General features: G+C 64.5%; 106 protein-coding genes and 1 pseudogene (2 of these 107 running past the window's edge). 66 read left to right on the top strand and 41 right to left on the bottom strand.

Features of this window, described 5'->3' with window-relative positions:
- The 3 genes in view from AC5V87_RS10050 to AC5V87_RS10060 are tightly spaced (at most 11 nt apart) and all read left to right on the top strand, a layout consistent with a single transcriptional unit that may run on beyond the window.
- Positions 1-11, top strand: the final stretch of a protein-coding gene (locus AC5V87_RS10050; protein ID WP_456840262.1) for an aromatic ring-hydroxylating dioxygenase subunit alpha. 1039 nt of this gene lie to the left of the window's left edge; 11 of the gene's 1050 nt are visible here — the last part of the coding sequence; its start codon lies beyond the left edge, outside the window; its stop codon occupies positions 9-11.
- A gap of 3 nt (positions 12-14) precedes the next feature.
- Positions 15-767, top strand: coding sequence for a GntR family transcriptional regulator (locus AC5V87_RS10055; RefSeq protein WP_495370859.1), 753 nt, complete (start codon positions 15-17; stop codon positions 765-767).
- Between the two features lie 11 nt (positions 768-778).
- A complete protein-coding gene (locus AC5V87_RS10060; RefSeq protein WP_495370860.1) occupies positions 779-1759 on the top strand; it encodes a PDR/VanB family oxidoreductase in 981 nt (326 codons plus the stop codon).
- A gap of 149 nt (positions 1760-1908) precedes the next feature.
- Here AC5V87_RS10060 and AC5V87_RS10065 read toward each other — a convergent pair whose 3' ends face one another.
- Both AC5V87_RS10065 and AC5V87_RS10070 read right to left on the bottom strand, forming a co-directional pair.
- Entirely contained in the window at positions 1909-3870 is a 1962-nt protein-coding gene (locus AC5V87_RS10065) for a putative bifunctional diguanylate cyclase/phosphodiesterase (RefSeq protein ID WP_495370861.1), read from the bottom strand.
- Between the two features lie 332 nt (positions 3871-4202).
- Complete coding sequence (locus AC5V87_RS10070; RefSeq protein WP_456840258.1) at positions 4203-4568, bottom strand: nuclear transport factor 2 family protein; 366 nt, start codon at positions 4566-4568, stop codon at positions 4203-4205.
- 203 nt (positions 4569-4771) lie between these two features.
- Here AC5V87_RS10070 and AC5V87_RS10075 point away from each other — a divergent pair, with 203 nt between their 5' ends.
- A complete protein-coding gene (locus AC5V87_RS10075; protein ID WP_456840257.1) occupies positions 4772-5362 on the top strand; it encodes a TetR/AcrR family transcriptional regulator in 591 nt (196 codons plus the stop codon).
- Positions 5363-5475: 113 nt separating this feature from the next.
- Positions 5476-6456 carry a hydroxymethylbilane synthase gene (gene hemC, locus AC5V87_RS10080; RefSeq protein WP_495370862.1) on the top strand — a complete coding sequence of 327 codons (981 nt, stop codon included), beginning with the start codon at positions 5476-5478 and terminating at the stop codon, positions 6454-6456.
- 175 nt (positions 6457-6631) lie between these two features.
- Here the strand turns inward: hemC and hemE are convergent, their stop codons facing one another.
- Positions 6632-7666, bottom strand: a complete 1035-nt coding sequence (hemE, locus tag AC5V87_RS10085; RefSeq protein ID WP_495370863.1) for a uroporphyrinogen decarboxylase — start codon at positions 7664-7666, stop codon at positions 6632-6634.
- Positions 7667-7772: 106 nt separating this feature from the next.
- On the opposite strand from hemE, the gene AC5V87_RS10090 reads away from it, so the two are divergent.
- Complete coding sequence (locus tag AC5V87_RS10090; protein ID WP_456840254.1) at positions 7773-7988, top strand: hypothetical protein; 216 nt, start codon at positions 7773-7775, stop codon at positions 7986-7988.
- A gap of 173 nt (positions 7989-8161) precedes the next feature.
- Positions 8162-10063 (top strand): sensor domain-containing diguanylate cyclase, encoded by a 1902-nt coding sequence (locus AC5V87_RS10095; protein WP_456840253.1) that lies wholly within the window; start codon positions 8162-8164, stop codon positions 10061-10063.
- Between the two features lie 151 nt (positions 10064-10214).
- Here the strand turns inward: AC5V87_RS10095 and AC5V87_RS10100 are convergent, their stop codons facing one another.
- Positions 10215-10385, bottom strand: coding sequence for a SlyX family protein (locus tag AC5V87_RS10100; protein ID WP_495371872.1), 171 nt, complete (start codon positions 10383-10385; stop codon positions 10215-10217).
- A gap of 37 nt (positions 10386-10422) precedes the next feature.
- The gene (gene trhO, locus AC5V87_RS10105; RefSeq protein ID WP_495370864.1) at positions 10423-11175 is read right to left on the bottom strand and encodes an oxygen-dependent tRNA uridine(34) hydroxylase TrhO; all 753 of its coding nucleotides are present in this window, start codon (positions 11173-11175) and stop codon (positions 10423-10425) included.
- A 196-nt stretch (positions 11176-11371) separates the two neighbouring features.
- Here trhO and ggt point away from each other — a divergent pair, with 196 nt between their 5' ends.
- The 5 genes from ggt (at position 11372) to AC5V87_RS10130 (ending at position 17582) form a co-directional block, all read left to right on the top strand.
- Entirely contained in the window at positions 11372-12958 is a 1587-nt protein-coding gene (gene ggt, locus AC5V87_RS10110) for a gamma-glutamyltransferase (protein ID WP_495370865.1), read from the top strand.
- A 220-nt stretch (positions 12959-13178) separates the two neighbouring features.
- On the top strand, positions 13179-13742 hold the full coding sequence (locus AC5V87_RS10115) for a (2Fe-2S)-binding protein (RefSeq protein WP_495371873.1): 564 nt from the start codon (positions 13179-13181) through the stop codon (positions 13740-13742).
- A gap of 4 nt (positions 13743-13746) precedes the next feature.
- Complete coding sequence (locus tag AC5V87_RS10120) at positions 13747-14763, top strand: FAD binding domain-containing protein (protein WP_495370866.1); 1017 nt, start codon at positions 13747-13749, stop codon at positions 14761-14763.
- 2 nt (positions 14764-14765) lie between these two features.
- Positions 14766-17057 carry a xanthine dehydrogenase family protein molybdopterin-binding subunit gene (locus AC5V87_RS10125; RefSeq protein ID WP_456840248.1) on the top strand — a complete coding sequence of 764 codons (2292 nt, stop codon included), beginning with the start codon at positions 14766-14768 and terminating at the stop codon, positions 17055-17057.
- Positions 17058-17117: 60 nt separating this feature from the next.
- Complete coding sequence (locus AC5V87_RS10130) at positions 17118-17582, top strand: FKBP-type peptidyl-prolyl cis-trans isomerase (RefSeq protein ID WP_495370867.1); 465 nt, start codon at positions 17118-17120, stop codon at positions 17580-17582.
- Between the two features lie 148 nt (positions 17583-17730).
- Here AC5V87_RS10130 and AC5V87_RS10135 read toward each other — a convergent pair whose 3' ends face one another.
- Positions 17731-17949, bottom strand: coding sequence for a CsbD family protein (locus AC5V87_RS10135; RefSeq protein ID WP_456840246.1), 219 nt, complete (start codon positions 17947-17949; stop codon positions 17731-17733).
- Positions 17950-18077: 128 nt separating this feature from the next.
- Between AC5V87_RS10135 and AC5V87_RS10140 the strand changes: the two genes are divergently transcribed.
- The 3 genes from AC5V87_RS10140 (at position 18078) to AC5V87_RS10150 (ending at position 19672) form a co-directional block, all read left to right on the top strand.
- The gene (locus tag AC5V87_RS10140; RefSeq protein WP_456840245.1) at positions 18078-18590 is read left to right on the top strand and encodes a cupin domain-containing protein; all 513 of its coding nucleotides are present in this window, start codon (positions 18078-18080) and stop codon (positions 18588-18590) included.
- A 120-nt stretch (positions 18591-18710) separates the two neighbouring features.
- Positions 18711-19139: a VOC family protein gene (locus AC5V87_RS10145; protein ID WP_456840244.1), complete on the top strand. Its 429-nt coding sequence runs from the start codon at positions 18711-18713 to the stop codon at positions 19137-19139.
- 44 nt (positions 19140-19183) lie between these two features.
- A complete protein-coding gene (locus tag AC5V87_RS10150; RefSeq protein ID WP_456840243.1) occupies positions 19184-19672 on the top strand; it encodes a VOC family protein in 489 nt (162 codons plus the stop codon).
- A gap of 108 nt (positions 19673-19780) precedes the next feature.
- Here the strand turns inward: AC5V87_RS10150 and AC5V87_RS10155 are convergent.
- Positions 19781-20258 (bottom strand): annotated as a pseudogene (locus AC5V87_RS10155) (FecR family protein); the annotation flags it as partial.
- A gap of 131 nt (positions 20259-20389) precedes the next feature.
- Here AC5V87_RS10155 and AC5V87_RS10160 point away from each other — a divergent pair.
- Positions 20390-21670, top strand: coding sequence for a phospholipid carrier-dependent glycosyltransferase (locus AC5V87_RS10160; protein WP_495370868.1), 1281 nt, complete (start codon positions 20390-20392; stop codon positions 21668-21670).
- Positions 21671-21723: 53 nt separating this feature from the next.
- On the opposite strand, the gene AC5V87_RS10165 is transcribed toward AC5V87_RS10160, so the two are convergent.
- Complete coding sequence (locus tag AC5V87_RS10165) at positions 21724-22365, bottom strand: OmpA family protein (protein ID WP_495370869.1); 642 nt, start codon at positions 22363-22365, stop codon at positions 21724-21726.
- 502 nt (positions 22366-22867) lie between these two features.
- Here AC5V87_RS10165 and AC5V87_RS10170 point away from each other — a divergent pair.
- The 3 genes from AC5V87_RS10170 to AC5V87_RS10180 all read left to right on the top strand — a co-directional run bounded on the left by AC5V87_RS10170 (position 22868) and on the right by AC5V87_RS10180 (position 26155).
- A complete protein-coding gene (locus AC5V87_RS10170; protein ID WP_495370870.1) occupies positions 22868-24283 on the top strand; it encodes a caspase family protein in 1416 nt (471 codons plus the stop codon).
- A gap of 252 nt (positions 24284-24535) precedes the next feature.
- On the top strand, positions 24536-24781 hold the full coding sequence (locus AC5V87_RS10175) for a hypothetical protein (protein WP_456840239.1): 246 nt from the start codon (positions 24536-24538) through the stop codon (positions 24779-24781).
- A 210-nt stretch (positions 24782-24991) separates the two neighbouring features.
- The gene (locus AC5V87_RS10180) at positions 24992-26155 is read left to right on the top strand and encodes a winged helix-turn-helix domain-containing protein (protein WP_495370871.1); all 1164 of its coding nucleotides are present in this window, start codon (positions 24992-24994) and stop codon (positions 26153-26155) included.
- A 152-nt stretch (positions 26156-26307) separates the two neighbouring features.
- Here AC5V87_RS10180 and AC5V87_RS10185 read toward each other — a convergent pair whose 3' ends face one another.
- Positions 26308-26760: a ribosomal maturation YjgA family protein gene (locus AC5V87_RS10185; protein ID WP_456843415.1), complete on the bottom strand. Its 453-nt coding sequence runs from the start codon at positions 26758-26760 to the stop codon at positions 26308-26310.
- 80 nt (positions 26761-26840) lie between these two features.
- Between AC5V87_RS10185 and AC5V87_RS10190 the strand changes: the two genes are divergently transcribed.
- From AC5V87_RS10190 to AC5V87_RS10235, 10 genes are all read left to right on the top strand, one after another.
- Entirely contained in the window at positions 26841-28172 is a 1332-nt protein-coding gene (locus AC5V87_RS10190; protein WP_495370872.1) for an MFS transporter, read from the top strand.
- A gap of 228 nt (positions 28173-28400) precedes the next feature.
- Positions 28401-29495 carry an efflux RND transporter periplasmic adaptor subunit gene (locus AC5V87_RS10195; RefSeq protein WP_495370873.1) on the top strand — a complete coding sequence of 365 codons (1095 nt, stop codon included), beginning with the start codon at positions 28401-28403 and terminating at the stop codon, positions 29493-29495.
- Positions 29496-29779: 284 nt separating this feature from the next.
- Positions 29780-32917: an efflux RND transporter permease subunit gene (locus tag AC5V87_RS10200; protein ID WP_495370874.1), complete on the top strand. Its 3138-nt coding sequence runs from the start codon at positions 29780-29782 to the stop codon at positions 32915-32917.
- A 35-nt stretch (positions 32918-32952) separates the two neighbouring features.
- Positions 32953-33552, top strand: a complete 600-nt coding sequence (locus tag AC5V87_RS10205; protein ID WP_495370875.1) for a TetR/AcrR family transcriptional regulator — start codon at positions 32953-32955, stop codon at positions 33550-33552.
- Between the two features lie 173 nt (positions 33553-33725).
- Positions 33726-34349: a flavin reductase family protein gene (locus AC5V87_RS10210; RefSeq protein WP_495370876.1), complete on the top strand. Its 624-nt coding sequence runs from the start codon at positions 33726-33728 to the stop codon at positions 34347-34349.
- A 411-nt stretch (positions 34350-34760) separates the two neighbouring features.
- The gene (locus tag AC5V87_RS10215; protein ID WP_495370877.1) at positions 34761-37028 is read left to right on the top strand and encodes an acyl-CoA dehydrogenase; all 2268 of its coding nucleotides are present in this window, start codon (positions 34761-34763) and stop codon (positions 37026-37028) included.
- Positions 37028-38311 (top strand): acetyl-CoA C-acetyltransferase, encoded by a 1284-nt coding sequence (locus AC5V87_RS10220; protein WP_495370878.1) that lies wholly within the window; start codon positions 37028-37030, stop codon positions 38309-38311. The genes AC5V87_RS10215 and AC5V87_RS10220 overlap by 1 nt, the downstream gene beginning before the upstream one ends.
- Before the next feature lie 2 nt (positions 38312-38313).
- On the top strand, positions 38314-40410 hold the full coding sequence (locus AC5V87_RS10225; RefSeq protein ID WP_495370879.1) for a 3-hydroxyacyl-CoA dehydrogenase NAD-binding domain-containing protein: 2097 nt from the start codon (positions 38314-38316) through the stop codon (positions 40408-40410).
- A gap of 7 nt (positions 40411-40417) precedes the next feature.
- Complete coding sequence (locus AC5V87_RS10230) at positions 40418-40828, top strand: acyl-CoA thioesterase (RefSeq protein ID WP_456840229.1); 411 nt, start codon at positions 40418-40420, stop codon at positions 40826-40828.
- Positions 40829-41018: 190 nt separating this feature from the next.
- The gene (locus AC5V87_RS10235) at positions 41019-41210 is read left to right on the top strand and encodes a hypothetical protein (protein WP_456840228.1); all 192 of its coding nucleotides are present in this window, start codon (positions 41019-41021) and stop codon (positions 41208-41210) included.
- A 139-nt stretch (positions 41211-41349) separates the two neighbouring features.
- Here the strand turns inward: AC5V87_RS10235 and AC5V87_RS10240 are convergent, their stop codons facing one another.
- Positions 41350-41802, bottom strand: coding sequence for a nuclear transport factor 2 family protein (locus tag AC5V87_RS10240; protein WP_495370880.1), 453 nt, complete (start codon positions 41800-41802; stop codon positions 41350-41352).
- 154 nt (positions 41803-41956) lie between these two features.
- Here AC5V87_RS10240 and AC5V87_RS10245 point away from each other — a divergent pair, with 154 nt between their 5' ends.
- Together AC5V87_RS10245 and AC5V87_RS10250 are read left to right on the top strand one after the other, a co-directional pair.
- The gene (locus AC5V87_RS10245) at positions 41957-42643 is read left to right on the top strand and encodes an HAD family hydrolase (protein ID WP_495370881.1); all 687 of its coding nucleotides are present in this window, start codon (positions 41957-41959) and stop codon (positions 42641-42643) included.
- An 87-nt stretch (positions 42644-42730) separates the two neighbouring features.
- A complete protein-coding gene (locus AC5V87_RS10250; RefSeq protein WP_456840225.1) occupies positions 42731-43564 on the top strand; it encodes a DeoR/GlpR family DNA-binding transcription regulator in 834 nt (277 codons plus the stop codon).
- Between the two features lie 4 nt (positions 43565-43568).
- Here the strand turns inward: AC5V87_RS10250 and AC5V87_RS10255 are convergent, their stop codons facing one another.
- Together AC5V87_RS10255 and AC5V87_RS10260 are read right to left on the bottom strand one after the other, a co-directional pair.
- A complete protein-coding gene (locus AC5V87_RS10255) occupies positions 43569-43994 on the bottom strand; it encodes a type II toxin-antitoxin system VapC family toxin (protein WP_495370883.1) in 426 nt (141 codons plus the stop codon).
- Entirely contained in the window at positions 43991-44275 is a 285-nt protein-coding gene (locus AC5V87_RS10260; RefSeq protein ID WP_495371874.1) for a type II toxin-antitoxin system Phd/YefM family antitoxin, read from the bottom strand. Before AC5V87_RS10260 ends, AC5V87_RS10255 begins: the two co-directional genes overlap by 4 nt.
- Positions 44276-44505: 230 nt before the next feature.
- Here AC5V87_RS10260 and glpD point away from each other — a divergent pair, with 230 nt between their 5' ends.
- From glpD to AC5V87_RS10295, 7 genes are all read left to right on the top strand, one after another.
- Complete coding sequence (gene glpD, locus AC5V87_RS10265) at positions 44506-46056, top strand: glycerol-3-phosphate dehydrogenase (RefSeq protein ID WP_456840223.1); 1551 nt, start codon at positions 44506-44508, stop codon at positions 46054-46056.
- On the top strand, positions 46053-47192 hold the full coding sequence (locus AC5V87_RS10270) for an ABC transporter ATP-binding protein (RefSeq protein WP_495370884.1): 1140 nt from the start codon (positions 46053-46055) through the stop codon (positions 47190-47192). The genes glpD and AC5V87_RS10270 overlap by 4 nt, the downstream gene beginning before the upstream one ends.
- 12 nt (positions 47193-47204) lie before the next feature.
- Positions 47205-48290, top strand: coding sequence for an ABC transporter ATP-binding protein (locus AC5V87_RS10275; protein ID WP_495370885.1), 1086 nt, complete (start codon positions 47205-47207; stop codon positions 48288-48290).
- Entirely contained in the window at positions 48290-49264 is a 975-nt protein-coding gene (locus AC5V87_RS10280) for a carbohydrate ABC transporter permease (protein WP_456840220.1), read from the top strand. Before AC5V87_RS10275 ends, AC5V87_RS10280 begins: the two co-directional genes overlap by 1 nt.
- Positions 49264-50070 (top strand): carbohydrate ABC transporter permease, encoded by an 807-nt coding sequence (locus AC5V87_RS10285; protein ID WP_495370886.1) that lies wholly within the window; start codon positions 49264-49266, stop codon positions 50068-50070. Before AC5V87_RS10280 ends, AC5V87_RS10285 begins: the two co-directional genes overlap by 1 nt.
- A gap of 63 nt (positions 50071-50133) precedes the next feature.
- Positions 50134-50463: a DUF2160 domain-containing protein gene (locus AC5V87_RS10290; RefSeq protein WP_456840219.1), complete on the top strand. Its 330-nt coding sequence runs from the start codon at positions 50134-50136 to the stop codon at positions 50461-50463.
- 131 nt (positions 50464-50594) lie between these two features.
- Positions 50595-52337: an ABC transporter substrate-binding protein gene (locus tag AC5V87_RS10295; protein ID WP_456843413.1), complete on the top strand. Its 1743-nt coding sequence runs from the start codon at positions 50595-50597 to the stop codon at positions 52335-52337.
- Between the two features lie 108 nt (positions 52338-52445).
- On the opposite strand, the gene AC5V87_RS10300 is transcribed toward AC5V87_RS10295, so the two are convergent.
- A complete protein-coding gene (locus AC5V87_RS10300) occupies positions 52446-53153 on the bottom strand; it encodes a TetR family transcriptional regulator (RefSeq protein WP_456840218.1) in 708 nt (235 codons plus the stop codon).
- A gap of 157 nt (positions 53154-53310) precedes the next feature.
- On the opposite strand from AC5V87_RS10300, the gene AC5V87_RS10305 reads away from it, so the two are divergent.
- Both AC5V87_RS10305 and AC5V87_RS10310 read left to right on the top strand, forming a co-directional pair.
- Entirely contained in the window at positions 53311-54507 is a 1197-nt protein-coding gene (locus AC5V87_RS10305) for an ABC transporter substrate-binding protein (RefSeq protein WP_495371875.1), read from the top strand.
- Positions 54508-54516: 9 nt separating this feature from the next.
- A complete protein-coding gene (locus AC5V87_RS10310) occupies positions 54517-55560 on the top strand; it encodes an aromatic ring-hydroxylating dioxygenase subunit alpha (RefSeq protein WP_495370887.1) in 1044 nt (347 codons plus the stop codon).
- 210 nt (positions 55561-55770) lie between these two features.
- On the opposite strand, the gene AC5V87_RS10315 is transcribed toward AC5V87_RS10310, so the two are convergent.
- The 5 genes from AC5V87_RS10315 to AC5V87_RS10335 all read right to left on the bottom strand — a co-directional run bounded on the left by AC5V87_RS10315 (position 55771) and on the right by AC5V87_RS10335 (position 62717).
- Positions 55771-56871, bottom strand: coding sequence for an alkene reductase (locus AC5V87_RS10315; RefSeq protein ID WP_456840217.1), 1101 nt, complete (start codon positions 56869-56871; stop codon positions 55771-55773).
- 284 nt (positions 56872-57155) lie between these two features.
- Positions 57156-57659 (bottom strand): DUF1993 domain-containing protein, encoded by a 504-nt coding sequence (locus tag AC5V87_RS10320; RefSeq protein WP_456840216.1) that lies wholly within the window; start codon positions 57657-57659, stop codon positions 57156-57158.
- A gap of 273 nt (positions 57660-57932) precedes the next feature.
- Entirely contained in the window at positions 57933-59234 is a 1302-nt protein-coding gene (locus AC5V87_RS10325; RefSeq protein ID WP_456840215.1) for a lytic murein transglycosylase, read from the bottom strand.
- A gap of 205 nt (positions 59235-59439) precedes the next feature.
- Positions 59440-61380, bottom strand: coding sequence for a glycosyltransferase (locus tag AC5V87_RS10330; protein ID WP_495370888.1), 1941 nt, complete (start codon positions 61378-61380; stop codon positions 59440-59442).
- Complete coding sequence (locus AC5V87_RS10335; protein WP_495370889.1) at positions 61377-62717, bottom strand: HlyD family secretion protein; 1341 nt, start codon at positions 62715-62717, stop codon at positions 61377-61379. Before AC5V87_RS10335 ends, AC5V87_RS10330 begins: the two co-directional genes overlap by 4 nt.
- Before the next feature lie 283 nt (positions 62718-63000).
- Here AC5V87_RS10335 and htpX point away from each other — a divergent pair, with 283 nt between their 5' ends.
- Together htpX and AC5V87_RS10345 are read left to right on the top strand one after the other, a co-directional pair.
- Positions 63001-63957: a zinc metalloprotease HtpX gene (htpX, locus tag AC5V87_RS10340; RefSeq protein ID WP_495370890.1), complete on the top strand. Its 957-nt coding sequence runs from the start codon at positions 63001-63003 to the stop codon at positions 63955-63957.
- A gap of 135 nt (positions 63958-64092) precedes the next feature.
- A complete protein-coding gene (locus AC5V87_RS10345) occupies positions 64093-64734 on the top strand; it encodes a tetratricopeptide repeat protein (RefSeq protein WP_495370891.1) in 642 nt (213 codons plus the stop codon).
- A gap of 218 nt (positions 64735-64952) precedes the next feature.
- Here AC5V87_RS10345 and AC5V87_RS10350 read toward each other — a convergent pair whose 3' ends face one another.
- Complete coding sequence (locus AC5V87_RS10350) at positions 64953-65303, bottom strand: hypothetical protein (RefSeq protein ID WP_495370892.1); 351 nt, start codon at positions 65301-65303, stop codon at positions 64953-64955.
- A 162-nt stretch (positions 65304-65465) separates the two neighbouring features.
- Positions 65466-66269, bottom strand: a complete 804-nt coding sequence (locus tag AC5V87_RS10355) for a hypothetical protein (protein ID WP_495370893.1) — start codon at positions 66267-66269, stop codon at positions 65466-65468.
- Between the two features lie 377 nt (positions 66270-66646).
- Between AC5V87_RS10355 and AC5V87_RS10360 the strand changes: the two genes are divergently transcribed.
- On the top strand, positions 66647-66940 hold the full coding sequence (locus AC5V87_RS10360) for an antibiotic biosynthesis monooxygenase (RefSeq protein ID WP_456840208.1): 294 nt from the start codon (positions 66647-66649) through the stop codon (positions 66938-66940).
- A 191-nt stretch (positions 66941-67131) separates the two neighbouring features.
- Here AC5V87_RS10360 and AC5V87_RS10365 read toward each other — a convergent pair whose 3' ends face one another.
- Positions 67132-68577: a helix-turn-helix domain-containing protein gene (locus AC5V87_RS10365; RefSeq protein WP_495370894.1), complete on the bottom strand. Its 1446-nt coding sequence runs from the start codon at positions 68575-68577 to the stop codon at positions 67132-67134.
- Positions 68578-69047: 470 nt separating this feature from the next.
- Between AC5V87_RS10365 and AC5V87_RS10370 the strand changes: the two genes are divergently transcribed.
- The 3 genes from AC5V87_RS10370 to AC5V87_RS10380 all read left to right on the top strand — a co-directional run bounded on the left by AC5V87_RS10370 (position 69048) and on the right by AC5V87_RS10380 (position 71674).
- Positions 69048-70682, top strand: coding sequence for an isocitrate lyase (locus AC5V87_RS10370; protein WP_456840206.1), 1635 nt, complete (start codon positions 69048-69050; stop codon positions 70680-70682).
- Between the two features lie 30 nt (positions 70683-70712).
- A complete protein-coding gene (locus AC5V87_RS10375) occupies positions 70713-70922 on the top strand; it encodes a DUF4170 domain-containing protein (RefSeq protein ID WP_235539943.1) in 210 nt (69 codons plus the stop codon).
- A 194-nt stretch (positions 70923-71116) separates the two neighbouring features.
- Positions 71117-71674 (top strand): hypothetical protein, encoded by a 558-nt coding sequence (locus AC5V87_RS10380; protein ID WP_495370895.1) that lies wholly within the window; start codon positions 71117-71119, stop codon positions 71672-71674.
- A 97-nt stretch (positions 71675-71771) separates the two neighbouring features.
- Here the strand turns inward: AC5V87_RS10380 and AC5V87_RS10385 are convergent, their stop codons facing one another.
- Positions 71772-72653 carry a metallophosphoesterase family protein gene (locus tag AC5V87_RS10385; RefSeq protein WP_495371876.1) on the bottom strand — a complete coding sequence of 294 codons (882 nt, stop codon included), beginning with the start codon at positions 72651-72653 and terminating at the stop codon, positions 71772-71774.
- Positions 72654-72816: 163 nt separating this feature from the next.
- Between AC5V87_RS10385 and AC5V87_RS10390 the strand changes: the two genes are divergently transcribed.
- From AC5V87_RS10390 to AC5V87_RS10410, 5 genes are all read left to right on the top strand, one after another.
- Positions 72817-73308 (top strand): NUDIX domain-containing protein, encoded by a 492-nt coding sequence (locus AC5V87_RS10390; RefSeq protein WP_456840204.1) that lies wholly within the window; start codon positions 72817-72819, stop codon positions 73306-73308.
- 76 nt (positions 73309-73384) lie between these two features.
- Positions 73385-74449, top strand: a complete 1065-nt coding sequence (locus AC5V87_RS10395; protein WP_495370896.1) for an acyltransferase family protein — start codon at positions 73385-73387, stop codon at positions 74447-74449.
- Between the two features lie 109 nt (positions 74450-74558).
- Positions 74559-75710, top strand: a complete 1152-nt coding sequence (locus tag AC5V87_RS10400; protein WP_456840202.1) for a glycosyltransferase family 2 protein — start codon at positions 74559-74561, stop codon at positions 75708-75710.
- Between the two features lie 36 nt (positions 75711-75746).
- Entirely contained in the window at positions 75747-76871 is a 1125-nt protein-coding gene (locus AC5V87_RS10405) for a hypothetical protein (RefSeq protein WP_495370897.1), read from the top strand.
- 57 nt (positions 76872-76928) lie between these two features.
- Positions 76929-77444, top strand: a complete 516-nt coding sequence (locus AC5V87_RS10410; protein ID WP_456840200.1) for a GNAT family N-acetyltransferase — start codon at positions 76929-76931, stop codon at positions 77442-77444.
- Positions 77445-77471: 27 nt separating this feature from the next.
- On the opposite strand, the gene AC5V87_RS10415 is transcribed toward AC5V87_RS10410, so the two are convergent.
- Entirely contained in the window at positions 77472-77843 is a 372-nt protein-coding gene (locus tag AC5V87_RS10415) for a hypothetical protein (protein WP_456840199.1), read from the bottom strand.
- 725 nt (positions 77844-78568) lie between these two features.
- Between AC5V87_RS10415 and AC5V87_RS10420 the strand changes: the two genes are divergently transcribed.
- The 3 genes from AC5V87_RS10420 to AC5V87_RS10430 all read left to right on the top strand — a co-directional run bounded on the left by AC5V87_RS10420 (position 78569) and on the right by AC5V87_RS10430 (position 84087).
- Positions 78569-81253, top strand: a complete 2685-nt coding sequence (locus AC5V87_RS10420) for an arylsulfatase (RefSeq protein WP_495370898.1) — start codon at positions 78569-78571, stop codon at positions 81251-81253.
- Positions 81254-81327: 74 nt separating this feature from the next.
- The gene (locus tag AC5V87_RS10425; protein ID WP_456840197.1) at positions 81328-81606 is read left to right on the top strand and encodes a hypothetical protein; all 279 of its coding nucleotides are present in this window, start codon (positions 81328-81330) and stop codon (positions 81604-81606) included.
- 75 nt (positions 81607-81681) lie between these two features.
- Entirely contained in the window at positions 81682-84087 is a 2406-nt protein-coding gene (locus AC5V87_RS10430) for a multiheme c-type cytochrome (RefSeq protein ID WP_495370899.1), read from the top strand.
- Positions 84088-84129: 42 nt separating this feature from the next.
- On the opposite strand, the gene AC5V87_RS10435 is transcribed toward AC5V87_RS10430, so the two are convergent.
- The 6 genes from AC5V87_RS10435 to AC5V87_RS10460 all read right to left on the bottom strand — a co-directional run bounded on the left by AC5V87_RS10435 (position 84130) and on the right by AC5V87_RS10460 (position 94264).
- Positions 84130-86505 (bottom strand): TonB-dependent receptor, encoded by a 2376-nt coding sequence (locus tag AC5V87_RS10435; RefSeq protein ID WP_495370900.1) that lies wholly within the window; start codon positions 86503-86505, stop codon positions 84130-84132.
- A 143-nt stretch (positions 86506-86648) separates the two neighbouring features.
- The gene (locus AC5V87_RS10440; RefSeq protein ID WP_495370901.1) at positions 86649-87059 is read right to left on the bottom strand and encodes a DUF2946 domain-containing protein; all 411 of its coding nucleotides are present in this window, start codon (positions 87057-87059) and stop codon (positions 86649-86651) included.
- 261 nt (positions 87060-87320) lie between these two features.
- On the bottom strand, positions 87321-89384 hold the full coding sequence (locus AC5V87_RS10445) for a hypothetical protein (RefSeq protein ID WP_495370902.1): 2064 nt from the start codon (positions 89382-89384) through the stop codon (positions 87321-87323).
- 127 nt (positions 89385-89511) lie between these two features.
- Positions 89512-92325 (bottom strand): DUF4159 domain-containing protein, encoded by a 2814-nt coding sequence (locus AC5V87_RS10450; protein ID WP_495370903.1) that lies wholly within the window; start codon positions 92323-92325, stop codon positions 89512-89514.
- A complete protein-coding gene (locus AC5V87_RS10455; RefSeq protein ID WP_456840191.1) occupies positions 92322-93266 on the bottom strand; it encodes a DUF58 domain-containing protein in 945 nt (314 codons plus the stop codon). Before AC5V87_RS10455 ends, AC5V87_RS10450 begins: the two co-directional genes overlap by 4 nt.
- Positions 93266-94264, bottom strand: a complete 999-nt coding sequence (locus AC5V87_RS10460) for an AAA family ATPase (RefSeq protein ID WP_283081336.1) — start codon at positions 94262-94264, stop codon at positions 93266-93268. The genes AC5V87_RS10455 and AC5V87_RS10460 overlap by 1 nt, the downstream gene beginning before the upstream one ends.
- Before the next feature lie 275 nt (positions 94265-94539).
- On the opposite strand from AC5V87_RS10460, the gene AC5V87_RS10465 reads away from it, so the two are divergent.
- From AC5V87_RS10465 to AC5V87_RS10490, 6 genes are all read left to right on the top strand, one after another.
- Positions 94540-95151, top strand: a complete 612-nt coding sequence (locus tag AC5V87_RS10465; protein WP_456840190.1) for a DUF1285 domain-containing protein — start codon at positions 94540-94542, stop codon at positions 95149-95151.
- Positions 95148-95831 carry a CoA pyrophosphatase gene (locus AC5V87_RS10470; protein ID WP_495370904.1) on the top strand — a complete coding sequence of 228 codons (684 nt, stop codon included), beginning with the start codon at positions 95148-95150 and terminating at the stop codon, positions 95829-95831. The genes AC5V87_RS10465 and AC5V87_RS10470 overlap by 4 nt, the downstream gene beginning before the upstream one ends.
- Positions 95828-96091 carry a DUF6111 family protein gene (locus tag AC5V87_RS10475; RefSeq protein WP_456840188.1) on the top strand — a complete coding sequence of 88 codons (264 nt, stop codon included), beginning with the start codon at positions 95828-95830 and terminating at the stop codon, positions 96089-96091. Before AC5V87_RS10470 ends, AC5V87_RS10475 begins: the two co-directional genes overlap by 4 nt.
- 10 nt (positions 96092-96101) lie before the next feature.
- Complete coding sequence (locus AC5V87_RS10480) at positions 96102-97358, top strand: CCA tRNA nucleotidyltransferase (protein ID WP_495370906.1); 1257 nt, start codon at positions 96102-96104, stop codon at positions 97356-97358.
- Positions 97355-98125, top strand: a complete 771-nt coding sequence (locus tag AC5V87_RS10485) for a TSUP family transporter (RefSeq protein ID WP_495370907.1) — start codon at positions 97355-97357, stop codon at positions 98123-98125. Before AC5V87_RS10480 ends, AC5V87_RS10485 begins: the two co-directional genes overlap by 4 nt.
- 145 nt (positions 98126-98270) lie before the next feature.
- A complete protein-coding gene (locus AC5V87_RS10490) occupies positions 98271-98783 on the top strand; it encodes a lipocalin-like domain-containing protein (protein ID WP_495370908.1) in 513 nt (170 codons plus the stop codon).
- 145 nt (positions 98784-98928) lie between these two features.
- Here the strand turns inward: AC5V87_RS10490 and AC5V87_RS10495 are convergent, their stop codons facing one another.
- The 4 genes from AC5V87_RS10495 to AC5V87_RS10510 form a co-directional block, all read right to left on the bottom strand.
- Positions 98929-99252: a GcrA family cell cycle regulator gene (locus AC5V87_RS10495; protein ID WP_456840184.1), complete on the bottom strand. Its 324-nt coding sequence runs from the start codon at positions 99250-99252 to the stop codon at positions 98929-98931.
- A 140-nt stretch (positions 99253-99392) separates the two neighbouring features.
- A complete protein-coding gene (locus AC5V87_RS10500; protein WP_495370909.1) occupies positions 99393-99578 on the bottom strand; it encodes a hypothetical protein in 186 nt (61 codons plus the stop codon).
- Positions 99579-99727: 149 nt separating this feature from the next.
- Positions 99728-100039, bottom strand: a complete 312-nt coding sequence (locus tag AC5V87_RS10505; RefSeq protein WP_495371877.1) for a hypothetical protein — start codon at positions 100037-100039, stop codon at positions 99728-99730.
- Positions 100040-100205: 166 nt separating this feature from the next.
- Positions 100206-100421, bottom strand: coding sequence for a dodecin family protein (locus tag AC5V87_RS10510; RefSeq protein WP_495370910.1), 216 nt, complete (start codon positions 100419-100421; stop codon positions 100206-100208).
- Positions 100422-100737: 316 nt separating this feature from the next.
- Between AC5V87_RS10510 and AC5V87_RS10515 the strand changes: the two genes are divergently transcribed.
- Positions 100738-101379: a glutathione S-transferase family protein gene (locus AC5V87_RS10515; RefSeq protein WP_495370911.1), complete on the top strand. Its 642-nt coding sequence runs from the start codon at positions 100738-100740 to the stop codon at positions 101377-101379.
- 492 nt (positions 101380-101871) lie between these two features.
- On the opposite strand, the gene AC5V87_RS10520 is transcribed toward AC5V87_RS10515, so the two are convergent.
- From AC5V87_RS10520 to AC5V87_RS10550, 7 genes are all read right to left on the bottom strand, one after another.
- Complete coding sequence (locus AC5V87_RS10520) at positions 101872-102096, bottom strand: YodC family protein (RefSeq protein ID WP_495370912.1); 225 nt, start codon at positions 102094-102096, stop codon at positions 101872-101874.
- A gap of 105 nt (positions 102097-102201) precedes the next feature.
- The gene (locus AC5V87_RS10525) at positions 102202-103233 is read right to left on the bottom strand and encodes a hypothetical protein (protein ID WP_495370913.1); all 1032 of its coding nucleotides are present in this window, start codon (positions 103231-103233) and stop codon (positions 102202-102204) included.
- A gap of 520 nt (positions 103234-103753) precedes the next feature.
- The gene (locus tag AC5V87_RS10530; protein WP_495370914.1) at positions 103754-104503 is read right to left on the bottom strand and encodes an HAD family hydrolase; all 750 of its coding nucleotides are present in this window, start codon (positions 104501-104503) and stop codon (positions 103754-103756) included.
- Entirely contained in the window at positions 104494-105381 is an 888-nt protein-coding gene (gene hemF, locus AC5V87_RS10535) for an oxygen-dependent coproporphyrinogen oxidase (protein ID WP_495370915.1), read from the bottom strand. The genes AC5V87_RS10530 and hemF overlap by 10 nt, the downstream gene beginning before the upstream one ends.
- A 118-nt stretch (positions 105382-105499) precedes the next feature.
- Positions 105500-105865 carry a 6-pyruvoyl trahydropterin synthase family protein gene (locus AC5V87_RS10540; protein WP_456840175.1) on the bottom strand — a complete coding sequence of 122 codons (366 nt, stop codon included), beginning with the start codon at positions 105863-105865 and terminating at the stop codon, positions 105500-105502.
- Positions 105866-105881: 16 nt separating this feature from the next.
- Positions 105882-106514 carry a 7-carboxy-7-deazaguanine synthase gene (gene queE / locus AC5V87_RS10545; RefSeq protein WP_495370916.1) on the bottom strand — a complete coding sequence of 211 codons (633 nt, stop codon included), beginning with the start codon at positions 106512-106514 and terminating at the stop codon, positions 105882-105884.
- A 10-nt stretch (positions 106515-106524) separates the two neighbouring features.
- On the bottom strand, positions 106525-106992 hold the full coding sequence (locus tag AC5V87_RS10550) for a tRNA (cytidine(34)-2'-O)-methyltransferase (RefSeq protein WP_456843409.1): 468 nt from the start codon (positions 106990-106992) through the stop codon (positions 106525-106527).
- Positions 106993-107271: 279 nt separating this feature from the next.
- Between AC5V87_RS10550 and petA the strand changes: the two genes are divergently transcribed.
- From petA to AC5V87_RS10575, 5 genes are all read left to right on the top strand, one after another.
- A complete protein-coding gene (gene petA / locus AC5V87_RS10555) occupies positions 107272-107802 on the top strand; it encodes a ubiquinol-cytochrome c reductase iron-sulfur subunit (protein WP_456840173.1) in 531 nt (176 codons plus the stop codon).
- Between the two features lie 62 nt (positions 107803-107864).
- A complete protein-coding gene (gene fbcH, locus AC5V87_RS10560) occupies positions 107865-109937 on the top strand; it encodes a cytochrome b/c1 (protein ID WP_456840172.1) in 2073 nt (690 codons plus the stop codon).
- Positions 109938-110146: 209 nt separating this feature from the next.
- A complete protein-coding gene (locus AC5V87_RS10565) occupies positions 110147-110821 on the top strand; it encodes a dienelactone hydrolase family protein (protein ID WP_495370917.1) in 675 nt (224 codons plus the stop codon).
- Between the two features lie 229 nt (positions 110822-111050).
- Positions 111051-113216, top strand: coding sequence for an anthranilate synthase component I (locus AC5V87_RS10570; RefSeq protein ID WP_456840171.1), 2166 nt, complete (start codon positions 111051-111053; stop codon positions 113214-113216).
- 115 nt (positions 113217-113331) lie between these two features.
- A complete protein-coding gene (locus AC5V87_RS10575; protein ID WP_011085277.1) occupies positions 113332-113871 on the top strand; it encodes an adenine phosphoribosyltransferase in 540 nt (179 codons plus the stop codon).
- Between the two features lie 107 nt (positions 113872-113978).
- Here AC5V87_RS10575 and AC5V87_RS10580 read toward each other — a convergent pair whose 3' ends face one another.
- A protein-coding gene (locus AC5V87_RS10580; protein WP_495370918.1) for a hypothetical protein crosses the window boundary here: on the bottom strand, positions 113979-114222 show its 3' end. 425 nt of this gene lie beyond the right edge of the window; the window shows 244 of its 669 coding nt (coding positions 426-669); the start codon falls outside the window, past its right edge — the gene reads right to left on this strand; its stop codon occupies positions 113979-113981.

A 114222-nucleotide genomic window follows, 5' to 3' on the forward strand; every position in this document is an offset into this window, starting at 1 on the left:
CTGCGGAGTAGGTCATGGCCGAGCGTGAGGTCGACCGCTCTGTCTCGCAGACCGTGAAGGCGCAGCTGGCACTGCGCGACCAGATTCTGTCGGGGTCTTTGCGCCCCGGCGAACGCATCTCCGAGCTGCAGGCGGTGGAGATGACGGGCGCCTCGCGCACCCCGGTGCGCATGGCGCTGGTGCGGCTGGAGGAGGAGGGGCTGTTGGAAGCGATTCCCTCCGGCGGCTTCATGGTGAAGGCGTTTTCGGAGCGGGACATCTCCGATTCCATCGAGCTGCGCGGCACGCTGGAAGGCCTTGCCGCGCGCTTTGCCGCCGAGCGCGGCGCCTCCGCGCGCGAGCTCGAGCCGCTGAAGGAATGCCTGGCTGCGATCGACGAGCTGCTGCGTCAGGTGCCGATCTCGATCGAGGCTTTCTCGTCCTATGTCACGCTCAACGCGCGCTTCCATGCCCTCCTGACCGAATTGTCGCGCAGCCCGCCGCTGATCCGGCAGATCGACCGCGCTTCGGCGCTGCCGTTTGCGTCCCCGAGCGCGTTCGTGATGGCGCAGTCGGCATTGCCCGAAGCGCAGCAGATCTTGATCATCGGGCAGGAGCACCACCGCGTCGTGATCGACGCGATCGAGAACCGCGAGGGCGCGCGCGCCGAAGCCGTGATGCGCGAGCACGCGCGGCTCGCGGTCCGCAACCTGCGGCTCGCACTGCGCAACCGTACCCATCTCGACCTCTTGCCGGCGCTCGCGCTGATCAAAAACGCAACCGACTGAGGGCAGTCACCATGCGCTTCGTTGAGACCTGGATTCCGGCAACGCTCGTTGAGACGCGCGATCTCGCCCCCGGCATCCGCGAATTCCTGATCAAGCCGGATCAATTCGACGGCGCGGCCTATCCGGTCGGCAGCCATATCAATGTCAGTGTCACCATCAACGGCCTGCCGGAGACGCGGTCCTATTCGCTCGTGGGCGAAGCCACCTCGCGCGGCTTCAAGATCGCGGTCCGTCGCGCGGAGGATTCCCGCGGCGGCTCGCGCTACATGTGGTCCTTGCAGCCCGGCGCGCGGCTCGACATCACGCAGCCGGCCTCGCTGCTCGCGGTCGACTGGGCCCGCGAAAACTACTGCCTGATCGCCGGTGGCATCGGCATCACCCCGATCCTCGGCGCCGCGCAGGCGCTGGCCCGGCGCGGGGCAAACGTGACGCTGCACTATGCGGTGCGCTCGCGCACGGAGGCGGCCTATCTCGACGATCTCGCCGCGATGCTCGGCGATCGCCTCGTCGTTCATGCCAGCGACGAGGGCCGGCGCCTCGATCTTGACGCGCTGTTCGCCTCATTGCCGCAAGGTGCGCTGGCACTGTTCTGCGGCCCGATGCGGATGCTGGATGCCGCACGCCACGCCTGGATTGGCGCCGGCCATCCGCTCCCTGATCTCCGCTACGAGACCTTCGGCTCCAGCGGAACGCTGCCGACCGAGACTTTTCGCGTGCGATTGAAGGACTCGGACGTCGAGCTCGAAATCCCGCGCGAGCGTTCGATGCTCGACGTGCTCAACGCCAGCGGCCACGAGGTGATGTACGACTGCAAGCGCGGCGAGTGCGGCCTCTGCGCCATCGACGTCGTCGCCGTCGACGGCGAGATCGACCACCGCGATGTCTTCTTCAGCGATCACCAGAAGCAGAGCAACCAGAAGATCTGCGCCTGCGTCTCGCGGGCGAGGGGCACGATCACGGTGGACACGCTGCTGCGGGCGGATGCGGTCTGAGGTGAAGTCGTCATGCCCGGGCTTGTCCCGGGCATCCACGTTCTTGGTGCCGAGTGGTTAGGCGTGGATGGCCGGGACATAGGCGAGCGGAAGCGACGGCGTCCTTCGGACGGCTATGCCCGGCCATGACGCCGCGGAGGCTCTGATAGCTACGCCGCAAACGTCGCCCGCAGCTTCTTCGTCTCCAGCAGCGCCATCACGCCGTCGGCCGGCACCGGCCGGCTGATTAGATAGCCCTGCACCTCGTCGCAACTGATCTGCCTGAGATATTCGAGCTGGTCCGCGGTCTCGACGCCCTCCGCGACCACGCCGATGCGCAAATCGCGCGCCAGCGAGATCACCGACTTCACGATCGCGGCGCAGTCGGGCTGCACCAGCATGTCGCGGATGAAGGATTGGTCGATCTTGATCCGGCTGAACGGCAGCTTGCGCAAATAGGTGAGCGAGGAGAAGCCGGTGCCGAAATCGTCCAGCGCCACCGTGATGCCGAGCTCGAGCAGCGCGTTCAGGATCGATGCGGCCGAGCCGTATTTCGACAGCAGCATCGATTCCGTGATCTCGATCTCGAGCCGGTGCGGAGCGACCTTTGCCTCCGCCAGCGCCTGCACGATGGTCTGGAGAATGCTCGTGTTGCGAAACTGCGCCGCCGAAAAATTCACGGCGACGCGGATGTCCTCGGGCCAGTCCGCCAGCGTCGCGCAGGCGCGGCGGATCACCCATTCGCCGATCTCGTGGATCAGCCCGGTTTCCTCCGCGATCGGGATGAACTCGCTCGGCGGCACGAGGCCGCGCGAGGGATGCTGCCATCGCAGCAGCGCCTCGAAGCCGGTGATGCGGTTCGCATCTAGATCGAGGAACGGCTGAAAGGCGAGGAACAGCTCGTTGCGCCCGACGGCGCCTGCGAGGTCCGATTGCAGCGCCTTGCGCTCGCGCGATGAGCGGTCGTCGCTGGCCTCGAAGAAGCAGACCGTGCCCGGGCCGGCCTTCTTGGCGCGGTAGAGCGCGGTATCGGCGTTCTTCATGATGTCGAGCGCTGAGCTGCCGTCGCGCGGCGCCACCACGATGCCGACGCTGGTTGCGCCGACGAACTGGCGGCCCTCGATCTGGAACGGCTCCTTGAAGGCGCCAACGAAGCGCTCGGCGATCTCGAGCGCGTCTTCGGGGCGCGCCAGGTTGGCCATCAGCAGCGCGAACTCGTCGCCGCCGATCCGCGCGACGTGCTCGGCCGCGCGGGTGCAGCGTTGCAGGCGGCTTGCGACCTGGACCAGGAATTCGTCGCCGGCGGGATGGCCGAACTGGTCGTTGACCTCCTTGAATCGGTCGAGGTCGAGCAGCAGCACCGCGAACTCCTCGCCGGACAGAGCGAGGCGCTTCAGCGCGGCATCGAGCGTCTCGCCGAAGGCGACGCGGTTCGGCAGCTGGGTCAGCGGATCCTGCCGCACCGTGCGCTCGGCCTCGATCTGCCGCATCACGCGCCGCGCGAAGGCGAATGAATTCACGAACACGCCGCGCAGCAGCACGCTGCCATAGACCACGACCAGAAAGGCGATCAGCAGGAAGGCGAGGTCGCCGTTTCGCCCGAGGCAAATGGCGATCCCGACGAAGATGGGCGCGGTGAAAGAGATGGCGGCAATCGGGATCGTGGCGAAGGCGAGTGCGCCGCCGGCCAGCATGCCCGAGCAGAGACAGGTGATGACGAGCTGGCCGCCGGTCGAGGCGTTGTTGAAGAAGGCGACTGGGACGATGCCCCAGGCACTGCCGAGCACGAAGGCATTGCGCACCAGGCGGTGCATCGCCCGGCGTGAGACGAATTGCGGTTTGGTGATCCGGCGCGCGGCATGGGATTGCAGGCCGAACGCGATTGCGGCGCCGGCCACGATGACCGCCCAGATCAGGGCGAACATTCGCTCCGGCGACTGCCACAGCGCGATCGCCAGCACGACGGCGTTGCAGGCATTGGCGAGCATGATGCCGACCGAATAGCCGAGCACCAGCGACATTTGTTCCGCGCGGATATGGCCGGCCACGGCTTCGTCGGTTGCAGGACCGCCAAAGGCCGACAGATCGCCGCCAAACAGCCGCGCGAAATAGCTGGTCGTTTGAGTCCGCATCCCAGAGCCTAGCAGCACGAGCCGTTTGTCCGGCTCGATCCGGAGAATTCGCCATAAAGCTTTGACGAACTGTGAATTATCGACGCTTGCGGCGGGCTCTGTGACCACTTCTGCGTGTTCGATCGGGAGTATCGATAACAAATCGATACAAATGCAGGCCCGCGCGTTACGGCTGTAACGGAAGGAAACATGTTCGCCACCAGCTGTCATGCCCCGGCTTGACCGGGCATCCAGTACGCTGCGGCGGATGTGGCGAGAGCGAGCTCTTCAATGCCCAGCTCTGGAGTACTGGATCGACCGGTCAAGTCGGGCGATGACAGCGCGCCCGAGGCTCACCGCCCCAACTGCTTCGGATCGTAGTAGAACCGCTCCTCGATCAGCTCATCACCCCGCCAGGTCTGCCAGGCGATCTCGTCCAGCGTTCGCGTGACGCCCTCGGCATTGGTGAAGCTGAAGATCCAGCGCGTCGCGACATTGTCGCCCTCGATCAGGCTCGGCCCGATGCGGACCGCCTTGACCTCCTTGAAGGCGGCCAGCACGCCGCGCTCCTTCGCTGCCAGCTTGTCCCGTCCGATCGTCGGCGCGGCGTTGTTCTCGTAAGTGGCGGCATCGGGCGTGTAGAATTGCTCGATCGCCCCGACGAAATCCCCATCCTCCAACCGCTTCGCAAAAGCTTCGACTATGTCACGGCTCGGCATGGCGCACCTCACGAATAAAACCGACTTATAGTCGGTAAATACCGACCGAGGGTCGAAAAGTCAACTGGCAGCGTCCGCCAAATTCAATTAGAGCATCAGATCAGATCGAGCCGCGTCCGCGAAGAAGGTGGGCTCCCTCTCCCGCTTGCTGGCGGGAGAGGCTAAGCGAGGCCGCGGCCTGATCTGCGCGTGACAGGAACAACATGGCGAAACAGGCAGAGCGGCGCGCGGCGACGACGGAGGCGATCCTGACGGCGGCGCGCCGGCTGTTCGGGACGCACGGCTTTGCCGCCACCACCATGGACGAGATTGCGGAAGGCGCCGGCATCGCCAAGGGCGCGGTCTATCATCATTTCAAGACCAAGGAAGCCGTGTTCGAAGCCGTGTTCGATTCCGTCTCGCGCGAGCTCGTTGCCGAGATCGACCGCACCGCGCGCGCCGAAAAGGACGTGCTCGCCGCGATGATCGCCGGCACCCAGCATTATTTTTCCGCGACCGCCAAGGGCCCGACCGGCCGGATCATCCTGCGCGACGGCCCGGCCGTGCTCGGCTGGGAACGCTGGCGGGAGATCGACGCGCGGCACTTCGGCGGCAAGATGCCGCGGGCGCTCTCCGCCGCGATGGACGCCGGTCTGATCGCACGCCAGCCGGTCGAGCCGCTGGCCCGGCTGCTGCTCGGCGCGGTGACGGAGGCCGCGGTCGCCTGCGCCGGGCGCGCCGACATCGCAAGGGCCGGTGCGGAATATGCCCGTGCGTTCCGATCGTTGGTCGAGGCGCTGCGTCTCTCCGCATGATTGTGCTAATGTCCCTGCAGAGAGCGCAGCAGCCATCTACCATGCGACCTGAACCTGTCGTATGGGCAATGACGCGCTCGCGCACGCGACACGCGTCCTGGATGGAGAACGGCTTGGCTATTCGACTACGGATCGGCACCCGCAAGAGCGCGATGGCGCTGGCGCAGACGGAGGAGATTGCGCGCCGTCTGACCGCCGCCAGGCCCGATCTCGAGGTCGAGATCGTCAAGTTCGACACCACGGGCGATCTCGACCAGACCAGCAAGCTGCTGCCGCATGGCGGCAAGGGCGGCGCCTTCGTGGCGCAGATCCGTGCCGCCGTGCTGTCAGGGGAACTGCAGGCCGCGATGCATTCGTTGAAAGACATGCCGGGCAACGAGGACACGCCCGGTCTCGTCATCGGCGCCACGCTGTCGCGCGATCCACCCGCCGATGCGCTGGTGCTGCGTGAAGGCGTGACGCTGGACGCGCTGCGCCAGTCGCGCGGCAAGGGTCTTAAAATTGGCACCAATGCGGTGCGCCGTGCCGCCTATGCGCGGCGGTTGTTTCCGGATGTCGAGGTGATCCACTTCCGTGGCGCCGCCGATACCCGCGTGCGAAAGCTCGACAATGGCGAGAAGCAGCGCCTGCCGGATGGCGGCGCTGTGGGGCCCGCGGATGCGCTGATCATGGCGCGCTCGGGCCTCGACCGCGTCGGTCTTGCGCATCGCATCGCCTACGAATTCACCGCGGCGGAGATGTTGCCCGCGGCGGGGCAGGGCATCGTCGCCGTCGAATGCGCCGCGCAGGACTGGCAAACGAGGCAAATTCTTTCATCGATCGACGATCCCGCTGCGCACGCCTCTGCTGATGCCGAGCGCGAGGTGCTGTGGGTCCTCAACGGCCACTGCAATTCGCCGGTTGCGGGCTTCTCGACCATCACGGGCGATCAGATGTCGCTCACCGCCTCCGTGCTCGACCTTTCCGGCAACACCATCATCGAAGCTTCGCGCATAGGCCCCGCCAATCGCCCGCGCGAGCTCGGTCGTGCGGTGGGTCTCGAACTCTTGGCAAAGGGTGCGGCGGAGATCATCGAGCGAAGCCGGCCCCGCTAGCTGGCTCTCTGCGAATTACGGTCGGCGAGATGATGGCATTATGCGCCTGTGTTGCCCGACGGGTCAAGTTATATTCGGAAACGGAGAATTTTCCACGGCGGCGAAATCTTCAATGATTCGTACTGTGCATGGGGTTGTTTCGCGGCTTTTGTTTTGTCCTTAGGCGCAGCGAAATTCACCCCCGCACCCGCTTGATCATCTGCTCGACATGGGCGATCGGCGTCTCCGGCTGGATGCCGTGGCCGAGATTGAAGATCAGCCGTCCTTGCGCAAAATTCGCCAGCACGTTGTCCACCGCGCGATCGAGCGCGGCGCCCCCTGATATCAGCACCAGCGGATCGAGATTGCCCTGCACGGCGACCTTGCTCTGCACGCGCTCGCGGATGAAGGCGGGCTCCGCAGTCCAGTCAATGCTGACCGCGTCGACGCCGGTCGCCTCGACGTAACCAGGCAATTGCGCCGCAGCGCCGCGGGGAAAGCCGATGATCTTCGCGTCCGGCACCTTTGCGCGCACGCCCGCGACGATGCGCCGCGTCGGCTCAGTCGACCAGCGCGCGAACTCGGCCGGCGGCAGCACGCCGGCCCAGGTGTCGAAGATCTGCAGTGCGTTGGCGCCGGCCTCTAACTGCGCCAGCAGATATGCGATCGAGCTCTCGACCAGCACGTCGATGATCTTCGCAAACGCTTCTGGATGCTGGTAAGCCATCATCCGCGCCGGCGCCTGGTCAGGCGTGCCGTGGCCCGCGACCATGTAGGTCGCGACCGTCCACGGCGCACCGCAGAAGCCGATCAGCGCGGTCTTGGCATCGAGCGCGCCGCGCACGAGCTTGAGCGCCTCGAACACCGGCGTGAGCTTGCCGAGATCGGCCTGCGCGGCGAGCGCTGCGACTTTCGCCGGATCATCCAGCGGCTCGAGCCGCGGACCCTCGCCGACCTCGAAGCGCACCGAGCGGCCGAGTGCGTAGGGGATCACGAGGATGTCGGAGAAGATGATCGCCGCATCGAAGCCGAACCTGCGGATCGGCTGCAGCGTCACTTCGGCGGCAAGCTCCGGGTTGAAGCAGAGATCGAGGAAGCCGCCGGCCTTGGCGCGCACCTCGCGATATTCAGGCAGATAGCGGCCGGCCTGCCGCATCATCCACATGGGCGGGACGGGCTGACGTTGGCCGGAGAGGACGTCGATGAAAAGTTTCGTCGCAGGCTGGGGCACGAATGGTCCTGAAGCAGGTTATCGCCCCTGATACACCGCCGCGCGCCCCAGCGGAACAGGGGAACCAGCGCGTTACGGCCGCGTTGACCAGCCAACGGAGGAGATCATGGCTGAGACGTTCAATCCCGCGCCGCACGACAAGCACGCCGACGATCTGCGCGAGGCGCTCGCCGCCGATCGTCACGCCAAGCTCGACACCGGGCTGGAGGACACCTTCCCGGCATCCGATCCCGTCAGCGCCGCCCAGCCGACGCCTTCGAAGGCCGACGCGGAGGCGGACAATCCCTCGCTCTGGGACAAGGTTAAGGCGATCTTCAGCTAGCGAGGAGGGGCGCCGGATTCCGATAGGTTCGCTAATGTCTTGTTAGCGATGGATCGATTCCGGTGTCCGTACGACTACGGGAAACCGGGGATATGGCGGCCCATTCCGCCAATCGTTTCAGAGTTCAATAACAGAAGCGGCAGAGGTTCCGGACGATCGGAGACCTCTGCCGCATGAACGTCGTTGCCCAAAGAGCCGGATGGAGCCGCCTGCCGCTGCGTGCGGCGGCGTTCGTCGTGCTGACTTGCGCGACCATCCTCGGCGTCAGCGGCTGGCGCGAATGGGCCGCGCGCGATGCGGTGCTCAAGGGCGCCGAGACCGAAATGGCGAATGTCGCGCGCTTGCTGACCCAGCATGCCGAGGACAGCCTCGATCTCCTGGATTCCGGCGTCGTCGGCGTCGTCAGCCGGCTGGAGATGGACGGCACCGAGCCGGCGACGATCAGCAAGCTCAGAAGCCTCCTGGAGGCGCGCAAGAAGGCGATGGAGCGCGTCCACAGCCTCGCCATCATCGATGACCAGGGCAATTGGCTGACTTCGCCCGGCACGATCTCCTCGACGCTCAGCGACGATGCGTTCTTCCGCCATCATCAACTCTCGCCGAAGCGTGAGCCCTTTGTCGGCCACCCCGTGAAGAGCCAGCTCGATGGCGAATGGGTCGTCACCCTGTCGCGCCGCTTCAACAAGCCGGACGGCAGCTTTGGCGGCGTCGTGCTCGCAACCATCAGCTCGCGCTATCTCTCGCATTTCTTCGAGCAGTTCGAGATCGGCCGCAACAGCTCCGTGGCGTTGATGCACGGCGAGGGCACGATCATCGCGCGCACCCCGCACAACGCAAAGTTCGTCGGCCGCAGCGTGGCCGAGACCCCGCTATTCCGCGACGCCAGCCTGCAGCGGCCGGCCGGCGCCTATCATTTCAAGTCACCGCTGGACGGCGCCGACCGCGTCAGCTTCTTCAAGCGCAGCGGGCGCTTTCCGCTTGTCCTGCTCGCGACCGTCGACAAGGACGAGCTGCTGGCGCCCTGGCGCGCGGCGGCCATCTCCCGCATGCTCTACGTGCTTGCGCTGGTCATGCTGATTGCGATCATCGGCGCGGTGCTGGTGCGGCAGTTGCAGCGGGGCCAGAACATGGCCGCCGCCCTGGTCGAGAAGGAAGCCCATTTCCGCCTGCTCGCCGAAGGCTCCAGCGACATGGTGACCCGGATCGGCCTCGACGAGCGGCTGCGCTACGTCTCTCCCTCCTCGGTCCGCGTCGTCGGCTGGCGCGCCAACCAGCTGATCGGAACGCCGGCGCTGGCGGGCATCCATGCCGACGACCTGCCGCAGGTCCAGGCTCTCGTCGATGCCATGAAGCGCGGCGAAAAAGAGGAGGCGCGGGTCACCTATCGCAACTCGCACCGGCAGACGGGCGAGGTCTGGCTCGAATCGACCATGCGGGTGACGCGGAGGGACAACGGTCGCGTCGACGGCGTGGTCGCAATCTCGCGCGACATCACCGAGCAGAAGAAGCTGGAGACCCGGCTCGAGACGCTCGCGATCGAGGACAGCCTGACCGGGCTAGCCAACCGCCGCCGCTTCGACGAGAGGCTTAGCGATGAATGGGCGCGCGCCTATCGCGACCGCTCCAGCCTCGCGCTGCTGATGATCGACGTCGACCACTTCAAGGCCTACAACGACGAATACGGCCATCCTGCGGGCGATGTCTGCCTGCGCGTGGTGGCGCAGGTCATCGCCGCCGAGATGAAGCGCCCCGGCGATCTCGCTGCGCGCTACGGTGGTGAGGAATTCGCAGTGCTGCTGCCGAACACCGATGCCGACGGCTGCGCCCGCATCGGCGAGCGAATCCGGAAGGCCATCCGCGAGGCGGGCCTCGTCCACAGCGCCAATCGCAGCTCTGGCTGCGTGACCGCTTCGTTCGGCGGCGCCGCCTGCCGCCCGGCGCTGGAGCGCACCGCCGGCGTCGGCACCCTCGTCGAGGCGGCCGACCAGGCGCTCTATGCCGCGAAGGAATCCGGTCGCGATCGGTTGATGATGTCGGTCGAGGTCGCGAGCCTGCCCAAGGCCGTCGGCGAGTAATATCAAACGGCATAAGAGCTATCGTGTCCCGGACGCGCCGCAGCGTGAAACGCTGCGGCGCTGAGCCGGGATCCAGCACTCTTCTTCGCTGCAGCGATGGGCCCCGGTTCAGCAGCGCACCGCGAAGAGCGCGGCGCCCGGGGCACGAGGGCTAGTAGTGCGGCGGGCGCTCGTTGGCAGGGCCGGGCGCGTTGGCTTCGGCCTGCTGAAGACGCTCGCCGAGCTCTGCGACCTTCCGCGTCAGCGCATCGATCTGCTTCCACTGCGCGGTGATGGTCTGGTTCAGCGTCTCGATCGTGTCGTCCTGATAGGCGATGCGCATCTCCAGCGCGTCGATGCGCTCGCCCAGGTTCTTGATCTCATTGGTCACGTGCGGCGTCCTTGTCCCGTTCGCGCAAGCCGTGGCCGAGCGCCACGCGCTCGTCGAACACGAAACATTCGCCGCGCCAGCGGCTCTGCGCCTCCGGCACCTCTTCGAGATACTTCAAGATGCCGCCCTTGAGGTGATACACCTCGGCAAAGCCGCGCGCGAGCAGATGCGCGCTCGCCTTCTCGCAGCGGATTCCGCCGGTGCAGAACATCGCGATGCGCCGGTGCTTCGCGGGATCGAGTTTTTGCGCGGCAAAATCCTTGAATTGACCAAAGCTCTTGATATCAGGATCGACCGCGCCTTCGAACGTGCCCATCGCCACCTCGAACGCATTGCGGGTGTCGAGCACCAGCACGTCGGGCGCCGCGATCAGCGCGTTCCATTCGCTCGCATCGACATAGATGCCGACCTGTCGCGTCGGATCGGCCGCCGCATCGCCAAGGGTGACGATCTCCTTCTTCAGCCGCACCTTGAGCCGGCTGAACGGCATCGCGTCCGCAGTCGAGAATTTCAGTTCGAGGTCGTCCAGCCGGCCGCCGAACATGGCGCCGTGAGCGAGCTCATGAACGAAGGCGTCGATCGCCTCCGGTGCGCCCGCGATCGTGCCGTTGATGCCTTCCTCCGCCAGCAGCACACTGCCCTTCAGTGCTAGCCCAGCGCAGAACGCGCGCAGCGGCTCGCGCAGCTCGCGGTAATCGGGCAGGGCGGCGAATTGGTAGAAGGCGGCGACCTTGTGGATCATGGCGGCTCGTTTAGCAGGCGGCCGCCGCCCAGAAAACCCGCATGGATGCGGACGGCAAAAGGCCTATCGCCCAGCGGGCGGCTGCCATTTTCCTGGTATGCCAGGATTGCCCGGATGGGCAGGAATGTGTCATGTAGGCCCAGTTTTTCCGAGATGGCGCGCCTCCGCGCCGACGGTCTGAGAGAGCAAAGATTCAATGAGAAGCTTCCACTTCCCCGGCAGGTCCACGGTCCACGCCACCAACGCGATGGTGGCGACCTCGCATCCGCAGGCCTCGCTGGCCGCGATCGAGGTGCTGCGCGAGGGCGGGACGGCGGTGGACGCGGCGGTCGCGGGCTCAGCCATTCTCGCCGTGATCGAGCCGCAATCGACCGGCATCGGCGGCGACTGCTTCGCGCTGATCCAGCCGCGCGGCGAGGGCAAGATCATCGCCTATAACGGCTCCGGCCGCGCCCCGAAGGCGGCCAATGCCGACTGGTATCTCGAGCGCAAGATCAATTCCGTGCCACTAACCTCGGCGCATGCGGTCTCTATCCCCGGCGTGATCGACTGCTTCGCGACCGTGCTGCGCGATCATGGCAAGTTCGGCTTCGACCGGCTGCTTCAGCCCGCGATCAAGGCGGCCGAGGAAGGCTACGTCGTCGCCCCCCGCGTCGCCTTCGACTGGAAGAACCAGTTCGAGAAGCTCAAGGCCGGCACCAACACCGTGCGCTACCTGCTGCCGGGCGGCAAGCCGCCGGTGGCCGGCGACGTCATCCGTCAGGTCGAGCTCGGCAAGACGCTGCGCGCGATTGCCAAGAACGGCCGCGACGCCTTCTACAAGGGCGAGATCGCCGAGGACATGGTCGAGACCCTGCGTTCGATCGGCGGTCTCCACACGCTCGACGATTTCGCCGCGCACACCACCGAGACGACGACGCCGATCGGCACCATGTACAAGGGCTACGACGTCTGGCAGTGCCCCCCGAACGGCCCGGGCGTCACGGCGCTGTTGATGCTCAACATCCTGTCGCGCTTCGACTTGACCAAGTACGCGCCCGTCAGCGTCGAGCGCTTCCATCTGGAGGCGGAAGCCGCGCGCATCGCCTACATCAACCGCGAGATGCACGTCGCCTCGCCCGAGCACATGAAAATCAATGTCGCCGAGATGCTCGAGAAGGGCTTTGCCGACGAGTATATCAGCAAGATCCGCATGGACGGCATGCTCGACCTGCCGAACGTCGCGCCGCCGATGAATCCCTCGACGATCTACATCACCGTGGTGGACAAGGACCGCAACGTCTGCTCGTTCATCAACTCGGTCGCGCATTCCTTCGGCTCGGCGATCGTCTCCAACAGGACCGGCGTCTTGTTCCAGAACCGGGCCGGCGGTTTCCGTATCCAGCCGGGCCATCCCAACTGCATCGAAGGCGGCAAGCGTCCGCTGCACACGATCATGCCGGGGCTGCTGACCAAGGGCGGCCGGTCCGCGATGTCGTTCGCAGTAATGGGCGGCCAGTACCAGCCGACCGGCCAGACCCATCTCCTGACCAATATCCTGGACTATGGCTGCGACGTGCAGGAGGCGATCGACATGCCGCGTGGCCTGCACTACGAGGGCCAGTACCAGCTCGAGGACAGCGTCCCGGCCAATATCGTCGAGGGCCTGAAGAAGCTCGGCCACAAGACCACCAGCGTCGTCGGACCGCTTGGCGGCGCCCAGGCGATCTGGATCGATTGGGAGAAGGGCACGCTGACCGGCGGTTCCGATCCGCGCAAGGACGGCTGCGCACTCGGCTATTGATCGCGCGCGGAACGAGTTCCGCGCGCGAGTTCAGGAAAATTTGACGAAGGGGCGGCGCGGCATTTGCCGTGTCGCCCCTCTCGCGTTCGGAACTGCGCTCATCGCTCCAAGTTGAGGGGCGAGCGGTGCAGGCGTGCGCTGCTTTGTCTTGAAGCGGCGGAGGCCGTCAATGTCCGACAATTCAAGTTCCCGATCATCCGGATTCGATCGTCGCGCCTTCATGGCAGGCGCCGCCGGCAGCGCCCTCGTTCCGATCACTGCGCGCGCTGCTGCGCAGGATGCGGGTGCGTCGTCCGCGCAGAATCCGGCGCTGCCCGTCGACGTCACGCTGCATGTCAACGGCAAGGAGAAGCGTCTGCACATCGACGCCCGCACCACCGTGCTCGATGCGCTGCGCGAGCACCTCAAGCTCACCGGCAGCAAGAAAGGCTGCGATCACGGCCAGTGCGGCGCCTGCACCGTGCTGATCAACGATCGCCGCGTGGTGTCGTGCCTGACGCTCGCGCTCGCGGCGGAGGGGCAGGAGATCACCACGATCGAGGGCCTTGCCACCGACGATCGCCTGCATCCGATGCAGCAGGCCTTCGTCGACAACGACGCCTTCCAGTGCGGCTATTGCACGCCGGGCCAGGTCATGTCGGCGATCGCATGCGTAAAGGAGGGCCATGCCAACAGCGAAGCTGATATTCGCGAATATATGAGCGGCAACATCTGCCGCTGCGCCGCCTATCCCAACATCGTCGCCGCGGTGAAGCAGGCCGCGCCCGAGATCATGAAAGGCTAGGCACATGCGACCTTTCTCGTATCAGAGGGCGAGCGACCCCGATATGGCCGTGCAGGCGCTCAGCGCCGCCGCGGCTGCCAACCGTCCGCTGACCCAGGCCGCTGCGCAGCCGCTTGCTGGCGGCACCACGCTGATCGACCTGATGAAGCTGGACGTGATGCGGCCCGCTGCGATCATCGACATCAATCCGCTCGCGCGCAGCTGGTCGGCAATCGAGCCGGGCGGCGACAAGTTGCGGCTCGGCGCGCTCGCGAAGATGTCTGATGTCGCCGCGCATGACGGAATCCAGCGCGATTATCCGGTGATCGCCGACTCCCTGAAGCTTGCCGCCAGCGCCCAGTTGCGCAACATGGCGACGCTCGGCGGCAACGTGATGCAGCGGACGCGCTGCAACTATTTCCGCGATGTGTCCTATGAGAATTGCAACAAGCGCAATCCCGGCTCCGGCTGTGCCGCGATGGACGGCGTCAACCGCATGCATGCCGTGCTCGGCACCTCGGACCACTGCATCGCCACCTATCCCGGCGATTTCGCCCAGGCGCTGATCGCGCTGGATGCCACGGTCGAGATCACCGGCAAGTCCGGTACGCGCAACATGCTGTTCGCGGAGTTGCACAAGGCGCCCGGCAACACGCCTGATATCGAGACCACGCTTGAGCCCGGAGAGCTGATCTCGGCCTTCGTCATCCGTGGCCGCTGGCCGCGTTCGGTGTACCTCAAGGCGCGCGACCGGCAATCCTATGAGTTCGCGCTGTCCTCGGCGGCGGTCGCGCTCGACGTGCAGGACGGCACGATCAAGGATGCGCGCGTCGCGCTCGGCGGCGTCGCGACCGTGCCCTGGCGCGCGCGCGAGGCGGAAGCGCTGCTCAAGGGCCAGAAGTTCGACGACGGGCTGGCGCAGCGTGTCGCCGATGCCGCTTTCGCCGACGCCAGAGGACGTCAGCACAACAATTTCAAGATCGCGCTCGGCAAGCGCGTGGTGGCGCGTGCGCTCCAGCAGGCCGTAACGATGGAGATCTGACCATGACCGCTGCTGCTCCCGAGCCGAAGGCGAATATGGGCCGGCCTGTGCCGCGCTATGATGCGGCCGCAAAAGTCACGGGGCGCGCGACCTATGCCTCCGACATGCCGCTGGACAACCCGGCCCATGCCTTCCTGGTCACCAGCGCCATCGCCAAAGGCCGCATCGACAGCTTCGACCTCGCTGATGCAAGGCGCGTCCGCGGCGTGATCGACATCGTCACGCACGAGAACGCCCCGAAGCTGAAGGAGTCGAAACTCTTCAGCAATGGCGGCTATGCCGGCACCACGATCCAGCCGCTGAAATCGGCCGACATCGCGCATGACGGCCAAATCATCGCTGTCGTGATCGCGGACACCTACGAGGCCGCGCGCGAGGCCGCCAACCGCGTCAAGGTCAGCTATACGGCGGCTACGCCCAGCGCGACCTTCGATTCCCCGGGGACGACGACAGCCGCCGCCAAGGGGCAGAACTCGCAGTTCAAGGAAGACCCCAAGGTCGGCGATTTTGCCAAGGCATTCGACGAGGCCGAGGTCAAGCTCACCGCCTCCTACGACACGCCGACCCAGCACCACAATCCGATGGAGCTGTTCACGACGAGCTGCGCCTGGATGGGCGACGACCTCGTCATTTACGAGGGCAGCCAGTACGTCTACGGGCTCAAGAACGGCGTCGCCGAGCAGCTCGGCGTCGACGCCGACAGGGTGCGCGTGGTCAATCCCTATGTCGGCGGCGGCTTTGGCTCGCGCGGCTCGATGACGCCGCGCACCGCGATCATCGCTGCGATTGCCAGGCGTCTGAACCGGCCGATCAAGCTCGTTGCCACCCGCGACCAGGGCTTTACCATCGCGACCTATCGCGCCGAGACGCGGCACGAGATCAGGCTTGGCGCCAGCCGCGACGGCAGGCTTACCGCGCTCAGGCACGAGGGCGCCGAGGTGTCCTCGCGTCCCGATCCCTATTGCGTCGGCGGCACCAAGACCACGACGCGGCTCTATGCCTGTCCGAACGTCGACAGCCTGGTGTCGATCGTGCGCGCCGACCGCAACACGCCGGGCTTCATGCGCTCGCCGCCGGAGGTGCCGTATCTGTTCGCGCTGGAGAGCGCGATGGACGAACTCGCGGTCAAGCTCAACATGGACCCAGTCGAGCTTCGCCGCATCAACGACACCACCAACGAGCCGATCGACGGCAAGCCCTACACGTCGCGGTCGCTGATGGCGTGCTTCGATGAGGCTGCCAAGGCGTTCGGCTGGTCGCGGCGATCGCCGGAGCCGAAATCGATGGCGGAGGGCGACTGGCTGATCGGCTATGGCTGCGCCGCCACCTGCTATCCGACACAGATGGCGCCGTCGGCCGCGCGCGTGCGCCTCCAGCGCGACGGCCGTACCCGCGTGGAGATCGCGGGCCACGAGATCGGCACCGGCGCTTACACGATCATCGCCCAGACCGCGTCCGAGCGGCTCGGCGTGCCGCTGGAGAAGGTCGCCGTCTTCATCGGTGACAGCGATCTGCCGCCGGCGCCGGTGGCCGGTGGCTCGAACTCGACCGCCAGTACCTGCTCGGCGGTGATGATGGTGTGCGACCAGATCCGCCAGCGGCTGTTCAAGGCGGTGATGCCGAATGCGAGCCTGACCGACAAAGCCAAGGAAACCATCGGCATGGGACAGACGCCGACGACGCAAGCCGCAAAAAGCGATCGTCCGCTCGATTTGGACAAGGCGTTCGACGCGCTCGGTGTCGGCGTCGTCGAGGAATATGGCGAGTGGAAGCCGGAAGGTGCGCCGCTGGATTCGTTCAAGGCCATGCACAGCGGGCACGCGCGCCTCGTCGGCGGGCATCAGATGAAGGACAAGATTGCCTACGCCTTCGGCGCGGAGTTCGCTGAGGTCCGCGTCAACCGCTTCACGCACGAGATCCGCAGCCCCCGTCTGGTCGGCGCCTTCGCGGCCGGCCGCATCATGAATCCGCGCACGGCGCGCAGCCAACTCATGGGCGGGTTGATCTGGGGCATGTCCTCGGCGCTGCTGGAGGCGACCGAGATCGACGAACGCTATGCGCGCTATGTCAACGATAATCTCGCCGATTATCTCGTGCCCGTGAATGCTGACACACCAAGCGTCGAGGTGATCCTGCTCTCCGAGCAGGACGATCACATCAATCCGGCTGGCGCCAAGGGCCTAGGCGAGCTCGCCAATGTCGGCACCAACGCTGCGATCTGCAACGCGATCTATCACGCCACCGGCCAGCGCATCCGCAAGCTGCCGGTGCGGCTGGAAAATATCGAGGTCTAAGGGGTGGAAACCCCACGCTCCTTGCGCTAGACACCTTCCGCCTCAAACCGAAGGTGCCTTATGCAGCGTTTTCAACGCGCAGTTCTCGCCATCATCTCGGCACTCGCGATCACTGTGATTGCCGGCGTGTCGGCTTTCGTTTCCACCACGGCCTCCGCCCAGACCGCAGGAAAGACCATGACCACAGCTTCAGGCTTGCAAGTCACCGACAGCGTCGTTGGCACCGGCGCATCGCCCAAGCCCGGCCAGATTTGCGTGATGCATTACACCGGCTGGCTCTATGAGAACGGCCAGAAGGGCAAGAAATTCGACTCCTCCGTCGACCGCAACGAGCCGTTTGAATTCCCGATCGGCAAGGGCCGCGTCATTGCGGGCTGGGACGAGGGTGTCGCCACGATGAAGGTCGGCGGCAAGCGCACCCTGATCATCCCGCCGCAGCTCGGCTACGGCGCCCGCGGCGCCGGCGGCGTGATCCCTCCGAACGCGACGCTGATGTTCGACGTGGAATTGCTCGCGGTGAAGTGACGGCGCAGCCGTCATTCCGGGGCGATGCGCCAACATCGAACCCGGAATCTCGAGACTCCGGGTTTGGTCCTTCGGACCATCCGGAATGACGGCACAAGCAAAAAGACCGGCCTTCGGCCGGCCTTTTCGCTTTCAATGCTGGCACGCGCTACTCCGCCGCGCGACGTGCTGCCGCAGCTGCGCGGTCCATGGCGTCCTTCGCTGCGTCCTTGGCATCGCCCATGGCCTGCTGGCCCTTGCCCTTCACTTCCTGAACCGAACCTTCGCCTTTCATGCGGTCGGAACCGGTGGCTTCGCCGATGCCCTGCTTGGCCTTGCCGATGGTCTCGTTGGCGGTGCCCTTGATCTTGTCCGTGGTGCTACCCATGAAACTCTCCTTCCATTTTGCTTGTGAGGGCAACGTCCCGCAGTTACGAGAGTTCCGATTTTGGTATGGCTTGCGGATGCGGCTTTGGGGTAGCTTGCCGCGCACGGAACCAACAGAAAGCACGTCCCATGACCGGCCATGACCATTCGCATTCCCACCATGACCACGATCACGATGATCGCTGGAAACATGACGGCGTGCGTGTCATTCCCGGCAACCAGCTCGACACCAACGTGCCGTCGACGGCGGGCATGGACCGCGCAGCCGCGATCAATTTCGCGCGGGTTGGCGCGCAGAAATTGTGGGCGGGCACCGTCAGCATCAAGCCCGATGCCAAGACCGGCGCCCATCACCACGGCCATCTCGAAAGCGTCATCTACGTGGTGAAGGGCAAGGCGCGGATGCGCTGGGGCGAGAAGCTGCAATTCACCGCCGAGGCCGGACCCGGCGATTTCATTTTCGTGCCTCCTTACGTGCCGCACCAGGAGATCAACGCCAGCCCGGACGAAGTGCTGGAATGCGTGCTGGTGCGCAGCGACGGCGAGGCGGTCGCGATCAACCTCGACATCGAGCCGGTCGAGAAGCCCGAGACCGTACTGTGGATCGACCCGGTGCACCGGGATCCCAACGAGAAGAGGTAGGACCGGCCCACGGGGCGGGGGCAGTGCCATCGCCCCAGCCGGCAAAAAATATCCGGAAGCGATGTCGGATGGCCGTCGGGCCATCCGTCCTTGGGCAGAACCCCGCCCAAGGAGTTTGCGATGCCCAGGATGATTTTCATCAATCTGCCGGTGACCGACCTCAAGCGCGCCACCGCCTTCTACGAGGCGGTCGGCGCGACCAGGAACCCGCAATTCTGCGATGACACCGCGAGCTGCATGGTCTTCTCCGAGACCATCTTCGCGATGCTGACGACCCACGACAAATTCCGTCAGTTCACGCCAAAACCGATCGCAGACGCGAAGACCTCGAACCAGGCGCTTTTCTGCCTGTCCGCGGACAGCCGGAACGAGGTCGACGAGATCGTCGCCAGGGCCGCGGCTGCGGGCGGGGTGGCCGATCCCAGCCCGAAGGACGAATACAGCTTCATGTATGGCCGCAGCTTTGAGGATCCGGATGGCCATATGTGGGGTGTGAACTGGATGGACATGGCAGCCTTTTCCGCGCAGCCCGAGATGGCGAACGCCTGACCGAAGCCCACGAATTCAGAGAATCTCGAGAAGGAGCATTCACGATGTCCAAGCTTGTCCCCTGCATGTGGTTCAACGGCGATGCCGAGGAAGCTGCGAAGTTCTACACCTCGCTCGTGCCGAATTCGGAGATCACGCACGTTCAGCAAAACGTTTCGGACGGCCCGTCCGGCAAGACAGGTTCAGTGCTGGTCGTCGAGTTCACGGTGGCCGGGCAGCCGCTGGTCGCGCTGAACGGCGGCATGAAGATGGAATACACCCATGCGATATCGCTGATGATCCATTGCGACGACCAGGCCCAGGTCGACAGCGTTTGGAACGCGTTCCTGGCGCATGGCGGCAGGGAAGAGCAGTGCGGCTGGCTCAGGGATCGCTGGGGCGTGGCCTGGCAGGTGGTGCCGAAGGTGATGTTCGAATTCCTGTCGAGCCCCGACAAGGCGGCTGCCGCGCGCGCGATGCAGGCCATGATGAAGATGGTGAAGCTCGACGTCGAAGCGCTGCGGCGGGCGTTCGAGGGCAAGTCCGCGGCGTGACTCGCACCACGCACTCAGTGCCGTAGGGTTGGGCAAAGGCGCGAAGCGCCGTGCCACCATCTGTCCATGGTCGAGAGAGGTGGTGGGCACGCTTCCGCCTTCGCTCTTCGAGCTACGCACGCCGATGGTCGCGAGCGGCGTCGTGATCTTGTAGGCGGCCTTCTCGGAATGGCCGGTGACGAAGCCGAACGCGCCTGTGGTCATGCGGATCGCGACGTCGCGATAGCTGTGCTCGTCGTTGAAGACGGTGCGGTCGAGCTTGAGCGTCGAACTCGGGCCGAGCGAGAGATTGGTGCTGTCGGCCATGACGAAGCGCGCGGCGCTGTCGGCGCCGCTGCGCACGGTCTCGTCGCGCAGCATGCTGTCGCCGACATTGATCGGCCTCGTGGTCGCAGCGACGCGCACCACCTCGTTCTGAATCACGACCGCTTCGCCGACGCGCGTGTGCGCCTGCGCGCCGGACGCCGCGCACAGCGCGGCCATCAGCAGGGTCGTGAAAACGAGAACGCAAATTCATTTCGCAATCGATCGATGTGTCCCTGATCGTACCGGATCGCGCACGCTTCCGATGTGGCGAAATTATCACAAGCGGCGCGGGACCTGCGCTATGCTTAGTGACAGTTGCGGCGGAATGCGTTCAATGAAAACGGCCGTCCAGTTTTTCGCCCCGGTGAAGCAGATTTGTCACGCAAAATATCCCCACAACAGCCGATCGAAGTGTCAGCGGTTCCGAAGCTATCGCAGAGCGCAGTGATCGCTGTCGCGATCTTTCTGGTTGCACATCTGGCGCTGCTGATTGGCCTGACGACGCCGGAAAAATTCGTCTTCGACGAGGTGCACTACGTGCCGGCGGGGCGGCAGATGCTGGCACCTCCGATGTCGCAGCCGATGCTCAATCCGATGCACCCGCCACTGGCCAAGGAAATGATCGCGGCCTCGATCGCGGCGTTCGGCGACAACGCATTCGGCTGGCGCTATCCCGCGACGTTGTTCGGCGCGTTCGCGATCGTCGCGATCTATCTGTGCGGGCTTGCACTGTTCTCGGCACAAGGGCCTGCGATCGCCGCCGCGCTGATCGCGACGTTCAATCAGATGCTGTACGTGCAGGCCCGCATCGCGATGCTCGACATCTTCGCGTTAGGGTTCGGCCTGCTCGCGATCGCCGCCTTCATGCATGGGTTTCGAAGAGAGCGCCCGCATGCGCTGTTCGCGCTCGCGGGCGCTCTGTTCGGCTTTGCTGCAGCCTGCAAATGGAGCGGTCTGTTTCCGCTCGGGGTCTGCATCGTCATCGTCGCGGTGATCCGCCTGATGCAGGGCTGGCGCACGCTGTTCGCCGACGCCAAGCCCGGTGACTGGTACCGGCCCGACCTCTGGCCCGACTTTCGTTTGCATCACGCCGCATTCTGCTTCGCGGTCTTGCCGGCGATCACGTATCCCGCCGCATTCGTCCCGCTCTATGGTTTCTCGCTATCGGATCTAATCGAGGCACAGCGCCGGATCTTCGCCGACAACACCACGACCGCGATCGCCGGTCACACCTATATGAGCGCGTGGCCGTCCTGGCCGCTGCTGGCGCGACCGGTATGGTTCCTGTTCGACAAGACGTCGGAGAACAGCGTGTCCGCGATCGTTTTTCTCGGCAATCCCCTGGTGCTGTGGCCGGCGCTGCTCGCGCTCGCAATCGTGCTCCGCGACTTCGTCGTCGCGCGCCGCTGGGATGCGTTCCTGATCGCGGCGTTCTATTTCGGCTGCTGGCTCGCCTGGGCGTTGCTGCCGCGCACGCTCGGCTTCATCTACTACTATCTGCCGGCCGCAACGATGGCATCGCTCGCGCTGGTCTATGTGCTGCGAGGAGAGCGGCTGCCGCGCTGGCTGCTTTGGGCCTATGTCGGCGTCGCCGCCATCGGCTTTGCGGTAATGCTGCCGATCTCGGCGGCTTTCATCGGCACGACGATGCAGATATTCAACCGCCTGATGCTGTTCCAGAGCTGGATCTGACAACAGAAAGCCGCCTGCCGCCGATGCGGCAGGCGGCTCATTGATCGCCGCGATTATTTCGACGCGGTCTTGGTGTCCATGTTCACGACCTGGACGCGGCGGTTGATCGGGTCGGCGCCGTTGGCCGCATCCTTCAGCTTGGTCTTGCCGTATCCGACGGTGACGAGATCGGCGCTGTTGAGGCCGTAGTTCTGCACCAGGTACTTCTTGATGGTGTCGGCGCGACGTTCCGAGAGCCCCTGATTGAACGCTTCGCCGCCGATCGCGTCGGTGTGGCCTGCGACCACGAAGGTCGATCCCTTCAGCGCCGGGTCGGACAGGGCCTTGCCGAGCGCCTGCACCGACGACACCGAGGTCTTGGCGATGTCGGCCGAGTTGTAGTCGAACTGGATCTCCAGATCGATCTTCGGCTTGGTCGCGGCAAGCTCTGCGATCTGCTCGCGTTCGCCCATCGAGAGGGACCGGGTCGAGCGGTTGCGCACGGTGTTCAGGAAGGTCGCTTCCTTGGCCTGCGCGGTCGGATCGGCCTGCGGACCGACGGACAGGCCGCGGGTCGCCGGCTTCGGCTTCAGCGCATCCAGGATCTGGCTCGCGGAGACGTTGTTGTCACCGGCGAAAGCAAGGCCCGCCGTCATCGACAGCGCGGCGGAAAGAGCAATCGCCTTCAGTCCAAAAAACTTATCGAAACGGGTCATTGTCGTATCCTCGGTGTGACGCCTGATAGCGATTTGATGCCGAGAGCCTAGGACAGGTTCAAAGGCCCTGATGTGATGCGGGTCACATTCCAAATCGCCAGAAATGTCCTGTGCATCCTAGCGCCGGAGCCAGTTGGCATCCATGGCGAGCCGATCCCTTGGCAGCGCCCTAACAACGGGAAGAAGCGCTGTCGCATTCGGCCGTGGAAGCAGAATGCCGATCCTTCTCGCTTTCTCGGAAGAGTGTTCATTACCTGCTGGACTCGCCGCGCCCGCAGGTACAATCTCTTTCGTCATTGCTCGTCACCAGCCTGTATTGCCCGCTGCGTCAGCAGCCCGAAAAGCCGACGTCGCAGCGACTCCCAGCTCGGTTCGAGCAGGAGAAATCCCCGAGTGATCCAGATCACGGTGCGTCCTTGTGAGCTGGATCAGATTGCGTTCATCGGATCGGCGAAGGCCGACCCGAGAGCAGCGAAGAAGTTTGGATCAGGGGAGAATGATCATGCGCTTCTTGATCGCAGCAATTTCAATCGCAGCATTCATTGTCAGCGGCAACGCAGCTTTCGCGGACAAGCGCGTCGCCTTCGTCGTCGGCAACGCCGCCTACCGGAATGTCCCGCAGCTTCCCAACCCCGCGATCGATTCCAAGGCGATGGCCAGGGTGCTGCGCAATGTGGGCTTCGACGTCGTCGAGGGCGCCAACCTCACCCGCGACGCCATGACCGCAAAGCTTCTGGAGTTCGGCAAGAAGAGCGAAGGCGCCGACGTTGCGGTATTCTTCTATGCCGGCCATGGGATCGCCGTGAACGGCGTCAACTACCTGTTGCCGATCGACGCAGACCTAAAATCTGAGATCGACGTCAAGCTGGGCGCGGCGATCAATGTCGACCTCACGCTCGATCAGACGATGTCGGACGCGAAGGTGAAGCTCGTGTTCCTCGATGCCTGCCGTGACAATCCGTTCGCGGCGAAGATCCGCTCGGCCAAGGCCACCCGCTCCGTCAATGTGCAGACTGGCCTTGCCGAGATGAAGTCGGGCGAGGGCACGCTGATTGCCTTTGCCACGGGCCCTGGCCAGACCGCGCTCGACGGCGAAGCCGGCACCAACAGCCCGTTCACCCGCGCGCTCGTTGCCAATATCGTCCAGCCCGGGGTCGAGATCCAGCAGGCGATGACCAAGGTCCGCGCCCAGGTCAGCGACGAGACCAGCAAGGGACAATTGCCCTGGGGGCACACCAACCTCACGGGCAACGTGTATCTCAATCCGGTTGGGGTGCCGGCCGCGGCCACCACGGATACGTCGAACGCCCCGGCACAGGCCGCCAGCAAGCAAGGCTCGGACGTCGAGCTCGAGTTCTGGCGCTCGATCAAGGACTCCAACAAGGTCGAGGAACTCAACGCCTATCTCACCAGCTATCCCAACGGCACATTCAAATCGATCGCACTCGCCCGCATCGCGGCGTTGCAGGATGGTCCCTCCAACACCACCCGCAACCTCTCGGCCGGGATCGATCCTGCGACCTTTACGGAAGAGGCCAACCAGGTGTCCGAAGACCAGATTGGTCTCGACAAGAGCCAGCGCCGCGACGTGCAGCGCCGCCTTACCGGCCTCGGCTTTGATGTCAAGGCGACGGGCAAGTTCGACGAGGAGACCCGTTCCGTGATGAGGCGGTGGCAGGCGGCACGCGGCTATCCCGCTACCGGCTATCTCAACAAGCTCCAGCACAAGGCCCTGCTGTCGGAGATCGTCTCGACCCGCGCGGCCTCCTCCGAGCAGGCCGACGATGAGCCGGCGCGTCGCCGTTCCTCCGGCGGTGGCGGCCGGCGCCATTATTATAGCGGTGGTGGTGGCGGTCCGGCGGGCGGCCCGGGCGGGCTGCTCGGCGGTATGATGGGCGGGTTGTTCGGCCGCCGCTGAGTAGAAGGCAGCGTTAGAGGCGGCCTGTCCGGGCCGTCTCTGTGTTCCGGAAACCCTTGCTCATCGCAAAGCCGTCGCGTGATGGCCTGCGTGCGAACAAGAATTCGGCCAGTTGCGCGCCTAGCACGCTCCGACAGCCACTTATGTACGAAGGGAGCCGAGTTCCGTCCTGTGCCGCGGCCAAGTGACTATCAGCGTGACTCCCAGTTCTATCGCAGTGGCCCGCCGGATCGGACCGTCTCTCTGAATTCCATGCCCATCTATATCGGCGCGGCGATGATCGCGGTGGCGATCCTGCTGTCGACGCTGATCACGGGGCTGACCTCCCGCTATGTCGGGCTCGAGGCGCCGACCGAAGAAAATATGTGGCTGGTCGACCGTCTCACCGGCAGCGTCTACCGCTGCCAGGCGGAAGGACGCGGCAGGGCCTCGTGCGAGCCCGATGTCGCCACAGGCAGTATCGGCGGCCGGTCCGGGATGCCGAAGGAGGGCCGCTGAGCCCTGTGCCGCTGGCCAACACGGACATGAGCAATGGCAAGATGAAGAGCGCCTGCATGCACTACATGAAGTCGCAAAAGGCAATGTCGATGAAGTAAGGCGCAAGGTGCCTCTCGTTTGGCCGCGCTGTCAGCAGACGACAGCGCGGCTTTCTCCTGTCCGCTGCCTGCTTTCTCTCTCGGCGCGAATCCCGCTACATTGCTCCCTGTAATGTCACGTGCGCCCAAACCGCTCCCGCTCACCACGACACAGGCCCGGCAGATCTGGCTGCATGCCCAGCGGCTGGACCAGCGTGCGCCGTTCGGCGAAGGCGCGCAGGCGGTGGCGGATGCCGTCACCCATCTCGGCTATGTGCAGATCGACACCATCAACGTCATCGAGCGCAGCCATCATCACATCCTGTTCAGCCGCATTCCGGCCTATCGCCGCGCCGATCTGCGCCAGGCCCAGAGCGTCGACAGAAGCGTGTTCGAATACTGGACGCATGCGCTCTCCTACGTGCCGTCCGCCGACTTCCGCTTCTTCCTGCCGGCGATGCGCGAGCACAAGCGCGAGGGGCACAAATGGTATGCTTCGGTGAAGCCGGCCGACACGCGCAAGGTGATGCGGCTGCTGCGCGCCGGCCCGCTCACGATCCGTGACATCGAGGACGACGTGCTCACAGAGAAGGAGCACCTCTGGCAGAGCCGAAAGCCCTCGAAGCGGGCGCTTCAGCTCGCTTTCTACACCGGCGCCGTGACCATCAGCGCGCGCCTGGGCATGCTCAAGACCTATGACCTGATGACGCGCCATTTCGGCTGGGACAAGCCGCCGAAGCCGGCCTCCGCGAAAGAGATCACGGCCTATCTGATCGACCGCGCGCTGCGCTCGCAGGGTGTCGTTAGCCTGGATTCGATCTGCCATCTCGACGCGCCGCGCAAGAAGGCGGTCGCCGGCCTCATCGCCTCGCGCGTCCGCCGCGGCGAACTCGTGCCTGTCGCGCTCGACGGCGCCGGCAAGCAGGAGCATTGGGCGACGCCCGCGGCGTTGGAGCCCGGCGAGGGCGCATCGCCCGATCTCGTCCACATCCTCTCGCCATTCGACCCGCTGATCATCCAGCGCAAGCGCACCAATCTCATCTTCGGCTACAACCATCTGTTCGAAGCCTATGTGCCGAAGGCCAAGCGCAAGCTCGGCTATTTCGCGCTTCCCGTGCTGGTCGGCGACGAGATCGTCGCCGCGCTCGATCTCAAGGCCGACCGGCAGGCCAAGAAGCTGTTGATGCAGAAATGGACCTGGGTCGGGCAGGGCAGGAAGACGGCGGGGCGCAAGGAGCTGAAGCGGGTGATCGAGGAAGAGCTCGATCGATTCGAGCGGTTTCAGCTGGCGGAGTGAGAGCTGCTCGCCACGGCGTCGGTCCCGTAGGATAGGCAAAGCGAAGCGCGCCCACCATTGCCCAACGTGAATGAAATCGTGAGCACGGCAATAATTAGGTGGTTGTTGTTTGAGCATGATCTTTTCGGAAAACGGCTGCGCACTTTTCCGGATCATGCTTTAGCGCGCCTTTGCCCACCCTTGAGACCGCGCATCGCGGCGAGCTGATCGATCCAAACGCCGACCGCAACCCCGACCGCATAGGCCATCAAATTCCATAGCGAGAAGATGCGGCCCAGCAGCAGCGCGCCGGCGGTCGTCAGCCGAAACGCATCAAGCCACGGCGTGTGCACTAGCCGGGAGAATTCGACGACGGCGGCGATCATCGCCGCAATGGCCGCGAGCTGCGCCCGCGACAGCCGCGGCAGCAGAACCCCGACCAGCAGATACACCATCGTCGCCCATAGCAGCGAGCCGCCGTACTTCACGACGAAGGCGGGAAGGCTGAGCGGGAAGCCATACCAGCGCAGGGACAGGCCGCAGGCAATCACGATCAGCGCCAGCCCTCCGCGCATCAGCGGCGTCCGAACGGGCGCAACAGTGTTGGCCGGCTGCGCCCCGTGCATTGCTTGCTCCATTGACTCTTTCGCGGCGATGCTCAAAACCCGGATCAGCCCATAAAAGGAACAACCCCGGGGGGGAAGCCATGAGCCAGACCACGATTTACGCCGGTTCCGCCGGCACAGCCAGGAGCGCCGTCGAGACCTCGACGATCCGCGCCATCTCCTGGCGCCTGATTCCGTTCCTGGTGCTGGCCTACTTCTTCTCCTACCTCGACCGCGTCAATCTCGGCTTCGCGGCGCTGACCATGAACGCGGACCTGAAGTTCACGCCGCTGATCTTCTCCTGGGGCGCCGGCATCTTCTTCATCGGCTATTTCATCTTCGAGGTGCCGAGCAATCTGGCGCTGGAGAAGTTCGGCGCCAGCCGGTGGATTGCGCGAATCATGGTGACTTGGGGCATCATCTCGGCGCTGATGGCGATGGTCAGCGGCGTCACCAGTTTCTACGTCCTGCGCTTCCTGCTTGGCGTCGCGGAGGCCGGCTTCTTCCCCGGCATCATCCTCTATCTCACCTATTGGTATCCCGCCGAATACCGCGCGCGCTTTCTCGCGGCGTTCGCCATCGCCGTCCCGGTCTCGACCGTGATCGGCGCGCCCATCTCCGGCCTGCTGCTCGGCCTCGACGGCATGATGGGCCTGAAGGGCTGGCAGTGGCTGTTCATTCTTGAAGGCATTCCCTCCGTGCTGCTGGGCATCGTCACCTGGTTCTATCTCACCGACAGGCCGGAGAAGGCGGACTGGCTCTCGGCCGAGCAGAAGGCCTGGCTCAAGGCGAAACTCGATGCGGAGATCGCGGCGAAGCAGGCCGTGAAGCATCTGACGCTCGGCGAAGCGCTGTCCTCGCCCAAGGTGATCACGCTGAGCCTGATCTATTTCGGCTTCGTCGGCGCGCTCTACGGCATGCAGTTCTGGCTGCCGCAGATCGTCAAGGCGTTCGGCCTCACCAACGCGCAGACCGGCTTCGTGACGGCGATTCCCTATGTGTTCGGCACGATCGCGATGATCCTGTGGGCGCGGCATTCGGACGCCACGCGCGAGCGCGTGATGCATGTCGGCGCGCCCATGATCCTGATCGCCATCGCGCTCGGCATCTCCTCCTATCTCACCGATCCGGCCATGACGATGGTGGCATTGACCTTCGCCGCCATCGGTCTGTTCTGCGTCTTCGGCGTGTTCTGGACCCTGCCGACCGCCTGGCTTTCCGGTAAGGCCGCGGCCGGGGCCATCGCCCTGATCAATTCGATCGGCAATCTCGCCGGCTTCGGCGGCCCGTATCTGATCGGCTGGGTCAAGGAAGCGACAGGGCAGACCTCGACCGGTCTCCTGGTGCTTGCCGTGCTCCCGCTGATCGCCGGCATCCTGGTCTTCGTCGGCGGCCACGAGAGCAAGCACGAGTTCGCCGGGCAGGGGCGGTGAGGCAGTAGCCCCATAGGTTAGGTAAAGGCGCGAAGCGCTGTGCCCACCATCTTTCCCTGATCTCCTGAAGGGGTGGGCACGTTTCGCTTCGCCCACCCTGCGATAGCAGCTTCGCGACAATAGGTCCCGCCCCTTAACGATCACGCTTTCCTGATGATTGACGATTATTGACTTTTATCAGTGATTAGTCGACATTCTTCTCATTCGATAATAGGGGAGTGTCCTCCGATGTTCGCGTCGGGCTATTCCAGGCTTTTGGCAGGTGTGTCGCTGGCGCTGATGGCCGCTTCGCTGGCCGGGTGCAATGACACCGTCGCCGAGAAGGCCGAGCCGTCGCGGCCGGTTCTGGTCGCGACAGCCCATTACGACGCCGAGACGCCGGAGCGGAGCTTCGTCGGCACCATCCGGCCCCGGATCGAGAGCGATCTCGGCTTCCGCGTGGCCGGCAAGGTCGCCAAGCGCCTGGTCGAGGTCGGCCAGACCATCGAGGTCGGCCAGCCGCTCGCCACCCTCGATGAGGTCGATCTGAAGCTCCAGGCCGAGCAGGCTGTCGCCGAGCAGACCGCTGCGACCGGCGTGCTGGCCCAGGCCGCCGCCGCCGAGCAGCGCGCCAAGGATCTGAAGGCCAAGGGCTGGACCACGGACGCGCAGCTCGATTCGAGCCGTGCATCTGCCGACGAGGCCCGTGCGCGCCTCGACCGCGCTGTGCGCTCGGTCGAGCTGACTAAGAATTCCCTTTCCTACGCGACGCTCGTTGCCGACGCCCGTGGCGTCGTCACCGCAACCTTGATCGAGCCCGGCCAGGTGGTCGCCGCGGGCCAGGCCTCGATCCGTGTCGCCCGCTTTGCCGAAAAGGAAGCGGTCGTCGCGATCCCTGAGACGCTGGTCGGACGCGCCAAATCGGGCGTCGCCAGCGTCACTCTTTGGTCCGAGCCGGACAAGAAGTACACGGCGAAACTGCGCGAGATCGCGCCGGCGGCGGATCCCGCCACGCGCACCTATCTTGCAAAGTTCTCGCTGCCTGAAGCCGACGACAAGGTCGCGCTCGGCATGACCGCGACGCTGACGCTGTCGGATGCCGCCACCGAGCGCGTGGCGCGACTGCCGCTGTCGGCGCTGTTCAACGAAGGCGGCAAGCCGTCGTTCTATGTCGTCGACGACAACGGCTCGGTCACGCTGCAGCCGGTCGTCGTGAAGTCCTATGAGAGCAACGACGTCGTCATCACCGGCGGTGTGCCGGAAGGCGCCAAGATCGTCGCGCTCGGTGTCCAGAAGCTCGATCCGAGCCAGAAGGTGCGGGTCGTTTCGTCGCTGAGTTTCTAGTTCCTGTCATTCCGGGATGGTCCGAAGGACCAGACCACAGGTGCGCAATTGCGCACCGGGGAATCTCGAGATTCCGGGTTCGCCCCGCGGGCGCCCCGGAATGACAAGGAAAGTCGAGTGACGTCGTGCAAGGCGAGTTTCGGCCCAAGCGCAAATGCTGGGGCTGAAGCGGCGAAGCGATCCAGAACCTGCCCAGCCCCCTGGATTTGCTTCGCTGCCTCGCGACGACGGTTTGAACAGGGCGGCTGCCGTTTTTGCAACTGGATCGTCTTTCGGAGAGAGCGATGAAGCGCTTCAATCTTTCGGCCTGGGCCGTCAGCCATCCGACGCTGGTTCTCTTCCTGATGCTCGTGCTCGGCGTCGCCGGCTTCTTCTCCTATCAGAAGCTCGGTCGCGCCGAGGATCCGTTCTTCACGGTCAAGGTAGTCAACGTGTCCGTGCTCTGGCCGGGCGCGACCGCGCAGGAGATGCAGACCCAGGTCGCCGACCCCATCGAGAAGAAGATCCAGGAGCTGCCCTATTTCGAGAAGGTGCAGACCTATTCCAAGCCCGGCTTCGCCGCGCTCCAGGTGACCTTCCGCGACAATACGCCGCCGAAGGACGTGCCTTATCTCTTCTATCTCCTGCGCAAGAAGCTGGTCGACGTGCAGGGCCAGCTGCCCTCCGGCATTCTCGGGCCCGTCGTCAACGACGAGTTCTCCGACGTCGATTCCATCCTCTACATGATGACCGGCGACGGCGCCGACTATGCCCAGCTCAAGAAGGTCTCCGAAGGTTTCCGCCAGCGCCTCTTGAAAGTGCCGGGCGTCACCAAGGTCGACGTCTACGGTAACCAGGACGAGCGCATCTTCGTCGAGTTCAGCCACGCCAAGCTCGCCACCCTCGGCATCACGCCGCAGGCGCTGTTCGATTCGCTCGCCAAGCAGAACAACGTGACGCCGGCCGGCACGGTCGAGACCGCCTCGCAGCGCGTGCCGCTGCGCGTCACCGGCGCGCTCGACGGCGCCAAGGCCGTGGCCGAGACGCCGGTCGAGAGCAATGGCCGCGTGTTCCGCTTAGGGGATATCGCCACTGTCACCCACGGCTATGTCGACCCGCCGAGCTTCGTCGTCCGCCAGGAAGGCAAGGCCGCGATCGGCATCGGCGTCGTCACCGCCAAGGGCGCCAACATCCTCGATCTCGGCAAGGAGGTCGAGAAGGCCACTGCCGAGTTCATGAAGGCCGTGCCGCAGGGCATCGAGGTCAAGCTGATCGCCGACCAGCCCAAGGTGGTCGAGCACGCCGTCGGCGAGTTCGTGCACTCCTTCATGGAAGCGCTCGTGATCGTGCTGTTCGTCTCGTTCCTGGCGCTCGGCTGGCGCACCGGCATCGTGGTCGCGCTGTCGGTGCCCTTGGTGCTCGGCATCGTCTTCATCGTCATGAACACGATGTCGCTTGACCTGCACCGCATCACGCTGGGCGCGCTGATCATCGCGCTCGGCCTGCTCGTCGACGACGCCATCATCGCGGTCGAGATGATGGTGGTGAAGATGGAGCAGGGCTGGGACCGCATGCGTGCGGCATCCTTTGCCTGGGAATCCACCGCGTTTCCGATGCTCACGGGAACGCTGGTCACGGCCGCTGGCTTCCTCCCCATCGGCTTTGCCAATTCGGCGGTCGGCGAATATGCCGGCAGCATCTTCTGGATCGTGGCGATCGCGCTGGTCGCCTCCTGGTTCGTGGCGGTGATCTTCACGCCCTATATCGGCGTCAAGCTGCTGCCGGAGATGAAGGCGCACCACAACCACGATCCGCACGCGGTCTACGAGACGCGCATGTACCGCGGCTTGCGTGCCATCGTGCAATGGTGCGTCAACCACCGCATCACCGTGGTCGCCGCGACCGTCGGGGTCTTCGTTGCCTCGATCGTCGGTTTCGGCCATGTCCAGCAGCAGTTCTTCCCGCTCTCGGAGCGGCCCGAGCTGTTCCTGCAGCTGCGCCTGCCTGAGGGCACCGCCTTCAACGTCACCGAGAAGGCCGTGAAGCAGGCCGAGACGCTGCTCAAGGACGACAAGGACATCGAGACCTATACGGCCTATGTCGGCCAGGGCTCGCCGCGCTTCTGGCTCGGTCTCAACCCGCAGCTTCCGAACGAGGCCTTCGCCGAGATCGTCATCGTCGCCAAGGGCGTCGAGGCGCGCGAGCGCGTCAAGGCCAAGATCGAGAACGCGGTCGCCGACGGCATGCTGACCGAGGCGCGCGTCCGCGTCGACCGCTTCAATTTCGGCCCGCCGGTCGGCTTCCCCGTCCAGTTCCGCGTGATCGGCCCTGACGCCAACAAGGTGCGCGAGATCGCCTACCAGGTCCGCGATGTCATGCGGCAAAACAAGAGCGTCAAGGACGTCCAGCTCGACTGGAACGAGCAGTCGCCTTACCTGAAGCTCGTCGTCGACCAGGATCGTGCCCGCGCCATGGGCCTCACCCCGCAGGATGTCTCGCAGGCGCTCGCGATGCTGATCTCGGGCTCGCAGGTCACGACCGTGCGCGACGGCATCGAGAAGGTCGGCGTGGTCGCCCGCGCGATCCCATCCGAGCGGCTCGACCTCGGCGGTGTCGGCGATCTCACTATCACCTCGCGCAACGGCGTCGCCGTGCCGCTGCAGCAGATTGCCAAGATCGAGTACTCCCACGAGGAGCCGATCATGTGGCGGCGCAACCGCGACATGGCGATCACCGTGCGCTCCGACGTCGTCGACGGCGTGCAGGCGCCCGACATCACCAACCAGATCACGCCGAAGCTGAAGGCGATCAAGGATCACCTCGAGCCGGCATACCGGATCGAACCGGGCGGCGCGTTCGAGGAATCCGCCAAGGGCAATGCCTCGATCTTCATCCTCTTCCCGGTGATGGTCATGGTGATGCTGACGCTGCTGATGATCCAGCTGCAGAGTTTCTCGCGCCTGATCCTGGTGTTCCTCACTGCGCCGCTCGGCATTGTCGGCGCCTCACTCGGGCTCAATGTCGCCAACGCCCCCTTCGGCTTCGTGGCGCTGCTCGGCCTGATCGCGCTCGCCGGCATGATCATGCGCAACACCGTCATCCTGGTCGACCAGATCGAGACCGACGTGTCTCATGGCCTGACCCGCCGGGAGGCGATCGTGGAGGCCACCGTCCGCCGCGCGCGTCCGGTGGTGCTGACGGCGCTGGCGGCCATCCTCGCCATGATCCCGCTGTCGCGCTCGGCGTTCTGGGGGCCGATGGCGATCACTATCATGGGAGGCCTGTTCGTCGCGACCTTCCTGACGCTTCTGTACCTGCCGGGCCTCTACGCCCTGTGGTTCAGGAAGAGCCTGGACGAGGCCGGTTCGGTCGAACAGCCTGCCGCATCGCAGCATGGGAGCGATGACCATCCTGCTATTCCGCTTGCTGAAGCGGCTGAATAAGTGAGATGAAGTACTGACGAACGAGTCCTGACAAAATGACACTGGTTGCGGAACATATCGAAGGCGACACCCGGGATCGTATCCTCGAGGTGGCCGAGCGGCTGTTCCGCCAGATCGGCTATCAGAAGACCACGGTCGGGGACATCGCCAAGGAGCTCAGGATGAGCCCCGCCAACGTCTATCGCTTCTTCGAATCGAAGAAGGCGATTCACCAGGCGGTGGCGCGGGGCCTGATGGGCGAGGTCGAGCTGGAGGCGCAGCGGATCGTGGCCAAGCCCGGTCCGGTGCCCGAGCGCTTCCGCGAGCTGCTCACGACCATCCACCGCATGAACACCGAGCGCTATGTCGGCGATAACAAGCTGCACGAGATGGTCGCGATCGCGATGGAGGAGGACTGGGACGTCTGCGTCGCACATATGGAGTGCATTGCCGGCGTCATCGGCCAGATGATCGCCCAGGGCGCTGCCACCGGCGAGTTCGAGGCGCCGGACCTGCAACTGGCCTCGCTGTGCGCCTGCACCGCGATGATGCGCTTCTTCCACCCCCAGATGATCGCCCAGTGCGCCACCAAGCCGGGCCCGACCATCGACCAGATGATCGATTTCGTCATCGCGGGTCTGTCCCCGCGCCACTGAAGTCGTTTGCCCGATGTTTTAAGTTGACCGTCATTCCGGGGCGATGCGAAGCATCGAACTCCGGTGCGCAATTGCGCACCTGAGAATCTCGAGATTCCGGGTTCGGTCCTCCGGGCCGCGCTTGCGCGGTCCGCCGGACCGCCCCGGAATGACAGAAACGGAGAAACAGCGGCGTGACCGACAAAGACCTTTACTTCTACGAGCCGTCCAAGGGCCACGGCCTCAAGCACGATCCCTTCAACGCCATCATCGCGCCGCGGCCGATCGGCTGGATCTCCTCGCGCGACAGCAAGGGCCACGTCAACCTCGCGCCCTACAGCTTTTTCAACGCCTTCGCTTACGTGCCGCCGATCATCGGCTTCTCCTCCACCAACTGGAAGGACTCGGTCGAGAACATCCAGCAGACCGGCGAGTTCGTCTGGAATCTCGCGACGATGGATTTGGCCAAGCACATGAACGCGACCGCCGCGCATGTCGCCCCGGAGGTCAACGAATTCGAGATCGCGGGGCTGACCGCCGTGCCCGGCAAGCTCGTCAACGTGCCGCGCGTCGGCGAGAGCCCGGTCGCCTTCGAATGCAAGGTGTCCGACATCGTCCGCCTCAAGGGCGCCGACGGCAAGGAGGCCGACGCCTGGCTGACGCTGGGTGAGGTCGTCGCCGTCCACATCGACAAGGCCATGATCAAGGACGGCGTCTACCAGACCGCCGCCGCCCGCCCCATCGTCCGCGCCGGCCGCCGCGGCGACTATTTCGAGATCAAGCCGGAAAACATGTTCGAGATGGTCCGGCCGGATTAGAGAGCATGATCCGGACCCGAAGGGCCGCGTTAGCGCAAAGTGCGCAGCGGTTTTCCGAAAGGATCATGCTCAAACAATAACCTAAAGCGCGATGACGATTCATCCTGATCTCATCGCGCTTTAGGCTACTCCGCCATTCCGCGCCGCGCCGGCAGGCGCGAGCCCGGAATCCATAACCACGATCGGGAGTATGGATTCGGGGCTCACGCTTCGCGTGCCCCGGAATGACACGTGCGAAGACATCTCGTCCCATTCCCCCTCCCGGAACTGCCCGCACGCCCCGGCCGTTATGGTCCCGGGGGTGGCCGCCCGGCCGCGTCGATTCGCGTCTTTTTTGCCGCCGAGATGTTCACTTTCGCCGGCCACTTTCCGCTAAAATGCCGACACCCGCGCCGATCCATGAGGTCCGCCATGAGCTTCCGCCGCGACAAAATCACAAAGCCGATCTTTTCCTGGGCGCGCGGCGTGCTGCCGGCGATGTCCGACACCGAACGCGAGGCGCTGGAGGCCGGTGACGTCTGGTGGGACGCCGACCTCTTCACCGGCAACCCTGATTGGACCAAGCTGTTGAAGGTGCCGCAGGCGAGGCTGACCGCCGAGGAGCAGGCCTTCCTCAACGGCCCCGTCGACGAGCTCTGCGCCATGCTCGACGAATGGAAAATCTTCTGGGAATGGCGCGACCTGCCGCCGGACGTCTGGCATTTCGTCAAGCGCGAGAAGTTCTTCGGCATGATCATACCGAAGGAGTTTGGCGGTCTCGGCTTCTCGCCCTATGCGCATTCGGAAGTCGTGCGCAAGATCTCGACCCGCTCGATCGCAGCGGCGGTCACCGTGATGGTGCCGAACTCGCTCGGCCCCGGCGAGCTCTTGATGCGCTTCGGCACCAAAGAACAACAGGAGCGCTGGCTGCCACGGCTGGCCGACGGCCGCGACATTCCCTGCTTCGGCCTCACCAGCCCCGAGGCCGGCTCCGATGCCGCCTCGATGATCGACACCGGCATCATCTGCAAGGGCGATTTCGAGGGCCGCGAAGTCGTCGGCCTCAGGCTGAACTGGCACAAGCGCTATATCACGCTCGGCCCCGTGGCGACGCTGCTAGGGCTCGCCTTCAAGGCCTATGACCCTGATCATCTCGTCGGCAACCAGGAAGAGCTCGGCATCACCGTCGCACTGATCCCGACCAACCTGCCCGGTGTCGAGATCGGCCATCGCCATCTGCCGTCGATGCAGGTGTTCCAGAATGGCCCGAACTGGGGCCGCGACGTCTTCATCCCGCTCGACTACGTCATCGGCGGCAAGGAACGCCTCGGCCAGGGCTGGAAGATGCTGATGACGGCGCTTGCCGCCGGCCGCGGCATCTCGCTGCCCTCGCTCTCCGCTGCCGGCGCGGCCTATGCCGCGCGCACCACCGGCGCCTATGCCCGCATCCGCGAGCAGTTCGGCATCTCCATCTCCAAGTTCGAGGGCGTCGAGGAGCCGCTCGCGCGCATCGTCGCCACCGCCTATCAGCTCGATGCAGCACGGCGGCTGACCTGCGCGGCGCTGAATGCCGGCGTTCATCCTGCCGTCATCTCCGGCATCATGAAGCTGCACGCGACTGAGCGGATGCGCACCGCCGTCGACGATGCCATGGATATCCACGGCGGCAAGGCCGTGATCGACGGCCCGCAGAATTATCTCGGCAACCTGCACCGTGCCGTGCCTGTGGGCATCACCGTCGAAGGCGCCAATATCCTTACGCGCAATCTCATCGTGTTCGGGCAGGGCGCGATTCGCGCGCATCCTTATCTGCTCGACGAGATGAACGCGCTGGCCGATACCGATCGCGAGCGCGGGCTCACCGCATTCGACAAGGCGTTCTGGAAGCATGTCGGCCATAGCTTGCGGACATTGTTCCGTGCCTTCGGCCAGAGCTGGACCTTCGGCGCCTTCGCGATGGCTCCGGATGCGGGCGACGCCAGGCCCTTCTATCGCCAGCTCTCGCGCTACTCCGCGGCCTTCGCGCTCTGCGCCGATATGGCGTTGCTCACGCTGGGCGGCGCGCTCAAACGCAAGGAGATGCTGTCGGCGCGCTTCGGCGACATCCTCTCCGAGCTGTATCTGCTCTCGGCCGCGCTGAAGCGTTGGCAGGACGAAGGCCGGCAGAAGGAGGATTTTGCGGCGCTGGAATGGTGCATGGCAACGGGGTTCAAGACCATCGAGAACCGGCTTGCCGAGATTCTCGCCAATCTGCCCAACCGCTTCGTCGCCGGCTTCCTCAAGTTCGTGGTCCAGCCGTTCGGCGCCCGCGTGCTCGGCCCCTCCGACCGCGTCGTGCACGAATGCGCAAGCATTGTGCTGGAGCCGTCGGCCGCGCGGGAGCGGCTTACGCCGGATCTCGCCCATGTCGATGACGACAGCGGCTTTGCCCGGCTGGAGCGCGCATTCAAGCTCGTGGCAGGTGCCGACGCGATCGCCAGGCGCATGCGCGCTGCGCATATTTGGGACTGGAAGGACGCCGTCACCAAGGGCGTGATCACGCAGGCCGAGGGCGAGCAGCTCGCGGCCGCTCGTGAAGCCGCCACAAAAGTGATCGAGGTCGACGATTTTGCGCCGGAGGCCCTGTCGCCGATTTACAAGAAAATCGGCGACGTGCATCAGTTCTTCCAGGAACTCGGGGAACAGAGGGCGGCGAGCTGATGGCACGACCGGTTTTCATCGTCGACGGCAGCCGGACGCCGTTTCTGAAGGCGCGTTCCGGGCCCGGGCCGTTCACGCCGGTCGATCTCGCCGTGCAATGCGGCCGGCCACTGCTGGCGCGCCAGCCGTTTGCTCCAGATGATTTCGACCAGGTCATTCTCGGCTGCGTCAACGTCATCGCCGACGAGATGAACCCGGCGCGCGTCGCCGCACTCCGGCTTGGCATGGGCGAGGACATGGTCGCCTTCACGGTGCAGATCAATTGCGGCTCGGGCATGCAGTCGATCGACACCGCCTATCGCTACATCCGCGAGGGCCACGCCGACATGATCCTGGCCGGCGGCACCGAGGCGCTGAGCCACGCGCCGCTGGTCTGGCCCAATTCCGGCGTGCGCTGGTTCGCCGGCCTTGCCACTGCCAAGGGCGTCGCCGCAACACTCGCCGCCGCGTTCAAGCTGCGCCCGCGCTATCTCAAGCCGATCATCGGCCTCGAGCGCGGGCTGACCGATCCCATCACCGATCTCAACATGGGCCAGACAGCCGAAGTCGTCGGCCATCTCTTCGGCATCACGCGCGCCCAGTCCGATGCCTACGCCGCCGAGAGCCATCGCCGGCTCGCCCGCGCGCAGGCCGAGGGCTTTTTGAAAGGCGAGGTCGAGACTGCGTTCTCCCGCGACGGCAAGTTCTTCGATCATGACGACGGCGTGCGCCCGGACTCGACGGCCGAGTCACTTGCAAAGCTGAGGCCGGCGTTCGAGCGGCCCTGGGGCCAGGTCACCGCCGGCAATTCCTCGCAGATCACCGACGGCGCCTCCTGGGTGATCCTTGCTTCCGACGCGGCGGTGGCAAAGCACAGGCTGACGCCGAAGGCTGCGATCGTCGACAGCCACTGGGCCGCGCTCGACCCCAGCATCATGGGGCTCGGTCCCGTGATGTCGGCAACGCCGCTGCTTCAGCGCAACGACCTCACCATCAAGGACGTCGACACCTGGGAGCTGAACGAGGCCTTTGCCACACAGGTGCTCGGATGCCTCGCCGCCTGGAACGACGACAAATTCTGCCGCGAGATTCTTGGCCTCGACGGCGCTGCCGGCGAGATCGACCGTGAAAGGCTCAATGTCGATGGCGGTGCGATCTCGCTCGGCCATCCCGTCGGCACCTCCGGCAACCGCATCGTTCTGCATCTCGTCAATGCGATGAAGCGGCTCGGCACGCGGCGTGGTGTCGCCACCGAATGCATCGGCGGCGGGCTCGGCGGCGCGATGCTGATCGAGGTGGTGTGACCATGGATTCGAAGATCATGACCGCGCTCGGCGACCGCGTATTGGAGCTCGGGCCGCAGCCCGCTCCGGACGGCCGCTACAAGCACTTCAAGCTGACGCGCGATGCCGACGGCGTCGCCTGGCTGCTGTTCGACCGTGCCGATTCCAGCGCCAACACGCTCTCTTCCGACGTGATGGAGGAGTTCGACGCAGTGCTCGCGGCGATCGAGACCGAGCGTCCGGCCGGTCTCGTGATCCGCTCGGCAAAACCCTCCGGCTTCATTGCCGGCGCCGACGTCAACGAATTCCGCGGCGCCAGCGATGCCGAGACGGTGGAGACACGCATCCGCGCCGCGCATGCGGTGGTGGATCATCTGGAAGCGCTCAAGCTGCCGACGGTCGCAGTGATCCACGGCTTCTGCCTCGGCGGCGGGCTCGAGGTCGCGCTGGCCTGCCAGTCGCGCATCGCCATCGACGGCGCGCGCTTCGGCTTCCCGGAGGTGATGCTCGGCCTGCATCCCGGCCTCGGCGGCACCGCGCGTTTCACGGCGCTGGTCAATCCCACGCAGTCGATGGCGCTGATGCTCACGGGGCGCACCATCGATGCGCGCCGCGCCAAATCGCTCGGCCTGGTCGATAGCGTGACGCAGGAGCGCCATGTCCGGGGCGCCGTGAAGGACGCGCTGTTCGGCCGCCTGAAGCGGGCGCGTCCAGGCGTCCTGACACGCGCGGCCAATTTCGGCGCCGCGCGCGGGCTGCTCGCAAAACGCATGCGCTCGGAGGCGGCGAAGGCCGCGTCCCGCGAGCATTATCCGGCGCCTTACGCGCTGATCGATCTCTGGGAGAGGCATGGCGGCAGCAAGGCTGCGATGCTGAAGGCCGAGCAGGCATCATTTGCCAAGCTGATGGTGACGCCGACCGCGCAGAATTTGATCAGGGTCTTCTTCCTGCGCGAGCAGATGAAGAAGGTGGCCGGAAGCGGCAACGCGATCAAGCACGTCCATGTCATCGGCGCCGGCGCCATGGGCGGCGACATCGCGGCCTGGTGTGCGGGACAGGGGCTGCGCGTCTCGCTCGCCGACATGAAGGCGGAGCCGATCGCAGGCGCTGTGAAGCGTGCCGCCGAGCTCTACGGCAAGATCATCCGAAAAGCCACCGAGGTGCGCGACGCGCTCGATCGCCTGATTCCGGATATGGACGGGGAGGGCGTCCGCAACGCCGATCTGATCATCGAGGCCGTGCCGGAAAAGCTCGAGCTGAAGCAGAAGGTCTATGCCGGCCTCGAACCACGCATGAAGCCGGGCGCGATCCTTGCGACCAACACGTCCAGCATTCCGCTGCAGGATCTGCGGACCACGCTGGCGCGGCCGGAGCGGCTGGTCGGCCTGCATTTCTTCAATCCGGTGTCGCGCCTGCAACTGGTCGAGGTCGTCGGCCATGACGGCAACGCCCCCGATGTGCTGAAAGAAGCGCTCGCCTTTGTCGGCGCTATCGATCGCCTGCCGCTGGCCGTCAAGAGCTCGCCCGGCTTCCTCGTCAACCGCGCGCTGACGCCCTACATGTTGGAGGCGATGGTGATGCTGGACGAGAAGATCGACCAGCGCCTGATCGATGCTGCCGCCGAACAGTTCGGTATGCCGATGGGACCGATCGAGCTCGCCGATCAGGTCGGTCTCGACATCTGCCTCGACGTCGGCGACATGCTGCGCGCCAAGTTCGGCGACCTCCTGCCGCCGACGCCGGCCTGGCTGCGCGAGAAGGTCACCAAGGGCGAGCTCGGCCGCAAGACCGGCAAGGGTTTTTACACCTGGAAGGACGGCAATGCCGAGAAGGCACCGCTGCCCGACACCGGCCCGCGCGTCACCGACCAGATGATCGACCGCCTGGTGCTGCCGATGTCCAATGTCTGCGTCGCGGCGCTTCGCGAGGGCATCGTCGATGACCCCGATGCCGTCGATGGCGCCATGATCTTCGGCACAGGTTATGCGCCGTTCCGCGGCGGCCCGCTGAACTATGCGCGCACGCGCGGCGTGGAAAATATTGTATCCACGCTGCGCGCGCTGGCCGAACGATTCGGCGGACGCTTCGCGCCCGATCCGGGCTGGGATAATTTCAAGTGAGAGCGATATGAACGAAAAGTCCGACGCCGCGCCGCGCGGCGATCTCTGCATCCGCACGCTGGCGATGCCCGCTGACACCAATGCCAACGGCGACATCTTCGGCGGCTGGCTGCTCAGCCAGATGGACGTCGGTGGCGGCGTGTTTGCTTCAAAGGTCGCGAAGTCGCGCACCGTGACGGTGGCGATCGAGGCCATGAATTTTCGCAAAGCGGTGTATGTCGGCGATCTCGTCTCGGTTTATGCCAATCTCGTGCGCGTCGGGCGCACGTCAATGACCGTGCATCTCGAAGCCTGGGCGCTGCGTCGCGGCGAGGAGCATCCGTTCCTGGTCACCGACGGCAATTTTACCTACGTCTCGATCGACGAGCACGGCCGGCCACAGGAAGTGCGCGCCCCTGACGCGTCGATCGCGACGTAAGCGCGCGCGGCGGACGACCGCGCGGCGTCTCGTCCGCATCCGTCGCGGCTTCGCCAAGAACAGGTCATAAAACGGATGAGGTCCCGGCGTACTCAATTGCGTGTCGATTCGGGGTGGAAACGGCCTCAAATGCCCAGGAACCTTTGGGCCTGGATGCCGTTATCTGCGCGCACTGAGGACTTCACGGACCATGCCGGACAGCTACATCATCGAAGTTAATTCGCAGACCGCAGGTATCGTCGTTCGTTCCCAAGGAGGCTATTGCTTCTTCGCCTCATCGCACCGCTTCAACCGCCTCGAAGGCCAACTCTTCCGCAACCCCCGCGAAGCCGAGCGCGCTGCGCGCAAGCTGGTCAACGGCGATGTGAAGGAGGCGGCGTAAGCGTCGCGTCCGTCATTTCGGGGCGCGCGAAGCGTGGTCGGAATTTTTTGCAGCCGTTGATGCGGCTGCATTTTCCTTCCCTCATGTTCGCCGAAGCCTTGGCGAAGGCGGACATGAGCGGAGAGGGTGGGCGGTCACATCACAATTTCGTCGCGGCGCGCGACAAGAGCTTCCACTCGTCGCCCTGCTTCTGCCAATTCATCAGGATGTGAAGATTGGTCGACACTTTCTTCCCATCGGCCGCCATCTCCTGCTCGCCCAGCCAGTGGAAGCGCACGATCGCGGCGGGACCGACCACCTTGATGGTGGGGTCCTTGTATTCGATCGACAGGAATTTCGATTTGCCGTCGGTGGCGTTGGCGATGAAGGTCGCCTTGTCCTCGACCTTGCCGCTGGAATGGCTGTAGCTGAGATCGTCCCAGCACAGCGTGCCGAGCGCCTTCGGGTCGGCCGCGATCTGGGCGAGGCGGAAGGCCTCGACCTTCTTCGCCACGGCTTCTTCGTCCGCCGATGCGGCGAACGCAGGTGATGTGAGCGCAAGCGCCGAGACGGCGAGGGTCGAGAGAGCCAGGTCGCGTCGGTTGATCGTCATCGTTTCCTCCTTTTTGGTCTTGCACCGAGTGTTGCAGCCGCGCGCCACTTTGTCGAGTGGCGCATTGTCGTCATGTGGATGCGTCATTGCGCGATGGAGGCCATATTGATACGTGTCGCGCATCGATGCGTCGCGCATTTTAGAAAGTCCGGAAATGATCGAGGCCAAACCGGGGACGATGGGCAGGGCATTGCTGTTCGACATCGATGGCACGCTCGCCGACACCGACCCGTTGCACTTGAAGGCCTTCAACCAGGTGCTCGGCCCGCACGGCCATGTCTTCGACCACGCGCGCTTCTCCAGAGAGCTGCAAGGCTTCGCCAACGTCGCAATTGGCGAGCGCTTTCTGTCCCACGAGGCGCCGGAGCGGCGCGCCCTGATTCTCGACGAGAAGGAGGAGGTCTTCCGCACGCTGGTTGCCGGGCAGATCGCGCCGCTGCCGGGTCTGATGGCGCTGCTCGACCGGGCCGACAGCGCCGGCATTCCCATGGTCGCCGTGACCAACGCGCCGCGTCTCAACGCCGAGCTGCTGCTGTCCGGCCTCGGCATCACGCACCGTTTCAGGGCGCTCGTGATCGGCGCCGAGCTGCCGCACGGCAAGCCGCATCCGCTGCCTTATCAAGAGGGGCTGCGGTTCGTCGGCGCGAGGCCGGAGGCTTCGATCGCATTCGAGGACTCCCGCACCGGCGTGCAATCCGCCGCAGCGGCCGGCATTCCGACCATCGGCATCCGCACCAGCCTCAGCCATGCTGACCTGGTTGCGTCAGGCGCGGTCGCCTCCGCCAGCGCCTATGACGATCCGGAACTGCTTGCGCGTCTCTCCGCCGCGATGGCGTGGTGAGGCCATCCGTTAACCGTGATCGGCGTGTGCATTGACCGGACGCGCGAACCGCCGCACCATGCGGCATTCTGATTTGAGGCCATTGCCGTGACCGGACTGACCCACCGCCAAGCCGAAATCCTCAACATCGCGCGCGCGTCCGGCCGCGTCACGGTCGAGGAACTCGCGCGCAAGTTCGAGGTCTCGGCGCAGACCATCCGCAAGGACCTCAACGATCTCTGCGAACGAAGATCGCTGACCCGCATCCACGGCGGCGCCATCATCGCCTCCGGCGTGGAAAACCTAGCCTACGAGGCGCGCCGCTTCGTGGCCGCGGATGAGAAGAAAGCGATTGGTGCCGCCGCCGCCTCGCTGATCCCGAACGGCTGCTCGCTGTTCATCAACATCGGCACCACGACCGAGGAGGTGGCAAGCGCGCTGACCTCGCACGAGGATCTCCTCGTCATCACCAACAATCTCAACGTCGCCATGTTGCTCTACCGCCATCCCCGCATCGAGGTGGTGGTCGCAGGTGGTACGGTCCGCCGCGCCGACGGCGCCGTGGTCGGTTCGACCGCGACGCAGCTGATCGGCCAGTTCAAGGTCGACTATGCCATCATCGGCGCGTCCGCGATCGACGAGGAAGGCGCGCTGCTCGACTTCGACTATCGCGAGGTGCAGGTGGCGCAGGCCATCATCGCCAATGCCCGCAGCGTCATGCTGGTCGCCGATTCGACAAAGCTCCGGCGCAGCGCGCCGGTGCGCATCGCCCACATCACCCAGATCCAGACCTTCGTCACCGACCAGGAGCTTCCCGAGCGCCTCGCCACCATCTGCCACAGCAAGGGCATCGAGGTGGTGGAGGCGATGCCGAAGGGAGCGGATATCGACGACACCCAGACCGATGCGCAGGACGCGGCGCCGGTCGTGCGGTTGAGATAGCGGCTTAAGCTTCGTCCCACGGGTTGAGTAGCGGCACGCCGAAGGGGGCAAAATCCTTCGCATTGCGCGTGACGAGCGTGAGGCTGTTCGTGACCGCCGTGGCCGCAAAGAAGCCGTCCATAACAGACAATGCGACGCCGCTTCTGCGGCTCTGGGCCATCAGGTCGCCCCAGCGCTCGGCCACGGCGTGATCGATCGGCAGGACTCGTCGGGCGAACCGCGCCGGCAGATCGTTCGCAAGCCAGGCGGCCAGCGCGGTGCGCCGCCTGCCCTCCTCCAGCAATGCGATGCCGCGGCGAAGCTCAGCGATTGATGCAACGCTGATGAACGCACGGTCCTCGTCGATCGTATCGAGCCACGCCAGGAGTTTCGGCGAAGGCGCAGGTCGCTGAACCTCGGACAGCACGTTGGTGTCGAGCAGCAGGTTCACGGCATTTCGTCGCGTGGCGTGTCGTGCACGCGATCGAGCTCAAGCTCGGCGCCGCGCAGTGGCGAGGCGAGCAGGAATTCGGCAAGGGTGCCCTTGCGCGCTGTCTTGCGCGCCCATTCCTCGGCAGAAACCACCACCGCATTGGGCTTGCCGTGTCGGGTGATGACCTGCGGTCCGGTTTGAGCGCGGTCGATGACCTCCGACAACCGCGCCTTGGCATTGGCGAGCGTCCAGGTGTCATCAATCGGAAGTGAGTCACGTGCTGGGTTGTTATCGATCATGAAGCAGAAACCAATATGACTATTATGACTATAATTCTGCATCGCTGACCGTTCAAGGGTGCGTCCGCCTCGAATCGCAGCTCCGAACTGCTTCATTTCCGGTCCAATTGCTCGCCAAAAAAAGTTCCTCTTTCACTTCGCTTCCCCTCTCTTTCATCTTGCTTTCGTTTTTTGGTGTGATCTAATCAAAAACGAAAGTAGTCGCTCGAAGGAAGAGCGGTCGCCGGGGGATGCGTCTGTTGGAGCGTATTTTCGACCTCGCCATCATTGGAGGCGGTGTTAACGGCTGCGGCATCGCGCGCGACGCGGTGGGCCGCGGCAACACGGTTTTCCTGTGTGAAATGAACGATCTGGCGAGCGGGACGTCGTCCTGGTCGACCAAGCTGGTGCACGGCGGCCTGCGCTATCTCGAATATTACGAGTTTCGGCTGGTCCGCGAGGCGCTGATCGAGCGAGAAATCCTCTGGGGCATCGCGCCCCACATCATCCGGCCCCTACGTTTCGTCTTGCCGCATCACGCCGGGTTGCGCCCCGCCTGGCTGCTGCGCCTCGGTCTCTTCCTTTATGACCATATCGGGGGCCGGCACCTGCTGCCGGCCACCCGTTCGGTCGATCTTCGGCGTGACGAGGTCGGCAAGCCGCTGATCCCGAATCGCTACAGCCGAGCGTTCGAATACTCGGACTGCTTCGTCGACGACGCCCGCCTTGTCGTGCTCAACGCGCGCGATGCCGCCGACAAGGGCGCGGAGATCCGCACCCGCACCCGCGCCACCGAGATCCGCCAGTCCGACGGCATCTGGACCGTCGGCATGGTCAACACGCTGACCGGCGCGCGCTCGTCGATCCGGGCGAAGGCCTTGGTCAATGCCGGCGGCCCCTGGGTCGAGGACGTGCTCGGCCGCGGCGCCGGCGTCAACTCCAAAGCCAAGGTACGCCTGGTGCAGGGCTCGCATATCGTGGTCAAGAAGCTCTACGACCACGACCGCGCCTACATGTTCCAGAATGCTGACGGGCGCATCATCTTCGTGATTCCTTATCAGGACGATTTCACGCTGATCGGCACGACGGACCGGGATTATGACGGCGATCCTGCCAAGGTGAAGGCGACGCCGGAGGAGATCCAGTATCTCTGCACGGCGGCGAGCGAGTATCTGGCGAAACCCGTCACGTCCGATGACGTGGTCTGGACCTATTCCGGCGTGCGACCGCTTTATGACGATGGCGCCAACGAGGCCAAAGCCGCGACGCGCGATTACGTGTTCGAGCTCGATACCCCCGGTGGCGTGCCGCTGCTGTCGATCTACGGCGGCAAGATCACCACCTATCGGCGCCTCGCCGAAGAGGCGCTGGAGCGGCTCGCGCCCTATCTTCGCAGTGCAAAAGCGCGCGAGGGCTGGACCGGCAAATGGCCACTGCCCGGCGGCGACATGGGCGTGTCCGATGTCGACGGCCTGGTCGCCGAGCTTCAGCGCGGCTATCCCTTCCTCAGCCATGAGCATGCACGCCGCCTTGCGCGCGCCTACGGCACCAGGGCGATCAAGCTGCTCGGTGACGCCAAATCGGCCGCCGATCTCGGCCAGGTCTTCGGTGCGACGCTGACCGAGCGCGAGGTGCGCTATCTCATCGCCAATGAATGGGCGGTCACGGCCGAGGACATCGTCTGGCGCCGTTCCAAGCTCGGCCTGCGACTAAGTGCCGACGAGATCGCAGCGCTTGACGACTGGATCAGGACCCACGCTGTGCAGCAAAGTCCACTGCTGGAAGCAGGAGGACGCCCATGAGCGTGACACTCGATCACGTCACCCGGACCGTCGACGGCATCGCGCATATCCGCGACGTCTCGCTGACGCTCGAGAGCGGCACGCTCAACGTGCTGCTCGGACCGACGCTGTCGGGCAAAACCTCGATCATGCGGCTGCTCGCCGGCCTCGATAAGCCGACGACGGGCAGGGTGCTGGTTGGTGGCAAGGACGTCACCGGCGCCGACGTGCGCGAGCGGTCGGTCGCGATGGTCTACCAGCAATTCATCAACTACCCCTCGCTCACGGTCTATGAGAACATCGCCTCGCCCCTGCGCGTGCAGGGCAAGCCGCGCGAGGAGATCGAGAAGCGCGTGGCCGAGGCGGCAAAGCTGCTGCGGCTCGAGCCGTTCCTCAAGCGCACGCCGCTCCAGCTCTCCGGCGGCCAGCAGCAGCGCACCGCGATCGCGCGCGCGCTGGTCAAGGGCGCCGATCTCGTGCTGCTCGACGAGCCGCTCGCCAATCTTGACTACAAGCTGCGCGAAGAGCTGCGCGCCGAGCTTCCGCGCATTTTCGAGGCCTCGGGCGCGATCTTCGTCTATGCCACCACGGAGCCGACCGAGGCGCTGCTGCTCGGCGGCAACACGGTCTGTATGTGGGAAGGGCAGGCGCTGCAGATGGGCGAGACCGCCAATGTCTACCGCCGGCCGCAGACCTTGCGCGTCGCGCAGGTCTTCTCCGATCCGCCGCTCAATCTGGTCGGCATCGAGAAGAGGAACGGCTCTGTGCTATATGCCGGCGGCACGGCCTCGCCGGCCTCCGGCCTCTATTCCTCGCTCGCCGATGGCACCTATCGCGTCGGCTTCCGCGCCCATCAGCTTGGGCTTGCCGATGGCGAGGCCGACCGCCATGCCTTCCACGCCACTGTTACGGTGACCGAGATCACCGGTTCGGAGAGTTTCGTGCATCTGACCCGCGACGGATCGAACTGGGTGGCGGTGCTGCACGGCGTGCACGAGTTCGAGCCCGGCCAGACCATCGATGCCGTGCTTGATCCCAACGATGTGTTTGTGTTCGATGCGGCTGACCGCCTGGTCGCCGCTCCGGGCCCTATAGCGTTTTCAAGCGAAGTGCCTAGCGGTTCGCGTGAAGAAAACGCGTCAAAGAAAAAAGCTTGAGGGAGATGCGCCATGGCCCGCATTGACCTCGTCGATCTCGCCCATTCCTACGGCGGCAATGATGCGCCGCAGGAAAGCTTTGCGCTGAAGCCGGTGACCATGACCTGGCGGCAGGGCGGCGCCTATGCGCTGCTTGGCCCGTCCGGTTGCGGCAAGACCACGCTGCTCAATGTGATCTCCGGCATCATCACGCCCTCGCGCGGCAAGATCCTGTTCGACGGCAAGGACATCACGCCGCTGTCGACCCAGAAGCGCAACATCGCCCAGGTGTTCCAGTTTCCGGTCATCTACGACACCATGACCGTCGGGCAGAACCTGGCATTTCCGCTGAAGAACCGCGGCGTACCGAAGGCCGAGATCGACAAGCGCGTCGCCGAGATCGGCCGCCTGCTCGACCTCGAGCCCTATCTGAACCGCAAGGCCACGCGTCTCACCGCCGACGCCAAGCAGAAGATCTCGCTCGGCCGTGGCCTCGTCCGCTCCGACGTTGCCGCCGTGCTGTTCGACGAACCACTGACGGTGATCGATCCCGAGCTGAAATGGCAGCTGCGCTCCAAGCTGAAGGCGCTGCATCGCGAGCTCGACCTCACGATGATCTACGTCACCCATGACCAAACCGAGGCGCTGACCTTCGCCGACACCGTCGTCGTCATGCATGACGGCCGCGTGGTGCAGAGCGGCACGCCGGCCGAGCTGTTCGACAAGCCGGCACACACCTTCGTCGGTTACTTCATCGGCTCGCCCGGCATGAACATCCTGCCGGCGGAGGTGAGGGGACGCGAGGCCAGGGTCGACGGCCACATCATCGCGCTCAACCGCGCCTACGACAATCTTCCGGCGGGTGCCAAGATCGAGATCGGCGTGCGCCCCGAATTCGTCGAGGCCGTCGTGCCCGCGCCCGGCCTGCTCAGCGCGAAGATCGAACGCATCGACGATCTCGGCCGCATCCGCTTCGCGCGCGTGCGTGTTGGCGATGCCAAACTCGCGGCGCGCGCGCCGGCGGGCTTCACCTCATCCGACAGCACGGCCGGGCTCAAATTCGATCCGTCGCATGTCCACGTCTATGCCGACAGCCTTCTGGTGGAGGGAGCCGCCTGATGGACAAGACCGTCAACCAAAAAGCCTGGTTCCTGGTGCTGCCGGTGTTCCTGGTGGTCGCCTTCTCGGCGGTGCTGCCGCTGATGACGGTGGTGAACTATTCGATGCAGGATACCTTCGGCAACAACCAATTCTTCTGGAACGGTGTCGGCTGGTTCAAGGAGCTGCTCGACCCCTCGACCGATCTCGGCGGCCGCTTCCTCGCCTCGCTCGGGCGAAACTTGTTCTTCTCGATGGTGATCCTCGCGATCGAGGTGCCGCTCGGCATCGTCGTCGCGCTGTCGATGCCGCGCCAGGGCTGGACCGTCGCGGCCTGCCTCATCATCCTCGCGCTGCCGCTCCTGATTCCGTGGAACGTGGTCGGCACGATCTGGCAGATCTTCGGCCGGCCCGATATCGGCCTGCTCGGCTACGTGCTGAACGCCATCGGCATCGACTATAACTACGTCTCCAACGAGATCGACGCCTGGGTCACCGTCATCGTGATGGACGTCTGGCACTGGACCAGCCTCGTCGCGCTGCTCTGCTATGCCGGCCTGAAGTCGATCCCGGATGCCTACTACCAGGCGGCCCAGATCGACGGCGCCTCGCGCTGGGCGGTGTTCAAGGCGATCCAGCTGCCGAAGATGAACCGGGTGCTGCTGATCGCGGTGCTGCTGCGCTTCATGGACAGCTTCATGATCTACACCGAGCCGTTCGTCGTCACCGGCGGCGGACCCGGCAACTCCACCACTTTCGTGTCGATCGAGCTGGTCAAGATCGCGCTCGGCCAGTTCGACCTCGGCAAGGCCGCCGCGCTGTCGCTGGTCTACAATCTGATCATTCTGATCGTGTGCTGGATCTTCTACACCGTCATGACCAATGCCGGCGTCGAACGAAAGGTCCAGGCGGAGAGCGAGCCGGCGGTGGAGCCCAAGCCTTCGGCCGCGCTGAAGCCCGTACCCGCGCTCAAGCCAAAGGAAGGAGTGGCCTGATGCATTCGATTCCCGGCCGCCGCCTCATCATGGGGCTGTTCCTGGTCTTCCTGCTGCTGCCGATCTACTGGCTCGTCAATATGAGCTTCAAGACAAACAGCGAGATCGTCTCGACAATGACGCTGTGGCCGCACACGCCGACCTTGCAGCACTACAAGCGCATCTTCGCCGACGAGAGCTGGTATTCCGGCTACATCAACTCGTTGGAATACGTCGTTCTCAACACCATCATCTCGATCTCGGTGGCGCTGCCGGCGGCCTACGCCTTCTCGCGCTATCGCTTCCTCGGCGACAAGCATTTGTTCTTCTGGCTGCTGTCGAACCGCATGGCGCCGGCCGCGGTCTATGCGCTGCCGTTCTTCAACCTCTATTCGGCGATCGGCCTGTTCGATACGCCCTGGGCGGTGGCGCTCGCGCATTGCATCTTCAACGTTCCGCTCGCGGTGTGGATCCTCGAGGGCTTCGTCTCCGGTGTGCCGCGCGAGATCGACGAGACCGCCTTCCTCGACGGCTATTCCTTCCCGCGCTTCTTCATCAAGATCCTGGTGCCGCTGATTGCGAGCGGCATCGGCGTCGCCGCCTTCTTCTGCTTCATGTTCTCCTGGGTGGAGCTGCTGCTCGCACGCACGCTGACCTCGGTGCAGGCCAAGCCCATCGCCGCGATCATGACGCGCACGGTGTCGGCCGCCGGCATGGACTGGGGCTTGCTTGCGGCGGCCGGCGTGCTCACCATCATTCCGGGCGCGCTGGTGATCTGGTTCGTCCGCAACTACATCGCGCGGGGCTTCGCGCTCGGCCGGGTCTGACCCCATGATCCCGAAAAGTGAAAACCGGTTTTCGGACCAGGTCATGCGCAAGGAGTAAGAGCTATGGAATCCATCGCATGGATGGCGTGGACGCTGCCGACCGCTATCTTCTTCGCCGCGCTCGCCTGCACGCTGGCGGTGATGACGTGGCTCGCCGCGGTCTACCCCGAAACCGAGCGTGTCGGCGTGCTCAGCATTCCGACCACGCGCGGCGATCGCCTGTTCATCTCGCTGATAGCGGCCGCCGTGATCCATCTGCTCTGGATCGGCCTCGTCGGCACCGACGCGATCGCGACGCTGCCGGTCGGCGAGGAGGGTTTTGAAATCTCGAGCCTGTGGCTCGCATCAGGAATTTCGCTGGTCACGGCCGCGCTCATTTTCCGCACGGTCTGAAGCTCGCGAAGGGACGGCCAGATCCGGGATCTAACCCGGGCCTGTATAAAAGTTTGTCGCTGCAACGGAGGAACAACATGCGACAGTTTAGGAGAAGGAAAGGTCCATTGACCAAGAGCAGCTTTCTGACCATGTCCAGCGCCGCCGCGATCGTCGCGGTGTCGTTCGCCGTCTCGGCGCCGGTCCGCGCCGCCGACGAGGCTGTGATCCAGAAGTGGATCGCGGAATTCCAGCCCTCGACCCTATCGAAGGAAGACCAGAAGAAGGAGCTGGAGTGGTTCGCCAAGGCGGCCGAGCCGTTCAAGGGCATGGAGATCAACGTCGTCTCCGAGACCATCACCACCCACGAATACGAGTCGCAGACGCTGGCCAAGGCGTTCTCCGAACTCACCGGCATCAAGCTCAAGCACGACCTGATCCAGGAAGGTGACGTCGTCGAGAAGCTGCAGACCCAGATGCAGTCCGGCAAGAACGTCTATGACGGCTGGATCAACGACAGCGACCTGATCGGTACCCACTTCCGCTACGGCCAGACCGTGATCCTGTCGGATTACATGACCGGCGAAGGCAAGGACGTCACCGACCCGATGCTCGACGTCAACGACTTCATCGGCAAGTCGTTCACCACGGCGCCGGACGGCAAGCTCTATCAGCTCCCCGACCAGCAGTTCGCCAACCTCTACTGGTTCCGCTACGACTGGTTCACCAACCCCGACTACAAGGCCAAGTTCAAGGCCAAGTACGGCTACGAGCTCGGCGTGCCCGTGAACTGGTCCGCCTACGAGGACATCGCCGAGTTCTTCACCAACGACATCAAGGAGATCAACGGCGTCAAGGTCTACGGCCATATGGACTATGGCAAGAAGGACCCCTCGCTGGGATGGCGCTTTACCGACGCCTGGCTGTCGATGGCCGGCAACGGTGACAAGGGCATTCCGAACGGTCTGCCGGTCGACGAGTGGGGCATCCGCATGGAAGGCTGCCGCCCGGTCGGCTCCTCGGTCGAGCGTGGTGGCGACACCAACGGTCCGGCCGCGGTCTACTCGATCACCAAATATCTCGAGTGGCTGAAGAAGTATGCGCCGCCGCAGGCGCAGGGCATGACCTTCTCCGAAGCCGGCCCCGTTCCGGCGCAGGGCAACATCGCCCAGCAGATCTTCTGGTACACCGCCTTCACCGCCGACATGGTGAAGCCCGGTCTGCCCGTGGTGAATGAGGACGGTACGCCGAAATGGCGTATGGCCCCGTCGCCGCACGGCGCCTACTGGAAGGAAGGCATGAAGCTCGGCTACCAGGATGCCGGCTCCGCGACGCTGCTGAAGTCGACGCCGGCGGACCGCCGCAAGGCAGCCTGGCTTTATCTCCAGTTCATCGTCTCCAAGTCGGTGAGCCTGAAGAAGAGCCATGTCGGTCTCACCTTCATCCGTGAATCCGACATCTGGGACAAGTCGTTCACCGAGCGTGCGCCGAAGCTCGGCGGCCTGATCGAGTTCTACCGCTCGCCCGCGCGCGTGCAATGGACCCCGACCGGCAACAACGTGCCGGACTATCCGAAGCTCGCCCAGCTGTGGTGGCAGAACATCGGCGATGCGTCGTCCGGTGCGAAGACGCCGCAGCAGGCGATGGACGCTCTCGCGGCGGCCCAGGACTCCGTGATGGAGCGCCTGGAGAAGTCCGGCGTGCAGGGCGCCTGCGGTCCGAAGCTGCACAAGAAGGAGACGGCCGAGTACTGGTTCGCCAAGGCCCAGAAGGACGGCACCATCGCTCCGCAGCGCAAGCTCGCCAACGAGAAGCCGAAGGGCGAGACGGTGGACTACGACACGCTGATCAAGTCGTGGCCGGCGCAGCCCCCGAAGCGCGCGGAAGCGAAGTAAGCGGCGTCTAGCTCGTCAAATGCGAAAGGCCGGGAGCGATCCCGGCCTTTTTTCGCACGCGGCAATCAGTGCGGCATTGCAAGCGCAGCGAAAGTGCCGCTGGTCTCGTCAGTCCCTACGCCTCACCAGATCCTCGATCATCGCCTGCACATGCAGGAGCCACGTCTTTCGTCGTTCCTCGTCCGCAAGATCAACCTGCGTATAGCTCGACAGCGTGTACAGGTTGGCGCGGTAGAAATAGGTCAGCGACAGGATGGACAGGTAGAGGTGAAAGAGATCGCAGTTCGGCCGGAACTCGCGCCGTTCGATGCCGCTCTGCAGCACCCGCTCCAGCATGCCCAGTTGAGTATTGGAGAAACTGCGGCGGATGTTGTTCTTGACGTGACGGCCTTTGAAGAGATTCTCCGTGGCGAGAATGCTCAACAGCTCCGGATGCGCCCAATAGTAGTTCCAATTGAACGCGACCAGCGCCGCAAGCGCCTGGCGCGGGCTGGAAAAATCGAGATCGAGCGCCTCTTCCGATGCGACCAGGTCAGCATAGCAATGCTCGATCACCTGGTGAAACAGCTTCTCCTTGCTCTTGAAATAGTAATAGAGCATCCGGTCGTTGCTCCTGGCGGCCTTGCTGATGCGATCGACCCGCGCACCGCCATAGCCTTCGCGGGCAAACTCGGCGACGGCTGCATGCAGAATGGCTTCACGGGTCTTATCGGGCGCTCGCGTCCGTCGAACCGTTGATGCCCTTTTTCGCTTGCCAGGCCGCTTGAGGCGGGGGCCGGCCAAAGTGCGGGCTGGCTGCTCTGTGTCGTTGGCCATCATGTATCCCGGGAATCACGGCCAGTAGGATGGCGCCTGCCGTTTTTTTGGCAAGGCCGCCGTTACTTCGCCGTTGACAACCATCAGCGCCTGGTATTCGCTATGTAGTAAGTACTACATACACTCGCGATCCCAACGAAGGGAGGCTGATTTGCGCATTTCGGCTGTTGCGAAGCTTGTTGGAGTGGCCTTGACGGCAACCTACGCTGGGGCGTGGGCGGCGGAGCCGCCGCCGATCAAGATCGGCGAGATATCGAGCTATTCAGCTCTCCCGGTCGGCACCCGCGGCTATCGCCAGGGCTGGGAACTCGCACGCGACGAGATCAATCGAAGCGGCGGCGTTCTCGGTCGCAAGCTCGACATCATCGCTCGCGACGACGCCGGCAAGCCGGACGTTGCAATCACCGCCGCCGGGCAGCTTGTCGATGGTGAGCAGGTCGATCTCCTCACCGGCACGATTCTCTCCCATGTCGGACTCGCCGTGGCCGATTTCGCCAAGCAGAGGCGGATATTCTTTCTCGCTTCGCAGCCGCTGACCGATGCGCTCATCTGGGAAAAGGGCAATCGCTATACGTTCAGGCTGCGGCCGAGCACCTATACGCAAGCGTCAATTCTGGCAAAAGAGGCGGCCAAGTTCCCCGCGCGGCGCTGGGCGACGATTGCGCCGAACTACGAGTTTGGCCAAGCCGCGGTGGCCAGTTTCAAAAGCGAATTGAAGCGATTGAAGCCGGAGGTCGAATTCGTCTCCGAACAATGGCCGCCGCTCGGCAAGATCGATGCGGGTGCAGTTGTGCAAGCGATGATGGCGGAGCAGCCCGATGCCATTTTCAACGCGACGTTCGGCGCCGATTTGACGAAATTCGTGCGCGAAGGCACGACGCGCAATGTGTTTGCCAAGCGCGCGGTGGTCAGCATCCTCTCCGGCGAGCCGGAATATCTCGCCCCGCTGAAGGATGAAGCGCCGCCCGGCTGGCTCGTCACCGGGTATCCCTGGAGCGAGATCAAGACCTCGGCGCATGACTCCTTCTTGAAGGTCTATGTTGCGCGTTTCAAGGAGCCTCCGAATATCGGCGCGCTGATCGGCTACACCAACACGCTGGTGCTGGCAAAGGCGATCGAGACGGCCGGCTCGACCAAGACCGACGAGCTGATCAAGGCGATGGAGCATCTCAAGGTCGACACGCCCGTGGGCCCGATTTCCTTCCGGACGATTGATCACCAATCCACCATGGGAGTCTATGTCGGACAGCTCGCGGTGCGGGACGGCCAGGGGGTGATGACGGACTGGCGCTATGTCGACGGCGCCGACTATCAGCCCGCCGACGCCGAGGTGTTGGCCAAGCTGAAGAACTAGAGGTGCCGCATGAACCTGCTTGCTCCGCGTAACAATTGGTATCCGCTCACGTGGTCGCGCAATGTGACGCGCTTGCTCGCGCGACACCGCATTCTCGGCATGGACCTCGTCGTCTATCGCAGCGAAGCAGGTGAGGTGGTTGCACTGGATGATGCCTGCCCGCACCGGCTCGCGCCGTTGTCGATGGGCAAGCTCAAGGGCGATGCGATCGAATGCGGCTATCATGGCATGACGTTTGGCCCGGACGGGCGCTGCATCCGGATTCCCGGCCAGCCGATGATACCGCCGAACGCGCGGGTGCCATCATATCCGCTTCGGGAAAAGATGGGCCTCGTCTGGATCTGGCCCGGCGATCCCGCGCTCGCCGACCCATCGCTGATTTATTATCTGCCGCAGTTCGGCCAGAGCGGTTGGCATGTGGCGGAAGGAGACGCGCTCCGGATCGGGACAAACTATCTGAACCTCGCCGACAATCTTTGCGATCCCGCGCATGTCAGCTTCGTGCACCTGTCGACGCTTGGCAATTCGGCCAGCGAAGAAATTCCGGTGGAGCACAGCTTTTCCGAGCGCGGCGTGCTGGTGTGGCGGTGGATCAGGAACGCCCCGCCTATCCCGCTGTTCGCCAAGTACGGCAACTTCGGCGGCAATGTCGATCGCTGGCACTATTACGACTATATCGCTCCTTGCATCGCAGTGATCGATTTCGGGAGCGCGGACGCCGGCGTGATCGTTGATCCCGAGGAGCGAGGAAGGGGATTGCGGATATTCGCCTGCCATTTCATCACGCCGGTGGACGATCACGTTTGCATCGATCACTGGCTCCATGTCCGCAATTTCGCTGTGGGCGATGCCGATGTGGACCAGCGTCTGCACGCCGATTTTCGTATCGCGTTCAACGAAGACAAAGACATTCTGGAGCGCATAGAGGAGGTCTCGCAGGCGCGCCCCAATGCAAAATGCATCCGGCTCGGCATCGACGCCGCCCCCCAGCGCATGCGTCGTATCGTCGAGCGGATGGTGGCGTCCGAGTCCGAGGCGCGCGCATCGGCATGAACCGGCAAAGGCAAGAAGAAGGCCGGGAGCTATCCCGGCCTTCTCCTTTTCGCTCGCAATGACGAGCTTGTGGCACATGCGTCCCACGTTCGCGTTGTCATCGCCCGCGACGGCGGGCGATCCAGTACGCCGCAGCTCGTCGTTTCTAGCCGCGCCGTCTCGGAATACTAGATGCCCCGCCTTCGCTGGGCATGGCAGTGTGCCCGCCGCTTACTCCGCCGGCTCGGCCGCCAGCGTCGGGTAATCGGTGTAGCCCTTCGCGCCGCCGCCGTAGAAGGTGCTCTTGTCCCAGTCGTTCAGGCCCGCGCCCTGCTTCACCCGCTCGACCAGGTCGGGGTTGGAGATGAACGGCTTGCCGAAGGCGATGAGGTCGGCGGCGTTCGCGTCCAGCACCTTGGTGGCAAGATCGAAATCGTAGCCGTTGTTGGCGACGTAGGCGCCGGAGAAGCGCTTGCGCAAGGATGCATAGTCGAACGGGGCGATGTCGCGCGGCCCGCCGGTGGCGCCCTCGACGACGTGGAGATAGACCAGCTTGAGCGCGCTGAGGCCGTCGACGATGTGGTCGTACAGGGCTTGCGGGTTGGAATCCGAGATGTCGTTGGCCGGCGTTACCGGCGAGATTCGGATGCCGGTGCGATCGGCGCCGGCCTCCGCCACGACCGCCTTCGATACCTCCAGCATCAGCCGCGCGCGGTTCTCGATCGAGCCACCGTAAGCATCGGTGCGCTTGTTGGCGCCGTCCTTGGCGAACTGCTCGAGCAGGTAGCCGTTGGCACCGTGGATCTCGACGCCGTCGAAGCCGGCTTCCAGCGCATTCTTCGTCGCGCGCTTGAAGTCGTCGATGATCCCGGGAATCTCGGAAAGCTCGAGCGCACGCGGCTCGGAGACGTCGACAAAGCTGCCGTTCACGAAGGTCTTGCCCTTGGCACGGATCGCGCTCGGCGCCACCGGAGCTGCGCCATTCGCCTGCAGATCGACATGCGAGATGCGGCCGACATGCCAGAGCTGGATGAAGATCTTGCCGCCACGCTCATGCACCTTGTCGGTAACCTTGCGCCATCCCGCCGCCTGCTCCTTGGAATAGATGCCGGGGGTGTCCTGGTAGCCCTGGCCCTGTTGCGAGACTTGGCTCGCTTCGGTGATCAGGAGGCCTGCGGAGGCGCGCTGGCCGTAATAATCGGCCGCGAGCGCCCCGGGCACGAATGTGCCGGGAACGGCGCGGTTGCGCGTCAGCGGCGCCATGACGAAACGGTTGACCAGCGTGATCGGGCCGAGCTTGTAGGTCTCAAACAATTTGGTCGAACGGCTCATGGGAATGCTTCCAGGCGGTGAGAGGTCAGCAACACTTGTGCATCGCGACAACCCGCGCAAGAGAGGAGCCATACGGAAAGTGCAGGCGAGCTACGCGTGGGACCCCGCCTAGCATAATTCATGTGCAATTTCGGCCACGACAGCAGAATCCTGCTGCCGCGGCCGTGCGATTGCGCAAATCAGGTCAGGCCCAATCGATTCAAACTCAATCAGTTCGAGCCCAATCAGCTCAAGCCCAATCAGCTCAAGCCCAATCAGCTCAAGCCCAATCAGCTCAAGCCCAATCAGCTCAAGCCCATGAAATCGCGCTTGCCGATCTCGACGCCGTTGTGACGCAGGATGCCGTGAGCGGTCGCGCAGTGGAAATAGAAGTTCGGCAGCGAGAACGTGCTCAGGAACTGCTGGCCCTTCAGGGTCGTGGTCTTGTCGGGCCCGGTCGGGAAGGTGACGTCCTTGGTGTCGGCGCCCTCGAACTGCTCCGGCTTGAACGACTTCACGTAGTCGATGGTTTTCGCCAGCCGCTGCTTCAATTCTTCGAAGGTCTTTTCGGTGTCGGGATTGGAGGGCACTTCGCTGTGGGTCAGGCGCGCGCAGCCCTTGGTGGCGAAATCGCTGACGAGCTGGATCTGCTTCGACAGCGGCAGCATGTCCGGGAAGAGGCGGGAGCCGAGCAGCACGCTCGGATCGATCTTTTTGGCTGCGCAATGCGCCTCGGCCTTGGTGAGCAGGCCGGTCATGCTGTTCAGCATTTGCAAATAAGGGGGGACGACGGCGTCGTAGAAGGACATGTGATGCTCGCTTCAATGGTGGAAATCTCAGGAGAAAACCTGAGCCACTCACATGGGAGCCTCATGGAAAAATACAATCGCGCAACGCCGCCTGTGCAGTGCGAAAATTCTACCGCCTCACCGCTCCCCCACCCACGGTGTCATCGCCCGCCTTGTGCGCACTAGCGCACTGGGGCGGGTGATCCAGTACTCCGAAACCGTCGTGGTCAAATCGACAGGTTGCGGCGTACTGGATTCCCCGCCCTTCGCGGGGGATGAGGACGGATAGACTATTTAGCGCATCACACCCGCCGGCTGCGCCTGCGCCGTGCCGCCGCGCATACGGGCGAGCAGCTCCGCCGTCGGCCAGGAATCCGCCGGCAGGCCGTACTTGATCTGCATTGCCTTTACGGCGGCGCGGCTCTGCTGGCCCAGCACGCCGTCGACCTTGCCGACATTGAAGCCGGCCTGGACCAGCAGCTGCTGCAATTGCTTGAGCTCGTTGAACGGCAGCTGCGCCACCGGCTGGGCAGGTTTTCGCATCGGCGCTGCGCCGGCGATGCGCGAGGCGAGATAGCCCGCGGTGGTCGAATAGATCAGCGAATTATTCCACTCGGTATAGGCCGCGAAATTCGCATAGGCCATGAAGGCCGGCCCATTGCGGCCCATCGGCAGCAGCACGGAGGCTGCGAGATTGTCGTTCGGCAGCGGCCGTCCGTCGGGATAAGTGACGCCAAGCTGCGCCCATTTCGAACGCGGCTCTCGCACCGTGAGATCGGTCTGCTCCCACGGCAGGCTCGAGGGCACCTTGATCTCCTCCAGCCACGGCTCGCCGCGCCGCCACTTCAGGCCGTTGGCGATGTAGTTCGCGGTCGAGCCGATCACGTCGGGGCCCGAGCGCAACAGATCGCGCCGTCCGTCGCCGTCATAGTCGACGGCGTAGTTGACGTAATGCACCGGCAGGAACTGGGTCTGTCCGAGCTCGCCGGCCCAGGAGCCGATCATTTCGTCGGGCGTGAGATCGCCGCGGTCGATGATCTTCAGAGCCGCGATGGTCTCGTTCACGAACATCTCCGACCGGCGGCAATCATAGGCCAGCGACACCAGCGATTTCAGCGTCGGCAGGTTGCCCATGTTGGCGCCGAAGTCGCTCTCAAGGCCCCAGAACGCGGCGATCACCGCCGGCGGCACGCCGTACTCCTTCTCGGCACGCGCGAACGCCGCGGCGTATTGCTTGATGTGCTGCTGCCCGTTCTGCATGCGATAGGGCGCGGCCATGCGGCCGGCAAATTCGGTGAAGAGCTGGCCGAACACGCGCTGGCCGCGGTCGCGATTGACGATGCTCTGGTCGTAGACGAGGTACGGCGACGCCTCTGTGATCGTCCGCTGCGACACGCCCGCGGCGACCGCCTGTTGTTTCACCTCAGCGAGGAAGCGATCGAAGCTCGCCCCGTTGTGGCACGAGGCCGCGCGCGGCGATGGCGTGGTGGCCTTCGGCGCGGCAGGCCTTGCGGGCGGCGGTGCGAACTGGGCGGAGGCGGTGGCGGAGCATGCGAGGAGCGCGACGGCCGCGATCAGAAATCGGGTCTGGACCATAAGGGTTCCGGCAGGGAAGGACGGACGAGGATTCGCGTGAAGTCTAAAGCATGATCCGGAAAAGTGCGAAGCGGTTTTCCGGAAAGATCATGCGCAAACAACAACCTAAAGCGCGATGACGATTTATCCAAGTCTCATCGCGCTTTAGGTGAACTCACACCCTCAGGCCATCCTTTCCATGCCAGGCCGGGCCGCGGAACGCGAGCTAGCCAAACAGTCGCATCAGCAGCGCCTTCCCAACCGGGAACGCTCTGACGCCCCGGTAGGCGCGCACATATTCGCCGGCATAGAACGCCCGGATCGCGTGCACACGCGTATCCATGCCCTCCGCGAAGCGGACCGCAAAACCGTCCGTCGTCCGCCGCACCACGACGGCCGCGATCGAGCGGCCATAGATCTGGCACTCGATCGTGCTGCCGGGAAGCGGCGGATCGGGATCGATCAGCCGGGCGCCCGTGATGGAGATGTCGGCAAGCCGCGCCAGGTGCGACTTGCCGTCCTGGCGCAGCAGCACGGGTTCATTGCGGTGGAAGCGTTCCGCCTTTCGCTTGCGCGGCTGCTCGATGCAGACGAAGCAGACCACGGTGAGGATGAATGCGTTATAGAGGCTCCACGCCAGCGCCAGCCCGCCGTAGGCGATGTTCTCGCCGCGCAAATGCAGGATGAAAGCGTAGGCGATCGACACGAGCGTGATGACCAGCGCACTGCCATAGATTCGCAGCAACGGCCATTCGACGAATCTGTTGTCGCGGTCGCCGCCTTTCGCGGTGACCTTGAATTTGTGCCCCTGTGGCTTCAGCAGGCCGGCCGCCACCGCCTTCAGCACCGCGGGCGCGGCGATCAGTTGCGAGACGTCGGTCATCATCGCGAGCGACCGGCCGTGCGACAGCCAGGCCATGCTGAGTCCGTGCCAAACATAGAACGGCAGGAAGAAGCGGAGCAGCTCGGTGAGATCGGCCTGCACCGCCTTGATGCCGAACAACAGGAACAGCCAGGGCACGACGAGACCCGCGATCTTTGCGGAGTAAACCGCGGCCCAGCTCATGAAGGCGTCGACCAGCGAGAGCCGGTCAATGAAAGAGAGTTTTGATGCCCGCGAAAACGGTCCGCTGCGGCCGCGGACGATCTGCATGAAGCCGAGACACCAGCGGGCGCGCTGGGTGATGTATTCCTTCAGCCCCTCCGGTGCGAGGCCGATCGTCAGCCGCTCGTTGAGATAGACCGTGGTGAGGCCGCATTCCTTCAGGCGAAGCGTGACGAGATAATCTTCCGTGACGGAATCGGTCGGAAAGCCGCCGATCTGCACAAGCCCCTCATAGCGAATGAGAGATGACGTGCCGCAGCAGAACGCGACGCCCCAGGCGTCCTTGGCCGGCATCAATATGTCGAAGAAGAAGCGCTGCTCGTCGGGCCAGACGTCGGTCGCGGCGAGATTGGTCTGGATCGGGTCGGGATTGATGAAATGCTGCGGCGTCTGCACCACGCCGACCGATGCGTCGTCCATCAGCGAGATGGTTCGGGCCAGGAAGTCCGGCCGCGGCACGAAATCCGCATCGAGGATGGCCACGAATTGCGGCGGCTCGGCCAGCGTGCCGACATGCCTCAGCGCATGATTGATGTTGCCGGCCTTGGCATCGCGGTTGTCGGGCCGCGTCAGATAACGGCAGCCGAGATCGCCGGCGAGCCGCCGCAGCCAAGGGCGGCGGCCGTCGTCGAGCAGCCAGACGCGGTAATTGCCGTACTCCATGCCGGTGGCGCCGATGATCGTGCGCTCGAGGATTGATCGCTCCTCGTTGTAGGTGCAGATGAAGACGTCGATCAGCGGCGCGCCCGGATCGCTGGCGCGGCTGGCGATCCTGGGCGCCTTGGTGCGGTCGCGCGTGCGGCTGAGGAACAGCAGCGACAGCGCGACCGCAACCAGCGAGGCGGCCTCCAGCAGCATGAAGGGATAGCCGGTCACGGCATCCGCCGTCAGGCGTAGCGGAGGCAGCGTCGAAGTCACGCGCCAATGAAGATAACGAAGCAGCAGCGCCAGCGACACCACGGCCAGGAACGAGCGGGCCATCGTGCTGTCGCGCCTCAGCAGCGGCGCGATCGCCGTGAAGGCGCCGAGCGCAATCAGGCCGGGCGCCAGCGCCATCGTCACGATGCGCCTTCGCGGCCGGCAAACACGACACGGCCGGTGCGTCCCACCGTGCAGCCGTGGGCGGCGGCATCAGCGAGCGCAACGGTCACGCGGTAAGGCTCCTTGCTCAGCGCGTCCGGATTGATGGCGAGATTGGCGGGCGCACCCGCGCCCCCGGTCAGATTGACGACCGTGCCCGAGATCGCCGCGCCGCCGTCGTTCGGCTCGAACGTGGCGTGATCTCCGAGCTGCAGGCGGTTGTAGACGTTCTCGGTGACATTGGCGGTGATGACGGCGCTGCTGCAATCGAGCACCTTGAGCAGCGGCTGACCCGCCTGCACGTCCTCGCCGGGCGAGGTCATCATCTCCCAGACGCGGCCCGCAACGGGCGTCGTGATGTTGGCCTCGGAGAGGTCGGCGAAGCGGACCTCCTCGACGATGATCTCGTTGGCGAGCCAGGCGATCTCGGTGTCGATGCGGGCGAGATCGGCCTCGAGGTCGCTGGCGCGCTGGCGCATCTCCTCCTCGCGCTGCACCGAGCTCGGGCGGTCGTTGTAGCTGTCGCCGAGGAACGAGCCGTTCTGTGCCGCGGCAAGCTCGACCTTGGCGGCATCCAGCCGCTTGCGCGCGCCGAGCTCGGTCTGCTGCGCCACCGAGAGCTCGCGCGTCAGCCGCGCCAGCTCGACGGTCGAGACATTGCCCGATTTCGCCAGCGACGAGGCGCGCTCGACCGCGGCGCTGGCCTCGTCGCGTCGCGCCGCGGCCGCTTCGATCGAGGTCTGAATCTCGGCGATGCGGGCTTCGAGCTGGAGGACCCGTCCGTCGCGGAATTGCGCGGCCTGCCGTGCCAGATCCTTCTGTGCGGATTGAGCGGAGGCGAGCTTGGCGGCCAGGCTCGGTCGCTCGTTCTCCAGGCGAGATTTCTGCCGCCGGAGATCGTCGAGGCGGGTGCGGTCGCTGCGTGAGTTCACCACGCGCAGGACCACGGTTCCGGCGTCGAGCCTCGCTTGATCGATCATGCGATGGGCGGCCGCGACGCGGCCACCGATCGGCGTTCGCAGGGTGACGAGGCGGGAATTCAGCACGGCCTCGACGCTCGAATATTCCCAGATCGCGCGCAGCGGCAGCCAGCCGAACACGGCGGTGATCGCAAGTCCGATCGCGATCTTAGCGCCACGTCGCAGATGCGGCGAGCGCCGCCCTGAGTCCGGTGCGGTCTGCGCTTCGGGCGCGTGGCCGGGCTCGTCATTGGCGAACAGCTGCTCGTGCAGCGCCTCCTGCAATCCTTTCGCGTCGGTCTCGTGAGAGGAGGGAGCGGATGCGGAGTCCACGGAAGCGGCGCGCGAGCGGTCTACCATGACGGTCACCTTGCGGACGGAAGCCGATGGAACCGGTCAATGCGCAAGGGCCGCGCAGTGTGCCAGGTTACCGCCACTATGCCGACGCCGCGCTTTCCAGGTTGCTAAGCGTGCGCACGCGTTTTTGCACAATTCCCGGTCAAGCTTTAGCGGCTGGGGAAAGGCTGGCCGCACCGCCCTCGATCTGCGGCTCCGCGACGCATGAACCTTGCGATGCACGGCGCCAATCATACTTCGAAGATGCCGGCCGAAGGCCCGCCCGCGGCCGGTTTGGGAGACGGCCATGAACTATCTTCGTACCGCAATGCTGCTCGCAGGCCTCACTGCCCTGTTCATGGGCGTGGGCTATCTGATCGGCGGTGCCTCGGGCGCCATGATCGCGCTCGTCATCGCGGCTGCGACCAATCTCTTCACCTACTGGAACTCTGATCGCATGGTGCTCTCGATGTACGGGGCCCATCAGGTCGACCGCGCCAGCGCGCCGGAACTGGTCGGCCTCGTCGCCGAGCTTGCCGGCCGCGCAGGATTGCCGATGCCGCGCGTGTTCGTGATGGATGAGCCGCAGCCAAATGCGTTCGCGACCGGCCGCAATCCGGAAAATGCGGCCGTCGCCGTCACCATCGGACTGATGAACCAGCTCAGCCGCGAGGAGCTCGCCGGTGTGATCGCGCACGAGCTTGCGCATATCAAGAACCACGACACGCTGCTGATGACCATCACCGCCACCATCGCCGGCGCGATCTCCATGCTGGCGCAGTTCGGCATGTTCTTCGGCGGCCACCGCGACAACAACGGTCCGGGCATCGTCAGCTCGATCCTGATGATGATCCTGGCGCCGCTCGGCGCGATGCTCGTGCAGATGGCCATCAGCCGCACCCGCGAATACGCCGCCGACGATCTCGGCGCGCGCATCGTCGGACAGCCGATGTGGCTGGCCTCGGCGCTGGTGAAGATCGAGGGCGCGGCGCACCAGGTCCCGAATTTCGAGGCCGAGCGCAATCCTGCGACCGCGCACATGTTCATCATCAATCCGCTGTCGGGCCATGGCGTGGACAATCTGTTCGCCACCCACCCCTCGACGCAGAATCGCATCGCGGCGCTCCAGCAGCTTGCGGCGCAGCTCGGCACACATGCGGCGCCATCGGTTGGCGCCAACGAGAACTATCCGCCGCAGGGCCCCTGGGGCCGCTCGTCCTCGCGCGGGCCGTCTCGTGGCCCTTCTCGTGGGCCTTGGGGCTGATGGAGCCGGTCAGGAATTGTGCCTGGGTTTGTGACCTGGCGCACAAAGGATGGCCCCAGCCGGTGTTAACACGCAGGCGAGCCACTTCCTTCGAAAGGGGATGCGTGGCCGGCCCGGCGCCGGCCACGATCGAAGATGACCAGAACTGCCGTACCATTGCTGATCGTCCTTTGCGTGCTGATCGGGCTGTCCACGCACATGGTCGTCAATTGCGGCGACGAGGACGATCCCGACATCTGCTCGGCCGTGATCGGCTTCTCGCCGCTGCGCGGCTCGCTGATCGCCTTTGCCTATGAGGGGCGCGGACGGATCGCGCTGCGCCACGGCGACTTCCGCCGGGCGATCGCCGATTTCGACGAGGCCATCCACCTCAATCCCAATCGCGCCTCGCTCTATCGCGACCGCGCGCTGGCCCACCGCCAGAACGGCGACCTCGCACGCGCCATCGAGGATTACGACGAGGCGATCGCGCATGATCCAAAGCTCGCCGCGCCCTATCACCAGCGCGCCCTGGCGCTTGCTGCGACCGGCGATCTCGACCGCGCGATCCTGAGCTACAACACGGCGATCCGCCTCGACCCCTCGGACGCGCAGGCCCGCCTCGACCGGGGCCTTGCCTTCCTCGCCCGCGGTCAGGCCGACGACGCCCGCGCCGATTTCGAGGCCGCGCTGGCGCTGCCCGCCGGCAAGGACGTCCGGACCCGCGAGGCCGCACGCGCCAAGCTCGCCGAGCTCGCGAGCGCCGAGCCGACCCAGGTGGCGGCGCCGAGAAGGTGAAGAGTGCTTCTCTCGCTCTCCCGTTCTTGAGGGGGCGCGACGAGCTTCGCTCGCGCTGAGAGGGTTGAGGCGAGGGACTCTATCCACACGCGCGACGGCCGCGGTACCTCTACCCCCTCACCCGGATCGCGCCGGACGATGCTTCGCATCGCCGGGGCAATCCGACCGCCCCCGCAAGCAGCCCGCAAGCAGGGAGAGGTGACGCGCACGAGCCGCGCCTACTTCGCCTTCTTGGCTTTCGCCTTCTTCGCCTTGGCCTTCTTCGCCGGCTTCTCTTCCTTCGTCTTCTCCGCCTTCACTGCCACCGGCGTGCTCGCGGCAATCCGCATCGACCTGGCGTAGCTGTCGGCGACGTTGTCGGCGGACATCTGCAGGCGCCTGGCGGCAGCGGTGGCCTGCTCCATGGTGGCCTTGGCCATCATCTTGAAGCGCTCGCCGGCCTCCTTGCCCTTGGCCTTGGCCGCAAGGCCGTTGAAGCGATCCCGCCGCTCCTTGGCGCGGGTCATCAGGCCCGTATGCAGTTGTCTGGCCAGTTGCCGGATCACGACATCCAGGTCGGCGTCCGCCATGTTGTTCTATCCTCTTGAAAACAGTCTCGATGCGGGCGGGACTATGCAGATCGGGCCCCACCTTGGCAATTCCTCCCCAGGCGTCATCCGCAGCTTCCGGTTGGCAAAACAAAAAAGCCGCGCTGGCTGGCGCGGCTTTTGGGGTGGATTGGCGCAGACGCCTTATTTCAGCGAGGCGACCGGTCCGCTCGAGGCCGCCGGGTCGGGGTCGAAGCCGAACACGCCGACCAGATATTTGTAATAGTCCGGCATCTTCTCCTTGAGCGCCTCGCGCGACTTCGGATCGTGGAATTCGCTCTTGCCCGCCAGGAAGATGCTGCCGGTCACGGCAAAGAACTCCATGGGATTCTTCATCGCATAGGATTCCTTGGGCAGGAGATCCTTGGTCTTGGCCAGCGCGTAATAGAGGATCACGCCCTTGTTGGCGTAGCCGTCCGGCAACAGCCGGGCGTGATAGGCGTGCAGCAGCTCGTGCAGCAGCACGGCCTCCTTCTCGTAGCGCATCATGTCCGGGCGCAGCATGATGACGCCGAGGCCCGAATCGACCGCGAGGTCGACGGCATTGGGATTGGTCCAGCGCTGCTTGTCATGATCCCACACCGTCAGCGTCCGCGGCGCGCTGCGCTGGATGTCCGGCGTGACGCGGCCGTAGCAGGCGGTCGCGGCGCCCTCGTCGAGACAGGCGAGCTCGCTCGCGACGATCGGGACGGTGCGGAAGAAGCGCAGCACGCGCGGCGACAGACCGGCTGCTTCGACGACGTCGATCTGCTGCTTCACATTCTTGGTGAGCTTGTCGACGTCCTTGCGCTCGGAATTCTCCGTGAGGTCGAACATGTAGCCGCGGTAGCTCTGGAAGCCGGGCGGCAGCGGCTGCGCTGCGCCGGCGGCATCGAGCGAGCCGGCATGGGACGGATTGGCGAAGAGCGCGCCGACAATGGTTGCGGTCAGCAGCAACGCAATGCGCATGATGAACCCCCTGATGTCACTTCGCCGGGCAGGATAGGCCACCGTTGTTTGCGAAAAGTGAGTGGGGCAACACTAAGGCACCGATGTTGAGGCGTGCTTAACCGCCGGTTGCAGATCGCGCGGATGGATTAGGGACGGGTTAACCAAGGCCGACAGCGCGGGCGCCAGCCTGTCATCCGTCGCCCTGAGGTGGCCGCTTCTTCAGCCGCCCTCGAAGGGCGACGGCCCAGCTGCATCGGCCGTGCATCCTTCGAGGCTCCCCCTGCGGTGCTCTGCACTGCAGGCCTCGCACCTCAGGATGACGGGATGGGTACTGAGGTGTAGATTCATCGGAGGGCAGCAAGCCCCGAATCCAGACAGCCGGAAGGGAGGATGCCATGTATGCCGCCATCCGTCAGGCCAAGGCAAAAAGCGGGAGCGCGGAAGAGCTGGCGCGCCGCATCAAGGACGGCGCCGTTCCGATCATCAGCGACGTCGACGGTTTCCGCGCCTATTACGTCGTCTATGCCGGCGACGACACGGTCACCGCGATCTCGATCTTCGACAAGTTCGAGCAGGCCGAGGAAGCGAACAAGCGCGCCATCGCCTGGATCGAGAAGGATCTGGGCCCGCTTCTGGTGGGACATGCGAGTGCCGCTGCGGGGCCGGTGATCGTGCATACGCTGGCGTGAGGCGGGTCAGTCATGCCTCATTTTCCGCTGTCATGCCCTGCGAAGGCGGGGCATCCAGTACTCCGCGGCGTCTCGGTTCAATCACAGCCGCTGCGGCGTACTGGATCGCCCGCCTTCGCGGGCGATGACAGCGGTGGGTGTAGCGGATGCCTTCCGCCAAACGCGAAGCAATGCCCGCGCGATTCCTGCCCTCACAACTCCCTCGCATTCGAGAACGCGAAGCTCGATACCCGTCTCGTCGTCTCGTCCAGGATCAGCGTGCGCGTGATCGGCGGCTCGGCGCGCTGGGCGCAGTTTTCGCGCTCGCAGAGGCGGCAGTTGACGCCGATCGGCGTGCCCTCGGTCTTCTCGAGGTCCGTGCCGGCGGCATAAGTGAGGCGCGCGGCGTGGCGGATCTCGCAGCCGAGGCCGATGGCGAAGCGCGGCTGCGGCAGCGGATGCGGCGCCACGGGCCGGCGCACCATCTGCGCGATCGAGAAATAGCGCGTACTGTCGGGAAGCTCGATCACCTGCTTGAGCAGGCGATCCGGCGTGTCGAAGGTCGAGTGCACGTTCCACAACGGGCACGTGCCGCCGAACTTGGAGAAGGGGAACGTGCCCGACGAAAAGCGTTTGGAGACGTTGCCGGCATTGTCGACGCGCAAGAGGAAGAACGGGATGCCGCGCGCGTTCGGCCGTTGCAGCGTGGTGAGGCGGTGGCAGACCTGCTCGAAGCCGGAATTGAAGCGCTGCGCCAGCACGTGGATGTCGTAGTTGAGCGCTTCGGCCGCCGCGAGGAACGCCGGATACGGCATCATCACGGCTGCCGCGAAGTAGTTGCCGAGCGTGATGCGGAACAGCCGGCGCGGGGCGTCGTCGAGCGGGCCGGCGCGGCCGATGATGGTCTCAAGGGCTTGCGCACATTCGCCAAGGCCGAGCTGAAAGGCGAGCTGGAACGCGCGGCCGGGCGGATCGACCAGTTCCGAGATCAGCAGCTGGCGGCGGTGGCGGTCGAACCGCCTGAGCGTCTCGCGCATCACGTCGACAGGCATGATGCGGGTCTGGATCGAGTGCTTTTCGCGCAGACGCGCGGCGAGCGCCGCATAGAGTCCTTCAGCCGGCACGTTCAGTTCGTCGCGCAGGGCCTCCGCTGCCTGCTCCAGCTCCGGAAAATAATTGCGGTTGGCCTCGATCAGCTCGCGCACGCGCTCGACCGGATTGGCCTCGAAGCGCGGGCCGACGTCGCGGTCAGCCATTTGCGCCGCCGCCAGCGTTTCGCCCTGGCGCGCCTCGGTATAGGCGGCGTAGAGCCGTTGCAGCGCGTGCGTGACGCCGGGGCAGAGTTCGGCGAGATCGCGCAGCTCCTGCTTGGGTACGTCGATCTGGCGGAACAGGGGATCGGAGAAGATCTCGTTGAGCTCGGCGAAGAAGCGGTCCTCGTCGGCGGTTGCGAGGTCGCGCAAATCGAGGTCATAGCTCTCGGCCAGCCGCAGCAGGATCTGAGCCGTCACCGGGCGCTGGTTGCGCTCGATCAGGTTGACGTAGCTTGGCGAGATCCCGAGCCCCTCGGCGATCTGGGTCTGCGACAGCCCCAATTGCTGCCGGATCCTCCGGAAGCGCGGCCCGACGAACAGTTTCTTCCCGGATTCGGCGGGCATCAGCGGCTCCCCTCTTCGCCTCGCTCCGCTTGCGGGGAGAGGCAGAGGCCGCCCTCGGCGGCCGTCCTGAACAACGCCGAAGCGAACCTTCGGCCATGGCGCATCGCAGATGCGATCCGGGTGAGGCGGGCTCTTCGGGAGGGAGGTGAGAGTCGGTCTCGCCGAGAGAGCCCCTCACCCCGACCCTCTCCGCGCAAGAAGGGGGAGCGGGAGAAAGCAGCGGATTTGGCAGGCATTTCTCAGACCTCCGTAGCGTGAAAGGCAGGCATGCTGACAAAAATTTTACAAAATTGACAATATAACCACAATTACATGTTCTGATGTTACATGACATCACCATTCAAATGCAAGGCCTCTGTACGAACTTCCTTTTCTCGCGTTTAGCTCATGACACGCATTTCGCAATGCACTGTCAAAAATGTCGATGACGAGGGCGAGAGGCTTCGTCATCATTGAGAAGGATCAGGCACATGAATTACCAGCCCCGTGGCATCAGCGCTCTCGAGCGTCCGGCGTCCTATCAGAGCGAGATCGAGGCAGCCCAGGCGCTGCTTCAGACCAAGCCGACCTGGAACGGGGTGACGGCCGAGGCCGTCGCACGCATGCGCCTGCAGAATCGTTTCAAGACCGGCCTCGATATCGCGCGCTATACCGCGGCGCTGATGCGCGCCGACATGGCGGCCTATGACAAGGATCCGACCAAGTACACCCAGTCGCTGGGTTGCTGGCACGGCTTCATCGCCCAGCAGAAGCTGATCTCGGTCAAGAAGCATTTCGGCGGCAAGACGGATCGCACCTACCTCTATCTCTCCGGCTGGATGATCGCGGCGCTGCGCTCCGAGTTCGGCCCGCTGCCCGACCAGTCGATGCACGAGAAAACCGCGGTGCCGGCGCTGATCGAGGAGCTCTACACCTTCCTGCGTCAGGCGGACTCGCGCGAGCTCAACGACATCTTCCGTCTGCTCGACAAGGCGCGCAAGGAAGGAGACAAGGCCCGCGAGAAGGAGCTGATCGAGAAGATCGATAACTTCCAGACCCATGTCGTGCCCGTCATCGCCGATATCGATGCCGGCTTCGGCAATGCGGAGGCGACCTATCTGCTCGCCAAGAAGATGATCGAGGCGGGCGCCTGCGCGCTCCAGATCGAGAACCAGGTTTCCGACGAGAAGCAGTGCGGCCATCAGGACGGCAAGGTCACCGTGCCGCATGACGTCTTCCTCGCCAAGATCCGCGCCTGCCGCCACGCCTTCCTCGAGCTCGGCGTCGAAGACGGCATCGTCGTGACCCGCACCGACTCGCTCGGCGCCGGCCTGACGCAGCAGATCGCCGTCAGCCACAAGCCCGGTGACATCGGCGACCAGTACAACAGCTTCCTCGATTGCGAGGAAGTGACGCCGGAGAACGCCCGCAACGGCGACGTCATCATCAACCGCAACGGCAAGATGATGCGTCCGAAGCGGCTGCCCTCCAACCTCTACCAGTTCCGTCCCGGCACCGGTGCCGACCGCTGCGTGCTCGACTGCATCACCTCGCTCCAGAACGGCGCCGACCTGCTCTGGATCGAGACCGAGAAGCCGCATATCGAGCAGATCGCCAGCATGGTCGACCGCATCCGCAAGGTCGTGCCGAACGCCAAGCTCGCCTACAACAACTCGCCGTCCTTCAACTGGACCCTCAACTTCCGTTGGCAGGTCTACGACGCGATGAAGGAGGCGGGCCAGGACGTCAGCAAGTACAACCGTGCCGAGCTGATGAAGGCGGAGTACGACGACACGCCGCTGGCGAAGGAAGCCGACGAGCGCATCCGCACCTTCCAGGCGGATTCGGCCAAGCGCGCCGGCATCTTCCACCACCTGATCACGCTGCCGACCTACCACACGGCTGCGCTCTCGACCGACAATCTCGCCCGCGAGTATTTCGGCGAGCAGGGCATGCTGGGCTACGTCAAGAACGTCCAGCGCGCCGAGATCCGTCAGGGCATCGCCTGCGTGAAGCACCAGAACATGGCCGGCTCCGACATCGGCGACGACCACAAGGAGTACTTCGCAGGTGAAGCCGCCCTCAAGGCGGGCGGCGTCCACAACACCATGAACCAGTTCGGCTAACGCACCACGCGCTTCGAGAGGAGACTGACAATGACCAATGGCAGCAATTTCTGGGTGATCGGCGGCGAGTTCGGCTCGATGAACTTTCACAAGCTGGTGGAAGGCTCGGCCCAGGTGAAAGGCCCCTTCAAGACCCGCAAGGAAGCAGAGGACTGCTGGAGGGAAGTCTCGGAGGAGAGCCGCCACAAGGCCGGCGTCCGCTTCTCGATCGTGGAAGAGCCCTCGCGCGTCTCGGCCTGAGGGCCTACCCGCCGAGCTGAATTAAGAAGACGTCCAAGGACGGATGGTCCCATCCAGGCTCTGCCTGGGTGGGATCGTCTGTTTTTGGCACAGGTCGGCGCCTGTGGGCGCCGTAAGTATCTGGAATTGTGGGCCCTTTGCGGACGGTTTGGTTGCTGATAGGTTAATTGCGGCAAATGAGGACGAGGCCGACGATGTCAGAGCCCGAGACCAGCGGGACCCACCCCAGCCAGCCGCGCCCGGTGCGGCTGCGCGATGCGCTGCTGCGCGCGCGGATCGAGGCCGCCGATCGGACCGGCGTCGTCGTCGACCTCCGCGACGCGGAAGTGGCGCGGCTGGAGATCCTCAACGACGCGCTCGACCCGCTGTTCGCGCAGGTGCCCGATCAGATCGACCTGTTCGACCGCGGCATCAGCCAGGGCGAGACGCCCAGGCTCTGGATCGACGTGGTCGCGCACATCATGATGGGGCGCGACAAGCGGCAGTACCGCTTCGTCCAGGACACCCGCTTCGGCCGCGTCGTGCTCGCCGAATCGCACGACACGGCTGTCATCGTGGATGCCGTGACCGACTACGTCGCGCGCCGCATGATCGAGCGCGAGCGTGCGATGGTGGTCCCGCCCGAGCCGGTGCCCGAACTCGCGGAGAAGCCGCGGCGCCACTCGCGCGTCTGGCCGTTCGTGCTCGGCTTCATCCTCGCCGCCGCCGCGCTGTTCGGCCTCGCCCTTGTGGCGGCGTTGCGGAGCTGGTGAGAGTTTCGCTGTCATTCCGGGACGCGCGAAGCGCGAACCCGGAATCTCGAGATTCCGGGTTCGGCTCTTCGAGCCGTCCCGGAATGACGGCATGGGACTAGATCAACCTCGCATGCTTGACTTGCTGGATCTGAAATCCAGCCCCCAGCCCCCGCACCGTCTGCTCGCAGCGCCAGCCGGCGTTGTCCTTCTCAATCGTGAAGAGATTGTACGCCGCCGCCGGATAGCGCCCATGCGCGAGTGCGGAGGCCGAAGGGACGCCGAGCGCGGGAATCTTGCCGTTGGGTCCCTCGAACCACATCGTCGAATGAACGTGGTCGTGCCCGTGCAGAATCAGCTCGACGCCGTGGCGCCTCACGAGCGCGAGCAGCTCGGCCGAGTCGGTCATCCGCTTCTGGCGTGCGAGCGACTTCAGCGGATGATGCACCAGCAGCACGCGGAACACGTCCTCTGCTGCGAGCCGTTCGAGCACCGCTGCGAGCGCGGCGAGCTGATTGCGCCCGAGCGTGCCCGTCGCCATCAGCGGCAAAGTCGGCACTGCCGTCGACAGGCTGATCAGCGCGAGCGGCCCGCGCCGGCGCACGCTCGGAAAGCCGATGCGGCCATCGTCGCCGGCAAGATAGGGCGCAAAGGTCTCGCCGAAGCGATGGAAGGTGGCGCGGACATACGCATCGTGATTGCCGGGAATCGTGGTGACGCGGTCGGGCGGCCCGAGATCATCGAGCCAGGCGCGGACAGGGGCGAACTCCGCCTCCAGCGCGAGGTTGACGAGATCGCCCGTCACCGCGATGTGGTCGGGCGCCTGCGCCTTCATGTCGGCGACGATGGCGTCGAGCACCTCGCGGCGCTGGTACTTGTGGCGGTTGCGCGTCCAGTTGACGTAACCGAGCACGCGCTTGCCCGCGAGCTCGACCAGCCGCGGCTTCGGCAGCGGCGGCAGATGCGGGTCGGACAGATGGGCGAGCGTGAAGGGGGTCAGCGTGTTGTAAGTCATGGCGCGCGATTGCCTCGCTATTCGTCCGCTGTAATGGCAAGGTCGCGGGCAGCGCGCAAGCCAGGCCTGACAAGCCAGGCCTGACAAGCCAAGCCTGACAAGCCGAGCCTGACAACCAAATCCTGAAGCGGAGCGTCAAGGAAGCCTGATGGGAGAACCTCTCGACCGGATGCGACGGAAATTCGAGCCGCTGCTGCGGCACGTCTTCCACACCTATTTCCTGTTCGTCCGCGGCATGACCCTCGGCGTCCGCGCCGTGGTGCTGGATGCCGAGAACAGGGTGTTCCTGGTCAGGCACAGCTATGTCAGCGGCTGGTATCTGCCCGGCGGCGGCGTCGACTATGGCGAGACCATGGAGCAGGCGATGCGGCGCGAGCTCAAGGAGGAGGGGGACATCGATCTCACCGGAGAGGCCGTGCTGCACGGCATCTTTCTCAACAGCCACATCTCCCGCCGCGACCATGTCGCGGTCTACGTCGTCAGGCAGTTCAAGCAGGACCGTCTGCCCAAGCCCAATCGCGAGATCGCCGAATGCGGGTTCTTCGCCATCTCGGCGCTGCCCGAGGGGACCACGCCCGGCACGCGGCTGCGGCTTGCGGAAGTCCTGGACGGCAGGCCGCTGATTGCGACGTGGCGGTGAGATTTCAATGCAAAGCCGGATGAGGCAGAAGGAACTTCCTTTTCTCGCGGCCCTGGTGTGCTAGGAAGAAGGCCGCATGGGGCAAAGCAACTTCATCCCGAGACTTGAATCTCTTCGCGGTGTGGCTGCCGTTCTGGTCGCGGTCTACCATTGCGGCGTCATGTACTTGCAATACCCGGCCTCGGGGTCTTCGCGGCTCTATTTCGCCTTTGCCAACGGTCTTGGCTGCGTCGTCGTTTTCTTCGTCATCAGCGGGTTTGTTCTCGCCCGAAGCCTGGACCGGGACGCTTCCATTTCCTTCGTTTCATTCGCCAGGAACAGAGCTTTTCGTCTCTTGCCGGCGTCCATAGCGGTCGTCGGCCTGCTCACGCTCCTTCATGAACGTTTTGGATTCTATGTTGGCTTCGAGGCTTCGTTTGCGCCACTCAACGTCTTGCTCAACATGCTTCTCATCAGGAGCGACATCAATGGCGTGATGTGGTCGTTGACGGTCGAGATTGCCGCGACTCCACTGATCTTCATGTCTGTTCGAGCATACAGGAAACACGGCAGGACGCCTCTTCTCGCAGTTGCCGCCGTTCTGTTTGGCCTGTCGTTCGTTGGCCAGTATCGGGATCTCATTGGCGCGAATCTGGCGCCGCTTTACGCATTTCTTGCGGGAATTCTCGTTCATTTTGAGGGACCGAAGATCGCGCGCTCCGTTTCACCGCGAACTTCGATCTGGATTCCAATCCTCGGCGTAGCACTGTTCCTTGTGGCGGGCATGCTCAAGCAAGACGCCGGTCTGATGATCTTGATGGATTGCATCGGCGGAGCTTTGCTCGTGCTGGCGATTTCGCAGATGCCGCATCAGCGCATGATGAAGCCGCTCGATTGGCCGCTGATACGGTTCTACGGTCGGATATCTTATAGCTTCTATTTGCTGCACATGCTCACGGTCGCGCCTGCGATAGCTCTGGGCGCGCGGTTCTTCGAGCACTTGAACCCGTGGACAACTGCGATGACGCTGTCAATGGTGACGATCCTCGCAGCGGCCGTGCCTGCGCTGGCCTGCTACAAGCTGATCGAAATTCCAGGGATTAACCTCGGTCGGCGGCTGGCCGGTCTGAATGGCTTGCGCAGCCGCGCCGTTGCGCAGTGACCGCCCTATCTGTCCTCATGCCCCGCGAGCGAAAGTGCTTGAATCGATGGATCTGACCGAACCTTCTTCGATAAGCGCAGGGCCAGTTGGGACATTGCGTCAGGTGACCATGCCTGAACTCGAACTGACGATCTTGATGCCTTGCCTCAATGAGGCCGAAACGCTGGCAATTTGCGTTGCCAAGGCGCAGGCGTTTCTTCGTCGGGCCCGGATCGCGGGCGAGGTTTTGATTGCCGATAACGGCAGCACGGATAGTTCGCGGCACATCGCCGAGGCCGGCGGCGCTCGTGTCATCGACGTCCCCGTGCGCGGCTACGGCGCAGCGCTCCGCGCCGGTATCGCGGCGGCCCGCGGCCGCTACATCGTCATGGGAGACGCCGACGATAGTTATGATTTCTCACGCCTCGATGCATTCCTGGAACGCCTGCGGGCCGGTGATGATCTGGTGATGGGAAACAGGTTTCGCGGTGGCATAGAAACGGGCGCTATGCCGTACCTTCATCGCTATCTCGGAAACCCTATCCTGAGCTGGTTGGGCCGTCTGTTCTTCCGCACGCCTCTCGGTGATTTTCATTGTGGCATGCGGGGCTTTTCCAGAGATCCAATTGCGAAACTGGACCTGCGCACCACCGGAATGGAGTTTGCGAGCGAGATGGTTGTTCGTGCGACCATCGTTGGGCTCAAGATCTCCGAGGTGCCGACCACACTGTCGAAAGACGGCAGATCCCGCCCGCCCCATCTCAGAACGTGGCGCGACGGCTGGCGTCATCTGAAGTTCCTGCTGCTGTATTCGCCGAGATGGCTGTTCTTCTATCCGGGGGCGCTTCTTGTTGCCACGGGTACCATTCTCAGCAGCATACTTTTGTTCGGGCAGATCAGCATCGGTGGAATCGGTTTCGATATCCGGACGATGCTCGTCGCCTGTACCTGTCTGGTCGTGGGCATCCAGGGCATTTGTTTCGCGGCCATCGCCCGCAGTTTCGCCAAGGATATGAACCTTCTTCCGCCTTCCGAGAGATATGGCCGCATGCTCGAGGCCTGCACGCTCGAGTTCTTCGTATTCGGGGGGAGCGCGATCTTCGTGCTCGGGATCGCTGGCCTGACTACAGCTATCATCCAATGGAGCGAGGTCCATTTCGGGCCGCTCGACGTATCGAGCCTGCTCCGCGTCGTGGCGCTTTCCACGACTGCGATCACCGTTGGGGCCCAGTTGGTATTTGCGGGCTTCCTCGCAGGCCTGATGTCGATCAAGCACTCCTAGCGTCTGATGTCCGCGGGTCCTGGTCACGGTGATTGAATGAAATTTCTCAAAATGGCTTTCGGCCTGATCTGTCTCCTGATCCTCGCCAGCAACGTTCGTGTGATGTCGCATTGGACCGAAGCCCGCGGCGTATGGGACGACATATGCTATTTGCGCCAGGCGCACCTGTTTCAGCTCCATGGTATCGGCGGGCTGGATACGGATGTGTCACGGGATGAAGATCACTTCCTGCAAGGCAAGCTGAAGGAGATAGGTTATCCCGAGGGAGCCCCTGCACCGTGTCATCCTCCGACGGCCAGCGGAAAATACGTGATGCAGTATCCGCCAGGCACCGGGTTCGTGCTCGCGCTGTTTTCGCAGGGCCATCAGGTGGTGCCGCTATATGTCAGCGTCAATCTGATCGTCTGCGGATTTGCGTTGCTCGCCATCTTCTACGCGCGGTCGCCGTCATCGGTCGTGGCGGCTGGCGTGTTTGGCGCACTTGCCGTCTACATGATGATCAACCCGGCGAAGGCCAGCTATTCCATCGCGCCGACGATGGCGCTCTGCGCCGTCGTGGGTTATCTGACCGCCTTGTGGCTGATCAAGCCGAAGGACGATGTTTGGCTCGTGCTGTTGATCGGTCTCCTGCTCGGATTGTCGGTCAATCTCAGGCTGCCGAACCTATTCCTGGTTGCGGGTTACGTTCTGTCCTTGGGCGTGACCTTCCTCCGCTGGCGCACGGTCGCCACGTTTGTACGCGGATTGGTCTTTGGCCTCGCCTTTGCCGTCGGCATGGTTCCGACACTGGTCGCCAATGCGATCAATGCTGGCAGTCCGTTTGCGACCACCTATAGTTCCGACGATGCCACGGCCCCCGAAATCAATCTCGCGATCCTGAACGAGTATCTGCACGACATGCAGTTCGTCCTGGTCCTGCTCGCGGTCGGTTCGACCGCGTGGCTGCTGCTGACCGGCCGGGGCGGCGCACGGCAGCTCGCGCTCGTCGTTGGCGGCAATCTTGTCGTCAACCTCATATTCTTCGTCAGCCATCCGACGTTCACGCCCTATTATGTCGTTCCCATCACAATGCTCTCATTGTGGAGCGTGTGTTTCGCTCTCGCGATGCAACCTGCTGGATCTGCGGAGCACGCCCGTCTCGGCCAGGCGGCACGCGCGTGAGGGTGCAACACAGCTCGATGGACCTTGTTGCGCGCAGATGCTATCTCGCATGCTGACATGACCGACCTCTCAGTGACCATCCTTCCCGAAGCCGCCGGCGACGCCCAGGCGATCGAGCGGCTGCATGAGCGCACCTTCGGTCCCGGCCGTTTCGTGCTCAGCGCCTACCGCATCCGCGAGCACGTCGATCATCTGCTCGACGTCTCCTTTACCGCGCGCATCGGCACGCTGCTGGTCGGCTCGGTCAGGCAATTGCCGATCCTGATCGGTGAGACCAAGGCGCTGCTGCTCGGGCCGCTCACCGTCGAGCCGCCGTTCCGCGACCGCGGCATCGGCCGTCAGTTGATGGAACGCGCGCTGAAGGACGCGAGGGAAAAGGGCCACGCGATCGTGCTGCTGGTCGGCGACGAAGCCTATTACAGCCGCGTCGGTTTCAAGCCGGTCCCGAAGGGCCGCGTCATCATGCCGGGCCCGGTCGATGCCGCTCGCGTCCTGGTGTACGAGCTGGTCGAGGGCGCGTTCGAAGGTGTGTCGGGCGCGGTTGTGCCCGACTGGAGCAGGGCGCGGGTGTAGCGGTGCGGGTCGAAAGAAACGTGTTCGCTACTGCTTGTTGCGATTCTTGCTCGCACCTCTGAGCGGCGGGGGCGATGACAGCGCACTCGCGGTCTCCGTCATCTGGATGCAGGTAAGCAGATCGACATAGCTCTGGGATCCCGCTGCAACCGCCTCGCCCTCGCAGGTGTCACGGACAGTGGACTTGGTCGTCGCCCACATCGTGCCGAGCTGTTGCTGTGCTGCCGTCTCGTCGCGCATGCAATCAGCAAAGCTCTGTGCCAGCGCCAATCCCATCGCCTTGTCAGTTTCGGACGTCATCTTGCAGAGCGTTTCGACCTTCAGTTCGGGGACGCGATCGGAGATGGGCAGCAACGAATGGCTTGCCAGCAATCCAAGCGAGAAAAGGACCAGTTTCATCTAGCTCTCCATCTCTAGAACTGTCCCGGCTGCGCCGGAGGGGCCGGCCAATCCGACCTGAAATTGTTGGGAGAGGCGCGATCGAACAGATCCTGTCGCAATGCAAAGCCGCGTACGGTCGAACGGGCATCGAGCGCAAATGGCACCTTGGGCCTGGTTGTGCCGATCGTTTTCTGCGGCGAAACATGACCGGCAGCTGCCGTTCCGGCAGGTGCGGTGTCTGCCATTGCGAGAGCGGCAACAGCGAGAATGAGGACGCACGATGCATTTGAGAACATATGGATTCTCCTGCAATCAAATCACGTCCAGAGCAGTGGGCCACCGCAGCGCGTGAATGATGTTGATCCAGATCAATATCGACGGGCGCAGAAAATGCTGCCCCGCATGATGACCCCTCCCCGAACCACGAGCTTCGCCCAATGGGAGCGCCCATATGGGACCGATCATACAACCCGGGCGACCCGACAGACCATCGCTATGCTTACGCCGGGAATATTCGGTCATCGGAGGAACGAACAACAGTGCAGCGCCATCGTACCGGCGGGACTGATGCGCGATCCGGGATTTTACGGAAAGTGGCACCAGGTTGTTCTCATGTGGCGACGTTCCGCCGCGTGGAGACATATCTCCGTTTCCCATCCGCCATTTTGATCTGTTGATCCATATCAAACCCCTTTTCTGCTTGCTGGAAGATGATGGAGTTTCATTTGAGGGGAGGCATTGCAATGAGCGGCATCCGATCCTTTCATCTCGTCGCGTTTTCGCTTTCCTTTGCATTGTCGGCGCCCGCATTCGCACAACAGGCTGGACAAGCTGAGCCACCCGGCTCACCTGCCGCGACCATCACCATTCCCGGCAACCAGCTTCCGCCACCTCCGCAGAAGTTCGGCGGCAAGATCGAGCGCGATGCCAGGGACTCGAAGCCTTACTGGCCGGCACGCGTCGTGCCGCCAAAGGGCGCGCCGAACGTTCTGCTCATCATCACCGACGATGCCGGTTACGGCGTGCCGAGCACATTTGGCGGCGTGATCCCGACGCCGACGCTCGACCGCATTGCGCAAAGCGGATTGCGCTATACCAACTTCCACTCGACCGCGTTGTGCTCGCCGACGCGCGCGGCCCTGATAACGGGCCGCAATCATCATTCCGCCGGGTATGGCGTCATTGCGGAACAAGCCACCGGCTATCCCGGCTACGACAGCATCATCACCAAGGACAAGGCCACCATCGGCCGGATTCTGACCGACAACGGCTATCACACTGCCTGGTTCGGCAAGAACCACAACACGCCGGAATACCAGGCCAGCCAGTCCGGTCCATTCGACCAGTGGCCGACCGGCATGGGCTTCGAGTACTTCTACGGCTTCATGGGCGGTGACACCAATCAATGGGAGCCCGGCAATCTCGTTCGTAACACCACGCCGATCTATCCCTTCCAGGGAAAGCCCGGCTGGAATCTGGTGACCGCTATGGCGGACGAGGCGATCGATTACGTGAACCGCATGAACGCGCTGTCGCCGGACACGCCTTTCTTCGTGAAATTCGCTCCCGGCGCAACCCACGCGCCGCATCACCCGACGCCGGAGTGGGTCAAGAAGATCAGCGACATGCACCTGTTCGACCAGGGCTGGAACAAGCTGCGCGACTCTATCTTCGAGAATCAGAAGCGGCTGGGTGTCATTCCGCAGAATGCCAAGCTGACGCCGTGGCCGAAGGATCTGATCAAGGAATGGGATCAGCTTTCGGCCGACGAGAAGAAGCTATTCATCCGTCAGGCCGACGTCTTTGCTGCATATGCGGCATACGCTGACAATGAAATCGGCCGGGTGATCCAGTCCATTCAGGATACGGGCAAGCTCGACAACACGTTGATCATCTACATCGAGGGCGACAACGGGACGAGCGCGGAGGGGCAACCGAACGGCACGCCCAACGAAGTGGCGATGTTCAACCAAATCAATCCGTCGGTGGAGGATCAACTCAAATATTTCTACGACGTCTGGGGCACCGACCGTACCTACAACCACATGTCGATCGGCTGGGCCTGGGCGTTTGACACCCCGTTCTCATGGACCAAGCAGATCGCGTCCCACTTCGGCGGCACGCGCCAGGGCATGGCGATCTCCTGGCCGGCGGTGATCAAGGACAAGGGCGGCATCCGTCATCAGTTCCACCACGTCATCGACGTCGTGCCGACCATTCTCGAGGCAGCCCAGATCAAGCAGCCCGAATTCGTCGACGGCATCAAGCAGAGCCCGATCGAGGGTGTCAGCATGATGTATACTTTCGACGCGAAGAACGCGAATGCCGCCACGTCACACACGATTCAATATTTCGAGATGTTTGCCGACCGCGCGCTCTACAGCGACGGTTGGATCGCGAGCACGAAGGTGATGCGCCCGCCATGGGTGACGATCGCGAAAGTGCCGAACCCGCAGGACTACCCGTGGGAGCTTTATGACCTCCGCAATGACTGGACACAGGCCGAGGACGTCGCGACCAAATATCCAGACAAGCTGAAGGAGATGCAGGCGCTGTTCTGGAAGGAGGCAGAAAAATATCAGGTGCTGCCGCTCGATTCATCGGTGGCAGCGCGGCTGATCACGCCGCGTCCGAGCCTCAGTGCCGGCCGAACCAGCTTTGCCTGGATGCGGCCGATGACCGGAACGCCGAATGGCGACGCGCCGAGCCTGCTCAACGCCTCCTACAGTTTCAAGGCCGATGTGGAGATCCCGCAAGGAGGCGCGGAAGGTGTCCTGGTGACGCAAGGTGGCCGCTTCGGCGGCTATGGGCTCTATGTCCTGAAGAACAAGCCGGTGTTCACCTGGAATCTCGTGGATCTCAAGCGCGTGCGCTGGGAAGGTCCGGAACTGACGCCTGGCAAGCACGTCATCGAGTTCGACTTCAAATATGACGGTCTCGGCGCGGGGACCATGGCGTTCGGAAACTATAGCGGCATCGGGCAGGGCGGCATCGGCAGGCTGAAACTCGACGGCAATGCGGTGTCCACGGAAAAGATGGAGCACACGCTTCCGTTCATCCTGCAATGGGACGAAGCATTGGATATCGGCTCCGACACGGGCACACCGGTCGACGACAACGATTATCAGGTGCCGTTTGCCTTCACCGGCAAGATCAACCGGATCTCGCTCGACATCGACCGGCCCAAGCTGAGTCCGGAAGACGAGAAGCGGTTGCAGGAGGCCGCGCGTGCGGCTGGCGACGGTCCATCCGCCGACGACGCAAAGATGGCTTCCGCAACACCACGAGTCGGCACTGTCGGTCTGAGCCTGGTCGACAAGATCCAGTTGCGCATCGACAAGCGCGAGGGTTGTCGCAAGCAGGCAGAGGCAAAGGATCTCGGTGTGGTGGACCGCATCAAGTTCATCCAGGAATGCGTCGGGCAATAGGCCCGCGCTAGCGGCGGGAAGCCTGCCGGCTTCCCGCCGGCAAAATTCGCACGATGTCACGGTGGGAGAAGCCCATGAAACGTAATCCTTGGACATGTCTTTCGGCCCTTGCACTGATCGCCGGCCTGGCTCCCGGCGGAGCAGTGGCGCAGGCTGCCGGAGAGACAGTGCAGGGCATGCTCGCGACGCAGATCCGCTCGCAGGGATTTGTCTGCGACAAGGCGCTCGGCGCGACCAAGGATACGAGGCGCTCACGGCCCGATCATGGTGTCTGGGTGCTTAGATGCAGCAACGCGAGCTATCGGGTGAGCCGTGCGCCCGACATGGCCGCCAAGGTCGAGCCTCTTCGGTGACGTAGCGCTCGGGTCACAACAGTGATCGTCACGCGCAAGCCAATGACGGCTGAACGAGCGGAGCGGTGAGCGGACGTGGCACGAGGTTCGCGAAAGAACCGCAAGCGCGACAAGGTCCGCAAGGGAGGCACGCCCGAACCGGACAGTTCCGCACTGCAGCCACGGTCCCTCTCCAAGAGCGGCATGAAGCGGTCGGCCGTCGGCGCCGGCATGCTTGTTGGCGCGATCATCGTGGGGCTGCTCTGGTTCGAGGCGTCAAAGGCTCCAATCCAGCATCCCACATCCGTCGCACTGGCCTTTGTCGGGAGCGCGTCCTGTGCGGGCTGCCACCAGGCAGAGACGAAACTCTGGCAAACGTCGCAGCACCGCCACGCCATGGATCATGCGACCGCGCAATCCGTGCGCGGCGATTTCAACGACGCCGCCTTCGACTACGTCGGTACACGCTCGCGCTTCTTCCGGAAGGACGACAAGTTCCTGGTCGAGACCGATGGGCCTGACGGCAAGCTCGCCGTCTTCGAGGTCAAATATACCTTTGGCATCTATCCACTGCAGCAATACCTGGTCGAGTTCCCGGGCGGGCATGTCCAGGCCTTGTCCATCGCCTGGGATATGAGGCCGGAGCAGGAGGGCGGCCAACGCTGGTTTCATCTCTACCCGGATGCAGCCGTCACCAGCAGCGATCCCCTGCACTGGACTAAGCTGAACCAGAATTGGAATTTCATGTGGGCGGAGTGTCATTCGACGGGCGTGCGCAAGAACTACGACGCCGCCAACGACCGCTTCGCCACGAGATTCGCCGAAATCAGCGTTGGCTGCGAAGCTTGTCACGGGGAAGGTTCGCGCCATGTTGCGTGGGCCCGCCAGACGCCGGCGTCGCGCGGTCCGGACAGTGGTTTGCTCGTGAAGTTCGACGAGCGAACGGGCATCACCTGGTCAATCGAAGCAGGCACATTGACGCCGAAACGCAGCGCATCGGCGTCGGCCTTGCACAAGGAGGTCGAGGCTTGCGGTCGCTGCCACGCGCGCCGCGGCCAGATGTCGGAGGACTGGACGCCAGGCCGGCCGCTTTCGGAAACTCACAGCGTGTCGCTGCTCGACCGCCAGCGCTTCCACGCCGATGGCCAGATGCGCGACGACGAGGAGACCTACAACTACGCACCGTTCCGGCAGAGCAAGATGTTCGCCAGGGGCGTGACCTGTAGCGACTGCCATGATCCGCATAGCGCCTCACTGAAGGCCGGCGGGGACGGCGCTTGTGCGCAGTGCCATGCGCCCGAGAAGTACGAGACCGCCGCGCACCGTCACCACGCCGACGTTTCGCCGCCACCAGGCTGCGCGTCCTGCCATATGCCGGAGCGGCGCTACATGGTCGTCGACCGTCGCCACGATCACGGCTTCCGCATCCCTCGCCCGGATCTCTCTGTTGCCACGGGCGCGCCGAATGCCTGCAACGACTGTCACCGCGACAAGCCCGCGGTATGGGCGGCCCGGCAAGTCGAGACCTGGTTCGGCCCGGAGCGGCGCGGCTATCAGAACTATGCGCGCGCGTTCCACGCGGCGTGGATCCAAGCCCCCGATGCACAAGCCCTGCTCGCTGCTGTCGCCGGCTCCGGCGACATTCCGGGCATCGTGCGCGCCAGTGCGTTGGTCGAACTTCCCGTGCCTGATCTCGGTCTGGTCCGGCGCGGACTGTCCGATCCCGATCCGCTCGTCAGGCTGGGAGCGCTCGACGCGCTGGAAGGCGTTTCGGCCAGCCAGCTCTGGACGCTCGCGTCGCCCCAGCTGACTGATCCCGTGCGCGGCGTACGCATCCGCGCCGCCGAACTTCTTGCTTCCGTGCCTTCCTCTCAACGACCTGCAGCCGATCGCGACGGGTTCGCGCAGGCCGCCGCTGAATTCGTGGCGGCGCAAAAGCTGAACGCTGATCGGCCCGACGCGCGCACCGCGCTGGGGGCCTTCTTCGCGCGCCAGGTCAATATCGGTGCCGCGGAGACCGAATATCGGGCTGCGCTCAGGCTTGATCCATCGTATGCCGCTGCCGCCATCAACCTGTCCGATCTCTATCGGCAGCTTGGACGTGACGGCGACGGCGAACGCGTCTTGCGCGAGGCCCTATCCGGATCGACGCAGGATGCTTCGCTTCACCATGCGCTTGGTTTGACCCTGGTGCGCCAGAGGCGCAACGAGGCCGCTCTCGATGAGCTGCGTCAGGCGGCGGCACTGGACACGAGCCAGGCGCGCTATGCCTATGTCTATGCCGTGGGGTTGAACTCTGCGGGCCGACGCGACGACGCTCTTGCAGTATTGAAGGAGACGTTGCGCAGACACCCCAACGATATCGATGTGCTTGCCGCCGCGATCAACTTCAGTCGCGAGAGCGGCGACATCGCGGCCGCTCTCGATCACGCCGAGCAGATGGCGCGGCTCCGCCCCGGCGATGCGGGGCTGGCCAACCTGATCAGGGAGCTGAAACGATAGCTCGACCAAGCGCAACGATGTCCTTCAGGCCCCGGCCCAAGCCTAGAACTTGAAGTTCGCGAACGCCCGCACGCCAATGCCGGGCAGCAGCACCTGGTCCTTGGTGTAGGAAACGGCGTTGCGGATGTTTTCGTTGAGCAAATTGTTGCCGAGAAGTCCTACCGTCATCTCGCGCGCGCCGAACCAGGAAGGATCGAGCTTGGTCTTGTAGCTGACTTCGGCCTTCAACAGATTGTAGCCGGGCGTCGGGGTTTCCGCGATCGGGGCGATATCGTTCTGTGCAAAGGCATGCAGGAGGTTGACGCGCATGAGCCAGTTGTCGTCGCGCCAGTAGACGCCGCCGCCGACGCGCATCGGGGGAATCCGTGGCACGTTGGTGCCGTCCGTGAAGGTGGCGCGCACGATGTCGAACTGGTTCTCGATGCCCCAGATGCCGCCGTTCAGTGGCCCGACATCGAGCTGGCTCTGGAACTCGCCGCCGCGGAAGATGGCGTCGCGCTGCGAATATCTCGCTTGCTGCAGCTCAAGTTGGTCCGGATTGGCTATGTCCACACAAGCCGCACTGTCGCATGTGTTGCCGGTCAAGCGGCGGAATATGAAGCCGTTGAACTTCGTGTAGTAGCCGGTGAGTTCGAATCGCAACGGCCCTGTCGCCCGCCGTAACCCGACCTCGATCGATTTTGCGGTCTCTATGCCGAGATTCGGATCGCCGATATCGAAGGTGGCCGTGGCATCATGGGCCCCGCGTGAAAACAGCTCTGCCGGCTTCGGCGCGCGTTCGACGTATTGACCGGTAACGCTGGCGACCAGATCCCACGGCAGATTCTGGATCAGGCCGATGCTCGCGCTCTTTGGCGTGAAGTTCAGATTGCGCGGCGTGGCGGGACCAATACTGGCCGGGTCGACGTTGACGTCGAACACGGGAGGTATGAATGCCGGCGTCGTCCCCGCGAGGTTGACGTGCTCGATGCGTCCGGCAATCTGCGCCTTGGTGGTCTCGCTGAATTTCAGCTCGTTGAAGACGTAACCGGCGACCCTGTTGTTGTTGTTAGGGTTCCACAATCCGTTGAGCGGGCTGCCCGGATCGTCCGGGCTTGGGGCGGTCAGCTCCTGATGGCCTCCCTGCAGGCCGAACGCGGTGGTTACCTGCGCGAAGCGGGCGTTGAACGGCATCATCTGCACTTCAACGCGCGCCTCCTGCTCCTTGTTGGTGAAGGTCTGGCGTACGCCGTCGCTGAAGGGATCGGCTGGGTCGGCCAGCCCAAGCTCGTTGTGCCGGTAGTCGGTCGCGCCGGCCCAGAGACGGATCGCATCGATGGCCGCCGCATCCGGCCGGTACTCGCCCTTCATCGTGATTTTGGTCTGATGCGCATCGATCCGGGTGTCGTGGTCGGCGCCATCGATGCCAGGGACGTGATAAAGCGAATCGTTCTGCGTGATGGCAGCGCCAATAAAGCCGCCTGTGAAGATATACGAGCCGCCGATCGAGGCGCCGTCCGCTTGCATAGCCGAATTCGGCTGCTGTCCACCGACCGGTCGGGTGTGGTCGAACAGGTAGGGATAGCTGGGGATGTTGTAGTCGCTGGCCTTGCGACCATAGGCATCGGCATGAAACGCGAAATTGCCTCCGCCGGTATCGAGCAGGATGCCGCCGTCGACGCCACGATCAACGGAGTTCACCGCCATTCGCGTCTCGACGTTCACGCAAGGCGCCGATGGCGCATTAGCCAGCGGCGCTTTCGTTGGCAGTCCGTAGGTCTGGAACGGAGGGGCCGCGCATGTGGGCAGGGCGTCCGGAATGCGGTTGTTGGTCGCACTCACGATGCCGCCGATCGACGTCGAGCCGTAACGCATCGCTGCCGGACCGCGAATGACCTCGACCTGGTTGGTGGCAAGCGGATCGATCGGCACGAAATGATCTTCGCCGAGATCCGAGGCGCCGCCGGCGTTATTGCCGTTCTCGAGAATTCCAACCCGATTGACGTCAAGGCCGCGAATGATCGGCCTGCTCGACGCTCCCGGCGCAAAGGTTGAACCGGTGATGCCGGGCTTGGAGAACAGGAGGTCGCCGAGCTGGGCGGTGCCCTCACGGCGAATTTCCTCGTTCGGCACCACGGTCACCGTTGCGAACTGATCGGTCACGACCTGCAGCACGCCCTGCTGCGGCGTTGCCGGGGCCGCCGGCGTGGTTTCCGCCGCGCGTTCGCGGCTGCGTGTCCGCGCGGTTCGTGTGGCGCGGACGGGGGTGCGGGACGGCACGACCGCACGGCGGACGATGGGACTGGGAGCCGTTACGGTGACGGAGGGAAGCTCGGTGGCGGCCGGCTTATCTTGCGCCAGCGCCGGGGTCGCGGCGACGCCGAGCAGGAGCAGACTTGCTCCGCTCAGGCGCTGCGCGCGTCGCAATTCAAATGACATGATCCTGATTCCTGTCAGGCGGCCGTCCGAATGTATGCTTGTTGATCGGAGGCGGCCTGCCGTCGCGGCGCGACGGAATTCGACTTCAGCGGCTCTTGGGCGTTCGCCGACTGCGGCGGGCCCAGGGGTGATCAATCGATGGATCAGGAGACGGGAGGAGCGCGTGGCTGGAACGCGGAGCCGGCCGATTCCAGATGGATGAATTCGGCGTCCGTGGTGCGGTGGAGAAGCTCGATCGCTTGCGGCAAGAGCAGCAGAGGCGGCGTCGCGAACGAGACCGTGCCGGCCATCGCGACCAATGCGCAGATCGCGCAATTGTCGTCACCCGGCTGCTCGCGGTCGGGCTTTGCTGGAGACTGCTTCTGGACCGCCGCGTGGTCGGTCGACGCGATGGTCTTGGCAGTCCCCTTGGCGCTGTCGGCCAGTTGCGACTGCGCCAGCGGCGCGGCCTGCGCGAACCAGTGGCTGTGGCCGAAGGTCAGCGCGAGCTGCACCAGCATCGCGAACAACGCGAGCCGGGCACCGTGCCTGATATTCGACCGGAACCACTTCATCTGCAAACGCCACCCCGCATCGCGAGACGCCCATAAGGCGTCGCGATGTTATATTGTAACATCGCAAGAGACGGGAGCGGATGTCAACCGCGGGAGCGCTGGATCGCGCGGCGTGGCCGCGCGATGTGTCATTCGTGCAACTGCGTGCGAGGAGATCAGGCCTAACTAAATTAGTGCGGCGCGCATTCTCTCCCTTGTGAGGAGGGAATGGGGAGAGCGCTGATGGTGGCCAGATTGAATTCGACGTCTACTCAGCACGCCTCATCGCCCCTCGCGGACCCAGGTCGCGGCGAAGGCGCCGAGCAGGAGGAGCAGGCCGATCAGGCCGGCGAAGATCGGCAGCACGCCGACGCCCTTCACGACGCTGGCGTCGCGCATCCGCACGCCCATCCAGCCGTCGCCGGCGAAGACACTCGCCGAGCGCGACGGCACGATGCGCGGCAGCTCGACGCTGGAGCCACTGGCGACGCGCACGGCATTGCCGCCGGTCGCCTGCGTCAGCGGCCTCAACGTCTCGGTGGTGGAGGTGACCTCCGAAAACTCCTTCGGATTGGTCGGGCCGACATTGATCAGCGCCTTCAGCGTGCCGTCGGTGGCCTGCCACAGGCCGAGCTCATTGGCCGGCAGGCTGGCGCGCCACTCGCCGGGATCACCGGCGCTCAGCGTCAGGTCGCGCGACACGCCCGATGGCGAGGTCACGCTGACGGGGGGAACGCTGTCGGTCATGGTCTGGCGCACCACGACGAGATCCTTGCCCTGCACCTGGAGGCGCAGCGCCTCTTCGTCGAGATCAGGCTGCTTCATCAGCCAGTGCGACATCCGCCTGAGCAGATCGAGATGCGGCCCGCCACCTTCATAGCCGCGCGCCCACAGCCAGATGTGGTCGGAGAGCAGCAGCGCGACACGGCCCTCGCCGAAGCGCGACAGGAACAGAAGCGGCTTGCCGTCCACGCCGGTCATGACAGGCGGGTTGACCGCATTGCGGGTGTCCACGGTGCGGAAGAAGCGGCTCCAATGCGGCGGCTCGCTGGCCGAGCCTTCCAGCCCGCGCGTGACGGGATGGCGTTTGCCGATGTCGGAGAGATGCGCATAGAACGGCTTTTCGGTCACGCCGACGGGCTCGGCCGGCAGCACCGAATCCAGCGGCGTGCGCCAGATGCTGGTGTTGGAGGCATAGTCCGGACCGGCCGAGACCAGCACCGCGCCGCCCGCGCGGACATAACGCGCGATGTTGTCGAAATAGGCGATCGGAAGCACGCCCTGGCGGGCGTAGCGGTCGAAGATGATCAGCTGGAATTCGTTGATCTTCTGCTGGAACAGCTCGCGGGTCGGAAACGCGATCAGCGACAATTCGTTGATCGGCGTGCCGTCCTGCTTCTCCGGCGGACGTAGAATCGTAAAGTGCACGAGGTCGACGCTGGCGTCGGACTTCAAGAGATTGCGCCAGGTGCGCTCGCCGGAATGCGGCTCGCCGGAGACCAGCAGCACGCGCAACTTGTCGCGCACGCCGTCGATGGCGACGACGGCGCGATTGTTCACCGGCGTCAGCTCGCGTTCCAGCGGCGAGGCCTCGATCTCGACGATGTTCGGGCCGGCATGCTTGATGTCGACGTCGACGCTCGCGGTCTGGCCGCTCGAGAGCGTGCGCTCGTTGATGGTCTCGCCGTCGCGGCGGACCGTGACCTTGGCGCGTTCGCCGGAGACGCCCTGGTCATCGAGGCGGTAGGTGATGGTCTGGCTCTGGCCGACGATGCCGAAGCGCGGCGCCGCGGTGATCGCGATGCGGCGGTCGCGCTCGTCCTTCTGCCCGGTGATCAGCGCGTGCACCGGTGCCTGGAAGCCGAGCGCGGCGGCACTGGCCGGAATATCGTGGACGCGGCCGTCGGTGATCAGGAACGCGCCGGCGACGCGGTCGACCGGCACGTCCGACAAGGTCGAGGCGAGGGCGCCGAACAGCCGCGTGCCGTCGGTCTCGCCATCGGCCTGTCCGGCGTCGACGACGCGAACCTCGAGCCCCTTGATCTTCTTCAGGCCGTCGACCAGCGCTTCCTGCGCCTGGGCTGCCTCGCGATTGCGGTTGCCGAAATTCTGGCTCGGGCTCTTGTCGACGACGACGGCCGCGACCGAAGTGAGGGGATCGCGGTCCTCGCGGGTGAAGGAGGGATTGGCGAGCGCCAGCAGGAACAGCGCCAGCGCCGCCACGCGCACGGCCGCGCCGCGCGCGCGCGCCACCAGCAGCAAAAGCGCAATGACCACGATCGCAGCGAGCGCGATCCACAGCACGATCGCGGGTACAAGCGGCGTAAAGGCGATGCCGTAATTCATCAGACAAACCTATCGACTTCATTCCGGAGCGATGCGAAGCATCGAATCCGGAATCTCGAGATTCCGGATCTGGTCCTTCGGACCATTCCGGAATGACGGGGTGTGTAGCTCAAGCTCGTCACCCGCATCATTGTCCCAGCCGTTCAATCAACGCGGGCGCGTGCACCTGGTCGGCCTTGTAGTTGCCGGTCAGGGTGTACATCACGATATTGGCGCCGGCACGGTAGGCGAATTCGCGCTGGCGGGGGTCGCCGCCGACGACGGGCAGCATGGACTGGCCGTCGGGCCGCACCGCCCAGGCGCCGGCGAGATCGTTCGAGGTGATGATGATCGGCGAGACGCCGTCACCGCCGCGCGCCGGCCGCTGCGCAGCCTCGTCGTCCTCTTCGCGCGGCAGGGTCTCGACCCAGGTCTGGCCGGTGCTGAAGCGGCCGGGGAAGTCGCGCAGCAGATAGAAGGTCTTGGTCAGCACGTGCTCGCGCGGCACCGGTTCGAGCTCGGGGACGTCGAGCGACGACAGGATCTCGCGCAGCGTCCGCATCGCCGGGGTCTGCGACGCGCCGTTGTCGCCCGGCCCAGCCTCGATGGCGTCGCGGGTGTCGAACAGCACGGTGCCGCCCTGCTTCATGTAGGCGTCGATCTTGTTGATCGCGTCCTGCGGCGGCTTGGGCGCGCCGGGCACGATGGGCCAGTAGATCAGCGGGAAGAAGGCGAGCTCGTCGCGCGCGGGATCGACGCCGACGGGATCGCCGGCCTCGAGCGCGGTGCGCTGCGCCAGGAACAGCGTCAGTCCGGACATGCCGGCCTTGACGATGGAATCGACGTCGGCGTTGCCGGTGACGACGTAGGCGAGTCGGGTTTGCGACACCGCCTTCATCGCGAACTCGTCGGACGCGCTGTCGGCGCGCAATGGCGTGGGCGAGAGCGATGCGAGGCCTGCGAGCACGAGGCCAAGCACGATCGCTGCGGTCGCGGCACGGCGGCGCAGCAGCGCGGCGAGGCCGCCGCCGAGCACCGCGACGATGATGGCGTCGATCAGGAACAGCGCCAGCGCCGTCGACAGCAGCCAGCCGCGCAGGTCGCGCGGCTCGGCATTGGTGTAGGTGGCGTGCCGGGCGCGCAAGCTGGTGGTATTCAGCGCGGCGATGCGGTCGGCAGCGGCAAGTGTGTTCACGGCGAGCGGTCCTTCTGCCGGACCATAGAAGCCAGGCGGATGATCGGGGGTGGCGCGGTCGCGATAATCCGCAGGCAGCGGCTTCGCGGTCGCCGGCGGCGGGCCGAACGCGCCAAAACCGTCGAGGATGTGCAGCGGCGCCACCGTCTCGGTGGTGGCCTCGGCGGCAACGCCGGCCCCGGGCTTGGCGGTGTAGCCGGACATGTCGACGACGCGCCTCAGCATTTCGACGAAGGTGCCCGACATCGGCAGATCCGACCAGCGCATGTCAGCGCTGACATGGAACAGGCTGACGAGGCCCTTGCCGCGATGCTCGCCGGTGACCAGCGGCGTGCCGTCCTCCAGCGAGGCCCAGCTCTTGGTGGCGAGCACGGCATCGGGCTCGGCCAGCACCTGCCGGCTCACGGTAACGTCCTTCGGCACGGCGACGCCGGCGAATGGACCGTCGGCGGCGAAGGAGGCGAGATGCTGCGGCTTCTCCCAGGTCAGGCTGCCGCCGAGCGTGCGGCCGCCCTTGCGCAGCTTGACCGGCACGAGGTCGTCCTCGGCCTGCGCGAGGCGGGGGCCTGCGAACCGCACCAGCACGCCGCCTCCGTCGATCCAGGCGTTGAGGCGCTCGCGCACATCCGGCGCGATGGTGCCGACATCGGCGAGGACGATCATCGGCAGCTTCTGGTCGAGGAACTGGGTGATGCCCTGCTGCGGCGAGCCCTTGTCGGCGAGCCGCACGTCGGCGAACGGCGCCAGCGCGCGGGTGAGATAGAAGGTCGGCGCCAGCAGCGGCTGCGCGGTCTCGCTGGTCGAGCCCGAGACGATTCCGATGGCGCGGCGGCGCCAGCGCTTGTCGAGCAGCTGCACTGCGCCGGCGGAGCGCTCGCCCGAGATCTCGAGCCGCGTGATGTCGTTGCGCAGCTCGACCGGCAGGTCGAACGCGGCGTCGGTCTCCTTGTCCTGTGGGCCGAACGAGAAGCGCGCCTCGCCGATCGGCGAGGCCTTCTGGTCGAGCGCGCGCACGATGCCCGCGGCAATGCCGCTGTCGGTGCGCAGCACCTTCACCGTCATCTTCGCCGCGGCGTTCTCGGCCGCGACCAGCGCCAGCGGCGCGGAGGTGCCGCCTTCGAAAATGGTCAGGTTTCGATCGCCGATGGTCTTGCCGAGGCCAGTCACGAATTCCTCGCCGCGGCCGGTGTCGACGCCGTCGGACAGCCAGGCGATCTCGCAGTCACCGGTTGCCTTCAGGAAACGGTCGATCGCGGTCAGGGTCTCGACCCGGTCGATCGAATAGGGCTTTGGCGCGAGCTGCCGCAGCGCGACGCGCGCAGCGCCTGCCGGCATCAGCGTGATGTCGCGGTTCGGCTCCGACAGCGGCACCAGCGCGATCGCGCGGCGGTCGTTGTCGGCATTGGCGATCAATTCGTCGGCCGCCCTGATCCGGATGTCCCAGTTCGAGGCCGCGCTCCAGCCGTCGTCGAACATGATCATCAGCGGCGCCTTGCTGCCGGCAAGCCCGTTCTGCGGATTCCAGATCGGGCCGGCAGCGGCGAAGATGACGAGCGCCGCGGCGAGCAGGCGCAATGCGGTCAACCACCACGGCGTCCGCGACGGCGTCTCTTCCCTCGGTGCGATGTCGAACAACAGGCGCGTCGGCGGAAACTCGATGCGGCGCGGCCGCGGCGGCATCACGCGGAGCAGCCACCACAGCACGGGCAGGCTGACGAGGCCGATCAGGAGCAGCGGTTCGGTGAAGGCGAGCGGCAGTCCCATCATGCGGCCGGCCCCGCCTTGATGGTCGTGGTGCGCGCGCCCGACTTGCTCACCTGCATGCCGGCGTGCAGATACAGCAACAGTTCGGCAGCCGAGCGGTCGGTCGCATGGGTCGTGAACAGCCAGTCGAGCTTGCTCGTCTCGGCACGGATCTGGTCGCGGTGCAGCGCGAGGCGCGCGGTGTAGTCCTGCACCCAGCTCTCGGCGCGGCCGGCGGTGATCACGCCGAAGCCTTCAGGCTCGACGAACTCGATGCGTCCGGAATAGGGGAAGGATTCCTCGGCGGGATCGACGATCTGCACCAGCGTGCCATGCGCGCCGGAGCCGGAGAGACCTGCGAGCATGGTCCTGATCTCCGCGATCGGCGACCAGAAATCCGACAGCACGATGATCTCGGCCAGCGCCGCCGGCACGAAGGACGGCGGCAGGCTGAGCCGGTCGGCATCGTCATGCAGCATCGCCTGCGCCATCTTATCGATGACGCTGCGGCTCGCGGTCGGCGCCATCAGCCCGGGAATGCCGACGCGCTCGCCGCCGGAGACCAGCAGCTCGGCCAGCGCGAAGGCGACGATCAGCGTACGCTCCAGCTTGGACTCGCGCGCGACCTTCGAGGCGAACGCCATCGACGGCGAGCGATCGGGCCAGATCCACACCGTGTGCGAGGCTTCCCATTCGAGCTCGCGGACATAGAGATGGTCGTCGCGCGCCGAGCGGCGCCAATCGACGTTCTGCGCCGGCTCGCCGGAGACGAAGCGGCGGTATTGCCAGAAATTCTCGCCGGAGCCGGCACGGCGGCGGCCGTGCAGGCCGTGGATGACGTTGGCGGCGATGCGGCGGGCTTCCAACACCAGGCGCGGCAGCGAAGCGGCGAGCGTGCGGCTTTCGCCATCGGCACGTCGGATCGCGATGATCTCCTTTGCTGTGTGCCCGGTCTCTGCGGCCATCAACCGATCCGTGTCTTGAGTTGCCTGATCACGTCCGGAATCGTGCGGCCTTCGGCGCGCGCCTGGAACGTCAAGGCCATACGGTGCTTCAGCACGGGCTCGGCGAGATCGAGCACGTCGTCGACCGAGGGGGCGAGGCGGCCGTCGATCAGCGCGCGGGCACGCACGGCCAGCATCAGGGATTGGCTGGCGCGCGGGCCGGGGCCCCAGGCGATGAACTTGCCGGCTTCGCCGCTCTCCGCGCCCGGACGGGCCGAGCGCACCAGCGATAGGATCGCCTCCACCACGGAATCGCCGACCGGCAGGCGGCGCACCAGCCGCTGCGCGGTGATCAGCGCGTCCGCGCTCATCGAGCCCTTCGCCAGCGTCTCTTCCGCACCTGTCGTCTCGAACAGGATGCGGCGCTCGGCATCGCGATCGGGATAGTCGACGTCGATCTCCATCAGGAAGCGGTCGAGCTGCGCTTCCGGCAGCGGATAGGTGCCTTCCTGCTCCAGCGGGTTTTGCGTCGCGAGCACGTGGAATGGCTTGGGCAGATCGTGACGCGCGCCGGCGACGGTGATGTGCTGCTCCTGCATCGCCTGCAGCAGCGCCGACTGCGTGCGGGGGCTCGCGCGGTTGATCTCGTCGGCCATCAGCAGCTGCGCGAACACCGGACCGGCAATGAAGCGGAACGCGCGCCTGCCGGCGGTGCTCTCGTCCAGCACCTCGGCGCCGAGAATGTCCGACGGCATCAAATCGGGCGTGAACTGGATGCGCTTGGCATCGAGACCGAGCGTGACGCCGAGCGTTTCGACCAGCTTGGTCTTGGCGAGGCCCGGCACGCCGATCAAGAGCGCATGGCCGCCGGAGAGGATCGTCACCAGCGTGTTCTCGACGACGCGATCCTGGCCGAAGATGACGGAGCCGATCGCCTCCTTCGCCGCGCGAATCTGGCTCGACACCTGCTCGGCCGAACGGACGATCCCGTCCTCGAGTTTCTCGACACTCTCCGCCATTCGCTCGCTCCTTCAGCCTGCCACGAGGCTTGCTTGCGTCGTCACATCAGCACGTCGGCTGGATCATGGGCCCCATGCTAGACTTGCAGGAAGGCCATGTATTCGTTGAATTAACCTATCCCCACCTTATCGGCTTCGGGTTATGTACGGCATCACGAAGTGGCGACCTCCACACCGGACTAGTCCGGGGTGGAACCGAGCGCCCGATGACAACGTAGACCTGCACCATTCGTGCCAAACGACATTCGTGCCAAATGACAAAGTCAGGGCAAACCATGGCGAACCAAGGGCAGAGCGCCGATCGCGGTCTTGAGGGGCTGACTGCCGCCGCCAAAAGTGCTGCCAGTGCCGAAGGCGCCAAAAAGGGCCTGCCTCCGGTGCATCTGTGGAATCCGCCGTTTTGCGGCGATCTCGACATCCGAATCGCGTCCGATGGTACTTGGTTCTACATGGGGACGCCAATCGGCCGTCACGCGCTGGTGCGCCTGTTCTCGACCATCCTCAAGCGCGAGGGCGACAAGCATTTCCTGGTCACGCCGGTCGAAAAGGTCGGCATCCGCGTCGACGACGCGCCGTTCATGGCGGTCGAGATGCTGAAGAGCGGCGAGGACAACCATCGCGTGCTGAGCTTCCGCACCAATGTCGACGACTGGGTCACCTGCGATGCCGCGCACCGGCTGCGCTTCGAGCAGGCCGAGGATGGCGGGCTGACGCCGTATCTGCACGTGCGCGCAGATCTCTGGGCCAAGGTCACCCGCGCGCTCTATTACGATCTGGTTGACATGGGCGAGGAGCGGATGATCGATGGCCAGCCGATGTTCGGCGTCGAGTCGGCCGGCGAGTTCTTCGCCATGGCCGACGCGGAGCAGGTGAGGGCCGCGCTTTGAACAAGCCTATCCCCAAGAGTGGCCCTGAGCGTGAGCCCGTCGCGATCGGCGCGCCGGAGTTTTTCGCGCGGTCCCGGGCAAGGCTCGGCTTCGATGTGCCGCCCGGCCTCTACGATCCCAACATCATTCCCGCCTCGGGTGATCCCGGCACCGACAAGATGCTGGAGATCATCGCGCGCGAGCAGCCGGTGCGCCCCGCAGCGGTCCTGATCGCGGTGGTGGACCATCCCGAGCCGACCATCCTGCTGACGCAGCGCTCGGCGCATCTCAACGACCATGCCGGCCAGATCGCCTTTCCCGGCGGCAAGATCGATGCGACCGATTCCTCGCCGCTCGATGCGGCGCTGCGCGAGGCCGAGGAGGAGGTCGGGCTGTCCAGGGATTTCGTCGAGCCGATCGGCTATCTCGATCTCTACGGCACCGCCTTCGGCTTTCGCATCCTGCCGACGGTTGCGAGGGTCCGCCCGGGCTTCTCGCTCACGATCAACCATTCCGAGGTTGATGATGCCTTCGAGGTGCCGCTATCCTTCCTGATGAACCCGGCGAACCACCAGGTGCACAGCAAGGAATTCCGCGGCATGGAGCGTTTCTATTACGCGATGCCGTTCGCGGAGCGCTACATCTGGGGTGCGACGGCCGGGATGCTGCGTGTGTTGTATGAGCGGATCTATTCATCATGATCCGGACGGTTCTGACCGAGATCGGAATCTTCCTCATCCCCTTTGCCGTCTACGCGCTATTCCTGGCCGCCAGCCGCTCCGGCCTGTTCGTGCAATCGTCCTGGCCGGTCACGGTCCTCGCGCGCCTCGTGCTGGCGGCACTGGTGCTGGTGATCGCAGGCCTGATCGGTCTTGCGCATTTCTCCGGTGCGGCGCCGGATTCGACCTACACGCCCGCCCATATCGAGAACGGCAAGCTCGTGCCGGGCGTGGAAAGATAGGGGCGGGCCGATGAGCGCGGAGCCGTTGCTTGCGCAAGCGCCCTGGCTGATCTCCGGCGGCACCGCGCGCGTGCTGAAGCTGCTCAACGCCGACGGCGAGGAGGCACGCGTGGTCGGCGGCGCCGTGCGCAACGCGCTGCTCGGTCTCGTGCCCGGCGACATCGACATCGCGACCACGGCGCTGCCGGACGAGGTGATCCGCCGGGCCAAGGCGGCCGGCATCAAGAGCGTGCCGACCGGCGTCGAGCACGGCACCGTCACCCTCGTCATCGACGGCCATCCGTACGAGGTCACGACGCTGCGCGAGGACACCGAGACCTTCGGCCGCAAGGCCAAGGTCGCGTTCGGCCGTGACTGGGTCAAGGACGCCGAGCGGCGCGACTTCACCATGAACGGCCTGTCGGTCGATGCGAGCGGCGTCGTCTACGACCATGTCGGCGGCATCGCCGATGCCAAGGCGCGGCGCGTGCGCTTCATCGGCGATCCCGATCAGCGCATCGCCGAGGATTATTTGCGCATCCTGCGCTTCTTCCGCATCCACGCCGCGTTCGGCGCCGGCGAGCCCGACCGCGGCGGCTATCTCGCATGCATCCGCGGACGCGCGGGGCTGGCCAGCCTGTCAGCGGAGCGGGTGCGCATGGAGATGCTGAAGCTGCTGGTGGCACCAGGCGCATCCGCCGCCGCGCTGGCGATGACCGAGGGCGGCTTGCTGCAGGCGCTGATCGGCGGCGTCGCCTATACCGGGCCGCTCTCGGCGATGATCGCGATCGAGCGCGAGCTCGGCCTCACCGCAAGCGCAACGCGGCGCCTCGCCGCGCTGGCGGTCGCCGTGACCGAGGATGCCAAGCGCGTCGCGATGCGCCTACGGCTCTCCAATGCCGAGGCCAGGGCGCTGGATTCGATGGGCCATCGCTGGTGGCGCTTCGCCGCCAAGGACGAGGCCCATGCGCGGCGGCTGCTCTACCGGCTCGGCGCGGAGCGCTATCAGGATCGCGTGCTGCTGGCCTGGGCCCGGGACGGCGGCGATACCGGCTCGTCGCGCTGGCGCGCGCTCGCCGAGCTGCCGCAGCGCTGGACCGCGCCGAAATTTCCGCTGAAGGCCGCCGATTTCATCGCGCGTGGTCTCGCCGAAGGTCCCGCGCTCGGGCACGTGTTGACGCTCGCCGAGGACGCTTGGCTTGCAGCGGATTTTCCCCTAGAGGAAGCCGCGCTCGCTTCCATCGCCGATCAAGCTGCGGCACGCATCAGCCGCGACCAGAAAAATTGACCATCGCATCAGGCTTCGCCGACATCTCGCTTCCGCAGCTCCTGCTGGTCGCGATGATGGCGTTGTTTGCTTCGATCATCGGCGGTCTTGCCGGCTACGGCACCGGCGCCTTGATGCCCTTGGTGCTGGTGCCGCTGGTCGGCGCCGAGCCGGTGGTGCCGATCATCGCGATCTCGGCGATGCTGACCAATGCGAGCCGCGCCCTTGCCTATGTCCGCTATGCCGACCGCCGCCGCGCATTGATCGTGCTCGCCTGCGCCGCGCTGACGACCGCGCTCGGCGCCTACGGCTACACGCGCCTCACCAACGCGGGCGCTGCAATCGTGATCGGCGCCATGCTGATCCTGAGCGTGCCGCTGCGCCGCGTGCTCCGCCGCCGCAAGGTCAGGATCGGCGACACCGGCCTTGCCGCGGGCTCGGTCGGCTACGGCGTGCTGGTCGGCGGCACGTCCGGCTCCGGCGTGATCCTGCTCTCGCTGTTGATGGCCGCCGGCCTCGAAGGCGCCGCCGTAATCGCCACCGACGCGATGATCTCGCTCGGCACCGGCCTCGTCAAGATCTCGGTGTTCGGCCTCGCCGGCGCAGTGACGACGCAGGTGCTCGCCTTCGCGCTGTTGATCGGCGGTGTGGCCGTGCCCGGCGCGTTCCTGGCAAAAGCCTTCGTCGAGCGGATGAGCGTGCACATTCACACCGCGATCCTCGACGTCGCGGTGATCACCGGCGGGCTGGTGATGATCTCGGCGGCGGCGCGGCAGCTGATCGCATAGATGCGGATCGAAGCTCGTCAGGGCGTGTGCGCAAAGACGCTGGCTCCGAGTGCAAATTAGCCGTCATCGGCGGCCTTTAACCTCATTGCTGACATTCCGGGCGCCGCGTAGTCTTGCCGACGTTGCGAGAAAGCAGGGGCGTCTCATGGATAGGCGTTATGCAGTTGGTCTTTGCGCGAAGGCGTTGATCTTGCTGGTCGTGTTCCCGAACGCCAGCATCGCCCAGGGAACGTCTCTTCGGGATCAATTGGTAGGCACCTGGACTTATGTGTCCAGCACCGCGACCAGTGAAGATGGCAGTGCCGTAGAACGGCCCAAGCTACAAGGTGCGGTCACCTATACCGCCGACGGTCATTTTCATTTCATTACTGTCCGCTCCGACGCTCCAAAATATGCATCGGGCGATTCTGCACGTCCCTCCGCCGAGGAGGCCATGGCAATTGCCTCAGGTGTCGTCGCCTACACCGGGACATACAAAGTGGACGAGAGCACCAAGACGATCCACGTCAACATCGAAACGAGTTCGTTTCCGAATTTGGTCGGAGCGCCAAATCAACGGCGGATCGTGCAATCGATCAGCGACGAAGAATTGAAGTTTACAAATCCGCGCACCCCGGCCGGCATTACGCTGGAGCTAGTGTTCAAACGAGCGAAATGACGCTCCAAGCAGCGGTTTGCCCCCGGCGTTAGCGTGCTTCTGGCACATCGCGCCCCTGCTCGATCCAGTGCACCAGGTGGCGCTCAACCCGCAGAGTTGGGCGATCTCCTCGCGCCGCGGGCCCGGCCGTGCGTGCGGCCAGCTCCTAGCCGGTGTTTCTGACCGCCTCAGCCAGAATGGCGTAAAGCTGCTGCTTGCTGAATTCCTTGGGCTGCCGCTTGTCGGCTTTGTTCCGCGACACCTTCTGTGCGGCTCGATTGGTGCAGGCTGCCGATGACATCAGCTTCGGGGGCGGCCTTATCTTGGGTCTTGCCGTCGGCGGCTTGCGGCCGCGCCTCAGGCCCTGACGGGTCAGCATGCCGCAGACCGCGTTACGACTGCAGCCGAGACGACGTGCAATCTCCGCCGCGCTCCGTCCTGCGGACCAGAGCCTCTTGAGAAGCGCTATGTCTTTCGCGTCCCAGCCCATGGGAGACATTATAAAGCCAACCGTCGAACGCGCGCTAGTCTAAAGCATGATCCGGAAAAGTGCGAAGCGGTTTTCCGGAAAGATCATGCGTACACAACAACCCAAAGCGCGACGACGATTCATCCAAATCTTATCGCGCTCTAGTCTTCGTCCGGCTCGCGCACGACCGCCGGTTCGTCATCGTCATCTTCCTCTTCGTCGTCTTCGTCCTCGTCGTCTCCGTCGTCTTCGTCGGGATCTCTGGGCGGCATCGCCGCGCCCGTAGGCACGGGCGGTGTCCAGCCGGCCGCTGGGGTGAAAAGTGCCTCGGAGGTGCGTTGCTTCATGTTGTTGCTACTCCTCGAAAGGAACGCGCAGTCGCACGTTCCCGGTTGACGACATGCACATGCTCAGAGGCGCGGTCGCTGCTAGCGCGACGGGGATCCGGTTGACGCATCAGCCGCGGGCGGCACCCGCCACGCAAGCGGTGACGTGGCTACCTCATGCCTGAGGACCCGTGGGGCTCCATGTTCACCAAAACCTCGCCGGCGAAGATCTCGGGAACTCCGAGATCGAGGTCAAGCAGACTTGCTTGAACGAACGCCAGTATCTTGGCGTTCGCCGCCTCGGCGCTTTCGCGGTCCTCGAATATCATCACGGCGATACCAACGCCGTCGCCCGCATCCAGCACATGGTAAGATCTGAATCCGGGCGATTGCCTCAGGATCTCGCCGACGCCGCTCTTGGCGCGGCGGGCAGCGTCCGCCACCGAACGAACCTTGGTGTACTTGCGAATGACCATGTACATGAGGTCACCACGCGCCACACGCCCCCACGCATCAAAACATATCGATCCCGATCAGACTAGGGCCTACTTCCGAGATGGCTTACACCGGCCTGTTCGGCGGGCCGCGCAGGCGCGCCTTGTTCCAATGAGACGTCCTCGCCCCGCAAGCGGGGCGAGGTGCCGAGGCTCAGGAGCCCTCGAATTTGAACGATACGTTGAGCTTGGCGCGATAGGCCTCGACTCTTCCATTCTCATCCAGCTGCATATCGAGCTTGACGACCTCCGCGATGCGAAGATCTCGGAGCGATTTTGCAGCTTGCTCGACCGCATTGGCGGCCGCCTTCTCCCACGACTCGCTGCTGGTACCGACCAGTTCTATGACTTTGTAGACGCTATCGGGCATGTCGTCCTCCTGTCCGGTATGACCCAGGAAATCTAGCATTAGGCGGGTAGGCGGAAAAACGTCCGATTGGCTGTCACTTTTCTGACCGGGATCGCAATACGATCCAGTTCAAGTCGCCGGCAAAATGTCGTGTCTCCACGAGAGTGCACGTCGCGAGGCGAGCCGACAGGTTCAATCCGTGCTTGCGACGGCCAGCCGTGTCGGCGACGAGCAGCACCATCAGGATATGCGCCAAGCCTTGCGCGTACTATGCACCATCGATAGTTCATTGCGCGATCGGCTTACCTCTCTAGCTCGAATCCAGGAACGCTTAACCATGCTCACCGTCTATGGCGAAGGTCGCGGCTTCCGTGTCGTTTGGCTGCTCGAGGAATTGGGATTGGCTTATCAGCTGCGCCCGGTCGATCTTCTGGCAGCCGAGGTTGATCGCGATTTCCTCGCCATCAACCCCGCCGGCTTCATTCCCGCACTGCAGGACGGTGAGACGATCATGGTCGAATCGATCGCGATTCTGCAGTATCTGCTCGTCCGCTACGGCTCAGGTTCGCTTGCGGTCGCCCCGGACGATCCCGCCTTCGCTTCCTATCTGCAATTTCTTCACTTGGGCGAGGCCGGGCTCGCCGGGCCGATGAACGCCGTCCTTGTCGGCCGCCAACTGGCGCCCGAAGCCGAGCGAAATGCCCGGGTTACCCGCTGGGCAAGCGAGACCTTCGAGAGCCGGCTGGGATTGGTGATCCGCCGCCTCGCGGATTGCCCCTATCTCGCCGGCGACCGATTCACCGCTGCCGATATCTCGGTGAGCTACGCCCTGCTGCTCGGCCTGCGAACTGGCAACTACGTCCCCGGTCCTACCGAGCGGGACTATCTCACTCGCACGACAGCACGCCCCGCCTACGCCCGAGCGATGGAAAGCTGTCAGGCCACCAAGGCCTGGGCGGCGAGATCACCGGGATTGTAGGGCTCGCGTCAATCCGCAGGGCAATCGCATATGCGGATAATGCTGCAGGTTCGATGTGTCTCGTGAGCAGCCGATCGCTCCACAAACTCGTCATGCCCGGGCATAGCCGTCCGCAAGGACGGCGTCGCTTCGCTCGCCTATGTCCCGGGCATCCACGTCTTGTTTTGCAGGAGTGAAGACGTGGATGGCCGGGACAAGCCCGGCCATGACGATGTGGAAACGGTAGCGCCAAAAATTACGCCGTTTTCATATGCGATAGCCCTGCGTCAATCCGGCTGTGGGCTCCGCGCTTGCGGGTCGACGGCCAGGATCAATATTGAAGCGAGTTCTTAAACGCGAGCGAACTGTCGTGTGCCAAAGCGCGATGAGATTGGGATGAACCGTCATCGCGCTCTAGGTTGTTGTTTGAGCATGATCTTTTCGCGAAACCGCTTCGCATTTTCACGGGAGCGGAAGGCTCCGGCCTAACCAGGACGCGGCCTCAAGGCGTGCCTAATCGTCGTCTTCGTCCTCGTCTTCATCCTCGTCTTCGTCGTCCTCTTCCTCGTCGGGGTCTTCCTCCACCTGCACGAGCGTGGCCAGCGGCAGCGTCTCGCGGAACAGGTCGCCTTCCATGCCCATCCAGAGGCAGAGCACGTCGTCTTCTTTCACTTCCGCGACGGTCAGCGGCTGGCCGCCGGATTTCAGCATCACGACATCGCCGGCTTTCAAGTCCATGGATTGTCCTCCTGAGTGGTCTACGAGGAGGACGCTAGCAAGCCGTCATGACAGGGCGATCACGCAAGGCGCGTGTCGCAGGCAATCGCCGCCTCGGCCCTCGTCTCAACTGTCCGCGTTCGCGAACCGCTTGGCCGGCGAGCATCGGTGGCCGAAGAAGCCGGTCTCGCGCGTCATGTAGCAGAGCAGGCCGGCCGGGCGATATCGCACCCGGATGCGGTCCAGCTGCGCCATCGTCAGGGTCATGAATGCATCGATCCGTCGGGCCTGAAGCTGCAATCCGTGCTGATTGGCTTCCTGCAGCTTGGGGAGTTCCAGCTTTCGGTCGCGCGGAAGCTCGCCGGCGGGCCCGAGGCTCTGCTTGCCGAGCTGACCATACAACGTCTCCGCGCAATGATTCATCACGAGCACGTGGTGCTTGGCACTCAGCCAGTTGACCGTGACGACCTTGTGCAACGGGTTGATCGTGCCATCCGGCTGCCGGGCACAGAGGTTGAGATAGGCCTTCGGCCCATTTGCCTCCGGGTCATTGCAAAGCTCTTCGGTGGGACGCCCCGGATCGGCTCCGTTAAAGATCGCGCCATTGAACTGCGGAAGATTGGCTTCGGCGTTACAGTCGAAATTATACTTGGTGAGCAACGTTTCGGTCAGCGGATCCTGATCAAGAGTCTGCTTGCCAGCGGGATTCCGGCCGAGGTCACTCGGCCAGTCGATGTAGATCTCCGCCTTACGGCCGAAAATGGCGCCGCTCTGTCGCAGGGACGTGCGTGCCTTCCAATAGTCCGTGCCCGGTGCGAGCGTTTTCGTCTCGACCTGCATGAAGGCCCCGCTCAACTGGGGCTTTGGCGCGCCGCTTTGCTCCGCCAATATGTTCTCCTGCTGCGTTTGCACCTGGGCGAACGCATCCGAGATCTCGAGAAAGGTTTTGGTCGCCCATTCCATGTCGGTCTTGGCTTGTTCACCCATCTTCTGGTCGTACAAGTTCATGTACTGGAAGTATCCACCAACCAGTCCGGTCAGCACCGTCACGAGCGACAGGCCTTTGACGAGGGAGAACCCACGATCGAATTTAGTCAGCCAGCTCAGCGGTCCCGCGGCGGGAGGCTGCGTGTGCGTTGCGTCCTTCTCCTGCTCCATTGGTCGCCTCCAACTCGCTCCACGCCCCATGGCACGAGCGTACCGCAATTGGTGATTGCGAACTGTGAGGCATTTCACTTCAAGTGGGGCAGGGGAGCTGCCGAATGTCGGCAGGCAGTGGCTCGCTAGAGCATGATCCGGAAAAGTGCGAAGCGGTTTTCCGGAAAGATCATGCGAAACAAAAACGTAAAGCGCGACGACGATTCATCCAAATCTCATCGCGCTTTAGAGCAATCGCTTTGAAGATTTAGCAGGTCGTCATGCCCGGGCTTGTCCTGGACAAGCCCGGCCATGACACGGTGGATGTTTTGGTGCGCCCAATCATACGCAATTAGCCCCGCCAAGCAGGCAGGTGCAGCTCACGCAGCTGTCCATCGCAGACGTCGCGACGGTGACATCATGCCCCTGTTTTGCCCGACATGTCAACGGCTATTCGGAAAATCAGTAGGTCGTCCTTGAATTTGCCGCCGTCCGGCTACTGTGCATGGGGTTGTTTTCGACTTTTTGCTCCCGTGCCCGATCAAGTCCGGTCCGGCACGAGCTCGGTCAGCGAGCGGATGATGCGGTCGGGCCTGATGGTCGAGCCTGCGGGCAGGCCGTCGCCATGCACGTCGATCCAGATCGCATAGATGCCGAGACGCTGCGGCGTCACGACTTCCCATTCGAGGTTGTCGCCGATCATCCAGGTGTCCTTCGCGGTGACGCCGAGCGCCTCCATCGCGTGCAGATAGGCGCGCTCCTCGGGCTTGCCGAAACCGTGCTCGCCCTCGATCTGGATGTGGTGGAAGCGGTGCGCGAGCTCGAAGCGCTCGACCTTGGCACGCTGGGTATTGGCCGCGCCGTTGGTGACCAGCGCGAGCTTGACGCCGAGCGCTTTCAACTGGTCGATCGCCTCATGCGCGCCGGGGAAGACGAACATCTCCTCCTCGCGATAGGCGGTGAAGCGGTCGGCGATGCGGATGGCGAGTTCGTCGGGGAGAGCAGGGTGGCCGGCCGCGGCGAGCGCGGCGAAGCCGCCCTTGACGGTGATGTGCCGCGCCTCGGCGAGCTTGAGCCGCCACGAGGCGTCCGCATTGGCCCAGAAGTTTCGCGCGAACGCCAGCACCGCGGTTGCAACCTCGTGCGGCGGCAGCGGCGCAAGCTCTGCGACGAATTCGTTGGCGATGGTGTTCCAGGCGATCTCTGGCCGGCCATAGGCCGACAGGATGGTGTCGTCCATGTCGATCAGCATGGCGCGCGGCAGCGGCGGCATTGCAGCGCTCATGGCCATTTCACCTCCGGCGGCAGCGAGGACAGGATGGAATCCACATTGCCGCCGGTCTTGAGCCCGAAGATGGTGCCGCGGTCGTAGAGCAGGTTGAATTCGACATAGCGGCCGCGCCGGATCAGCTGCTCCTCGCGATCAGCAGCCGTCCAGGCGCTCGCGAAATTGCGCCTGACGATGTCAGGATAGACCTTCAGGAAGGCGCGGCCGACATCCTGGGTGAAGGCGAGGTCGGCGTCCCAATCGCCGCTGTCGTGCCAGTCGTAGAAGATGCCGCCGATGCCGCGCGCCTCTTTCCGGTGCGGCAGATAAAAATACTCGTCGCACCACTTCTTGTACTTGTCGTAATCGGCGACGCCGCTCGGCTGATTGCAGGCCTCCTTCATCGCGGCGTGGAAGGCGAGCGTGTCGGCATCCTCCTGCGTGCGCCGGCGCTCGAGCACCGGCGTCAAATCCGCGCCGCCGCCGAACCAGGCCTTGGTGGTGACGACGAAGCGCGTGTTCATGTGCACGGCCGGCACATGCGGATTGCGCATATGCGCAATCAGCGAGATGCCGGAGGCCCAGAAGTTCGGGTCTTCCGCCGCGCCCGGGATCTGCGTGCGAAACTCGGGCGCGAATTCGCCGTGCACGGTCGAGCAATGCACGCCGACCTTCTCGAACAGGCGCCCATGCATCATCGACATCACGCCGCCGCCGCCGGCAGCGCCGCTGTGATCGGTGCGCTGCCAGGGCGTGCGCTTGAAGCGGCCGGCCTCGCCCGGATAGAGGCTTTGCGGTGCGTCGTCCTCGAGCCGCTCGAAGCTTGCGCAGATGTCGTCGCGCAAGGCCTCGAACCAGGCGCGGGCGCGGCTCTTGCGGTCTTCGATTGTCGATGCGTCCATGTTCATTCCAGTGTGGACTGCCGTAGGGTGGGCAAAGGCGCCCTTGCGCCGTGCCCACGATCTGTCTTCGCCATCTCGAATGGTGGGCACGCTACGCTTCGCCCACCCTACGAGATTCTCACGCGTGCGGACCGTAATAGGTGCAGCTCTCGTTGCAACTGTCGCGGTGGATGCTGACGCGGGTCAGCTGGCCGATATGGGCCAGCCGCTCCCAGACGAAGCGCGAGAGGTTTTCCAGCGTCGGCGCGCCCAGCCCCTCGATCTTGTTGAGGTACTTGTGATCGAGCGCGAGCCGCACGTCTTCAATCGCACGCTGGACGAGGCCGAGGTCGACCACCATGCCGGTTGCAGGATCTGGCGTGCCGCGCAGCGTCACCTCAGCGCGGAAGGAGTGGCCGTGGATCTCTTCGCTCGCGGCACCGAAGGTCGTGCCGGATAGTGAATGCGCCGCCTCGAAGCGGAACGATTTCGTCAATTCCCACATTTTTCGAAAACCAGTCCTATCTGATGCCGAGCGACTTATGCGTCTGCACGCTCAGCCGCCACTGCGGGTGGCGCAGGCAATAATCGATCGCGCGCGCGGTGTTCTCGGTGACCTCAGGTCCATCCATCGGCTGCAGCGAGAAGCGCTCGAAGGCGAGGCCCTCGAAGGTCTCGGGAGCGGCGAGGGCCTGCGGATAGACCAGCTTCAGCTCATGGCCGCGCGTCTGCACGAGCTCGCTGCCACCCTTGGGGCTGACGCAGATCCAGTCGAGGCCGTCGGGAGCTGCAATCGTGCCGTTGGTCTCGACGCCGATCTCGAAACCGCGCGCATGGAGCGCATCGATCAGGTCGGCGTCGACCTGGAGCAGCGGCTCGCCTCCGGTGAGGACCACGTAGCGGTTGTCGCTCGAGGCGGTCCACTGCGCGGCGATGGTGTCGGCGAGGTCTTCAGCCGAAGCGTAACGGCCGCCGAGCGTGCCGTCGGTGCCGACGAAATCCGTGTCACAGAACTTGCACACGGCCTCGGTGCGGTCGGCCTCGCCGCCGCTCCAGAGGTTGCAGCCGGCAAAACGGCAGAACACCGACGCGCGCCCGGCATGGGCGCCTTCGCCTTGCAGGGTCAGGAAGATCTCCTTGACCGCGTAACTCACTGGTCTCTCCTCAATGGTCTCGAACTTGCGGGTTCCGGAGCTGCCGCAGCGCTTCGCCCGCGGCCATCGCCGCGGTCATGGCGACATTGAGCGACCGCAGCCCCGGATTGATCGGGATCACCAGCCGCGCGTCGGCGGCCTCGATCACCGCGTCGGTGACACCGGCGCTCTCGCGCCCGAATAGCAGGATGTCCGCCGTCTGGTAACGGAAATCGCGGTAGTCGGTGGCACCCTTGGTGGTGAACAGCAGCAGGCGGTAGCCCTGTGCCGCGCGCCACTCCTCGAACTTCGCCCAGGAGTCGTGTCTGACGATGCTGACATGGTCAAGATAATCCATTCCCGCCCGGCGGAAATGCCGGTCGGAGATCGGGAACCCTGCCGGCTCGATGATGTGGGCGCCTAGCCCCAAGCAGGCGCAGAGGCGGAGAATCGTGCCGGTGTTCTGGGGGATGTCGGGCTGGAAAAGCGCTATCTGCATGGCTTGGCTTCGGGTTGGGCCGGGACCGAATTGTCTCAATAAAACATCGCTGGCGCGGGAATTCGTGCATTGCACGCTCCCGCGCCGTTAGCGGGCTTGCGCTCGCTCGGCAAGGGTGCCAATAGAACGATTCTGGACTGCTGTTTTCGCCCTTGTTTTGGTGGGGACAAGTGAAGTTCTGCCGCCGCGGGGGGCCGCGGGCGCCGGCAGGCTGTTCTGGGGACCTTGGGGGCTCCCGGAGCGGTTCCGCCGGCAGCATAAGAAGAAAGGGTTGGAATCGTGACGACAGCGTCTTCGGCGGACCATCCGACACGCCGTGATTTCTTATTCGTTGCAACGGGGGCAGCTGCAGCAGTAGGGGGCGCGGCCGCGCTCTGGCCCTTCATCTCCCAAATGAATCCTGATGCGTCGACCATCGCCGCCGGTGCGCCGATCGAGGTCGATCTCAGCCCGGTCGCCGAGGGCCAGGACATCAAGGTGTTCTGGCGCGGCAAGCCGATCTACATCAGCCACCGCACCAAGAAGCAGATCGACGAGGCGCGCGCCGTCAACGTGGCGAGCCTGCCCGATCCGCAGTCTGACGAGGCCCGGGTCAAGTCCGGCCATGAGCAGTGGCTGGTCGTGATCGGCATCTGCACCCATCTCGGCTGCATCCCGATCGCCCATGAGGGCAATTACGACGGGTTCTTCTGCCCCTGCCATGGTTCGCAATACGACTCGTCCGGCCGCATCCGCCAGGGGCCCGCGCCCGCGAACCTGGCCGTGCCGCCGTACCAGTTCGTTTCCGACACCAAAATCCAGATCGGCTGAGCTGCGGACCTGCGTCCGAAGTTTCGCGCCGTCTCGTCGTTATATTTCCTCAGGATCGCATCATGAGCGGACCATCCGACTACCAGCCGAGCAATCCGGCCCTGCAATGGATCGAGCGGCGCCTGCCGATCATGGGTCTCATCCATTCCTCCTTCGTCGTCTATCCCACCCCGCGCAACCTGAACTACTGGTGGACGTTCGGCGCCATCCTCTCCTTCATGCTGGGGATGCAGATCCTCACCGGCGTGATCCTGGCGATGCACTACACGCCGCATGCCGATCTCGCCTTCAAGTCGGTCGAGCTGATCGTCCGCGACGTCAATTACGGCTGGCTGCTGCGCAACATGCATGCCTGCGGGGCGTCGATGTTCTTCTTCGCGGTCTATGTCCATATGCTGCGCGGCCTCTATTACGGCTCCTACAAGGAGCCGCGCGAGGTGCTGTGGATCCTCGGCGTCATCATCTACCTCCTGATGATGGCGACGGGCTTCATGGGCTATGTGCTGCCCTGGGGCCAGATGAGCTTCTGGGGCGCCACCGTCATCACCAATTTGTTCTCCGCCATTCCCTATGTCGGCGAGAGCATCGTGACGCTGCTGTGGGGCGGCTATTCGGTCGGCAACCCGACGCTGAACCGCTTCTTCTCGCTGCACTATCTCCTGCCGTTCCTGATCGCGGGGGTCGTCGTGCTGCACGTCTGGGCGCTGCACGTCGCCGGCCAGAACAATCCTGACGGCGTCGAGCCGAAGACGGAGAAGGACACGGTGCCGTTCACGCCGCACGCGACCATGAAGGACATGTTCGGCGTGTCCTGCTTCCTGCTGCTCTACGCCTGGTTCATCTTCTACATGCCGAACTATCTCGGCGATGCCGACAACTACATCCCGGCCAACCCGGGCGTGACGCCGCCGCACATCGTGCCGGAATGGTACTACCTGCCGTTCTACGCGATCCTGCGCTCGATCCCGAACAAGCTTGCGGGCGTCATCGCGATGTTCTCGGCGATCATCATCCTGTGCTTCCTGCCCTGGCTGGACAGCGCCAGGACGCGGTCGTCGAAGTACCGTCCGCTGGCCAAGCAGTTCTTCTGGATCTTCGTCGTGGTCTGCATCCTGCTCGGCTATCTCGGCGCGCAGCCGCCGGAAGGCATCTATGTGATCGCCGGCCGAGTCCTGACGGTGTGCTACTTTGCCTATTTCCTGATCGTGCTGCCGCTGCTCTCGCGGATCGAGACGCCACGGCCGGTGCCGAACTCGATCTCGGAGGCGATCCTCGCCAAGACCGGCAGCAAGTCGACGCCGATGGTATCGACCGCGATCGTGCTCGCGCTCGCCGGCGCCCTGTTCGCGGGCTCTGTCGATACCGCCAAAGCGTCCGAAGGCAGTGACAGGCCGCCGGGCAACAAATGGTCGTTCTCAGGTCCGTTCGGCAAGTTCGACCGCGGCGCGCTGCAGCGCGGCCTGAAGGTCTACAAGGAGGTCTGCGCCAACTGCCACGGCCTGTCCTTCGTCGCCTTCCGCAATCTCGCGGAAGCCGGCGGTCCCGGCTATTCGCCAGCACAGGCGGCGGCGTTTGCGTCCGACTACAAGATCAAGGACGGTCCAAACGATGCTGGCGACATGTTCGAGCGCCCAGGCCGGCCGGCCGACTACTTCCCTTCGCCGTTCCCGAACGAGCAGGCTGCCCGTGCTGCCAATGGCGGCGCGGCGCCGCCCGACCTGTCGCTGATCACCAAGGCGCGCTCCTACGGCCGCGGTTTCCCCTGGTTCATCTTCGACTTCTTCACCCAGTACCAGGAGCAGGGCCCGGACTATGTCGCGGCGGTGCTTCAGGGCTTCGAGGAGAAGGTGCCGGAGGGCGTGACGATCCCGGAGGGCTCCTACTACAACAAGTACTTCCCGGGCCATGCCATCAAGATGCCGAAGCCGCTCAGTGACGGCCAAGTGACCTATGACGACGGCTCGCCGACCACGGTGGCGCAATACGCCAAGGACGTCACCACGTTCCTGATGTGGACCGCCGAGCCGCATATGGAAGCGCGCAAGCGCCTCGGCCTCCAGGTGTTCGTGTTCCTGATCATCTTCGCGTTCCTGATGTACTTCACCAAGAAGAAAGTTTGGGCCGACTCGCACTGAGCGGCGCGCGACGAGAAATGAAAAAGCCCCCGCGAGGGGCTTTTTTGTTGGACTGTCATTCCGGGGCGATGCGTCAGCATCGAGCCGGAATCTTGAGATTCCGGGCTCGCTATCGCGCGCCCCGGAATGACGAGAGTGTGGATTGCCTCACGCGCTTGCACCCGCCAAAATACCGCCAACCGCTCCCCAGAAACTCACCGGAGGACACCATGGGAACCACCATCACCTTCAAGCGCCCGGACGGCAAGGACGCCTCGGGCTATCTCGCCAATGCCGCGCGGGGCAACGCGCCGGGCGTGGTCGTGATCCAGGAATGGTGGGGCTTGTCGGACCAGATCAAGGGCCTGTGCGACCGCTTTGCGCTGGCCGGCTTCGATGCGCTGGCGCCCGATCTCTACAAGGGCAAGGTGGTGCCGTATCACGACACGGATTCCGCCAACAAGGAGATGAACTCGCTCGACTTCATGGACGCCACCACGCAGACCGTGCGCGGCGCCGCGCAATATCTGTCGCGCAACGGCGCCAAGGTCGGGCTGACAGGCTTCTGCCTCGGCGGCGCCGTCACCATCATCGGCGCGGTGCATGTGCCGGAGCTCGCCGCCGGCGTCGTGTTCTACGGCATCCCGCCGGAGCAGGCGGCCAAGCCCGCCGACGTCAAGATCCCGCTCCAGGCCCATTTCGCCAATAAGGACGATTGGTGCACGCCGGAGCTGGTGGGCGGCTTCGAGAACGCCATGAAGGCCGCCGGCAAGTCGCTCGAGCTGTTCCGCTATGACGCCGAGCACGCCTTCGTCAACGAGCAGCGCCAGGCCGTGCACGACCGCGAAGCCGCCGAGCTCGCCTGGGGCAGGGCCACGGAGTTTTTCCGGAAGCATCTGGGATAATTGTCGGCAGCCCAGAGTTGGGCGGCGCCCTTGACGCCGCCCCCGGGCCATGGTGAGTATCCGCCCCATGAGCACCGCCGTCCGCCCAGCCCGTCTCTGGTGGCGCACCTCCTAAGAGGTGGCCGGTGCGATTTCCTTTCCCAAATCGTCTGAGGTCGCCAGCACAGCGCGGCGGCCTGATCGTTTGTCCTGTGTGGCGTTCCCTCGACAAGTTTCGTAAGAGGACCACATGAACAGGACAGTCTTTGCCCTCCCGGCCAGAAGTGAGTACGCCACCCGCGCGGGTCTCGCGATCACGCGCGTGGCGGAGCAATTCACCGGCGGCGCCAACCGCCTCGACGACCTCATCAACCTGCTTGATCGCCGCCGCGGCGTGGTGCTGTCCTCGGGCACGACCGTGCCCGGCCGTTACGAGAGTTTTGACCTCGGCTTCTCCGATCCGCCGCTCAAGCTCGAGACCACGAGCGTCAATTTCAAGCTGGAAGCCCTGAACGGGCGTGGCGAGGTTCTGATCGCCTTCCTCGGCGACGTGCTGCGCGAGCCCTGCGTCGTGATCTCCGAAAAGATGCCAACGCGCCTTGCCGGCCATATCGTTCGCGGCGAGGCGCCGGTCGATGAGGACCAGCGCACGCGGCGCGCCAGCGTGATGTCGTTGGTGCGCGACATCGTCGCCGCCTTCTCCTCCAATGACGATGGCCTGCTCGGCCTGTTCGGCGCCTTCGCCTATGACCTCGTGTTCCAGATCGAGGATCTCGTGCAGAAGCGCCCGCGCGAGGCCGACCAGCGCGACATCGTGCTGTACGTGCCCGATCGCCTGCTGGCCTATGACCGCGCCACCGGCCGCGGCGTGGTGCTCACTTACGATTTCGCCTGGAAGGGCAAGTCGACCGAAGGTCTGCCGCGCGAGACCGCCGAGAGCCCGTATCTGAAGACGCCGCGCCAGGGTTTTGCCGATCACGCCCCAGGCGAGTATCAGGCGACCGTCGAGACCGCGCGCGCGGCGTTTGCACGCGGCGATCTGTTCGAGGCCGTGCCCGGCCAGCTGTTCGCCGAGCCGTGCGACCGCTCGCCGGCCGAAGTCTTCCAGCGGCTCTGCGTCATCAATCCGTCGCCCTATGGCGCGCTGATGAATCTCGGCGAGGGCGAGTTTCTCGTCTCGGCTTCGCCGGAAATGTTCGTGCGCTCCGACGGACGCCGCGTCGAGACCTGCCCGATCTCGGGCACGATCGCGCGCGGCACCGATGCGATCGGCGATGCCGAGCAGATCCGCCAGCTGCTGAACTCGGAGAAGGACGAGTTCGAGCTCAACATGTGCACCGACGTCGATCGCAACGACAAGGCGCGCGTCTGCGTCCCCGGCACCATCAAGGTGCTGGCGCGGCGGCAGATCGAGACCTACTCAAAGCTGTTCCACACTGTCGATCATGTCGAGGGCATGCTGCGCCCCGGCTTCGACGCGCTCGACGCCTTCCTCACCCATGCCTGGGCGGTGACTGTCACCGGTGCGCCAAAGCTGTGGGCGATGCAGTTCGTCGAGGATCACGAACGCTCGCCGCGGCGCTGGTACGCCGGCGCGATCGGCGCGGTGAACTTCGACGGCAGCATCAACACCGGCCTCACCATCCGCACCATCCGCATGAAGGATGGCCTCGCCGAGGTGCGCGTCGGCGCCACCTGCCTGTTCGACTCCGATCCGGCCGCTGAAGACCGCGAGTGCCAGGTCAAGGCTGCCGCCTTATTCCAGGCGCTGCGCGGCGATCCGCCGAAGCCGCTCTCGACCTTTGCGCCCGATGCGACCGGTTCGGGCAAGCAGGTGCTGCTGATCGACCACGACGACAGCTTCGTGCACATGCTCGCCGATTATTTCCGCCAGGTCGGCGCCAGCGTCACCGTGGTCCGCTATGTGCATGCGCTCGACATGCTCAAGCAGAAGAGGTGGGACTTGCTGGTGCTGTCGCCCGGCCCCGGGCGCCCTGAGGATTTCGGGATCAGGAAGACGATCGATGCGGCGCTGGAGAAGAAGCTGCCGGTGTTCGGCGTCTGCCTCGGCGTGCAGGCGATTGGCGAATATTTCGGCGGCGAACTCGGCCAGCTGACCCATCCCGCCCATGGCCGTCCCTCGCGGGTGCAGGTGCGCGGCGGCCGCCTGATGCGCAATCTGCCGAACGAGATCGTCATCGGCCGCTACCACTCGCTGTTCGTCGAGCGGGACAGCATGCCGGAGGTGCTAAGCGTCACCGCCAGCACCGAGGACGGCGTCGCCATGGCGCTGGAGCACAAGACCCTGCCGGTCGCCGGCGTGCAATTCCACCCGGAATCGCTGATGTCGCTCGGCGGCGAGGTGGGCTTGAAGATTGTTGAGAATGCGTTCCGGCTGGATGCCGGGACGAATTGAGTGCAGGATATTTCACCTCGTGTTCCGGGATGATGCGCAAGCACCAGACCCGGGATCTCGAGATTCCGGCTTCGGTGCTACGCACACCCCCGGAATGACATGAAACGAGAAACGAATGACCTTTGACCACGACCTGAAGGCGAGCGTCCGCACCATCCCCGACTATCCCAAGCCGGGGATCATGTTCCGCGACATCACGACCCTGCTCGCGGATGCGCGCGCATTCCGCCGCGCCGTCGACGAGCTCGTCAATCCCTGGGCCGGCAACAAGATCGACAAGGTCGCAGGCATGGAAGCGCGCGGCTTCATCATCGGCGGTGCGGTGGCGCATCAGCTCTCGGCCGGCTTCGTGCCGATCCGCAAGAAAGGCAAGCTGCCGCACACCACCGTGCGCATCGCCTATTCGCTCGAATACGGCATCGACGAGATGGAGATGCATGTCGACGCCATCCAGCCCGGCGAGCGCGTCATCCTGGTCGACGATCTCATCGCCACCGGCGGCACCGCCGAGGGCGCCGTGAAGCTGCTGCGCCAGATCGGCGCCAATGTCGTCGCCGCCTGCTTCATCATCGACCTGCCCGAGCTCGGCGGCGCCGCCAAGCTGCGCGCCATGGACGTGCCGGTGCGCACGCTGATGACGTTCGAGGGACACTGAGGGGGGCGTAGAATAGCGCCCGGGCTATTTTGTTTGGATTGCTGTCGGCTGCGGCCTCCGTCCACCTCTCCCTGCGGGAGAGGTGGAGTTCGTCGGCCGAGCACACTCTATGACCGCTGCAGGATCAGGTTGAGCTCCAGCTCGCGGAAGGCGAGATAATTGCGCCGGATCCACTGGTGCAGCTCGGTCGAGGAGTCCTTCTCCTGACGCAGATAGCCGGTGAAGGAGAAGCTCAGCCGGTCGATATAGGTCTTCAGGAAGCCGGGCAGCGCGGGCAGGCGGAACAGACGGCCGCCTTCCATCGCGGCGGGCAGCTCGCCGCGGACGACATATTCATTGTCCACCGTGATC

The sequence above is a fragment of the Bradyrhizobium sp. SOJA106 genome, from assembly GCF_059448745.1.

Excerpts from the sequence above, each read along its gene's own strand:
- AC5V87_RS10055 (WP_495370859.1), top strand. The coding sequence starts at position 15 with ATGGCCGAGCGTGAGGTCGACCGCTCTGTCTCGCAGACCGTGAAGGCG.
- AC5V87_RS10060 (WP_495370860.1), top strand. The coding sequence starts at position 779 with ATGCGCTTCGTTGAGACCTGGATTCCGGCAACGCTCGTTGAGACGCGC.
- AC5V87_RS10065 (WP_495370861.1), bottom strand. The coding sequence starts at position 3,870 with ATGCGGACTCAAACGACCAGCTATTTCGCGCGGCTGTTTGGCGGCGAT.
- AC5V87_RS10070 (WP_456840258.1), bottom strand. The coding sequence starts at position 4,568 with ATGCCGAGCCGTGACATAGTCGAAGCTTTTGCGAAGCGGTTGGAGGAT.
- AC5V87_RS10075 (WP_456840257.1), top strand. The coding sequence starts at position 4,772 with ATGGCGAAACAGGCAGAGCGGCGCGCGGCGACGACGGAGGCGATCCTG.
- AC5V87_RS10090 (WP_456840254.1), top strand. The coding sequence starts at position 7,773 with ATGGCTGAGACGTTCAATCCCGCGCCGCACGACAAGCACGCCGACGAT.
- AC5V87_RS10095 (WP_456840253.1), top strand. The coding sequence starts at position 8,162 with ATGAACGTCGTTGCCCAAAGAGCCGGATGGAGCCGCCTGCCGCTGCGT.
- AC5V87_RS10100 (WP_495371872.1), bottom strand. The coding sequence starts at position 10,385 with ATGCGCATCGCCTATCAGGACGACACGATCGAGACGCTGAACCAGACC.
- trhO (WP_495370864.1), bottom strand. The coding sequence starts at position 11,175 with ATGATCCACAAGGTCGCCGCCTTCTACCAATTCGCCGCCCTGCCCGAT.
- ggt (WP_495370865.1), top strand. The coding sequence starts at position 11,372 with ATGAGAAGCTTCCACTTCCCCGGCAGGTCCACGGTCCACGCCACCAAC.
- AC5V87_RS10115 (WP_495371873.1), top strand. The coding sequence starts at position 13,179 with ATGGCAGGCGCCGCCGGCAGCGCCCTCGTTCCGATCACTGCGCGCGCT.
- AC5V87_RS10120 (WP_495370866.1), top strand. The coding sequence starts at position 13,747 with ATGCGACCTTTCTCGTATCAGAGGGCGAGCGACCCCGATATGGCCGTG.
- AC5V87_RS10125 (WP_456840248.1), top strand. The coding sequence starts at position 14,766 with ATGACCGCTGCTGCTCCCGAGCCGAAGGCGAATATGGGCCGGCCTGTG.
- AC5V87_RS10130 (WP_495370867.1), top strand. The coding sequence starts at position 17,118 with ATGCAGCGTTTTCAACGCGCAGTTCTCGCCATCATCTCGGCACTCGCG.
- AC5V87_RS10135 (WP_456840246.1), bottom strand. The coding sequence starts at position 17,949 with ATGGGTAGCACCACGGACAAGATCAAGGGCACCGCCAACGAGACCATC.
- AC5V87_RS10140 (WP_456840245.1), top strand. The coding sequence starts at position 18,078 with ATGACCGGCCATGACCATTCGCATTCCCACCATGACCACGATCACGAT.
- AC5V87_RS10145 (WP_456840244.1), top strand. The coding sequence starts at position 18,711 with ATGCCCAGGATGATTTTCATCAATCTGCCGGTGACCGACCTCAAGCGC.
- AC5V87_RS10150 (WP_456840243.1), top strand. The coding sequence starts at position 19,184 with ATGTCCAAGCTTGTCCCCTGCATGTGGTTCAACGGCGATGCCGAGGAA.
- AC5V87_RS10165 (WP_495370869.1), bottom strand. The coding sequence starts at position 22,365 with ATGACCCGTTTCGATAAGTTTTTTGGACTGAAGGCGATTGCTCTTTCC.
- AC5V87_RS10170 (WP_495370870.1), top strand. The coding sequence starts at position 22,868 with ATGCGCTTCTTGATCGCAGCAATTTCAATCGCAGCATTCATTGTCAGC.
- AC5V87_RS10175 (WP_456840239.1), top strand. The coding sequence starts at position 24,536 with ATGCCCATCTATATCGGCGCGGCGATGATCGCGGTGGCGATCCTGCTG.
- AC5V87_RS10180 (WP_495370871.1), top strand. The coding sequence starts at position 24,992 with ATGTCACGTGCGCCCAAACCGCTCCCGCTCACCACGACACAGGCCCGG.
- AC5V87_RS10185 (WP_456843415.1), bottom strand. The coding sequence starts at position 26,760 with ATGCACGGGGCGCAGCCGGCCAACACTGTTGCGCCCGTTCGGACGCCG.
- AC5V87_RS10190 (WP_495370872.1), top strand. The coding sequence starts at position 26,841 with ATGAGCCAGACCACGATTTACGCCGGTTCCGCCGGCACAGCCAGGAGC.
- AC5V87_RS10195 (WP_495370873.1), top strand. The coding sequence starts at position 28,401 with ATGTTCGCGTCGGGCTATTCCAGGCTTTTGGCAGGTGTGTCGCTGGCG.
- AC5V87_RS10200 (WP_495370874.1), top strand. The coding sequence starts at position 29,780 with ATGAAGCGCTTCAATCTTTCGGCCTGGGCCGTCAGCCATCCGACGCTG.
- AC5V87_RS10205 (WP_495370875.1), top strand. The coding sequence starts at position 32,953 with ATGACACTGGTTGCGGAACATATCGAAGGCGACACCCGGGATCGTATC.
- AC5V87_RS10215 (WP_495370877.1), top strand. The coding sequence starts at position 34,761 with ATGAGCTTCCGCCGCGACAAAATCACAAAGCCGATCTTTTCCTGGGCG.
- AC5V87_RS10220 (WP_495370878.1), top strand. The coding sequence starts at position 37,028 with ATGGCACGACCGGTTTTCATCGTCGACGGCAGCCGGACGCCGTTTCTG.
- AC5V87_RS10225 (WP_495370879.1), top strand. The coding sequence starts at position 38,314 with ATGGATTCGAAGATCATGACCGCGCTCGGCGACCGCGTATTGGAGCTC.
- AC5V87_RS10230 (WP_456840229.1), top strand. The coding sequence starts at position 40,418 with ATGAACGAAAAGTCCGACGCCGCGCCGCGCGGCGATCTCTGCATCCGC.
- AC5V87_RS10235 (WP_456840228.1), top strand. The coding sequence starts at position 41,019 with ATGCCGGACAGCTACATCATCGAAGTTAATTCGCAGACCGCAGGTATC.
- AC5V87_RS10240 (WP_495370880.1), bottom strand. The coding sequence starts at position 41,802 with ATGACGATCAACCGACGCGACCTGGCTCTCTCGACCCTCGCCGTCTCG.
- AC5V87_RS10245 (WP_495370881.1), top strand. The coding sequence starts at position 41,957 with ATGATCGAGGCCAAACCGGGGACGATGGGCAGGGCATTGCTGTTCGAC.
- AC5V87_RS10260 (WP_495371874.1), bottom strand. The coding sequence starts at position 44,275 with ATGATCGATAACAACCCAGCACGTGACTCACTTCCGATTGATGACACC.
- glpD (WP_456840223.1), top strand. The coding sequence starts at position 44,506 with ATGCGTCTGTTGGAGCGTATTTTCGACCTCGCCATCATTGGAGGCGGT.
- AC5V87_RS10270 (WP_495370884.1), top strand. The coding sequence starts at position 46,053 with ATGAGCGTGACACTCGATCACGTCACCCGGACCGTCGACGGCATCGCG.
- AC5V87_RS10275 (WP_495370885.1), top strand. The coding sequence starts at position 47,205 with ATGGCCCGCATTGACCTCGTCGATCTCGCCCATTCCTACGGCGGCAAT.
- AC5V87_RS10280 (WP_456840220.1), top strand. The coding sequence starts at position 48,290 with ATGGACAAGACCGTCAACCAAAAAGCCTGGTTCCTGGTGCTGCCGGTG.
- AC5V87_RS10285 (WP_495370886.1), top strand. The coding sequence starts at position 49,264 with ATGCATTCGATTCCCGGCCGCCGCCTCATCATGGGGCTGTTCCTGGTC.
- AC5V87_RS10290 (WP_456840219.1), top strand. The coding sequence starts at position 50,134 with ATGGAATCCATCGCATGGATGGCGTGGACGCTGCCGACCGCTATCTTC.
- AC5V87_RS10295 (WP_456843413.1), top strand. The coding sequence starts at position 50,595 with ATGTCCAGCGCCGCCGCGATCGTCGCGGTGTCGTTCGCCGTCTCGGCG.
- AC5V87_RS10300 (WP_456840218.1), bottom strand. The coding sequence starts at position 53,153 with ATGGCCAACGACACAGAGCAGCCAGCCCGCACTTTGGCCGGCCCCCGC.
- AC5V87_RS10310 (WP_495370887.1), top strand. The coding sequence starts at position 54,517 with ATGAACCTGCTTGCTCCGCGTAACAATTGGTATCCGCTCACGTGGTCG.
- AC5V87_RS10315 (WP_456840217.1), bottom strand. The coding sequence starts at position 56,871 with ATGAGCCGTTCGACCAAATTGTTTGAGACCTACAAGCTCGGCCCGATC.
- AC5V87_RS10320 (WP_456840216.1), bottom strand. The coding sequence starts at position 57,659 with ATGTCCTTCTACGACGCCGTCGTCCCCCCTTATTTGCAAATGCTGAAC.
- AC5V87_RS10325 (WP_456840215.1), bottom strand. The coding sequence starts at position 59,234 with ATGGTCCAGACCCGATTTCTGATCGCGGCCGTCGCGCTCCTCGCATGC.
- AC5V87_RS10335 (WP_495370889.1), bottom strand. The coding sequence starts at position 62,717 with ATGGTAGACCGCTCGCGCGCCGCTTCCGTGGACTCCGCATCCGCTCCC.
- htpX (WP_495370890.1), top strand. The coding sequence starts at position 63,001 with ATGAACTATCTTCGTACCGCAATGCTGCTCGCAGGCCTCACTGCCCTG.
- AC5V87_RS10345 (WP_495370891.1), top strand. The coding sequence starts at position 64,093 with ATGACCAGAACTGCCGTACCATTGCTGATCGTCCTTTGCGTGCTGATC.
- AC5V87_RS10350 (WP_495370892.1), bottom strand. The coding sequence starts at position 65,303 with ATGGCGGACGCCGACCTGGATGTCGTGATCCGGCAACTGGCCAGACAA.
- AC5V87_RS10355 (WP_495370893.1), bottom strand. The coding sequence starts at position 66,269 with ATGCGCATTGCGTTGCTGCTGACCGCAACCATTGTCGGCGCGCTCTTC.
- AC5V87_RS10360 (WP_456840208.1), top strand. The coding sequence starts at position 66,647 with ATGTATGCCGCCATCCGTCAGGCCAAGGCAAAAAGCGGGAGCGCGGAA.
- AC5V87_RS10365 (WP_495370894.1), bottom strand. The coding sequence starts at position 68,577 with ATGCCCGCCGAATCCGGGAAGAAACTGTTCGTCGGGCCGCGCTTCCGG.
- AC5V87_RS10370 (WP_456840206.1), top strand. The coding sequence starts at position 69,048 with ATGAATTACCAGCCCCGTGGCATCAGCGCTCTCGAGCGTCCGGCGTCC.
- AC5V87_RS10375 (WP_235539943.1), top strand. The coding sequence starts at position 70,713 with ATGACCAATGGCAGCAATTTCTGGGTGATCGGCGGCGAGTTCGGCTCG.
- AC5V87_RS10380 (WP_495370895.1), top strand. The coding sequence starts at position 71,117 with ATGTCAGAGCCCGAGACCAGCGGGACCCACCCCAGCCAGCCGCGCCCG.
- AC5V87_RS10390 (WP_456840204.1), top strand. The coding sequence starts at position 72,817 with ATGGGAGAACCTCTCGACCGGATGCGACGGAAATTCGAGCCGCTGCTG.
- AC5V87_RS10395 (WP_495370896.1), top strand. The coding sequence starts at position 73,385 with ATGGGGCAAAGCAACTTCATCCCGAGACTTGAATCTCTTCGCGGTGTG.
- AC5V87_RS10400 (WP_456840202.1), top strand. The coding sequence starts at position 74,559 with ATGCCTGAACTCGAACTGACGATCTTGATGCCTTGCCTCAATGAGGCC.
- AC5V87_RS10405 (WP_495370897.1), top strand. The coding sequence starts at position 75,747 with ATGAAATTTCTCAAAATGGCTTTCGGCCTGATCTGTCTCCTGATCCTC.
- AC5V87_RS10410 (WP_456840200.1), top strand. The coding sequence starts at position 76,929 with ATGACCGACCTCTCAGTGACCATCCTTCCCGAAGCCGCCGGCGACGCC.
- AC5V87_RS10415 (WP_456840199.1), bottom strand. The coding sequence starts at position 77,843 with ATGAAACTGGTCCTTTTCTCGCTTGGATTGCTGGCAAGCCATTCGTTG.
- AC5V87_RS10420 (WP_495370898.1), top strand. The coding sequence starts at position 78,569 with ATGAGCGGCATCCGATCCTTTCATCTCGTCGCGTTTTCGCTTTCCTTT.
- AC5V87_RS10425 (WP_456840197.1), top strand. The coding sequence starts at position 81,328 with ATGAAACGTAATCCTTGGACATGTCTTTCGGCCCTTGCACTGATCGCC.
- AC5V87_RS10435 (WP_495370900.1), bottom strand. The coding sequence starts at position 86,505 with ATGTCATTTGAATTGCGACGCGCGCAGCGCCTGAGCGGAGCAAGTCTG.
- AC5V87_RS10440 (WP_495370901.1), bottom strand. The coding sequence starts at position 87,059 with ATGAAGTGGTTCCGGTCGAATATCAGGCACGGTGCCCGGCTCGCGTTG.
- AC5V87_RS10445 (WP_495370902.1), bottom strand. The coding sequence starts at position 89,384 with ATGAATTACGGCATCGCCTTTACGCCGCTTGTACCCGCGATCGTGCTG.
- AC5V87_RS10450 (WP_495370903.1), bottom strand. The coding sequence starts at position 92,325 with ATGATGGGACTGCCGCTCGCCTTCACCGAACCGCTGCTCCTGATCGGC.
- AC5V87_RS10455 (WP_456840191.1), bottom strand. The coding sequence starts at position 93,266 with ATGGCCGCAGAGACCGGGCACACAGCAAAGGAGATCATCGCGATCCGA.
- AC5V87_RS10460 (WP_283081336.1), bottom strand. The coding sequence starts at position 94,264 with ATGGCGGAGAGTGTCGAGAAACTCGAGGACGGGATCGTCCGTTCGGCC.
- AC5V87_RS10465 (WP_456840190.1), top strand. The coding sequence starts at position 94,540 with ATGGCGAACCAAGGGCAGAGCGCCGATCGCGGTCTTGAGGGGCTGACT.
- AC5V87_RS10475 (WP_456840188.1), top strand. The coding sequence starts at position 95,828 with ATGATCCGGACGGTTCTGACCGAGATCGGAATCTTCCTCATCCCCTTT.
- AC5V87_RS10480 (WP_495370906.1), top strand. The coding sequence starts at position 96,102 with ATGAGCGCGGAGCCGTTGCTTGCGCAAGCGCCCTGGCTGATCTCCGGC.
- AC5V87_RS10490 (WP_495370908.1), top strand. The coding sequence starts at position 98,271 with ATGGATAGGCGTTATGCAGTTGGTCTTTGCGCGAAGGCGTTGATCTTG.
- AC5V87_RS10495 (WP_456840184.1), bottom strand. The coding sequence starts at position 99,252 with ATGGGCTGGGACGCGAAAGACATAGCGCTTCTCAAGAGGCTCTGGTCC.
- AC5V87_RS10500 (WP_495370909.1), bottom strand. The coding sequence starts at position 99,578 with ATGAAGCAACGCACCTCCGAGGCACTTTTCACCCCAGCGGCCGGCTGG.
- AC5V87_RS10505 (WP_495371877.1), bottom strand. The coding sequence starts at position 100,039 with ATGTACATGGTCATTCGCAAGTACACCAAGGTTCGTTCGGTGGCGGAC.
- AC5V87_RS10510 (WP_495370910.1), bottom strand. The coding sequence starts at position 100,421 with ATGCCCGATAGCGTCTACAAAGTCATAGAACTGGTCGGTACCAGCAGC.
- AC5V87_RS10515 (WP_495370911.1), top strand. The coding sequence starts at position 100,738 with ATGCTCACCGTCTATGGCGAAGGTCGCGGCTTCCGTGTCGTTTGGCTG.
- AC5V87_RS10520 (WP_495370912.1), bottom strand. The coding sequence starts at position 102,096 with ATGGACTTGAAAGCCGGCGATGTCGTGATGCTGAAATCCGGCGGCCAG.
- AC5V87_RS10525 (WP_495370913.1), bottom strand. The coding sequence starts at position 103,233 with ATGGAGCAGGAGAAGGACGCAACGCACACGCAGCCTCCCGCCGCGGGA.
- AC5V87_RS10530 (WP_495370914.1), bottom strand. The coding sequence starts at position 104,503 with ATGGCCATGAGCGCTGCAATGCCGCCGCTGCCGCGCGCCATGCTGATC.
- hemF (WP_495370915.1), bottom strand. The coding sequence starts at position 105,381 with ATGGACGCATCGACAATCGAAGACCGCAAGAGCCGCGCCCGCGCCTGG.
- AC5V87_RS10540 (WP_456840175.1), bottom strand. The coding sequence starts at position 105,865 with ATGTGGGAATTGACGAAATCGTTCCGCTTCGAGGCGGCGCATTCACTA.
- AC5V87_RS10550 (WP_456843409.1), bottom strand. The coding sequence starts at position 106,992 with ATGCAGATAGCGCTTTTCCAGCCCGACATCCCCCAGAACACCGGCACG.
- fbcH (WP_456840172.1), top strand. The coding sequence starts at position 107,865 with ATGAGCGGACCATCCGACTACCAGCCGAGCAATCCGGCCCTGCAATGG.
- AC5V87_RS10565 (WP_495370917.1), top strand. The coding sequence starts at position 110,147 with ATGGGAACCACCATCACCTTCAAGCGCCCGGACGGCAAGGACGCCTCG.
- AC5V87_RS10570 (WP_456840171.1), top strand. The coding sequence starts at position 111,051 with ATGAACAGGACAGTCTTTGCCCTCCCGGCCAGAAGTGAGTACGCCACC.
- AC5V87_RS10575 (WP_011085277.1), top strand. The coding sequence starts at position 113,332 with ATGACCTTTGACCACGACCTGAAGGCGAGCGTCCGCACCATCCCCGAC.